This is a genomic window from Gimesia algae (assembly GCF_007746795.1).
GTDB lineage: Bacteria > Planctomycetota > Planctomycetia > Planctomycetales > Planctomycetaceae > Gimesia > Gimesia algae.
On record NZ_CP036343.1, the window covers coordinates 1,173,873 to 1,289,215 of the forward strand.

The window sequence follows — 115,343 nt, forward strand, 5'->3', positions numbered from 1 at the left end:
TAAGCAGGGCAGCCGGCATGATGGAGACAGGAGAGGTACGTTGAAATTCGATCGAACTCTTTAGAACCTTCTGCTCCTTCACCTGGGGTGGCCCCGTTACAATGGTCATTGATGTCTCATCTTCAGTGACAATATTACCGTTGAGACTCCGTCCGTCTTCCAGCAGAAGTAGTACCGTTCTGTACTTTTCCTCAATCTTGCGGGAGGGCTCAAGGATCTCCGACAGAATTGCTTTGGCATCGTTCTTATGCTTCTTCACAACTTCGTCCAGATTGGGACCAATCGAAAGATTCTTGCCAAGAGCGACGCTGTCCTTATTTATTTTGTGACACTGGGCACAGGCAAGTTTAGTGAAAACCTGCTGTCCCCGAGTAAAGTTTCGATGCTGTCCCACCCGTTTCAGGTCTGCTTCCAGATCGGACAGTTTCCATTCTGTAATCTTAGTAACCTGTTCCGGATTTTTCGCGAGAAACTCCTTCAAATCGTTGGTTATGTACATCGTTCCTCGCATCAGCAGGTGATGCCCGGGAAACGAGCAGATGTAAGGATACGCGCCTTCTTGCGTCGGAGCGACGAACTCGATCGTCTCTTCCTGACCATGGTCCACCAGCTTGCTGGCCCACAGAATCTCTTTACTCTCGGGAACAAAGCCGACGGAAAACCCGCTGGCTCCCAGATCAATTGCCGCCAGCCCCACTTCATCGGCTTTCCCGGGATTGACCAGCATAATGTTATGCGGCATATAATCCGGGTTCGCAAACGTCAGTTTCACTTTCTTACCAGGCTTGACGGTCAGTTTTGTCACATCATATCTCATCCGTTCGCGGATCGTCCCAATGCGAATCGTCGTGAGTTCAGGCGTATCACTGAGAATGCCTGACTTCTGTGTCGCCGCTTCTTCCGATTCCGCGATCACCCCACCACGCATCGTACTTTCAACATTGAACCACAAATGCTTCACCGTGTTGGCGGCAATGCGTGCGTGAGGCTCAGGAGACTTTAACAGCACTCCCAGTAATTCCAGATTCCGATCGTTGTGTTGCTGATGCAGCCAGAGTGCTTCCAGCAGATGATGCGCATCTTCTTTTTTATTCGGATCAAATTGCTTAACCCACTCCTTCGTGGCGGTGAGCACGGCGTCTGAATCGCGTTCACTCAGTTCGACTCGGGTACGGTGGCGGATGCCATCGATGGGCGATTTCAAATTGTCGAGCAAGGCGGCAATCGGCTGGCCGTCAATGGCGACCGGTTCCTGCAGAGGACGTCCCTTGGCAGTCATTCGATAAATACGACCATGTTTGTGGTCGCGGTTGGGATCGCGAACATTATGCTGCATGTGACCAATAATCACGTTATGCCAGTCGCAGAAATACAGCGAGCCATCGGGGGCAAAAATTGCATCGGCAGGGCGGAAATTCTTGTCTCCGCTCATCATCAGACCTTTTGATTTGTCCTCCGTTTTGGAGCCGTCTGCATTGACTCTCATCACCGTCAGATCAGCACCGGCAGGTTCACCCCACACGGTTCCATCTTCGCCGTTCCGCGCCAGGTCATAATGCTTGATGCCCAGAAAACCGATCACGTTACAGATCAGGAAGTCACCCTGCATTGACTCCGGGAAGTGAGCACTGCTGACCACTTCGCTGGCTGTCACAGGCCGCACTTCTTTCTTCAACAGCTCGTGCATTTTGAACCCGGCCTTATCCGGTCGAACCTGGTACGCCCGGCCACCAGTACCATCAGTCGCGTAATGATAACCCCAATAATCAAACGAAATGCCGTGCGGGTTGGGAGAATTCACCGCATGCATTGAAATGGTGAATCGTCGCGGGTCGAAACGATACATGGCCGATTCCGCGGCCTGAAGCGAAGGTCCCCAGGGATGCTCGTGGTTATGCACCATAAACACACCACTCTGCCAGTAAATTGCACCATCCGGACCATAGATCAGATTGTTCGCGGCATGATGGGTATCAGAAGAATCGAGGCCCTGCAGCATCACGGTGCGCACATCAGCCACGTCGTCGCCATCAGTATCCTTGAGGAACACAATTTCCGGCGCAGAAGCCACCAGCACGCCCCCATTCCAGAATTCAAAACCCAGTGGATTCTGGATCCGGGCGAACTCGGTCACGCGATCTGCTTTGCCATCGTGGTCATCATCATGCAGAATGATTAACGCATCGTCCATCTCTTTCAGCGGTTCCCACTTGGGATAGGTCGGCCAGACAGCCGCCCACAGGCGCCCCTGGGTATCGAATTGCATTTGTACCGGGTTGACCAGTTCAGGGAATTGTTTTTCATCGGCGAAGAGGCTGACCTCAAACCCGTCAGCCAGAGCCATATGCTCGATGCCTTCCTGCCCACTGATGTAGTTGAGGTTCCCCTCTTTCACGGCACTGGAACTCTTGCTGCCTCCACCCACATTCGAAATCACCTTCACCGGCTGCGGCACATTGCTGTCGTCGACTTTGAAATCCTGACCTTGAGCGACCGCCCAGATTCGGGCATCGCGATTATTCGTCATCACATCCAGCATCGAAAGCTCGTGCTGCAAAACAACGGCATTGGTCTGATCATTCGTAAATGCAAGAATGGAGCGGCCACCCCACACATCGTTGCCATCGCGGGCGCGATAGCGGTTATTCCACTTATAGGCCTTATCCAGTACAGCAGACCGCAGTGGCTCCATCGTTTGCGATGCGCTCACCTGGTGACCAGACAGAGCCGACGCGATAATTTCTCCAAGCTTTTTGTTACCTTCCTCGGTCAGATGTACCCCGTTGATGGTCAAAGGCGTGCTCGACTCTTTAAACATCTGCAGAGAAGGGTGGAACAAGTCAACATACGCGACGCCCGCTTCCCGTGCTGCGGCTGCCGTTGCCTTGGTATAGGCGGCAAGTTGAACGTTGTGCGCCTTGCCGTCAGGCACGTTTTTGTTCCCGGTATCTTCATGTGCAATGGGGCTGAACAAGACAATTCGGGGGAATGATTTTCCGTTCGCCTTGGAACCACGTGTCTTTTTAACAAAGTCCACAAGCTTTCGCTGATACGCGCCCGCCTGCTTTACTCCCTCAAATGATTCATTAAACCCGAAGAATGCGAATACCACGTCCGCCTTCACATGCCGCAGGTATTCAGTGATCGTAGCTGCCCCCTTGCTGCGCGGGAACGAATCCACGCGATCGCCGCTCGCGCTCATATTCCGAAAACGAACCTGTTTCCCTGGCAATTCACTCTGTAACAGCGTTTCCAGCCACCCGTCATGCTGCATCCGGTCGGGCAGTCCATTCCCCAGAATGGCAACGACATCCCCCTGTTGAAATGCAAACGGCAGGGGATCACGATAACCGGTCGGCACATCGGCCAACGTGGGATCCTCGACTTGAGTGGGTGAATCCGAACCGACTGACTTGGAGGTCGACTTATAAGGGACACCGGGCTTGCCGTTGAATGTCAGGTATTCCAGTTTGCCCCGGTTCTTGACATCAATCTCCATGGTAAAGGGAGCCGCCACCTTCGTAACCTGAAACACTTCTTTGCGATCCGCATCAAGTAATGTCAGCGTAAAATTTTCGAGGCGGCCCTCGAATCCCTGACGGTTCCAGATACCAATCTTTTCCACATCGACAGGCTGCCCCAAGTCGACTTCCCACCACGGATTCTTTGTACCCGCGTTGGCGGTATGTGTCTGCCCCCCTTTTCCCCAGTCTGAACTTTTATTGCCATCCAGCGCCTTGGCGGCGACTCCGGACCCCATCGTGCTCGACTGCGAAGCCTTGCCGTTCTTCGCAATATTTTTGCCTCCACTGAATATTTCGACTTCCGCCAGTGTGAGAATACGCTTATTGCCCGGGAGTTCGATCCGCACAAAACGCGCTGGTTTACCTGTCACAAGTGCAGCCGTTGACTTCTGTGATTTTTTGGCCTGTGCCCCGTTTTTCTTTGCCCCGTGCTCGTGACTGTGATTCTTCGCGGGAGCTTTCTTGGGACCCTTCTTTTTTGCTTCAGTTTTTTTCGTGTTGTGATTGGCAGGAATTGGACTTTCGAATCCGGCATATGCATCTGGCTTGATACCGTGAGCGTACGTTCCATTGCCAAACGTATTGGGTTTGAACGGCCCGACGAAGTCAACGTTCGCGTCCGCTTTGATCGCGTTTTCCATACCCAGAGCCCAGAAACACGCGTTGACCAGCATCCGGCGGTAGCCTGCATTCAACAGATCTTCAGGCGTCCCGTAGAGCGTTGTGAAAACGCGGCCCTTCTTTCCGGACGGGGAAGTATAGGTCCGCGTCCATTCCGAGGGCATAGGCGGCTTCGTTTCATCAGCAGGGGAATCCTGTTTCATGCCGTTCAAAGGCTGCGCCATTGTTAACACTTCACCATCAGTGGGTTTGCCGACATAGCCGCCGGCCTGCACCCAGATGTCTTTCACCCCCCGCAGAATCGGGTGATTCTTTTTGTCGTCAACAACTTTGATGCGCGTGCTCTGCTTATGGTTGGTTCCATAGTGCCCCACCCAGGTCTGCCCTAACACCTGATGACCAAAGCCTAACTCGTAGTCTTTATCTTTGCTGTTGTAAGAATATTCCGAAAAGGGAGCAGTCTCAGGCATGTTGAATGCGTGCGTCGCGGTCCGCATTCCCACCACCGGGCCACCCCGTTTGAGGTAATCGACGAAATACTGCATCTGTTCCTTGGGGAAATTCTGAAACCGCAAAAACACAACCGCGAGATCCGCAGTCTTGAGTGCTTTGAGTCCCGGCATGTTCGAGTTTCCCGCCACGATTTCGCCAGTTTCCGGATCGATATTAAACAGAACTGTGCACTTGAAACCATGGTGCTTAGCCAGAATGCGTGCCAGTTCCGGCAGCGATTCCTCAGACCGGTACTCATGATCGCCTGCCAGAAAAACGATGTGTTTTCCTTTTCCAGGCCCTTCAGTCCCTTCATAAACCAGCGGCGCCGCACTGGCAAAGCTGGTCACACAGAGCGTCAGACACAGAGCAACGGTCCAGCAGGCGGTTTTCAGGGAAGAGTCTGCAATGGTGAGCAAAAAATGTTTCATTGTTCGAGCGTAATCCGTATAAAAGTGCGACAGAGGATCGGGGTGCGAAATTTGATTGATATTCCCAGTTTAATTATAAACAGAACCAGAAGCCAGTGTTCTGCTGCTCAACGGGGGGTAAAAAGCAGACCATCCCGCAACGCATAAATGCTATTGAGCGCAGAAAAGGTCGTTGTCTTAGAGATCAGATGGCCCCGATGACCCCCTGTTTCAGGTCAATTCGGTAATCAACTCCCGGCGTTCAAGAATATACCGGGGCCTACCACTATGATCCAGAAACGTAGTGGCAGGGTCGATGCCCAGATGGCGATACAGCATCGCCAGCACATTTTCGGGACGATAGGGGGCGTCGACCGGTGTACCACCTTGATCATCAGAAGAACCAATCACCTGACCGGTTTTGATTCCGCCCCCCGCCAGAGCAACGCTCATTACGCGTCCCCAATGGTCGCGGCCGGCAGTCTTATTGAATTTTGGAGTGCGTCCAAATTCTCCCATGGCCACCACCATCACCTTTTTGTCGAGACCTCGTTCATGAAGGTCTTCAACCAGTGCAGCAAACGCACGGTCATAAGGGATGCCCTTTTCCCGCATACGTTTGACCAGATCCCGATGATCGTCCCAACTCGGGCCGGTCACGCGCACGGAAGCCACGGTCACACCATGTTCCACCAATCGACGGGCGAGCAAGATGTTTTGACCAAACGAGGTCCTGCCATAGCGATCACGCGTTTTCTCATCCTCCTGAGAGAGATCGAACGCTTTGCGTGCCGTGTCACCTGACACCATCTCAAAGGCTTCTTGAGTGTATTGATCGAGCGCATCACCGACACCGTTGTTGTCAATAATTCTGCGAGTGGCATCGAAGCTGGCCAGCAAAGCCTGACGGTCCTGCATCCGCGCTGCAGTCAGACCGCCTAATAGAGTAAGGTTGGGAACCGCAAAGTTTTTTTCATCCGCATCGCGTGCGGTGATGAAAGGATTATAGCCTTTACCCAACCAGGCCGCACGACCAAAACGCATATCGCGTGGCAATGAGACATACGCCGGAATTCCCTCTGTATTACTGCCGCGCACTTTGGATGTAATACATCCGATACTCGGCATTTCATTTTCTCTGTTCTGGCGATCGCGCAGGTAATAACCGGTTTGCGTCAGATGGCTGCTCGTGCCATGGCTGCCTGAATCGTGATGAATGGAACGGATAATTGCCATTTTATCCAGTACCCGTGCCTGTTCTTTCATGAACTCACTGAACTGCACTCCAGGAACGGCCGTGCTGATCGGATTGAGGGGCCCCCGATACTCAGAAGGGGCATTCGGTTTGGGATCATAAGTCTCATGCTGAGCCGGCCCCCCCGCCAGTTCCAGAAAGATGATCGCCGTATCCTGCTTTGAATGTCCCCGTTTTGCAGTGTCTGCCTTCAGGCGAAGAATGTCGGGAAGAGAAAGCCCTATCAAGCCGGTCAAACCAGCTTTCACAACAGATCGTCGTGAGATGCCATCGCAAAATTCTGCAATTTGTCGAGACATTCCTGCTCCTTTGCCTGGTGAGTGTGGCGGGATAAACTGTGTCCAGTTTTACTGTAGTGTCTCCAAGGCCATTTGGACCGAGTATCATAGACTGAGAGACGCGATGGTTAAATGTGATGCGATCTAGATACGGAGTTAGCAATCATTGCCGGTAGGGGAGGACAATTACACATCTATGAATGTCAATATATCAAAACCGGCACCACCCATCAACACTTGTCAATATATCTAGGCAGGATTCACAAAATTTACTATCCATATGCGCATGGAATCATGACAAGCCCCCAGAAATTTTGCATCACCCAGGTAGGAGTCGTCCCACGAGTTGATCCGCCTTGCGACGCTCCCAACGTTTCAGACCATAATGAAGCCAAAACAGATCCGCACGGCACAGTAGAAATACGCCAGGCTATCCGCCGATAGACCAGGACGAGATCTACAAAGAAATCTTCGAGCGGTGGAAATTTCAAGAAGCACCAGGGACATAGCGACAGCGGGAACTGAAACAACAGAAACCCGCAAAGAACTACAAGAAAGTAGTTAAAATTACGCCCGGGTGGATTCGAACCACCGACCTACGGATTAGAAGTCCGTTGCTCTATCCAGCTGAGCTACGGGCGCTTAGGTTTCCTGATAGACCCCGTTCCTGCGAATCATGTTCGCAGCGGCGGGCCTGTGGGAAGGTGCTGGATTTTAACGGGAAAGTGCTTTCATTCTCAATACTTACAACACCGAATGCTGTGCCGGAATTGAAAAAATATCCACATCGGCCCTCAGATCGATCAAAAACAGCCCGATCAGCTCAGGTGGTGAGCAAGCCGAACACAAGCAATTTCAGTAAACAGGGTGAAGTATGTTATTCCGCCTGCTTTTCCAGTTCATGAATCCGGCGGATCAGTATTTCTTCAGTGCCTTTGTCCCAGCGACCGGGCTGGTTGTAATAGATCATTGAGAAATCAACTTCATAGCCGCCTTCAGCCCGCATTCGTTCAGAAGCGACATAGCCGAAGACGTCATTGGCATACGCAGTCACCCAGACCGCTTCGCTGTTGAGTTCTTTCTTGAGCCGGAGTGCATAGTCCACAACGACTTCACCTCCCAGAAAAATCATTGTGAGTTGCCGACCGAATTTCCAGACCTGGACCGGAGCAGGGTACGATTGCGGCAATCCGCCCGGTTGTTGATAAAGGGCCAGCATTTGCTCAGCATGTCGGTGCACCTGAGGTCGTGTACTCTTCAAAGCCTGTTTGAATTCCATTTCGGATGGTGCATCAAACGGAAGCCTGGCAACGCCATATGCAGTTTTCATCGGAGCGGTGATCGGTTGCATTGGTTGCTTGAGCAGACGTGCGACTTCGACTGCAATCGCCCGACCGTGACCAATCGCCAGATCGCGGGCGACCTCTTTGTTTCCGCGCACCGGATTCTGGTCAGCCCCACAACCGATCGTGCAGATCGCGACGATGTCTCCCTGCTGTTCCTCAATGCTTTTCGCAGCATAACCGGCCCAGTCCCCGTTCAGTCGATTAAAATCACTACCAAAGGTCGTGCAGTGACAGGCATAGTTGAAGAGTAAGCCGCGCAGTTTTCCCGCTGAATCAGTTACCGTAAGCACTGGCAGACTGTGATCCACAGGACCCTCCGGATTCACGCCGAATCCCGTCCACTTGCCATTCTTCAACACGCGCCGGTTCTGAGCAAAACCGACTTTACCCGTCGCCAGAGACATGACTCCCGGCTGCAGATCTGCAATCGCCCGCCCAATCGTCTGGACAATCCGTTCTTCCACGCTGTTCCAGTATTTTTGTGCAGCATCACGTTGTGCCTCGGTCAATGGAGTGGAAAATATATTGGACAGTCCTTCGACGGGTTGCGGTGCGGTATGCGAATGCGTGCTGCAAATGACCAGTTGATCGCGGCTCAGTCCATACTTCTGATTGACCTGCTTCGCAATGCGGTCTGTAAAACTTCCGGCAAAACCGATCGAGTCCAGCGAAACCAGCGAACAGATTTTCTGCTCCGGTGTTTTGATGGCGATTGCACGAACGAACAATGGCTCGTCCACTCCTTCATACACGACGGCACGATTTCCATAACCGGAAAGTCTAAGCGGGGTCTCTGGAGTAATTTCCGTTCTGGCAAATCCGAAGGAGCAGGGGGGCTCAGCGGCAGAAACATCATTCACTCTAATCTGACCTGCTACTATCACAAGCAACAGGCACAGCAGCCAGTGCGGAAATCTTTCAGTCATTGGTATCTCCTCAAAACCCAGGCACAATTCTCAGACGGCAATATCTATTTGATTATGACCGGAAACCGCCAGAGTGTGAACCAGTGCCCCAGCAGAAATCTGAGATTGAGTTGACCCACATTAAAACACAAAGCCCATTGAATGAGTGTTGTCGCGCCAGAAACACACACATATCAACGGGCTTTGTTGTGATGTAGAACGCGGACCGGGTTGTGTTTGTCTGTTTATTTTCTGTTTTCCTCTATGAATTTCTGGTGAGGAATCTCAGTCAGATCTTGCATTCCAGACATCGAATTTCTATCTATCGTATTTGTCAGTCTTGTAGTGAATATCCAGCTAGACTGTGTCCAGTTTTACTGTAGCGTCCCCAGAGCCATTTGGACCGAGGATAATTGATTGAGAGACGCTATTGTTAAATGTGATGCGTTCTAGAAAACTTTATCTTTTGATCTCAGACTGAATCCTCATTTTTAACGACTCTACAGAGAACAGACTACATTCGCTAACAGGAGATGCAGCCGATGCCCGAAGTAACGGTAACCTGCCCGCATTGTCAGAATAAGTTGAAACTCAAGAGCCCTGATCTGCTCGGCAAAAAAGTCAAATGTAAATCGTGTGAGACCCCCTTTGTGTTAGAAGCCGACGGCAAGAAAAAATCGAAGCCTGCCCCCAATGAATATGAAGAAGACTTTAGTGACTTCGACAACTCTGCCATGGAACGCGCCCGACGTGCCCGAAAACGCAAAGGAAAGTCGGGCACTAAAAAAAACACTCAGTCAGCGAGCACCAAGCCTGCCAAGTCAGAAAAGAAATCGGAAGCCAGTTTACCACTCCCACTATTAATTGGTGGCTGTATACTGGGTCTGCTGATCACAGGGGGCTTGGGGTACTTTGTATTTACAACGGGCAGTTCGCTGAGTGCCGGGCAGTCGCCCGCCAATAAAGTTAAGGTGCCACAAAAATTCGCCAAATTCTCACCCGAAGTCGGCGATATTGGCGCTGAGTACCCTGAAGGCTGGAAAGTGGAAAACGGAGGCGGACAGGGGGGCGTGCAAAGCTGGGCTAAATTCATTTCTCCCGATGAAGAAGTCACGATCTCCATTCGTGGGAACATGGCCGGCTCTGCTCTGGGAAGTGCCGGGCTGGCAATGAACCAGGGTGGCGACGCCGATGACATCGAACCCCCTGTGGTTGGCATTCACCATTTAATGAAACGTAAGTTTGAAGACGACTATTCCAACTACGAAGAGTTGGGTAACTACACATTACTCAAAACTAAAATGGGAGATGCCTGTCAGTCGATCTTTACCACGAAAAGTCTGCTGGGGGGGAAACAGCAAGGCTACCGTGTGACGCTGTTGACTGGCCGGGTGCAATTCAATCTGATCTGCCTGTGTGATCCCGCGATCTTCGATAAAATGCGGCCTGCCTTCGATCATGTCGTGAATACGGTGCACGAAAAATAATTCGCTGTCCCCGGTGGTTACCCCCAATGCCAGGCGAAGCGTGTCTTGAAGTGATGATAATACAGGCCAATCATCCTCAGCGCGACGATTTCCAGGTAAAGTAAGACGGGGATCATGAATATGACAACAACGATACCGTGTTCGCCAGCGACATAAGCGGTAAAGAAATAGACGATCGCAGTGATAAACATCGCGCCAGCTGTAAAGAAATAAGCTGAGAATGATTTGATAATCGTGAGCAGCATCAGATCGATCCGGAATACAGTCTCAAAGCCTCCTATCGCTACACAAAGCGCCAGGATCGGCCAGAAAAACAGCCCCGCACTGTACAGAGAAATCAAAATAGCGATCTGTCCTCCTGTCAGCATCTCAGACAGTTCTTTATGATCGACTCCGACCATAAAGATTTTCATCAGTAGAAAACCTTCGAAGTTGACTGCATAAGCCAGAAAAATCATCGCCGGTAAATGTACGAGGAACCACGTGGCAATCCACTGCAGCATCGGAATGAAGAAGCCTTCTTCGGGACTTAATTCGGGAAGTTCCTTGCGTCCCGTGGCCGATTCGTAAATGACGCTGAAGCGATAATTGCTGTACCAGCCCAGAATGATCAGTCGGCCAATCAAGCCTAAAATTGCGGCAAAGGGCAAAATAACATCTTTGGCAAAGAGCAGCATGCAGATAAGGACAAAGGTAAACAGGTTGGCAGGGTCAAGCAGAAACAGAAAAGTCTGAACCAGATCCTGTGTGTAGTTATTTTCCTTTTTACGCGTGGCGGGACCACCTTCATCCCCCTTGTACTTCTCGGCCTTGACCATTGGCTTACGTACGGGGCTTCGAATCGTTTTTGCTTTCGCTTCCTCTTCGACGGCGTCATCAAGCAGCTTTGAGAAATCATCTCCGTCACCGAAATCTTCTACCGGATCGGGAATCCTGAGGGTTTCTCCACACTCTTTACAGCGGAGTTTTTTTCCGGCTGCTGCATCTTGAACTTTGTAGTTCTTCCCACAAATTCCACAACTGATTTTAATCGTCATCCTGGTCTCTCATCAGAAGAAGCGCAAGGAGTGTCAGTTCTTATTTCATAACGCTGTATAGAATCAGCTGGATCAAATCCTTTTATCATATTCTGTCCAAATGACTCAATCCGCATCCTACCTGTTCGGGTGACGACCAGCAGTGTCTTACTTTCGAATTCTGCAAACTTCATCCAAACTTTTCAGACTGTGATTGAGGAGACGGATTTGTTCGCAGCATGCTCTTCTCGAACTCTTCACACTTTGACCATCTAATTTTTAAACAAGCATGATAAATACTCTTTCAACAAATGCATTACTGCTTCACCTGCCTGATCATTTGGATCTTATGAAATAGATTTCCCCACCACCGCCTCACTGAGAGCAACAGAAGTCATATTCGCCCACTGAATCACAAATACAATTTCAACCCGACCGCTGTTTTTTTTCTCTAAGGAGATTCTAACGTGCTGCAACGTCAACGAAGAACTAAAGGATTTACCCTGATTGAATTGCTGGTGGTTATCGCCATCATCGCCATTTTGATCGCTTTACTGCTACCAGCAGTACAACAGGCACGGGAAGCCGCCCGCCGCAGTTCCTGTAAGAACAACCTGAAACAGATTGGCATCGCCATGCACAACTACAATGACGTGCATAACACACTGCCTCCCGGTTATCTGGACGACGATCCCCTGGCCAATTCCAGCAATCGTAATCTTCTGGGGTGGGGCACATTCATTTTGCCTTATGTAGAGCAGTCAGCACTCTACGATTCCATTGGCTCTGTGGGTGGTTTTAACAACAACTGGACAACCATCCCGGAAATCACCACTGGTACTGCCAGCGTTCCGGTTCCTTATTCCAAGGTGAAACTAAGTGCCTACATCTGTCCCTCTGATCCCATGGGCGGTATCAATACCGATGTGGGAGGCTATGGGAAATCTAACTACACGGGAGTCGCTGGCAACACATACCGCAGTACTGCCAGCGCAAAACCGACCGGTTCTTTTTATGATAACTCCAATGTTATGTTCCGTGATTATCGGGATGGATTGAGTAACACAATCATCATTGGAGAGCGGGGGACCGAAGGCACCAAGAACGGTACGATCTGGATTGGTAATTACTCAGATGGCGCTTATTACACACAGAACGCCATCACTTCTCCCACGAGTGCCTACTATGGCATTAACGGCGCAGCCGGTTCCTGGAACTTCACCAGTTCACACACCGGAGGCTGCCACTTCCTGCTCGGCGATGGAGCGGTTCGCTTTCTCAGCGAAAACATGGACCTCGCCACGTATGGGAATCTTGGATATATCGCAGACGGCAACGTAGTCGAACTGCCTTAGGTTTATCACTACGCCTTCACTATTGGTCAGAGTACGTCGTCCAGCAGAGACGGTGCACCATCTGCTTCAACCTTTTTATTAATACAGACTGCAGGCACAATGAAATATTTCGTAATCCTATTTTTGACTCTCAGCCTGGTTGGCTGTGAAAGCAGTTCCACTGCTGCTCCCGAAGTCAGCCCCGGCCTTTCACAGAGCCAGTTGGTTCCTACCCTCGAGAAAATCGCAGAGACCGGTGAATACTCGGCTGTGCTTCAAGACCTGACCGTCGGACTGGAAAACGCCGGCCACATGGAACAGGCTGTCACCGTACAGAGCTTTAATGATCTCTCCGATCCCGAAGACGTGAAGAAACTCGCTGCACAGGTAGCAGAGACGATGAAGAAGTAATCTGATCAAAAGCAGGCTGGATATCCCGGCCTGCTTTCATCTCTATTCGGTCCAGTCTGTACGAGTCACTCCTAAAACCCGCTCCGCCTCTTCCTGTGCTGCATCCAGTGATTCATGCCAGGTGTCAGCAGAAAAATAGCCCTCAGGGCTGAAGATCAGCAAGTATCGACTTTCATCATCTCCCTGGATCTCCAACTCCACTTTACATTCCTGGAATGCTTCACAATCCCGCGTCTGAGTCGAAAATCGCCAGGCATCGGCGGTCCCGAGAACACGAGCGCGTGTTGTGGCAAATAGCGATTTCATTGAAATCCGGCTTGTTAAAAATACTCACAATCGTTCGTGGTATAAAAACTATCGGGACGTTCGTAGAGCATGTTCTGAAATTCTTTGAAAGAATCTGCGACCTTGATTGTATATTTGGGCTCTGCCCAGGACATTTCAAAACTCCAGGTGACAACGGAAGGTTCTCCTTCATTTCCATAATTGAGACAAAGCAAATCCATTTCACCCATTTCCCGCGCATTAAAACCACCTGCGGTGTCGATCGCCGCTATGGGTACCAACGTACCTTCAGATTCCCCTAATCTGCCACAATAGGGGTCTGCATCCAGTAATAATCGTATACAATATTCAAATCTCGCATCAGAGCCGCCCCGCCAGCTAGGTTCTGCGGGAGGGAGTAGATCTTTTTTTCTGAGGATATTACAAAAGCGGCAGATCATTCGTTGTGTACCGTCAGGCTCATTGAAACACTGTTTTCCAGGAATGCCACCATGAAAGTTAAGTAATTGATCAATGAACTCATCGGGGAACTGGACCGGTTTTTCGAAATAGAATGTCAACCATTCTTCCAGTGAAGCTACTGCCTCCCTCGTAGTCGGTGGGACCAGGCTGTTCATATCGTAGTTCAAATCCGCTTTGCCTCGCATGACTGGACTCCTGAATTTGTCTTGAACGGGGCTCGTCTGTTTTTTCGATACTTCTAATCTACCTTGACGCAAAACGAATTTCATATCATTTCGAATCATTTCTCTTTATGATTGATGGAAATAATCAGCTCTCACCCAGCAACGCTTACCATAATTGCTTCACCCCCAGGAGCCTACTTCATGCCCCCCACCGATTTTAAACAAAAACTGTTAGCTGGTCTGGGCGGAGACTGGCCCGCGCCGCCAGACCTGAATGTCAAACATCGTGAAACGATTCAGAAGGATGGTTACCGGATTGAATCGCTGACCTACGAAGCCGAGGTCGGCGATCCGGTTCCCGCCATGCTGCTGATTCCCGATATGGTCTCGCCCGCGCATCCTGCGCCGGCTGTTGCTGTCTGGCATCAGCATGCCGGGCAGTACCATCTGGGGAAAAGCGAACCGGCAGGCCTGGCCGGAAACCCCATGCATCACACCGGAGCGGCGCTCGCCAAAGAGGGCTTTGTCGTACTCTGTCCCGATGCGCTCTGCTTTGAAGAACGACAGGATCCCACTGGCAAACTCAAAACAGGGAATTTTGAACGCTTCGAATTCCTGCGCTACGTCGTCGACGGTAAATGCATGGCCTGGAAAAACATTCTGGACATGAAACGAGCCATCGACTTTCTGCAGAGCCGTGCCGAAGTCATAGACGAGAAAATCGGCTGCTACGGACACTCGATGGGTTCCACACATACCTGGCTCATCGGCCCTTGGGAACCACGCCTCAAATGTCTGGTCGGCAACTGCTGTCTGCCCACTTACAAAGGCATTCATCGCGAACACATGCTGCACTGTTTTCCGAATTTCATTCCTGGAATTTATGAATTTGGTGATACCCCCGACATCGCTGCCCTGATCGCTCCCAGGCCGTTGCATCTGAATTTCGGCGAACTGGACGGAGGCAGCCCGATCGACGAAGTTCGCAGCGGTGTCAAAATAATTGCAAACAACTATGCTGTCATGAATGCAGAAACAAACTTTACTTATTATATTGAAGAGGGATCAGGTCACGTGCTCTCCCCCATCATGTGGGAGAAGACACTGTCTCAGTTCCAGCGTTACCTGAAGACATAACCACAATATATACGAGCATGGAATTCATTCATGGATGCATTGAACTATACCAGAGAGCTGGTGGCTTTTGAGTCGACCAGCTGTTTATCAAACCTGGCAGTCAGCGATTACGTCGAAGCGGTCTTAAAAAATCTGGGGTTCGCGATTGAGCGACTGGAATACAACGACGCCAAGGGAATTCGCAAGGCCAATATCATCGGCCGTCGCGGATCAGGGCAGGGGGGCATGGCCTATTTTGCTCACACCGACGTCGTTCCCGCTGATCCCTGGTTCACAGATGAGTTCAGTCCCTTCACTCCCACACAAATCGATGACAAACTCTACGGTCGTGGCAGCTGTGACATGAAAGGTTCCATTGCCTGTATGCTGGCGGCAGCCAAGCAGTATGTAGAGCGAGATTTGAAACATCCGCTTTACATCACCTGTACTGCGGATGAAGAAGTCGGCTACCACGGTGCCCGGAACGTCGCGGAAAAATCAGCCATGTATCAGGAAATGGTAGCCGGGGAAACACACGGGATTATCGGAGAACCGACCCGTCTGGAAGTGGTTTACGCTCACAAGGGGACTTATGGTTTTCAGGCGATCTCACACGGTCGAGCTGCTCATTCCAGCCTGAGCACCGGCGTGAATGCCAATCTTGCCATGATCCCGTTTCTCGTCGAAATGAAAAAACTGTATGACGAATGCATGACCGATCCCCGCTGGCAGAACGAGGAATTCGATCCTCCCACCAACGGCTGGAATATCGGCATCAACGATAAGACGGCGGCTGTTAATATCACACCGCCTCAAAGTATCTGTACGGTTTACTTCCGCCCCATGCCCGGGCAGGAGCCCGACGAACTGGTAGAGCGAGCCCGTAGTGCAGCAGAAAAGTGTGGCCTCGAATTTCAGTTCAAATGCGGTGGCACTCCCGTTTACACCGATCCGAATTCTCCCTTTGTTAACGAAGTGCTGCAGATCGCCGGTAAAGACAAAGCGAAAACGGTTTCTTATGGCACGGATGGCAGCCTGTTTCCCGAGATGAAGAATATGGTTGTATTCGGGCCAGGAGACATCGGCCAGGCGCATACCCATGATGAATTCATCGAACTGGAACAACTGGAACTGGGAACACAAAAATTTGCGAAGCTCATTGAACACTGGTGCTTCTGATTGCAGCCGGGTACGTTATTCTGGAACGGCGTCATTGTTAAACTGTGCCGGGTCAAACGGATCAGCGGGCTTCTCTTTGACCAGCTCATTGATTTCCTGATCGGAGAGCTTTTTCGGTTCGAATCCGGAAATCAGAGAGATGTCCCCTTTTAATCGCGCCGGTTTAACTTCCATGTCTGCCTGCTGGATGTTGTTAATCGGCGCTGTCCCGGCAGCCTGATTCAACAGATTTTCCCGGGCCGATCCGCTTCGACGTTGTGCCCGCTTCGTAAGACGGTCCGCGCGCATCTGATCCTGTTTGATACGATCAGCTACGATATCGGCGACCCATGTTTGAATGACCTGCTGCTGCTTTCGTCCTGCATAACCAGTGTAGACAACGATTCCCTGCTGTGGATGTTCCTGCTCTGACTTGACCAGTAACTGGCTTCGCAGCGGGTCATCCAGATTAATCCAACGCAGTACTTCTGCCAGGTTTTTCTCGGCGTAAAATCGATGGTTTCCATAACGACGGGTGACCTGGGTCAGCCGAAATTCTGATTTCGCAGCATTGCCATGACAATTGGCATTCCCACACTTATTCAGCATGATCGGCTGAATTTTTCGCACGAATAACGCTGACTGCTCGCGCGAGATTCCGGTCAGCGATGTCGCCTCATCAGAACTTTCCAGTTGTTTCTTAATCAGTGTTTCCTGGATCTTTTCCTGAACTGTAGGCTGGTTCGCTTGTGATACCCCCATCAATCGACGCAGCATCAATTGAGGTTCCGAACGTTTAGGTTCCAGCCGAATCGCATCCCGCAATTCACTTTTGGCCTCTTCATAAAGCTCATTGGTAATGCACCAGCGGGCCAGATCCAGATGCGAATTCGCCGTCGGGTACTTCATTGCCGCCCGCTGTTTCAGATAGATTTCATGTAGATCTTTTGCTTCGAACAGCACACTCTCAAACGGAACGACCATACTGCCAGTCGGGTTTTTGACCAGATAACCTCCCGCACTTTCACTGATTTCACCGGAAACCATGCGGCCAGTTTTCATCAACAGCAGTGAAGTCTCGGAACGAACTGCTGCCGGCAGGGCCTCTTGAGCGAATACCAGACCTGGATTTGACAAGCTGAGCCATACCAGGCACGCACAGCTTAGTTTCGCAGACAATGATTGAGTACGAGAATTCTTCATAATGAACCGTTTCACGAATGTGAGACAGAAAAGGTCATTGATCAACGACCTGGCTAAACGGAGCCTAAGCGGTTGATATATTATGACTTGGATTGATTTATTATGTGGGGATATTTATCAGATGATTGAGAGAGGATTCTGAGCGTACTTTCATATTGCATTTTGCCAATCTGGTCAAGCCGGGTTTTCCCGTGACAACTCCGTGAAACGTTCCACGCCCAAAATCTTAAAGACTGCCTGTGCTCCGCAGGTTGATTTCAACGGAAATCCAGTCAGAATAAAGACTCAGATGTAAGTACCTCCGCTGAGAGCAGCTCGGCATCCTGATAAGGATAGAACATAAAATGAGTGAGGATTCCCAGTACCTCGAACAATTGATTGGAAAGACGGTCGTCGTTGACCTATCCAGTCTGTATGTGATCGCCGGAACTCTGATCGGCCAGGATCAGCATTACCTGTTTCTGGAAAATGCAGACGTGCATGATCTGCGCGACACAACCACCACACGGGAAACGTACGTCCACAAAATTGGTTTGCACGGGATCGCCGCGAATCGAGAGCGCGCGCTGGTCTCGCGAAGAGAAGTCGTTTCACTTTCGGCGCTGGAAGATATTATTCGCTGATCCGTTCATTTCAATCGAAAATGCCCCGAGGAACCGGTGTCCCGCGGGGCGTATTTTTCTAACAGATCATTTCAATTTAGAGAGACCATCCATCACGGTAGTCACGGCTCAGGAATTTATTAGCTTCGGGAGCATTTGTGAATTCCATTTTCTTCGCATCCCAGTCCAGCTTTTTGCCGGCACGAATAGCAGCATTCCCGAGCAGAGTCGTCTCTGTCAAACGGCTGGCATAGTTGAAGTTGGACATCGCGGGATCGCCGCCTTTACAGGCCACGACAAATTCTTCAAAGTGACCAGGTGAACGAGGCAGGCTCTGTTCTGGCTTTTTGAAATCTTTGAACTTGTCTTTGGGAAGCAGAATGTATTCTGCACCGTAGTCATCGGGCGTATAAAAATTACCTTCATCGCCTACCAGAACCACTCCACTGGATTTCAATTTCTCACCCATCAGCAGTTCTTCCGGCGGTAAATTCCCACCATCATACCAGGTCAGCTTCAGCGGGCAGAGTTTCTTTCCTTCACCACGCTCACCAAACTGATACGTAATTTTCGTCGATTTAGGATAGGTTTCGTTTTCAATCATCCCTTCCTCTTCTGCAACAATCGACTGTGGGTCGTACAGATCCAGCGCCATAACATGCATATTCATGGTGTGACAGGCCATATCGCCCAAAGCCCCAGTGCCGAAATCCAGCCAGCCACGCCATTCAAACGGGTGGTATAATGTGCTGAATTCACGGTAGGGAGCTGGCCCCAGGAACAGATCCCAGTGAATGTGTTTGGGAGCCGGTTCGCCTGCAGGAGGACGATCAACACCTTTACCCCAGACAGGTCGGTTGGTCCAGACATGTGCTTCCCGTACGTTACCCAGTACGCCCGAACGAATGACTTCGACGGCTTCACGGAATCCGTCCTTGGCAGTCCCCTGGTTCCCCATCTGGGTCGCCACACCATGCTCTTGAGCAGTTTCACGCATCACGCGTGCTTCGTGAACCGACCAGGTCAATGGTTTCTGAGTGAAACAGTGCTTGCCCTTTTTCATCGCCATCACACTGGCTGGAGCATGCGAGTGATCGGGAGTACTGACGGTGACCGCATCAATCTGGCCTTCCATTTCGGTCAGCATTTCCCGGTAATCATTAAATTTTTTCGCTTTGGGATATCGGGCTGCCGCTTTGAGGAGACGTTTGTCATCGATATCACAAATAGCGATCAGATTCCCATTGTCGGCAGCAGATTTTGAATCGCTGGAACCTTTACCGCCGACACCAATGGAAGCAAAATTCAGTTTTTCCAGCGGCGATTTTTCCACTGCCAGCAGATTTTGTCCGCCAACCCAGAACGCGGCGCCTAACGCCGATGATTGTTTGATAAACTCGCGGCGAGTGGTACGTTGACTCATGAAGTGCTCCTGTTTGAATTTCTAATGTAATCGTATTACGCCATTTTACTTAAGTCGGTTAAAACGTTTCTGAACTTTTAGGAATCTCATATCGGAAAAGTTCTATTTATTGTAGTTATTGGCCGAACGAAAGAAAACAGAATTACGCCCAAATCAGGCAGGATCCTCAAACAGCAGCAACCCGGCTGAGACTTGAGAGCTCCTGATAATTTTGAAATATTTTCCAGCGGGACTTTTCTCTGAACAGGAATCATGTCAAAGTAAACTGAAGATTCAGCGTTCCCACCCAGATCACCCCACAAGATGAAATTGACGTAGTCTATGAACACCCATGATTCCTCAGGCGTGAACCCGGTTTTTGATATATTAATCTCAGGTGGTACTGTGATCGATGGTACCGGCTCTCCCCGCTATCAGGCAGATGTCGGCATCAAGGGGGATACCATCGCCGCGATTGGCGATCTGCCTGAAAGTTCTGGAATCACCGTCATCGACGCCTCTAACAAAGTCGTTGCCCCCGGTTTTGTCGATGTACATAACCACTCCGACAGCTGGCTGCTCAACACCCCCAACTTCATCTCCAAAACCTCTCAGGGCTTCACCACCGAAGTCATCATGGCGGATGGTATTTCGTATGCCCCCGTGGACCGCTGCACTGCTGCGGACTGGGTTTACTATTTGCAGTCGCTGGACGGGCTCTACCCCCATGAATATACCGGCTGGGAATCGCTGCAGGATTATATGAACCTGATCGATGGCAAGAATGTGCAAAACGTGATGACTCACATTCCCTATGCGAACCTGCGATCGATGGCATGTGGCTTCGGTCGTCAACGTGTAGATGACTTTCAGATGAAACAGATCTGCGCCGACGTCCGCAAAGGGATGGAAGCGGGAGCGGTTGGCCTGTCGACCGGGCTCGATTATGTCGCGCAATGTTTCTCAACCACCGATGAACTGGTCGAAGCCTGTCAGGCGATGGCCGAATACGACGGACTTTATGTCTCGCATATCCGCTACAAAAAATCGCTGATGCCGGCCATCGAAGAACTCGTGGAAATTGGCAAAAGAGCAGGGGTCAAGGTTCATATTTCCCATATGAAAGGACAACACCCGGGTCAGGCGGAAGAGGCACTCGAATACATCGACAAAGTCGCCCGCCACGAAGTCGATATCTCGTTCGACGTATATCCCTATCAGCCCGGTTCTACCATGCTGCATTTCCTGCTGCCTTACGAAGTGTTCGAAGACGGTCCCAAAAAAGCGATCGAAAAACTGAAACTCCCTGAAATGCAGCAGCGTTTCAAATACGGACTGGAAAATTACCTGCTGGATATCTCGGCGATTCAGATTGCCTGGGTGCTCACGGAAAAGAACAAACAATATCAAGGCAAATCACTGAGCCAGTATGTGGAAGAATCGGGTCTTCCCAAAGAAGAAGCATTGATCAATCTGTTGATTGAAGAAGAGATGGCTGTCCTGCTGGTCTTCAACATGGGAGATGACAGGCTCGTTGACCTCGTCTTAAAGCATGACCTGTTTATGATGGGAACAGACGGCATTTATATGGAAGGGGGCATGATTCACCCCCGACAGTTCGGTTCCGCCTCTCGTCTGCTCGGCCCCTGCGTGCGGGACCACAAGCTGTTTTCGCTGGAGGACGCTGTCTATAAATTATCCGGTTGTGCTGCCAGACGATTTGGCATGGCGAACCGTGGTTTTGTGAAAGAACAGCATTTCGCGGACCTGGTGATTTTTGATCCGGAGACCGTGCAGGATCATGCCACCTACGATAATCCGCAGCAGTTCTCCAGCGGCATCGACTATGTCTTCACCAATGGAATCCCCATCGTGCATAATAACCAGCCGCTGGAAATCACTTCACAAACACTACCCGGTCGTTATCTCCGTTATCAACCCAAATAAGGTTGCAGACGGTCTGTTGTCTGTGGATCTCGATATTGATCTTTACCGATGCCGTACACCGCTCCCACCTCAACAGCCTGCTCCTGGTACTCCGGGTAATTGGAGACCAGCATCAGTGGGCTGGATTTGACCTCTGAAGTGGCTTTGATTTTCTGGATGAGTTCGATGCCGTCACTGTAGTCGGCATCCAGCTTACGGTTGATCAGCACCAGGTCATATTCACTCGATTTTAATTTCTCCAGTGTATCACTCTCCACGTCCGCCTGATCAATCTCTACATCGAAGTTGCTGGTCAGAAAGCGTATTATTGAACTGGTATCAGGCACACATTGTCCGACACTTAAGACACGTTTTGTCATAGAAGTAAATCCTCTCAGATCTATATTAAATATTAGTATTTTAACAAGGTATCAGATCAACCGCACAGGCGTGACAGTTCCTGAATCGCTTCTAAAGCATCTTCTACATCAGGAACCTCGACTCCCGGTTCGCGACCGTTATGATCACAATCTTCCAATAGCAGCAGGTCTTCATAGCTTTCGTTCGCCATCAACCGCCTCCGTGCGCGTGCTCCCAAAGTTCCTGCCCGGATAGCATGCGCATCCATATGATGCTGAATCAGCCAGGCAGTCCGTTCAGTAATTAATCCTTCCAGAGCCTGTAAGCCTGCTTCCACATGATCGTGTGGATCAATGGCTTTTCCCACGTCATGCAGTAACGCCGCCAGTTGAAACTCTTCGTCATAAGGAAGTTCATCACACGCAAGATCATATACCTGCAGGCTGTGGTACAACGCATCTCCTTCCGGATGATATTTTTTGGATTGTTTGACTCCTGCCAGGGGCAGCAGCAACAGTCGGTACATCTGAAACCGGTCGATGCTTTCTTCGACTTCCGCCAGCCGCTGATCCAGATCGATGCCCGGATATTCTTTTTCCAGCAGTTGTTCAAACTCTGGCAGTGTGGCGCGTTCAATCCGTTTCCCTGTGATCGAACATTTAAATTCATAGCTCGACCGTTCAGTCGGATATAAAGTCAGTTCTACGGGAAATTCATCCTGAATATGAATGTGCGTAAAAATTCGTTCTTCACCATGCTTTTTCACTGTTTTGTGTTCGACACGATATGAAATCCCTTCCTCATCCAGTTGTGCTGTAACCGCTTCACAACTGTGTGAAAAGACATGGATATCGATATCCGACCCCTGCCGAATATGTCCGGTCAGGGTACTGCCAATCAGTTTTGGATGAAACGGCTTGAACATTCGCAGGAACCGTAAAGCCTGCAAGCGCATGCCCAGCAGATTTTCGGTTCGGGATTCGCCTTCAAACGTGCAGGCAAAACGCTGGATTTCGTCTCGAATTTCGCGATTACTAGGCAGATCGGCGGGTTTGACCCAGCCCTGACAGACTTTGCGAGCCGCTTTCATTTTGGCCCGATAATACTCCGTCTCTTGTCGCGAATACATCAGTCGTGCCGCTTCAAAAATTATCTGGCGGCGCTGTTTACTGGAATTCATTCATAAATCGGTGAACGTTCTCACCGTCGAATCGTTGACAGGGTGAAATGACATTGATGAACAGCCATGAATGTCAGTCAGCAGGGAATTCTAACGTTTCATGAAGAAAAAGCAAATCGCTACCGACTCGATTTCCGTTTACTTCGCATCTGCCACCTGTCTCTGCTTCCATTCATTGTACAGAATACTGCTGCGAAAGCGGCTGAATCCGGGTCCGGCACCGACGCTGGCTGGTTTGGCTCCAAACTCCAGTCCGCGCGCCAGCAGCGGAGAAGTGTCCGAGACTTCCCAGTCCTCCGGTTTGTAGCGATGATTGAATGAATTATTGGGTCGACGAAACGCAAAGGCCAGTATATCTCCCACAGAAGTCTCATCGGTCTTACCCCAGAATTGGCTCCAGCTTTTGACATCGGTCACGCCGGACTCCGTCTTACCGCTCAACCCCAGCCATTTATCCACGTCATAGACATTCGCATCTCCGGTAAAAGAACGATTCGCTTTTGAACCCTTAGCAGACAACATTGATAGGCCTAAGTCTTCGACTTTGAAAGCACAATGATCACTCTTCACATGGATATTTTTCACGAAACGTTCAAACACAAAACCCTCTGCGCCCTGAACCGTGCAATGAGACAGATTCAGATTGATATCACCTCCTGCTGTTGTACCGGAGCTTTTTAACACCGAGAATATTTTCCGGGAGAAGACAATCGAGTCATCCACAGAAATCGTCTGCTTTCCAGTTCCTTCAATTTCAAAAGTAGCGCGTCCTCCCACAAAAAAGCAGTTGGTAATAGTAGAATCCGTGGGCTTTAAAAACTGCACCGCAGCCATGCCTTTATCGTTCTGTTCTGAAATCGAACAGTTCAGCATTTTTAAATTCCCGCCATTCACAACAATCGCCGCCCAGGGCACATCCTTACCGACTTCAGGAGGATCAAATTCAAAACCGATGCCTTCCAGCGCCAGCGTCCCTTTTGAAACCCGCAGGATATGTCGAACATTCGGGTCACGCTCCGGTCTCGATCGCAACCCCAGACTGTTCTTTCCCCGTTCATACTGAAAGATCGGGGCATAGCCAAAGCCGGCTTCGATGCTCAGGGTTTTATCAATTTCGAGATGCGGTACACCAAAAGGTCCGTCCCCATTCACTCGAATTAAATCACCCGCTTTAGCAGCAGCGACCGCACCCTGCAGTGTTTCGAACACCGGTTTTTTTTCCTGAGAATAGATCTGAAACTTCTTCTCAGGTTCCCCGTTGAGCATACGTGAGATATCACTACCCAGGTTGGCTTTACGCAGGAACAGGATCGCAAAAGCAGTCTCTGCCAGTTTACCACGCGAGTCTTCCCAACTGCCATCCTCTTTCTGTGTCTTAATCAAAGCAGAGGCTCCTTTGGAAAACCAGTCCGTTTTACCCAGAGTTTCCAGCCCCAGCAAGACGCCTACGCGCTCAGTCGACCAGAGAAAATATCGGGCAGAGGAGGCACTGATTCCTGCAGCATAGGTTCCCGCCATCTCCAGCCCCTTGGCAAAAATCGGATCGGAAACCAGAGTATCTCCTTCCTTCTGTGTTTCAGCCCGGTCACCTGCTTCTTTGACTATGTCCTGATTCATTGACCTGATTTTCGTCGCGCGGGCAACCGTCAGACAGAAGAGGCCTGCCAGCGTCATCGAATTCCGTGACGGTTCCTTCATTTCTTCCGTGGGCAGCTTGTAACTCCAGCCCCCGTCTTCGTTCTGCGTTTCGACAAACCGTCGTGCCACGCCGCTCATCGATTCGTCAATGTTGATGTTCGAACGGGAGGCTGTCCATAGCCCAAGTACTGCAAACTGAGTGCAACTGTTATCGCCGGGAGAAGTTACCAGTTTAGGACGAGCCCGTGGATTATTTAAACTACTCGCAGACGCCAGCGGACAGGTATAACTCCAACCCCCGGTCGTGGTCTGACCGGCGATTAAACGTGCGGCAAACCGGCGAATATCAGCTTTGTCCTCACGATCACCAATTCGGGATAATAACAGAATTGCCAGAGAGAGATCATAAGTCGATTTCAGCTTCTCTGATTCTTTCAGAACAAACTGTCTGCCCTTCTGAATCAGAGGGTCGTTGACGGGGATTCCATTTTCCAGCAGCGCCATTGTACAGAGCGCAGTGATCCCCACCGGATGACCTTCAAACTCCCAGCTGCCATCTTCCTGCTGCTGGGACTTGAGAAACTCAACTCCCTTGAGACGGGAAGCGGTCACCTCCTGCTCGGTCTGTGCCTGCGAAGTCGAAGACACGACAGTTGAGAATAAAACGAAGCTAAATACAAAACACACATTCTTGAACAGCTGACGGCGCATCACTGTCTACTCCAGGCGGGAAAAAATAGAGCCTTAAAGACAATCATATCTTTAACAAAGTTTCATGTATTCTAATTCAGACGTATGGAAAAGCGAACCGGAAAATTGAAAATCCAGGTACTTCAGGCAAAAGTAAAACAAAACAGCGACCGGATTCATGACTACTTCTGTTGAGTCGATTTTCTGGCCTGATTTGTCAGTTCTTGAATTTTGGAAACCACCCGCTGTTCGACCGATTCGGCAAATGGACCAGGGTACGAGGTATATATCATGGCCCTGTTGCCTTCGTAGCCTCCTTCTTGCAGGACGCGCGAACTGGGGAGATAGCCGAATACATGGTTTGAGTAGCCGGCAACCCAGATGACAGGCTCCTGTTTGCTGGAATTCTCAGTACCTGATTTCAGTTCCTGCTGCAGCCTGAGAGAATAATCCACAACCGTTTCACCACAAATGGCTGCTAATGTCAGATCATTCCCAAACTGAATTACCTGCAGAGGAAATGCATAGCTGGTCTGAATACCCCCGCGTTCTTCGAGCTGATCCAGCAGACGGACCGCGTGGCTTTGTTCATATTTATTGCCTGTTTCCTTGCGTTTGAGCAGTTCTTCACGGGCAGGGGGAGTCGCAAATTCCAGTTCGACCTCTTCCATTGCGATTCCCAGGGGACCATGAATTTCACGAGGCTGTTTGACAGACAGAGCCACTTCGACGGCGTTGGAAAGGGCGCGACCGTGCTGTTTCGCCAGATCCAGAGATCGCCGCGGATAGGGATTCTGATCTCCTCCGCAGCCCATCATAAAAAGAGCCACCGTACCCGGATGTGCGGCTTCCAGATATTCCTGGGCATACCCGGCATAGTCACCACAAAACTGATAAAAACTGAGCGTTGTATTATGACAGGCATAACCAAAGAGCACCGCCAGCAGGGAACTGTCTGGGCGTTCTACAATTAATACCGGCACCCGTTGATCTACGGGACCTTCCGGATAGGGACTGTTTACCACTCCCCCAGAAGTCGGCAGGCGGCGATTCATTGAGAAGCCAGCCCGTGCGGAAGCATACTTCAGCTCAACCGGCGCCAGACGAGGCAGTGTTTCTTCGATTGCCTTGAGGAGTTTCTCGACCAGCAAATTCGTATACTGGCGGGCTTCTGCACCTCGATCTCCTCCCAGTCCCCGGCGGGTCGCTTTGTCTTCCCGTAATTCGGGTCCGCAATGCGTATGCGATGCGTTCATCAATAAGGCAGCTGAGGGTATTTTAAACTCCGATTCCAGACGCGCGGCAATCGGATCGCGCAATGCAGGCGTAATCCCGATCAGGTCAGTCGTAATGATCACGACTTTTTGCCCTCGCGTATCTTCCAGAATCAACAGCTTGGCGTACAGATCATGCACTTTTCCCTCAGAGGGTTTTGTGCGGGCTGCGTAGCCGGACATCCACATGGGTTTATCGGGCGTGATCACGACAGAGGCAGCGGCACCGCGCCATTCGGTTTTGCGAGCTGTTTCTGCTGCCGAGGCTCGTATTACTGCGGCAGACGTCATCCAGGTAATCAGTAAAGTCAGAATCAATATTTGACGGAAGTAAAAGTTCATAGAGGCACCTCAGCGGCTTAAATAAAATGAAATCATTGATCAGGCTCCACAGACTGCGCAATCTTTTCGACGCAGAATCCGGTTTCTTTGAAATGTCATATCCCGCAAATCAAACATCAGCAGTTGATTGGCCAGCGTATCACCCAGACCACTGAGCAACTTGATCGCTTCCATTGCCGCCATACAGCCAACCGTACCGGAGACAGCACCAAACACCGGGAACTCGCGTTTCCAGGCAGGAGGATCGTGGGGGTAGAGACAGGCCAGACAGCCTGTCTGGCCGGGGATAAACGTGGTCAGTTGTGCTTCGAGGTCATACATGGCACATTCCACGAGCGGCTTATTCTGCAAGACTGACTGCCGGTTCATCGCATAGCGTTCCGGGAAGAGCGGGGCACAGTCGACAATCAGGTCGACCTGATTCACAATCGATTCCGCATTCTCTTCACTGAGGTTGTTCGGGATTGCCACAATTTCCAGCCGGGGATTGAGTTCCTTTAATCGCCGCTCTGCTGATTCGACACGAGGTTTACCCAGCCAGTCATGGGTCATTAAAAGCTGACGATTCAGGTCACTCGGTTTGACATTCCCTGCGTGGGCAATCACCAGTTTTCCAACGCCTGCCGCTGCCAGTTCGTATGCCACCACACTTCCCAGACCACCACATCGCGAGATCAAAACAGACGCGTTTTTGAGCTTCTCCTGACCGGCTTCTCCAAATTCGGGCACCCAGATCTGCCACTCATAAACTGCTCGTTCTTCATCCGACAGGGGAGCGAAACCGGACATCATGACTCCTGTAGCTTGAGGCGGGATTTCTATTTTACAATGTTAAGGTGGGTTCCTCATCCCCCGGAAATCGGGGAGAGAATCGTCACGACCTGGTGAGGTTCCAGCGTCAGTGGTTCTTCCCATAATACCTGTTCGTTCGAAACAAACAACAGGATGGATGGGTGCAGTGCCTCTGAATCCGGAAACAGTAGAGGCTTCAGAGCCGTCGAGTGTGATTCCGCAACTTGCTTCACCAGATCCTGCAAAGTGCTTCCCGGTGAAACGTCATATTCTTCAGCACCTGTACCGGCCGCCTTTTTAACCTGGGCCGTATATTCTACCTTAATCTTCATTCTATTGCGCTTTCAATCTTGCTGAAGGACCGGCCTTCGATTCGGGTTCCTGACTACTGGTAGTAGTGTCTTCCGCGAACTCTGCTGTCTTTGATGGCAGGCTGCATACCACTCCATCAACAATCGCTAATTTAATATCCCCCAGCCGCTCTGATTCGGAAGCATTGTGCGTGATATGCAAGGTCGTCACGCCGGTCATGCGCTGCACTTCACTCAACAGAGTGCACATATCGCCGCGCGTGTTTTCGTCTAACGCACTCAAAGGTTCATCCAGGCAGAGAATGGAAGGTTTCGCAGCCAGAGCACGCCCCAGAGCAACCCGTTGCGTTTCCCCCCCACTCAAACCAAAGGGAGTTCGATTCAACAGATTACTGATTCCCAGCAGTTCTGCCAGTTCTTCGACACGAATATTGATTTCCCGCTGACTCCATTTTCGCAGTTCTAAAGCAAACGAGAGATTATCTCGCACCGTCATTGTATGAAACAGCACTCCATCCTGGGGTACATATCCAATTTCACGCTCAGCCGGGCTGGCATGCGTCATCTGGTTTCCGTTCAGAGAAACGGTACCCGACTGGACTTTCTTCAGGCCACAGATGGTTTCCAGAATGGTGGTTTTCCCGCTGCCGGTCTTACCCATCAAGACGGCATAGTGCCCCCCGGGTACTTCAAAGCTGACGTCTTTCAACCGGAATTCGCCAACCTGGACACAAAGGTTTTTTACGGAAATCATAATCAATCAAATCAGGTATTTGAGATCTTTGTAGTGGCAGATCTCAATCAAATCACGTTTAAATTGCTGCGCCGCGGGTCAGACCGAACATACGGGCAATGACCAGTACAATCAAGGCAGCCACAACCATAATCAGTGAGGCGGCAACTGCACCTTCGATATTACCGACCGTCAGTTCCAGGAACACTGTTGTCGGAAGCACTTCCGTTTTCATACGGGTTGCCCCGGAAAAGACCAGAATCGGACCGAACTCACCCAGCGAGCGTGCCCAGGCGAGTGTGCCCGCTGCCAGCAGTCCGCGATAAGCCTGAGGAAAGACCACAAGCCAGAAGGCCTGTCCCCGACTGCAGCCCAGCGTTAACGCCACCTGTTCATATCGCGGGCCAATCTGATCAAAGGTGACCCGCATCGTCCGCACCGCGAAGGCACAGGCCACCATGAACTGAGCCAGAATCACGCTGGGTATTTCGTAGGTCACTCCGATTGATTTTCCGAAAATTACTTTTGTCACTTTGCGAATCAAATCATCAACCGACTGCCTGTTGTCTATCGGCTGCTCCTCATAATCCGGCTTCTTCGCTACGAATGGTTGTTCATCTATAACAGGCTGCCGATCTTTTATCTGATTTGGCTCAGTGACAACAACTTCTTTAACTCTCGATTCTTCTGCAACCAGTTCATTGAGCCACTCGACCTGTGGCACTTTAACCTGAAACAGGATCAGCAGGCATAGTCCGATCACCAGAGGAGGCAGGACGATTGGAATGTCCAGGATTGCGTCAATCAGCGTTTTACCCGGAAATTCGTGACGCGACATCAGATAGCCAATCGGCACGGAAACCCAGAGCGACAGCACCGTCGTAATTGCGCAGGAGATCAGACTCAGCCAGATGGCATAGCGAATTTCCGGTTTGGCAAATGCATTCCAGATGTGGTCTGGCGTGGTATAAGTAGTCTCGGCGGTCAGCATCGCCACGATCAGGAACACATAAAATGCACTGATGGAAATAAATATGGTGTAGAATGCCACATCAGAGCGTGGCTTAAATTCCCGGATTTTCTGTTCGTTAGTAATCGGCTCTGTCATAGCGACCCCGAAGCAATGCGCCAGCGAAAGCCGCTGGATTCGAAGATTGCCCGCGAAGGAGCCGCTGTGAGTTTAGCAACCAGACGCTGCATCAGATGCGGGTACTTCGTCGATTTCAGGATCGCAATGGGCTGTTCCGCCAGAGGTCGTCCCTCTTTGATTTCAACCACGTCCAGCTTGTCCGTCACTTTCGAAATATTGGCACGATACACAATGGCTGCATCCAGTGAACCGGTCCTCAACTGATTGACGAGCAGATCCGCAGTGGGGGTGTTGGTTTTGACGTTCGGCTGCACAGCGTCATACAGACTTTGATCGTTTTGCACCAGCGGTCCCAATAATCTTTTGGTCAAAGCCCCCAGGGCGCTCTGTTCATGATGCGCCAGCCCAACCTTGATATCTTTTCCGGCGAGATCAAAGACTGTTTTGATCTGTTTGGGGTTTCCTTTTTCTACAATGATGACCATATCGGTCTCAGCGACTGTGAGAGGCAAGGTAAACTTGGGCTGGACCTGCACCATATAAGAAGTATCACAGGCAAAGTAGGCATCGGGTCGCTGACCACTGTTGATCTGTCCCACCAGAATCCCACACCCGTTATACACTGTATTGACCGTCACTCCCTCGCGTTGTTCGAACTCTTTTAATGTATCCTGAATCGCCAGTCGATTCACTCCGCCACTGAAGAGCAAGATCGTCGGATGGGGATCCCATGCGTCACCTTCCACTGTTTCATAGCCCATCTCGGCAAACTGTTTCTGCCCCTTTTCAGGTGCCTGTAGATAACGGGCAAACAGGAGCGATTTCTGAGGTTTCTCAGAGGAATTCAGAACGCTAACGGTTACATTTTTAATTGTTCCTGAAAATTCTGGTACATCAACCATAGTCGCTTTTTCAGGATGCTGGTTTACGGTGGCATCCCAGACAACCGCGGCATCGACGGCCCCCAGCAGGACATCAGTCGCAATTTCGGATACTGTTGGTTTAAAGACATGTGCCGACCTGGAAACCGCATCCCACTTACCGGCTTCAGTCAATTTCTTTTTTGTCAGCTTTCCAACCGAAGCCGCATCGGGATTGGCCAGTGCAAAGGTCACATCTGCTTTCAACAAATCATCGATCGATTGAATTTTTTTCGGATTCCCTTTTTTGACCATGATGACCGGATGCATACGGGCAACGGATACCGCCTCGTTAATCAGCCCTTTCTTACGGGCAATTTCGATATAGCTGGTGTCGGCTGCAAGATAGAGATCACCTTTCTTCGCCACCTGCAGGTTACTGAGCAGGGTTCCCGAACCACCATACTGCAGATGCACGGGCACACCAAATTCTTCTTCAGCAAATTGTGCAGCGGCGGCGGCCACCGGTGGTTTGATCCCCGCAGCACAGAACATTACCAGAGCATCATCTTCATTAGCCGTTGTTTGATTTTTCTCTTTATCTTTTGGGGGAGAGTAAACCAGCAATGCCACCATCAGGATCAGAAACAGAAGTGAACCTCCTCCGATTGCCAACCCACTATTTATGTTTCCTGTCCGGCAGGGAGTCGGTGTTGACTGCTTCCCATTCTGACTACGGAGATATCTCATTATTCCCACCTGACTTTGAGGTTTTTTAAATCAATTTAAGAGTTAATTAATGCTTCTTTTTCGCTCTGGGGCAGCAGGCGTCCCGCATTGATACCCAGTACACGCTGTGCCGATTGCACTGCCTGATCATCATGCGAGACCATTAAAACACAACCGCCGTTTTGCGCAAACTCATTCAGAACATTTAATACAATTTCCGAGTTTTCCGCATCCAGATTACCGGTGGGCTCATCTGCCAGCAGAACTTTTGGTTGATGAAATAAGGCACGTGCCAGCGCGACGCGTTGTTTTTCGCCGGTACTAAGCTCAGCTGGTGTGTGATGCAGACGCTCCTGCAGACCAAACTTCTGGATCAGTTCTTCGGCTCGCTGACGTGCCTCAGGCAAGCGGGTTGCTAAGGCAGGAGCGAGTACATTATCCAGCACATTCAGGTAAGGCACCAGGTGGAACTGCTGAAATACGAATCCCAGATGTGTGGAGCGGAAGCGGGCTCGCTGATCATTCGACAATGCATAAGGATCAGTATTTTCGATCAAAACCTGACCGGCATCCGGACTCAACAGTCCCCCGACCATTAACAGCAGTGTCGATTTCCCACAACCACTGGGCCCCTGGATCGCCACGAACTCGCCGGCCTCTATTGACAGACTGACCCCATCTACAGCCTGAACACGGCGGGAACCTGATTTAAATGATTTAGTAAGCGTTTTCAGTTCCAGTAACATATCCGGTCAATCATCCTTCCTGAAGTATCGTGGCAGGATCCTGTCGTGCTGCCATCAAAGCGGGAACCCAACTGGCTAAGCTGGCCAGAAGCGGAGCAAACACCAGGCTTAACAGTAACCAGCGACCTGAAAAAAGCACTTCCTGGGGATGAATCGATTCAGGTAACTTGCCCCAGGTCACACCGATTCCATATCCCAGAAAATAACCGAGCAGGGCACCGATCAATCCAATCAGCACTGCTTTGATGATAAAGATCCCAAAAACCTGGGAGGAGCGCAGTCCAATCGCCCGCAGAATCCCGATCTCCGTAGCACGGCGTCGTACATTCTCAAGCGACAAAAAACCAATCCAGGCACCACACCCCAGTACCACCAGGGGAACCAGCACGGCCGCAAAATCGGCGTGTCGCTCGATCAGTTGAATCCGATTGGCTTTCTCCTGCTCCAGTGAAGCGACAGCGGTCGCATGTGCTTTATTGCGGGCTTCTGCCCGTGCCAACGCAGGCGGACCACGTTCGATAATCTGCGTGCCGGGAAGAATTTTGCCAACATCATTGCGGATCTCAGCCACGCGGTCTTCGGTTGCACAATTACATTCGAGCGCCAGGATCGCATTCACCAGATTCTGCATACCCAACAGTTCCTGAGCCTGTTTCAAATTGATCCAGACCGTGCTGTCATCTGCAGTTCCACGCTCGGGATAGGTCAGGGTTACCTTGAATGGTTTTCCCATCAGTTCGACCTCATCTCCCGCTTTTAATCCCAGTTTTTTCTGAATCTGATATCCGAGCACCATCGCGCCCTCCGGTACCTGCTGCTGAAGTGGTTTTTTCAGGGCACGTTCCATTTGGGGAACTTCTCCCCGTGTCCCGGTCAGAATGACTTCGCATTCTTTTTCCGGCCAGGTGACTTTTTTAGCTACCATGGGTAGCAGGTGATTGACCGTCACGATATCTGAATTAGCCAGTTTTGTTACATTTTCTTCAGGCATGGTTTTCGTGACAATTCCCGTCAGGTGAAATTCGCTCAGATCTTCATCCGCCGGTAAAATCAAAATATTGAAGCCCAGGCCTTTGGTAATTTTGCGCATTGCGTCTTCTAGTTTTGCGCCCGCCAGTTTCACTTCCTCTGATTTTTTCTCCAGAATCAGTTCTGTCTGGATTTCATCAGCCTGCAATAAGGTCAACGCCGCCACCAGACAGGCCACTGCCACCACAACCGATAACAGTCCCAGCAGAAAGTTCATCTTGCGATGCTGCATTTCCTGAATGATCAAGTGAAATAACGACATTGATTTTACGTCCTTCTGAACAAGCCACTAACGGCACTCTGATATTAAATTCAAGTTATTAGTTATTGTTTTCGGGCCAACAGCATGTAGCTTCCTGCCAGAATGATGACAAGCACAACAGAGCCAGCAAGCAGGAATAATTCGATCTTATAATGTACGGGAACAGGTCCTGGCTCCTCTGTTTGTAATAAGGTTCCCTCACTCGGTTCTGTGGAAACAGTCTCTGCTACGGGATCACTCTGGCTCTCAACTTTCACAGTGGGTTTCTCTGTATTCGAACTCTCGGAGCCTGCCTGCTTGTTTAATAACTGTGCCATGGAACCAGGATCATTTTTTCCTGCATCGCTATTAGAAAAACTGGTCAGTCCCGTCAGCGGGGGTAATTCCTTTTCATCCTGTGCTGTAGGCGTCACCAGTTTTTCCCACGGAACAGACATTAACAGATCGGTTCCCGGATTCTGATCTTTCACTTGACAGGTGCACGGGCCGGTCAGATCGCGACAGGCCTGCTCAATCGTACCCGGATTGATCCCTTTTCCAATCAAAGCATACAGAACCCTTCCCCGTCCAAATACGGGTAACGCCATCGGTTCTGAATCAAAGTCTTTCAGATCACTCTCCGTCGCCAACAGCATCTGTGTCAGATACTGTTCTGCAGAATCATCGCGTGAGCAGGTCACAATACTGAATTTCAACTTTAAACTGTCAGGTGAAACACTGACCAGCCCCTGTTCAATATCAGCCTGTTCGATCTCGGGCAGTTTCAGGGTTTTCTCCATCCGCTTAAGTTCTTTGACCAGCAGTTCACGAGCAGCCTTGTCTTTTTCGGCCTCACCACTTTCCAGAAAGACCCAGACTGCAGTTTGACCATTCACCAGCTGTTTTGCGATATTTTGACGAAGGGGCGAATCAATCAGTCGTGTAATATTTTCCTCGGTTAGTTCCCCCGACCAGAAACCGGCGGGAACGGGGGCGGGCAGGGGAGTCCGCACCACCAGCAGAGGCAGTGTTTCTGATTTTTGCGCCTTCCAGAGTTCTAAGTCTGCCGGAGCCGGGTCGGCGTCCAAATCGACCAACTTCAGTTCAACATTGGCCGACTTATGAACGATCGCCCCTTCCTGATCAAAGTGGGAAATCAGCGTCTGCTGTTGCGGCGTTAAACCACCACGGTGGAATACGACCGCGGTGTACTTGTCGGCGGGCCAGCGTTCTAATGCATATCGAAATACTGGAACCGAACAGGCCCAAATCACCGTCGTTGTTAACAGGATTCCAAGAACAGCCAGTGATGATAAACACCTTCTCATGTATTCACCTTTCGCGGAGGGTCAGGTCGGGCGGGTCGCTGTGGTTATTGAAATCGGCAGTCTCTCTATAACTTTAGATCTCATAAACCGAATTCAATGCATACTATGATGACAAAGTATGAGGTAAATGTGAAGAAAAGATGATTTCAACACGAAACTTTTGTCAGAACTGAATTTGAGAAGCTGTTTTGCAGAGAAATCCGTGGGTTTGCCAGTGGATTCACACTTTTTCAGTATTTTTCAGTTTCCCACGATCCGGGCGCGCTCAGTGGCTCAATCAGAAAATCGCTACCTGTTCCTTGAGCAATGGCAGCCGGAATGGCATTCAAGTCCACCAGAAGGGAACTCATATGACTCTAAGCCTGAAGCTCAGAAGGACTGAATTATGAGGCTTGATGTCATTTTGAAGAAGTCAGGAGCATCCACTACTGAACAAAAAGCAAACCATCTGGAAATTTACTGAATCCAGACGAATATCAGCAACAGCATAAGGGATCCAGCTAACAGCAGCATGGAAGCACAACCCGATTTCATCTGAATGTCATACTTCTCGATCAGTGCCTCAATGGCCTCTTTTGATTCTTTCAAGCCCTCACCGGTTGATTCGCGGTAATCTTTGATGGCTTGAATTTTATTGCCTTGACGGAGCGATTCCAGAATGTGTTGGGCGACCTCAGACTGATCGTGTGCTGCATCATCCTGGCCTGATGCACTCGGCTGGCTCTCATCATTCACGGTGCTATTTCCTCTGAGAACGATTACAGTTAACAGGGAGACCAACAACAGATCTCCACCTGTTTTTTGCAAACCTGATTCAGACATCAGCAGGATGCAGCACTGTTCTACCACCACGATGTTTGGTGGTTCAAGTACAATTTCAATTCCGCTCCCTGAATTACTGAGAATAATTCAGGGAACGGGAAATGTTAAGATGCAACCACGCAATCAGTGATCCGTCGGCTGCGTTTCTGTGTATCCACACGCGCCTGGTGGCTATAAGCACGCGTCAGCAACGTTTTCATCTCTGACAGTGAGACTTCCTGTAGATCAACATTCAACTCAAGCAGACGATCAATCACTGCATTCGCCAGATCAGTACGATCTGCTGCAGGTGACAACCCATTCCACAACTCTTCCATGACCTGTTCTGACATGACCCTGTTCTCCTGATTTATCATTGCAACACTTTGTCTTAAAAACTCGAATTCACAGTCTCAAGCCCGACGGCTCAAGAAACTGGAGCTCTTCACCCCTGGAAAAGCCTGATGAGTAAGAGAATCGCAAGGACTGTACCAAACTGACCGAAAAAAACGTCTGGCCAGACAAACTCGCGTAAATGCCTGACATGATTGAATCTTACGAACCAGCTGGGATGGTAAATTCCACAATCACAATTCTGACGGGAAAATAACTGTCGTCAATTTGCGACAATCTTACATCAACATGATAATTCTTACGAAATCGCCTGCCGAGGCAGGAATTCCCTTAAGTTTCAACAGAACCTGCCGGTAGCGCTCTTTACATCAAAATGACAACACAAGTCAGCAGTGAGTTCGCCTGTTCCGGTATCTCAATTCGAATTTCCAGCAGGGTCTCAACAACTCCCGAGTGACGACTGAGTACCGGCAGCAGGAGAGGTACCTCGTTTCTGGTCCCACCAGCGAATCGCTGTGTCACGTTCGTCGACGGTTTCTTCCAGAATTGAGACCAGCAGCAGACGCTGGGCAGCAGTCAATGAAAGAGCTCGGCGACGCATGGACGTATCAGCCAGCTCAAACAGATCAGCAATGTCGAGCTGACCGTCAATTCGCCCCAGCCAGAAACGTGAAAATGAGGGGATATGTTTCGGTAATAATTCACCTACCGGGAGGACCATCGACATCACCCCCACAGACGAACCAGTATTAAACAGGCTGTTGAGGGCAGTCTTCGTATGGTCCCCGATAAAACACCCGATCTTTACGGAATGCGTATCAATAGGAATTCCCGCCAGAGGCACTTTGACATGAGAATAATCGTTTTTCAAATCGCTGTTGCTGGTCTGTGCCCCGAGATTGACCCAGGGACAGATATAGGAGTGCCCCAGAAACCCATCGTGATATTTGTTGGCATAGCCATGCAGGATCGATTCCTCAATTTCGCCACCCAGTCTGCAGTGAGGGCCAGCAGTCGTACCCGCTTTCACATTCGCGCGGAACAACTGCGTCCCCGGACCGATATAGGCGGGACCTTCGATGCGTGTGAAAGCCTGAATCCGGGCATCCCGTTCAATTACAATCGGTCCCTGTCGGGTGTCGAGTACCACAAAAGGATCAATCTCAGCGCTATCATCAACGCGGATCAACTCCGATGGCCCTACAATAGTCAGATTTCGGGCTTCGTCTGTTGAGGGACGTGTTGAAGTATCTAATGCGAAGTCGTCCAAAAGCTGTTGCCGGTTCTGATTGACCAGATCCCAGGGATAATGCAGTTCCGTTCCTTCGACTGCAACCGGCTTTCTGGTCGACGCAATTTTCTGAATCGCATCATCCCAGGCATCAGTTGTCAACAGCGTCGCTTCCTCCGGTTCCAGCAGCAGGTAAGCAACGGACTCACCGATCATCCCGACGGTCTCTGCGGTGACATCCGCCAGGCGAGAAATTTCATGAAGGGCAGGTAACCAGCGTCCATTGATTAACAGTGTGGGTGCTTCGCTGAGCCAGATGGCATCATTGATTCGCGCCTGAGGAAATTCCTCTGCATAGACTTCCGTCAGAGCAGGGCGAATCAGAACACCCCATTCCTCGACGGGCAGTGATTTCAACATCCGTTCTCGCGCGGTAAACTGCCCACACAGCAGTTCAAATACCGGCCGCATCAATGCAATGGGGGTAAACTGTAGCGCAGAACGGTCTTCAAATAATGCAAGTCGATTCACTTTGCACTTCCCTGTGCGAAATCGATGAAAAGAATCTGGTTGAAATTATTGGTGCAGAGCAACTGTCTACCGTGCGATAAGTCATAACAGATATTCAGAATTGAGGAAAGACAGTTTTTGACCTCTGGTTTAAGAAGCCAAAATCCCCATGCAATATTGATTTCTCTCATTTTTTTTCGCAATTTTGCGCTCTGAAAAGACAAAACCCGAAAAAGCAATCCAACCTGGAATTGATCTAACGGGTTCTGAAAATCGAATCTATTATTTCGGACACAGGCGGTCCCAACAGGTGAGCCTGCTACCGAGCGATCGGATTTGCCAGAGAATTACCGGCTAATTTGTAAATAGCAGATTGACACCCAGTCTGCTTGGTATATTTATCTGAGATCCCCAGTACTGTTTCAGCAGCCCCCAATAAGAGAGTGCCGCTGGAATTCAACTGGCTGCTCACGCGGTTTAGAATGTTTTTTTTCAATTCCGGTTTAAAATAAATCAGGACATTACGGCAGAACACGATATCAAATATTCCTAAATGCCTGAAATCTTCCAGGAGATTCAAATGCTTCCATTGAATTCCGGCCCCCAGTTCAGGTTTGATTTTCCAGCCCTGCTCGCATTGATCAAAATATTTCATCAGCAACTGTACGGGCAGACCACGCTGGACTTCAAATTGGGAGTAGACTCCTTCATGGGCTCGTTCAAGAGCTTTCTTACACAAATCCGTCGAAATGATTTGAATATTCCAGTCATTCAGTTCCGGATAATTCTCACGCAACAGCATCATGATGCTGTATGGTTCCTGACCATGAGAGCAGGCAGAACACCAGATTCGCAGCTTACGCGTCATTTTACGCTCAGCAATGAGTTCTGGTAATATGTTGGCCTTGAGTTCATCGAACGGGCGACGGTCACGGAAGAAAGACGATTCATTTGTCGTCATTGCTTCCATGATTTCCTTTTCCAGACTCGGATCTTTTTTTGATTTTAAACTCAAAACGAGATCTTGAATCCCATTCATACCATGAGTTTGTGCCAGAGGAATCAGGCGGGCTTCCAGCAGATACTCTTTATTCTCACCGAGAGAAAGACCTGTGGTTTCCAATAAAAATTTGGTTATGTAATTATAATCTTCTGGAGACACGAGATCACCACTTTCTATAAAGAACAGAGTCGGGCCAGTTCAGGAGCAATATTTCTGAGAGGTAAGACCTGGCTGGCCAGTCCTGCCTTGGCAATCGCGCCAGGCATTCCCCAGACAACGCTACTCTGCTCGTCTTGTGCGATAATATAACCTTTACGCTCACTGATTGATTCCGCTCCTTCGATACCATCATCCCCCATACCGGTCAGCATGACTGCCAGTACTGAGCTGCCATACCATTTGGCGGCAGAAGCGTATAATGGATTGACTGAAGGACGACAAAAATGTTCCTGGGCATCCTGATTTAGACGGATTACCATCCGGTCATCCTGTTTATCAATCACCATATGAAAATCACCAGGAGCAATATAAATATGGCCTCGTTCAATCAACGCCCCGTCTGTGGCTTCAGAAGTAGGACGTTTTGTTTCCCGTTCGATATGCTCAGCCAGGGTCCTCGTAAATACAGGTGGCATGTGCTGAGCAATCAGAATTGGTAACGAAAACTTCTCTGGTAATGCGGTCAACATGGTTTTGAGTGCATTCGGCCCACCAGTACTCGAACCAACCACCATCACCATCGGTGTTTTGGTCGGTCGTCGAACGGCTGACGTCTGAAAACGAGAGTGCTCCGACGGGGCTGTGCTATGTTTATTCACCAGCGCTTTAATGAGAGGCAACAGATCTCGGGCAACCTGCGCGATCGCTGCTGCCGCATTGGTGGCAACGGGCTTTGGTATGCACCCTGCTGCCCCCAGATCAAGTGCCTGGAGTGTGACCTCTGCCCCTGCACGGGTCAGAGAACTGGCCATGATTACCGGAAGATCCGGATAATTCTGTTTCAACTGTTTCAGACATGCGATCCCGTCCATGACAGGCATCTCAACATCCAGAACCACAACATCAGCCCGATTCGTCTTCAGCCAGGTGAGAGCAGACTGACCATGCATCGCAGAGCCCACTACTTTCACTTCCGCATCCAGATTAATCGCCTGTGTCATCAAGCCCCGTATCACAGCTGAGTCATCGACCAGCAGTACTTTGATAGTCGAATGGCTCACAGAACACCTGTCTCTTCCAGTTTGTCCCGAACAATGTCTTCGGTGAACGGCTTCATAATATACTCATTCGCACCGGCCTGCATGGCCTGCACGATTTGAGGCATATCGTTTTCTGTTGTGCACATCACCACAATGGGCTGCTTCTCACGTGCATCAGCTCGTAAAGCCTTCAGAAATTCCATCCCATCCATGATGGGCATGTTCCAGTCAAGCAGCACTGCATCCAGTTCTGGATTCGCACGCGCGACTTCCAGCGCCTGTTTTCCATCCTCTGCTTCCAGAACGTTCAATCCGAATGTCCCCATGATACGTCGCCCCACCAGTCTGACTGCGCGGGAATCGTCTACTAGTAATATTGTCTTCATTTCACCGGTCTCCCAGTATGTTAAAAAATAACTCTGTATTATTAAATTGACGCCAGACTCAGAGTGAACTGAACATGAGCACAGAACTCACTCTGCCCCTGACGTGAAATTAAACTGTCTGAAGGAAGTCTAGGACACGTTTAATGATGTGAAGCGAACAAAGCACAAAATCCTGAATTTTCCGTTACTTTGAGCGATATACCTCAATTGATTGTGTATCCATAAAAAAACCGCCAGGCTAAACCGATGTTTTAAAACACTTGTCTACCCTGGCGGTAATAACGATTTGATTATTTGAGCCCCTGAAAAGTCAGGCTCTGCGGATTAGACGGCTCGCATCCGTTTCAGGAACGCTGCAGCAGCCTCATCCAGTTTCACTGATTCCTGTGTCAATCCTTGAGCAGCAGCCAGCATGTCATTGGCAGCAGTACCACTGTCACTCGCTGCTTGAGAAACACCAGAGATGTTATTGGTCACCTCGGCTGTTCCACGAGCAGCTTCAGCCACATTACGGGAAATCTCATTGGTGGCAGCAGTCTGCTCTTCAACAGCACTGGCAATGGTCGTTGATATTTCATCAATCTTACGGATGCTCTCACCAATCGATCCGATTGCAGAAACAGCGATATTTGTTGATCCCTGGATGGCACCAATCTTTTCACTGATCTCTTCTGTAGCACGGGCAGTCTGGCGTGCCAGTTCTTTCACTTCATTAGCGACCACAGCAAATCCTTTACCGGCTTCACCGGCACGGGCTGCTTCGATGGTTGCATTCAAAGCCAGCAGGTTCGTCTGCTGAGCAATGGAGGTAATCACTTTCACGACCTGACCAATTTCAGTGCTGGCAACACCCAGCTGTTTAATTGTATCATTGGTACGATCTGCTTCTCCCACAGCCTGAGACGTCATGTGAGACTGCTCCTGAACGTGGCGTGAGATTTCGCTGATTGAGGCACTCAATTCTTCTGCAGCAGAAGAAACAGTCTCAACGTTTCGAGTTGCTTCTTCACTGGCAGCGGCGACCACTTGAGACTGTCGTGCCGTTTCATCCGACATATCTGACAGACTCTTGGAACTGGCCTGCATTTCGGTAGCGGATGAAGTCACAACACCGACAATGCCCTGAATTTCGGTCTCGAAATCATTTGCCATTTTAACCTGCTCTGTTACCACAGACCAGGAAACCATCGGACCAATATAATTGCCTTCTTTGTCCATAATTGCTGTTGCCAGCAGGTCCAGGGTTTCATCACCAACTTTAATCTTGGCACGGTGCGGCAGATTTGAAGGATCTGCCAGCATCCGTCGCTGCATTTCCGGATTCTTATGAAAAATGTCGATACTCTGACCAATCAACTGATCTACCGGTTTGGGAAGCAGGTGTTCGATCTCTTTCAACTGCTTGTAAGAAGCAGGATTCATGTAGACCATCTCGAAGTCTTTGTTCGCGAGCAGAACATTGATTGGAATATTGTCCATCATGTTCTGTACGCGAACCATATCATTTTCCGCTAGTTTTTTCGCTGTAATGTCTGATGCATATTTGACTACTTTAAACAGCTTGCCAGCTTTATTTCGAATGGGATTATAGGAAGCAGAAATCCAGACTTCCTTGCCTCCCTTGCCGATCCGCTTGTATTCAGCAACCTGGTTTATACCTGCATTCAGTTTTTCCCAGAATTCTTTGTATTCATTACTGAGCTGGTACTCAGGTTCGACAAACATTCTGTGATGCTGACCCTGAATTTCTTCCAGCGTATAGCCAACTGTTGCACAGAAATTGTGATTGGCAGTAATGATCGTACCATCCAAATTAAATTCGATGACTGCCTGGGCATCACTGATGGCTCCCAACTGTCCCGAATAATCACAATTAGCTTCTTCCAGCTTCACCTGCTCAGTTACATCTTCCCAGGTCAGGATGGTTCCAGCAGAAGCAAGCTGATTTATACTGATTTTAAGGGATCGATTTCCAAGAGGAGCCGTGATAGACGACTCTCCGGTTAATCCCGACAGAGCGGACTGCAGTTCCGGTAGTTTCAAAAACAACTGGCTGATCGAACCACCTACGAGCTTCTGTGGGCTGACGCCCAGATCAGTGCTCAGTTCCTGAAGGGTCTCCTGACCTTTACGATTCACATAGGTTACTGTTCCTTCCGTGTTCAGAAACAGAATGGCTTGAGGGCTGTGTTCCACAATACCATAAAACTGATCTGTATCCTGCGACTGTTCAGTAGCCGCGCTCTGTCCCGTATTCTGTACTGAATCAATCGACATATTACTCTTCTCCTTCGGATGGTTGATCTGTGACTCAGATCGTAAAGGTGGTTCTGAATTAGTTTGGTTGTCTTTCTCTGAAATCGATTGGTCTTCCACCAGGGAATCCACTTCTTCAAAGCTGGCTCCCACGGAGCCTGATACTGCCGTTGATTGAAGCTGCTTTGCGCGGCTTGAGTCTTTGGCACCTTCAATCATCGTTGTCGAAACTGCTTTGAGAGCCTGACGCCAGGCCTCTTCCAGCTCTTCACTCCATTGATCACCCGCATACTCTTCCAGCACACTGAGCAAAGTATCCGTTACCGGCGGGTAGTCATCCTCCTGGATGCCCATTTCGCCATGTTCTTTCCCCAGTTGATGTAATACTTTGGTCAGGGCAGGGGGGTTCTCGAGCGACTTGATAACCAGGACCAGTGCCTGAATCAGCTTCCCACGCTGTTCTGAAAAATCGGTATGCGTGAAATAGCGCAGCAGATCGGGATAATCTTCGAACAGCTTTTCATAAAACCGTTCGGCCAGCTGGTCTGCACGTGGTGCAACCAGTTCGAACGATTCTCGCAATGCAGTGACATTGAGATCCACAGGCAGGGCCCTTAATCAGTCAGCAGAAAAAAAATAAAACATCATTCAAAATTTAAAATCGTTTCTACATCCAAAATAACAAACAATCCTTCATCCAGCTGAAACACACCGATAGTCACCGATCGCCAGTGTGGATCCAGGGTTCGTGGTACCGGCTCCATGGATCGGCCTGACACATTGATGACATCGCCGACCTCATCAACCAGCAGACTGAAGGACTCTTCACCTACGCGGGTAACGACATTCATTGATCGATCATCTTCCAGATCGGGCAACCCCAGACGCCTGCGCAAGCTCACGGCTGTTACGATCTGACCTCGTAAATTCAACAGGCCTTTGATCTCTGCACGGGCTAAGGGAGTCGGTGAAATCATCTGTTCTGTCAACACTTCCTGAACCATATTGACAGGCATCCCCAGCAGTTGGCCATCGACGCGAAACGAGACATACTGACTCGAATAATCTAACTGTGACTCCATCCCGCTTCCTGAATCAGTAATTGCGGTGCTCATGCATTAACTCCCGTTTTATATTTCAACCGTGCAAAAGACTCATCCAGACAGGAAATCAGTTCATGCGAATTAAATTTCACCAGAAACTCATCAAAACCAGCTTCCCTGGCTTTCGCCTGATCTGCAGAACTGTTTGCTGACGTCAGTGCAATGACACTCAGCTCCTGAGTATTCTCGTTTGCTTTCAGCCATTCACAGAACTCAAAGCCATCCATCATAGGCAATTCCAGATCTGTAATGACGGTATGGAACCTGGAATCTTTCTCCAGGATTTCAACAGCGGCAACACAACTGTCACTGGTCACCACTGTGTACCCTTCCGTTTCCAGCGCCGTTGCCACCAGTTGCCTGAAGAACATCGAATCATCAACGACTAAAACTCGAAACGATGTTTTATCTTCAACTTTGCCAAACCAGTTCGGGGTTGAGCGGGTCACATAATATTGCGTATCAATCACATCGATCGCATTTTTACCTATGATGGCAGTCCCCAGTACACCAGGCCTGTCTGACTGCATCCGGATCACAAGCTGCTCATCAATAATGTCTTTGATCTCATTGACTATCAGACCCATCGAACGATTATTTTCGGAAAAGACGATGACGGGTTGCGGATCAACGGCTTCTCCACCGCTGTAACCCGCACCTTCAACCGAGAGCAGTGGCAACAGATTGTCGCGATATTGGACAACCTTGCGGTCACCGTTCAATTCAATACTTTCCAGAGGAAATTCTTCCAGTCGTGCGACCAGTGACAACGGAACAGCCATTGTCACTTCCTCTTTCACACCGAACAGCAACATACTGATGGTATCCCGGTCAGAACTGGTTGTTGTTTCTTCTGTAAGCGATTGAGAATGAGCTGAACTCCCACCACATTGGTTGAATATCCCCCCCACATCGAGAATCATTACAACACGGCCATCACCTAGAATTGTTGTTCCCTGGTAGAGTCCAATATTCTTCAACAGACGGCCCACCGGCTTGACCACGATTTCTTCGGTATCAAAGATTCGGGAAACAATCAGTCCGAACTGATCTTCACCCACCTGAACCACCACGATATTTGTGTCCTGCAGATCGTGATCTTCTGGAGCTTTCTCTTCCAGTTGCAGAACTTCATTCAGATGCACAAGAGGCAGCAGGCGATCTCGCAGGCGAAATACCTTTTTATTGTGAATCGTTTCAATTTTCTTGCAGTCTTCAGCAGAAAGTCGAACCAGTTCCACAACACCCAGCTGTGGGATGGCGAAAGGCTGTGAGCCGCTCTCCAGCACCAGTGCAGATATAATCGCCAGGGTCAATGGGATTTTTATCCTGACAGTCGTCCCTTTTCCCATTTGGGAAGCGAGATCTACTGTCCCCCCGATTTTTTCAATCTGAGTACGCACAACGTCCATGCCAACGCCACGTCCGGATATGGAACTGACCTGTTCTGCTGTTGAAAATCCTGCCTGAAAAATCATGGAAAACACATGACTGTCAGTCACATGAGGTACATCGACCTCTTTGATCAGTCCCTGGGAAACCGCCTTCTTCAAAACTCGCTCGCGGCTGATTCCGGCACCATCATCTTGAATCTCGATGATCACATGCCCGCCTTCATGGTATGCATTTAAATGAATCGTCCCCGATTCTGATTTACCGGCTGCTTTACGGACTTCAGGAGTCTCAATGCCGTGATCGGCAGAGTTTCTCACCATGTGAGTCAGGGGATCTTTAATTGCATCCAGTACGGTTCGGTCCAGCTCCGTCTCAGCACCTGTCATTACCAGTTCGATATGTTTACTGGTCACCTGAGTTAAATCACGTACCAGACGAGGAAGCTTGTTCCAGGCATTCCCGATCGGCTGCATACGTGTCTTCATTACGCCTTCCTGCAGATCAGTCGTCACGCGATTCAAATGAGTGATGGGGGCGGCGTATTTGGATTCCTCATCCCCCCGCGCCAGTTGCAATAGCTGATTGCGTGTCAGTACCAGCTCACCAACCAGATTCATCAGACTGTCAACTACATTTACATTCACGCGAATAGACAGGTCCGCCACACTCACTTTGGAAGTGCGGGCAGCTCCTTCTTCTGCTCCAGCTGCAGCGGGAGCCAATGGTTCCACAGATTCTGACAGTACCTCAGGGTGAGTTTCAACGATTTCAGTCAGATCTTGATCGCCGAGAGGTGCTTCATCTACCTGAGTTTCAACAGTGTTTACTTCGGTCTTCTCTGATTCAGGAGTAGCGGGGGGAGTCTGCTGAGGTGTTGGCGGTACTGGAGCAGTTGCCAGATTGGCCAGTTCGTCTAACATGAGCGTTAAAGACGAATGGTCTGTTTTGGGTTCCTCACCGGTTGCTTCCAGTCCCTGCAACAACTCTTTAATCCGGTCAATTGCTTCCAGAACCAGTGAGATGGCTCCCGGAGAGACTTCGAGCATTCGCTCGCGCATCTTTCCCAGAACATTTTCGGCGGAATGCGCGACTGCTCCGAGATTGGTGAGACCTAGAAAACCACAGGTTCCTTTTATAGTGTGGATCGTGCGAAAGATACTGGCAATCAGCTCAGCATTCTGGGGATCTTTCTCAAGCTCTACAATTTCCGAGTCTAATTGACCTAAATTCTCCCAGCTTTCTGCCAAAAACTCCTGCAGAATATCGTCCATCAGCCCGTCCTGGTGATTAGGGAACGTAATTGAAGTGTAAATAAGACTTAGGGGTGGAGAGCTAAATCAAATACCAGCAAGATCTTATCAACAAGCTTTTATGCAAGCTTCGTCCATATAATCCCCCTAATAGTACGTGATCTCCCCTTAAGCACTATCGTCATTTCTGCTTAAGCCCCTTGACCTCCTGTTATCCATAGAAGCAGAAGTGAGGGATATTCCCCATTAAATTTTGATTGCGATAATCACAGACGCACAGTGCGCACACCTTCTAATTGAGTGATCACTCCAATTGTATGGACAACAGATTAACGGTACGCGAAATACTTAAGTTTGTTGAATTATTAAGAAATCAAACCGGAGTCTGCGTTCGGTTGTGTGGCTGTCCAGAGACTATTACAATCCACCCCGACTGAAAGTTACCCGACAGCGGACAGAGGAGCTTATTGGAATCGTTCTCCAGGACCTCTGCCGTCAAATATACACATCTAATAATTCATTAAACGAAGGAGTAAGTCCTGTGGCTGCGGTAAAGGTTGGTATCAATGGTTTTGGGCGTATTGGGCGTATTACATTCAGAGCACTCGCTGCTCGTCCAGAAGAATTCGAAGTCGTTGCCATCAACGACCTCGGAGATCCCAAGAAACTGGCATGGTTGTTAAAATACGACAGTGTTCAGGGTCGATTCCCCGGAACTGTTGAGGTTGATGGAACTGATCTGATCGTCAATGGTAAAAAAGTGCGTGTCTGCGCGGAACGTGATCCCCGTGAGCTTCCCTGGAAAGAACTGGGAGTCGAAGTAGCCTTGGAATCTACCGGTTTCTTCACAAACCGTGAAGCAGACGGAAAACCAGGTTATGACAGCCACCTGACTGCAGGGGCTCGTAAAGTTGTCATTTCTGCACCTGCAAAAGATACACCAGACATGACTGTTGTTTTCGGTGTCAATGATGACCAGCTGACTTCTGAGCACATCTGTGTTTCAAACGCCAGCTGTACAACAAACTGCCTGGCTCCCATGGCCAAGGTCCTTCATGAAAACTTTGGCATTGAACACGGTTTAATGACCACCGTGCACGCTTACACTAACGACCAGCGTGTTTCAGACCAGCTGCACTCAGACCCACTGCGGGCACGAGCCGCTGCTTTGAATATCATTCCGACAACAACAGGTGCTGCAAAAGCAGTGGGCCTCGTCCTGCCAGACCTGAATGGCAAATTAACCGGTCTCAGCCTCCGCGTTCCAGTACCAGTAGGCAGTATTACTGACCTGGTTGTGAATCTGAGCAAAGATGTGACCGTAGAAGAAGTCAATGCAGTCATGAAAGCAGCTGCAGATGGACCGATGAAAGGCATTCTGGAGTACAACACTGATCCCATCGTTTCCAGTGATATCGTGGGCAATACCCACAGCTCCATCTTTGATGCCAGTTGGACGACTGTTATTGGTGGAAATATGCTCAAGGTCTTGAGCTGGTATGATAACGAATACGGTTATTCAAACCGGACTGCAGACATGATTGCCCGACTGGCACAACTATAAGCTATATCAGAGCTTGTCAAACACAAGCCTTGATTCAGTCCGACAAATTCAGCCGAGATGAGATCCATCTCGGCTGTTTTTCGAACCGACAAACAGATACACGCGAACACCTAATCCAACTTTCGACTAGACTCTGCCCAGTCAGATTGTCAAAATGTGACGTTTACAATTAAAGCCAGTCTCATTATTTAACTGATGATGAATTCAACGTACTGACTCCAGGCCGCATCCAGTTAAATCCTCACAACTTCAATCCGAGATCACATGGCTTGAGTACATGGGAAAATGCAGCAGTCAGACTGGATAATCACTCAGGTACTTGTTTTTGACTTTCGATCGTATATTATTTCTGGAATCTATGACTAACTCTGAACTTAAGCATAAATTGAATTCGAACTCTCCCGTGATCGCACCCTCGATGCTAAAGTGCGACTTCGGTAATCTGCATCGAGAAATCGAGCTGCTGCAAGCGGCTGGTGCTCATGTACTTCACTGGGATGTCATGGACGGACATTTTGTTCCCAATCTTTCCTATGGAGCACTGTTGATTGAACGAGTCCGCCCATTGACCAGTATGGTCTTTGATGCGCATTTGATGATCAGCCATCCGGAAAAATACATCGACGACTATATCAAAGCCGGCTGTGATTCCATCACCGTCCATATTGAAGCTGTCTCTGATCCGACTGAGATATTGAAACATCTGAATCAATCAGGCGTGCTTCCCGGATTGGCTATCAGCCCCAAAACTCCCTTGAAAGCTGTCGAGCCTTATCTGGATCAGTGCGGAACAGTCCTGCTGATGAGCGTGGAACCCGGGTTTGGCGGACAATCCTTTATCGAATCGAGCATACAGAAAATCAAACAACTGAAATCAATGATCTCCTCCGACACGATTCTCTCGATCGACGGCGGAATTGCCTTAGATACGATCGCTGAAACGGCCGGCGCAGGCGCCAATTATTTTGTTGTCGGAAGTGCGATCTTCGATCAGGCCGACTATTCTACAGCTGTCAGCGAACTGGCTGCCAAAGCCGGGAGTCAGACAGCTTCCTCAACTTAAAAGAGATACATAATAATGCCAACTGTGGTACTGATACGACCTGGTTGTACAGACTTTGATAAAGACGAACGAATACAAGGTACACTCGACCTTCCTCTGAACGCAAAAGGGGAAGAGCAGGTCAAAAATCTCGCTGCGCAGATCGAAAATTCCGGGATTGAAACAATTATCACATCCTCTTCAGAACCAGCCTTGTCAACCGCCGAACAGCTGGGGGAAAACCTGGGAATTCCCGTCAAGGAAAAAGAAGGGCTGAAAAACCTGAATCAGGGTCTCTGGCAGGGGCTGGAGTATGAGGAAGTTCGCCGGAAATACCCGAAACTGTTGAAACAATGGACGGAATCACCAGAAACGGTTTGTCCCCCTGAGGGAGAACTGGCCTCCGAAGCAGTGAAACGCGTCCAAAAAACACTACAGAAGTACCTGAAAAAGAAACAGAACTTTGCCATCGTGGCTTCTGAGCCTCTGGCAACCATTATTTCCTGCCTGTTACGAAATGAGAATAAAGGAAAAATTTCCTTTGAGCACAATGGGAAATTTTGCCAGAATGAAATGTTCGAAATTCTTGAATCGCCTCCCAAAAAAAGTGATTCAAAGCAGGTAAGTTCTGACGATCAAACTGAAAAGAAGGATTCCCCCCCAGGTCAAGGAAACCACACAGAGAAGTGGCGGTTCGAGGAGGCCAAATAAAATGAGTTCAGCTCCGAAATCTAATATTGATTCATGGTTAAGCCATTCTTCCCGCCCCAAACGGGGAGTGCCGGAAGGGCTCTGGCAACGCTGTCCCGCCTGTAATGCCACAGTTTTCTGTAAACAGGTCGAGCAGGGACTGGGGCTTTGCCCGGAATGTGACCACCATTTTTATATCTCCGCAGAGACCCGTATTCAACAACTGCTTGACCCGGACAGTTTTGAAGAATGGTTCCCGGACATCACCGCCGGTGACCCATTAGAATTTGCAGATAAAAATAAAACATACAAAGATCGGCTCGTGATTGAGCAGAAGAAAACGGGGATGAAAGACGCCTGTATCGTAGGGCGTGGCTACATGCGTGGTCGTCCCCTGGTGATTGGCATTACCGACTCTGCTTTCATTATGGGAAGCATGGGGTCCGTCGTAGGAGAAAAGCTGACACGGGCCATCGAACAGGCGACCGAACTGAAACTGCCTCTGATCATTATCAGTGGTTCCGGTGGTGGTGCGCGTATGCATGAGGGAATTTTCTCTCTGATGCAGATGGGTAAGGTTTCTGCCGCGCTGGGTCGCTATCATGAAAAGGGAGGGTTGTTTATCTCTGTATTAACCAATCCCACTATGGGAGGCGTGGCTGCCAGCTTTGCATCGCTGGGGGATATTGTGGTCGCAGAACCTGAAGCACTGATCGGATTCGCCGGACCGCGCGTCGTTGAGGCCACAATCAAAATGCCCCTGCCTGAAGGTTTCCAGACCAGTGAGTTTCTGCTCAAACATGGGTTCGTCGACCGAATTATTTCCAGACCCAAACTTCGCTCGGAACTGGCACGTCTGATCGACTATTGTGCCTGATCTCATAAAGCAGGAAATACGACGCCACCAACGGCATAGAAATACAGGGTTTTCTTCAACAGTAATATTTGAAGCTTTGCCTGGCAGCACTTTGCGTATTACCTCAAAGACACTTATACTAGTGGAGTGTCATTTTAAAAATTTGGGTTGATAGATATCACGAGAGTGCGACAACGGAGCACGTAAACAACACCCCCCGACCCTCAATTTGTAGCTTGACAAAGCACTAGAGCGCATCATATTTAACCATAGCATCTCTCAATCTATTATACTCGGTTCAAACGGCTCTGGAAACGCTATAGTAAAACTGGATACAGTCTAGAGCGCATCACATTTAACCCAGCGTCTCTCAATCTATTATATTCGGTCCAAATAGCTCTGGAGAGGCTACAGTAAAACTGCACATAGTCAAATGGTATTGGGCCGGTTACTATTCTTCTGAGCCCGGGATAAACCTGGTCCTGAATTCACTCTTTGCCTGCTGGTGAATACATGAACTTCTTAAAGCGTTTCTTTTCGAAAGAGTCCCGCCAGCCGCGGGTCAACATCAAGCAACGTTTTGAACTGATCGGTCGTGTCGGGCAGGGGAGCATGTCTAAAGTCTGGCGCGCCCGTGATCTCAATTCTGGTAGAACTGTCGCACTCAAGGTTCTTCATAAACAGAAAACCGAAGAACTTGAGGCAAGATTCGTCGGGTTAGACAAACCCAAAGAAGGCGACATTGCGGTACAGTTTCAGCATCCACATATCGTCAAAACATTTGAGCATGGGCTGACTACCGATGGTGAGCAGTTTCTCGTCATGGAGTTCATCGAAGGCTATAGCCTCAGCTTTCTTGTAGAAGCACAAAACGAGGACATGCGGACTAATTGCCTGAAATACATGATCCAGCTCGGCGAAGCCATCCAGTATTTCCATACCGAAAACTGGATCCATCGCGACATCTGCCCTCGCAATATCATGGTCGATAATGAGCAGCAGCTCAAATTAATCGATTTTGGCCTCGTGGTCCCCAATACACCACCTTTTTTACAACCTGGTAACCGGACTGGTACTGCAGCTTATATGGCGCCTGAGTTGATCAAGCGACAGAAGACCAGCCAGAAAATTGATATTTTTTCCTATGCGGTCACCTGCTACGAAATGCTCACCAAACGCCTCCCCTGGAAAGCAGCAGAAACAATGGAAGCGGTATTGCAGCATATCAATTCACCACCAAAACCAATTCAGGAACTTCTGCCAGGAATCAATCCCATTTTAGCAGATGCGATCATGAAAGGGCTTGAGCTTTATCCGCAGGATCGCTGGCAGACAATTGATGAGATGCTGGCGCCGTTCAAAGAAGTCTATCAGTCACAGAAAACGGCTGTCTCACAGCAGAAAACTGAAACCACGATAAGTTCAACTCCCAGCCCTACATCTACAGTGCCCGGTAAAAAAAGAGCGAAGCAGAAATCAGATCCGAGTTCGAAACGGCCGCGTTCTTCGCAAAAATCAGGCAAAACTCCAGAGCAGCATCTCCGTCGCAGAAAACAGAAACCGCCGATGGAAGGAACTTCTGAATCTCCTGAAAGCCAGCCACAGCCTGGTTGTTCTTCTGCAAAAGAACAACCTGCAGCCAGAAAGAATAAATCCTCACGGCCCAAACCAGGCAATCCCGATGAAAGTCACTAAATTCGCTCAACTGTAATGGAGCATCTTACGATGAGATAATTTTCGCTCCTGTATTTTCACGACTGTTGATTAAGTTACATGACCCTGACTACCAGCCCGAACCAATCGAATCACCTGGCCTCTCTCAATCCGGCGCAGCGTGAAGCTGCTTCCACTCTTTCCGGGCCGCTTCTGGTGTTAGCGGGTGCAGGTACCGGGAAAACCAGAGTCATCACCTATCGCATGGTGGAACTCATCCGTAATGGAATTGCACCTGATAAAATTCTCTCTGTGACATTTACTAACAAAGCAGCGAAAGAAATGCAGCAACGTATGGCAGCTCTGCTGGGCAAAAGACTGCCTGCCAAGCCATTCATTTCCACGTTCCACTCGCTCTGTGTCCGGATTCTGAGGGAAGAAATCTCTCTGTTGGGTTATCCTGAGAAATTCGTCATCTATGATCGAGGCGATCAGGAGTCAGCAGCCAGAACCGCGCTCCGGGAAATCCGGGTCAATGACAAAAGTCTGCGGCCCGGGGATCTGCTCAACAGAATCAGTAACTGGAAAATGGCAAATGTATCCCCTGAAGACGCTACCAATTATACCGAAAATGATTTCGACTTCCTGGCAGCCATGGCCTATCGAAAATATCAGACCAAGCTGCGTTCCAGTGGGGCAGTAGACTTTGATGATTTACTGATGCTCACAAATCAGCTCTTTTCAGAACATCCGGAAGTCCTCGTACGGGTTCAGACAAAATTTGATTATGTTCAGATCGACGAATATCAGGACACCAATCTTTCCCAGTTCAGCCTGATCCGTGCTCTGGTGAAACCACATCAGAATCTGTGTGTGGTCGGCGATGATGATCAGTCGATTTATGGATGGCGCGGTGCCGAAGTAAAGCATATTCTTGGATTCCAGCAACAGTTCCCGGGAGCCAAAGTAGTCCGACTCGAAAACAATTACCGCTGCACGGACAAAATCATTGAACTGGCAAACCGCCTGGTAGCCCATAATCGGGATCGGCATAAAAAACACCTGATTGCCCACAAAAAAATGGGTGCGCCTGTACGCTTTCTTGAGCTGGCAGACGAATTAACAGAAGCCGAAAAGATCATCGGTGAAATCAGATATCTGAACGAAGCTCAGGACATCCCTTTACGCGACTTTGCCATCCTGTTTCGAACCAATGAACAGCCCCGGGTCTTCGAGACAGAATTACGCCGTACCAGTGTTCGCTACCAGTTGATTGGCAGTCAGTCATTTTTTGATCGTCGAGAAATCCGCGATCTGCTAGCATACCTGAAAGCACTTGCCTTTCCGCACGATGAACTTTCCATGCTGCGAATCATCAATACGCCCACACGCGGTATCGGCAGCAGTACGGTTGAGAAATTAGTGAATCAGTCCGTCAAAGCCGGAAACCGCTTCTGGGAGATGGTCGAATCCGCTCAGCTGACGAATGATCTGAGTGCCCGCGCAAGCAGCGCACTGAATGGATTTCATGACCTGCTGAAACGATATCGGGCCCGGCTCGAACAGTCTCCACGCGATCTTTCTCGAATCATGCACGATCTGATCAAGGAAATCGACTACGAAGGAGAAATCAAAAAACAGTATAAGACCTCAGAACAACAGCAGGCACGCATTGTCGTTCTCGAACAGTTCATCGAATCAATCAATGAATACTGTCGGCGTTCGAGTGATCCATCCCCGACTGGTTTTCTGGAAGAAACCGCGTTGGGCGATCGTGATGACCTCAATGAAAAAGAAGACCAGCTCGCCCAGGACGCCGTCAAACTCATGACGCTCCACAGTGCCAAAGGGCTGGAATTTCCCCGTGTTTATCTCGTAGGAATGGAAGAGGGACTGCTGCCACACAAACGCTCAGTCGAAGGTACCGATGCGGAAATCGCAGAAGAAAGGCGAATCGCATATGTAGGAATTACCCGAGCTCAGGACTACCTCACTCTCAGCCGTGCAGCGACGCGAACCAAATGGGGTAAGAAGCAGCCCACCCTCCCGTCACGCTTTCTGTTTGAAATGCGTAACACCGATGGGGAAGAGTAACACTGCTTTACCCCTCACTCTCTTCCCCCGCACGTTTATGCTTCATCAACTGCTGATTGTAATAACCAATCGTCTCTTTACGATTCAGCATTCCCAGCAGGATGCCGGAGTCTTCCTGATCAACCACCGGCAAAGCTTCCACATTAATCGCAGTAAACCGCTGCATTACCGTATTCAAATCATCATCCGGTCTGACCTTCACAAAATTGGACTGCATGATATCTCGTGCTAATGCCAGCTTCCAGATGGTCTCATCATACAGATAAGCGCGGACATCATCCTCGGAAAAGATGCCGATAATGCGTCCCTCATCATCCACAACGGGGAAATAATGCTGCTGAGTTCCCGCCAGAGAGTGCACAATTTCATCGAGCGTTTTCGACTGATGAATTAATTGAATCTTTCTGCCTGGATCAAAAACATCTGACACGTGGCTCCCTTCCAGCACATCAATCAGGAAATCACCTCGATGTGCCGGTGAATCGAGTCGACTGGGGTACTGCTTCTGATAAAGATGGACCTTCTGACACAGCACAAAGCAGAGTGTAGAAGACAGCATCGTAGGTAACAGCAGAGAATAGTTGCCCGTGATTTCTGAGACCATGATGATCGTTGAAATGGGGGCATGAGCGGCCCCGGAAAAAAATCCTGCCATCCCGACCAGCCCGTAGGCTTCCGGCTGTGTGACCATTTCCGGCCACAAATCCTGCAGTATACGACCGGTTGCTGTTCCGACGCAGCCACCAATCACCATCGAAGGTCCAAACACCCCACCTGAACCTCCCGAGCCGATCGTCAGTGATGTCGTAAATACTTTGACAACGGCGACCGTCAATAACAGGGGGACACTGATCTTTGCGGCGGAAGTTAATGCATCCTGCAATATTCCATAACCTGTCGACATCACTGACAATGCCTGCAGATCTTTATTAAATAGATAATACATGCCGATCCCTACGATACCTGTCAAAAAGGCACCGATCGCAGGCTTGAACATCGGCTTGATTGGAATTGCTTTGAAGATCCGGTTCGTCCCATAAAATGTCTTTACATAAAACATGGCAGCCAGACTCAGGATGACTGACAGAATGGTATAGGGGATCAGCTCGAAGTGTGAGTCAACGGTATGATGCAGGCCATCACCAAACAAAGGAATAAACTGCAGTTCCTGTGGGAGTGACATACAATAGACCGAATAAGCAATGATCGAGGACATCGCAGCGGGAACAATGACATCCGATTCAAAATCAGCATTGCTGTACATGATCTCCGCAGCAAATAACGCGCCTGCCAGTGGAGCACGGAAGATAGCACCGATTCCCGCACCGACGCCCGCCGCCAGCATGATCCGACGATCTCGCGCGGACAGTTTTAAGACTGTCGCCACCCATGACCCAAAACCCGCACCGATCTGGGCAATTGGCCCCTCACGCCCGGCAGAACCGCCTGTTCCCAAAGTCAATGCAGAGGCAATCGTCTTCACAATCGGAACGCGGGGTAATATCAGCCCCCGCTTGTTATGAAATGCATCAATGGCCGCGTCGGTTCCGTGTCCTTCTGCCTCGGGAGCAATATTATAAACAATGATTCCTGACGCCAGACCACCTAAGGTAATCACTCCCAGCATCCACCAGGGAGAAAAGGCGACTTCATTTTTTTCTGACTCGTAGATTGAATGCTCGCCTACCGTCTGGGGGTGGTCAAACCCAGCGATCGCAACCAGAGTATTATGTTGGACGACCTGAATTAATACATCGAAGACAATTCCACCCAGACCCGCCACAATACCAATCAGGCAGGAAAGCACAAACCATTTGCCACTGGTCTTCAGATCAAAAGAAGTTAGTAGCGCACCCAGTTTCTTAAAATAATCCATTTCGATTTTTACAGTCTGATTGTGGAAGATTAATCTGTACGTCGGCAGCCAGAGGGAGAGTTCCAGCTACTAATAAAGCGGCGGGCTTACTGTTTCGACCTGCTTCTGCTGCAGTCGCGGATTAATTCTGACCGCTTGACTTGGAAGCATTTCAGGAGTTTGTCATAATCTGATACTCGGTTGTAACGGATCTGTCCCATTTTTTCGATGTATTTTGTTTGAGTCCGCGTGGAAAATTCTGAGTTTTATTTAGGCATTGAGTCTTCGGGGCTCTCCGGATCCGTAGCAATCTATCGCCCTGGTCAGCAAATCACCCAGATTGAGCTTCCGCAACAAGGTCGAAAACACGCACAAACCCTGGTCGCAGAAGTCAAAAATCTCCTTGAGCAACTTAATATCACTGCCCGACAAATTACAGGTGTAGGAGTTAGTCGCGGTCCTGGTAGCTTTACCGGTTTAAGAATCGGCATAACATTCGCCAAAACTTTTGGATATGTGACTGGCTGTCCCGTACTCGGCATTGATACGTTCGAAGCCATCGCGTTGAAAAGCCCCTCTGAGATCACGGAAACCTGGGTCATCTCCAATGCGCAGCGGGGAGACCTGTTTGTCGGCAAGTACCTGAAAATCGGGGAACGACACTGGCAGAACACTTCAGAAATCGAGCTGCGCGGTATCGAAGAATTTGGTATTTCACTGCAATCCAGCGATACCGTTTCCGGGCCGGGAATCACTCTGTTACCAGATGATTTACCGTCTGACCCCCGCCTGTTGCAAACGGAATTCCGCACACCGCATGCGGCTGAAGTCGCGGAAATCACAGCAAGAATGATGCAGGAACACGCAGCAAAGCATTCCCCTCGGAATGAAGTCTGGAATCTGGTTCCCTTTTATCTCAGAAAAAGTGCGGCAGAAGAAAAGTGGGACGCACAACAGAATAGTTGAGCTATACCTCATCTCATCAGAGCCTGTTGATCAATGCATTTGCCGCCAGCCCCGGTATTCCATCGAGTCCACCAGACTCTTCAATCTGGTTTCATGCCGCCTCTTTGTTCCGCTTTAAAGGTCGACTGGAATTCATGTTAAATGAAATTCCTTCATAATACGGGATTTTTGTTTTTCTTGAAACATTTCCCAGAAGACACTCTCCCCGGGAATCCTGCTTGGCTATAATAAAGCTCACGGAAATGTTCGATTTCAGACTCCTGAGTTTATGTATGAACTGTCACGACTATTTCGAAAGAGTCCTGTCGTTCGATGTCGTTCGTCAGATTATCACTTTTCCATTCTTCAGACTGGAGTTGAATTATGGCTCTTTATGAGATTGAAACAAACGCACATATCATGGTGGGTTGGGCAAATACTCAAGAGGAAGCGGAAAATGCTGCTCAGGAAAATTATCCTGAAGACGAGATCTTAAGAGTCACTCGACGTCCCCGCGACATGTGGGTGATTTCAAAACGCCTGCTCGGAATAGAAGGGCATACAGAACCTTGCGATATGGCACGCGAATGCCTGTTCCGCGCTTCCGGTGACAAAGTCCACGCCATTCGCCTCTATATGCGTGACACCGGTGCTGATCTCCACGAAGCACAACTGGCAATTGAGACTAATATGTCAGTCGGCTGGTAAGCCAGATCGTATCCCTGCCATTGAGACCACCCACCGCAGAAACGGAATGACTTCAGTCCGATGATTATACAAGGAACTCTCGTCAGTTCTTCAGGAACTTCTCACAGCCAGATCCGCCTCGAAGGAAACCAGATTGTCGAGACAGGCTCAAACCTGGGCAAAGCGGACTACTCTTTTTCCGATGACTGCCTGGTTTTTGCCGGCATGGGTGATATTCACATTCATGCCCGCGATGATGTCGGTGAGTCACAAATCTACAAAGAGGATTTCTGTACCGCCGCTGCAGCCGCTATCAATGGCGGTGTTGTGCACGCAGCTGACATGCCTAACAATCCGGTTCCCCCTATTACCGACGAAAGCTACCACGACAAACTCAAACATCTGGAACAGCGGAATCCTGCTATCCATTTTACTCTCTATGCAGGTATTGGCCCCGGAACCAGGCCACTTTCATTTGCAGTGCCGTACAAAGCCTATATGGGCCCGAGCGTAGGTGATCTGTTTTTCAGAACACTGGAACAACTGGATGAAACCCTGTCACACTACCGAGGTTGTAATGTCAGCTTCCACTGTGAAGATCCGATCCTGCTGGACGAGCACGCCAACGCTGCCACACACGAAGCGCGCAGACCTGCTGAATGCGAAATTTCTGCCACGCGATTCGCTTTGCAGATGATCGAGAAATATGAACTCCGCGGCAAGCTCTGCCACTATTCCGTCGGGGAGGGGCTGCCTCTGATTCGCGAGGCCCGCAGCCGTGGAGTGAAAGTCACCTGTGAAGTGACACCCCACCACCTCTATTTTGATCAGTCTGATCTGACCGATGAGAATCGAGGAAAGATGCAGATGAATCCGCCATTGCGAACTGTCTCAGATCGCAAAGCCATGCTGGCTGCATTACGTGATGGGACTCTGGATTACCTCGCCACTGATCATGCACCTCATACTCTGGATGAAAACGAGCAGGGGATTTCAGGGCAGCCGCATCTGGATACCTATGGGGCGTTTGTGACCTGGCTGATTCTGGACCAGAAATTCACTCCAGAACAGGCAGCACTATTCTGCTCGGAAAACCCGGGCGACTTTGTGAACCCTTATGTTTCACCGAAAAAATTTGGACGAATTGAAGCAGGCTATACTGCCAGCCTGACAGTGCTCAATCTGAGGCAGCCGGTTACTATCAAACGGGAAGACATGCAGACCAAATGTGGCTGGTCTCCCTTTGAAGGAATTACGTTCCCGGGCTCGATCGAAGCCGTCTTCATCGAAGGCAAACGGGTCCGCTAAGCATTACGTATATAACGATTGCTGCTGTTTCCAATAGCTGTATCGCACGCATTCAACCATAGCGTCTCTCAGTCTTATATACTCGGTCCAAATAGACCTGGAGACGCTATAGTAAACTTGGGCACACAGGCTAAGAACGACATGATCTGATCGAAACCCGCACCACGAAAAAAGGGGCTCACCCGAATCAGGTAAACCCCTTATTATGCATGTCAATTCTAACCGTCAGTTGCTCACACTGGCACGCTTCTGATTTTGTTCAGTTGCCCGAGCTGTTGCACTACCAGGTCGATTCATCAACCAGAGCAGAACCGGGCTGGCAATAAAGATTGAACTGTAAGTACCGACAATTACCCCCAGTACCAGACAATATGCAAACCCATGAATTCCCTCACCACCGATGGCATACAGAATCAGAACCACAATCAATGTGGTAAACGATGTCAACAGGGTACGGGACAGGGTCTGGTTCAAACTTTCATTCACCATGTTGGTCGTCAAGGCGGGGTTCTTTCCGCGTACTTCACGAATCCGGTCAAAGACCACAATCGTATCATTCAATGAATAACCAACGATTGTCAGAAACGCAGCGATCATCGGCAGATTGATTTTGAAATCATTCAAGCCCAGGATCGGCCCCAGGGCAGAGTTGCTGAGATAAGCTCCCAAGGCAACCATTCCCAGCACAACCAGCACATCATGCACCAGAGCGGCGACTGCAGCCAGACCGAAGGTAATCCGCTGGAAGCGGAACCAGATGTAAGCCACAATCGCAATCAGGCTGATCAGCATCGCCATGAGGGCAGATTCTTGCATCTCACTGGCCACAGAGCTGTCGAAACTGTTCACTTCATCCAGAATCGCAGTTGTCTCCATGACATCCTGCATGGCTGCCAATGCAGTCTTCAAATCTGCCTCCAGCAGATCCGGGCCGGCCTGCATGGACATTTTCTTGAACCGTTTATCTGCTTCCTCTGCTTTGTCGACCGCAATGCCCTGCAGTTGAAACTCAGGAATCCGGTCATATTTATCAGATCCGTCGGCATTTTTGATGTCTGCAATAGCTTCTTTCAGATAGTTATCAATGGTGGAAGTTTTCAGTTCGCCACTGAAAGTCAAAGCGACTTCGGTTCCACCGGGCGAGTCCTCACTTCCTGCCAGTTTTTTAACGTCACCATAATCCATGGTCACTTTTCGCAACTTATGAGCATCGTCGCTGAAGGAAGTATTTAATTTTTTACGAATTGTATTAGTTGCCGTAGTATCGTTATCTCCCTCATCTGCATCATTTAACGTCGTCCGCAGACGGAAGAATCGACCTTCAGAAGCAGGGTCGTTCGAAAGCTCCAGTTGTTCAAGCGTCAGACTGTTCCCAAATTCATCCTGCAGGAGTCCCCGAACATCATCAATTTCCTGTTTGTCTTCAAACTCAAAAGTGACCATGGTTCCACCAGTAAAATCAATATCCAGATTTTCCTGGCCACGGGTCACTACAACAATCAATCCGATTAGAATCAAAGCGCCTGAGAAAAAGGCAGCAACCTTTTTCTTTCCAATAAAATCGAGGCTGGTCGTACCGACAATGCTCATCATCTTCAAATCGCTGATCCAGCGTTTCCGTTCGAAGATATCGAAAATCAACCGTCCCACATACAGAGCGGTGAACATGCTCATCACAATCCCGATGAATAAAGTAACTGCGAAGCCGCGTACCTGATCGGTTCCGATGATATAGAGCACTACTGCAACGATCAGCGTTGTCAGGTTGGCGTCAACAATTGTGGTGAAAGCTCGGGAAAAACCGTTATTGATGGCCATTCTCAAGCTGGAACCACGGGCTTTTTCTTCCCTGATTCGCTCGAAGATCAACACATTCGCATCAACGGCCATACCGATCGTTAATACCAGACCAGCTAAACCAGGCAGGGTAAATGTCGCATCAATGAACGACATGCAGCCCATCACCAGCAGCAGGTTCAGCGTCAGACAGATGTTCGCCACGACCCCCGCAAACCGATAATAAATCAGCATGAAGACAATCACTGCGAAAGCAGCAATCAGAATTGCCTGTTTCCCTTTTTCCTGCACATCACTTCCCAGCAGCGGGCTGATGGAGAACTCAGAAACAGGTTCTGGCTTCAAAGGTACTTCCAGAGCCCCGGCATTCAAAACATTAAGAAGTTCGTTCACTTCTTTCTGATTAAAACTACCGGAGATAATCCCTTCAGTACTGATCGTATCCTTAATACTGGGAGCCGATTGAACTTTACCATCCAACAGAACAGCCAGATGCCGCTCAAATCCGTCCTTACTGGGACGATTTAAAGAAGTCAGCTGACCGAAGAGGCTTCCGCCTTTTGCGTTAAATACAAACCGAACAGCAGGACCACCGTTCTGGTCAGTCGTCTGACTGGCGCGTACCAGATATTTCCCGGTCACACGCCGATCTTCATTGGGTTCAATCAGAATCAGAACTTCTTCACCCTGAGTACCATCTTCGCGGGTAAACGGACGGGCTACGATCTGGTCTACGCCTTCGTAATTGTCATCGCCTTTGACTTCACGCCAGCTGGCAATCACCCGTCCTTCTTTGTCACGAATATCTTTTTTCTCAGGATTCTCCAAAGCTCGCGCAACAGCTTCCGCGTGGGCACGGTCTCTGCGGTTGGCAACAATCGCGAACTCCAGGCTTCCCAGCCGGGTAATCAGTGATTTGATTCTCTGAACATCTTCCGAATCCGCACCGGGAACGATGACTTCAATTCGATTCTGACCGACTTTGCGAACGGTAACTTCTTCCGTACCCGAGGGATTGATACGTCGGCCAATAGCACCAACCATCTGATCCATCACTTCGTTAGAGAGCTCTTTCTCACTCCTTGATTCATCAACCTCGAAGACCATGTTCGAACCACCGGCAAGGTCAATCCCCAAGCGAATAGCATCACGCCAGTTGTGCCCGTGAGTCACTTGCCAGATAAAAGGAGTCGCGGCAACCACAGCAGTGAACAGGACCAGTCCAATTTTTTTCCCGTAGTCCTTCATTTTGAGTGCGCGGGCAATCACTACCCCCAACACGAAAGGCAGAATGAAGACGGCAAAAATAACTAAAAAGATAGTCATGCCGGAAATACTTGATGGCGCCTTTTCAGTCACTTCCGCAGCCAGAAGACCTGCTGTGTGAAATTCAATCCCTGTCATTCATTTAGTCCTGAAACGATACTGTTTTATTCGGGCCGATTCATTCGGCGCTAGAGAATTAAGCTGGCTGCTTCGAGCCAGATACTGACGGTCTGTTCGATATACTGGAAACTAACTCGTAGTCTCTTTGTTTTCTACCTGATAGAGCCCCTGAATCGCACTGCGGCGGACCTTGAGTTTCGAATTATCATCGATTTTCAAAGTTACTTCCTGCTCTTTCTCTGCGATGTTGGCGATCGTGCCAATGATTCCGCCGATCGTCACCACCCGATCATTTTTCTTCAGTTGACCTAAGGTCGCCTCACGTTTTGCCCGTTCTTTCTGCTGAGGGCGAAACATGATGAAGTAGAAAAAAATCACGATGGCGATCAAAGGCAGAAACGTCACAAGGGGAGAAGCAGCTGGTCCTTCTTTCACCGGTGCGTCTTGTGCAAATAAATAAAGGGTCGCAAGTAAAATGTTCATTAAGTTCTCTTCCAGTGGATGCTGGATTCACTTCATAAATTAACTGATTGTCTGTACTTAGGAGAAACCTAATTCCTGCCGGGCTCTGCAGTCCGCTGTTGTTTCACAGTCAGAAAACTGCCGCCGCATAGAATAATTTGGCCCAAACCTAAACAATTTCAGGAGTTATCCTGAAATAAAGTAAGCTGTATCTTAGAAAGATGCGTTCCAGCGGGCAAGGTGAACCGCCCGAAACTCCTCAACTTGATCATTGAGAATTGCCTGACGCAGATCTCGCACCAGTTTCTGGTAAAATGCGATATTATGCAGAGAAATTAAAATGGGGCCCAGCATCTCCCGAGACATGAATAAATGCCTCAAATAAGCCCGGCTGTAATCCCGCGAACCAGGAGAATCAATCTCAGGGTCCAGCGGACTGGGGTCACGAGCATGTTTCTGATTTCGCAAGTTGACCCGTCCCTGGCTGGTAAACGCCATCCCGTTTCTGCCATTTCGGGTAGGCATCACACAATCAAACAGGTCAACCCCTCTGATAATAGACTCAATCAAGTCTGAAGGACGTCCCACCCCCATCAGATAACGGGGCTTTTCGACAGGCAGCATTGGAGTGGTAAAATCAAGCGTGGAGTACATATCCTCAGGTTTTTCTCCGACACTCAACCCGCCAATCGCGTAACCCGGAAACTCCAGAGGCAGTAAACCCTCTGCTGAACGTTCCCGCATTTTCTGATCCGTCCCCCCCTGAACAATTCCAAACAGTGCCTGGTCATCACGTTTCTGTGCATCACGACAGCGGGCAGCCCATTTTGTAGTACGGTCAACTGCGTCCTGCATTTTTTCCGGTGGTACATCATGCGGCGGACATTCATCCAGGCACATAATGCAGTCAGCTCCCAGTTGCTCCTGGATTTTCACCGCTTTTTCAGGCGAAAGTTCAAACAGACTTCCATCGATATGCGAACGAAAGACAACCTGCTGATCATTCATTTTCGTCAGCTGTGCCAGACTGAATACCTGAAAACCACCACTGTCCGTCAGAATGGGCCCGTCCCAGTTCATGAATTCATGCAGCCCCCCCATCTCAGCAACAATGTCTGCCCCTGGACGCAGAGCTAAATGATACGTATTCGCTAATACCTGCTGAGTTCCCACCTGTTTTAACTGTTCCGGCAGCAATCCTTTGACCGATGCCAGGGTACCCACGGGCATAAAAGCAGGGGTATCCACAATTCCGTGGGGAGTATGCCACCGCCCCGCACGGGCCGAGGTTTTAGAATCCGTATGGAGCAGTTCAAAATGAAAATGAGACACGGGAGTATTTCTGTTTACTGGAAGAATCGAAGCAATTCGTCGCCCGGGCAGTCGTCAAACCTGCTGGAGCGCATCGTTCAATATCCCCAGATACCAGAAAGCGATGCGGAAGACAACAAAGATGATGAATACGGCCACCAGAGCCCAGACCAACCAGCCGAAAACAGCCGCCAATGCCGTCAGGCTTCGCTGCGCATCCTGCTGAAACTGCGGACTTAATCTCTCCAGAGTTTCTGGCACTGTCCCTGATGTTTCCCCGACATCAACCATATGGATGTATTCTTCTGTAAACAATCGGGTTTCCGCCAGCGCATCTGCCAGATGCTCACCATCATTGATGGCCGTATTAACCTGGGGAATGGCTGCGATAAAGGCACCATTCCCTGTCGCTTTCAGGCTGGCCTCCAGCGAATCCAGAATATTCATCCCTGCCTGTTGAGTCAGTGCAAACGCCCAGGAGAACCGGGCGATGGCAAAAGAACGCATACAATTGCCCAGCACGGGGATTTTCAGAAAGAGACTGTGGAAATAGCGCTTCCCACCGAACATCCGATCCAGAATCTGATACAACACATACAGTACAAACAGCGAGCCGAAGGTACAGGTCAGCCAGATGATGGCACCAGAAGGCCCCGATAATCCCAGTCCCAGAACATCGATCGGGACACCTCCCTGTGCAATTAACCCCAGGATCAGAATCATCAACGCGATGACCAGCAGAGCCACAACAAACTGAAATACCGGCCAGGCGATCATCCGCAGGAAATTTTTCCGCATCTGCACCAGGTTATCATAATGATCGGCCAAGGCCTTCAAAACTTCAGGCAGCCCACCACTCTGTTCGGCGACACTGATCATATTCACCAGCAGTTCCGGATAATAATTTCCCTGCTTCTGCAGGGCGGAAGTCACATCATTTCCTGATTTGAGTTCAATTACAATATCACTCACGGACTGCTGTAAACGATGGTCACCCAGTTTTTTTCCAGCCAGTTGAAATGATTTGACGATCGAGACTCCCGATTCCAGCATCGTACCTAATGAACGACACAGCAGCGACAGGGATTTCAACGAAGCACGTGACTTGAACATGGAAGTGACCTTCAGCGGGCAGAAATGAATCTGACGGGGTTCTCAGAACTGATGAAAGTATTTTCATTATTGCGAATCAGGACTTATCTGAGAGTGACAATCCCTTCCACATTGCGAAAAAAAAGAAAATTTGTCAGAGTGAACCCTCGTTGAATCGGGTTTTGTTTAGATATATCGCTCTCTGGAAGAAGTAAATGGATTTTTTGCAACTGGCAGGCAAACGGATACTGGTTTTTGGAGTCGCCAACCGAAAAAGCGTAGCCTGGCAGACAGGCAAAGTCCTGGAACAGGCCGGGGCGGAAGTCATCTACGTTGTCCGTTCTGAGGCTCGGAAAGAATCCCTTGCGAAACTGACAGCACACGCACCGATTTATGTGTGCGATGTCGAACACCAGGAACAGATTGACCAGTTGGCGACAGAAATCAGTCAGAAATTTGATGTCATTCACGGACTGGTGCATTCGATTGCGTTTGCAGACTATTCAGCGGGCTGGCTCCCATTCCATGAAACTCCGCGTACCGCGTTTCTGCAGGCAGTCGACGTTTCCTGCTTTTCATTGACCGCACTCTCCAATGCGTTCAAGGATCTGCTCGACCCGGAGCAGGGGAGTGTGGTGACAATTTCAATCTCAACAACGCGGATGGCTGCAGAGAATTATGGCTACATGGCTCCGGTGAAAGCAGCCTTGGATTCTTCGATCTGCTTCCTGGCGAAGTCGTTTTCCAACTTCTCTAACGTGCGGTTTAATGCGGTCTGTCCTGGCTTACTCAAAACATCCGCTTCTGCCGGCATCCCCGGATATGTTGACAGCTATCTGTTCGCTGAAAAAGCCACACTTCGGAAATCGGCCGTCCAGACCAGCGAAGTTGCAGATACGGTTGCTTTTTTACTCAGCCCGCGTTCCTCAGGTATTAATTCGCAGGGCATCGTCATCGATGCGGGTATGGGTACGAATTATTTTGATAAAAAAATCGTTTCTGAGGATCCCTGATCGAACAAAATAAAAAAGCCGACTGAGTACAACACAGTCGGCTTTTCCGTTCACATCACTGTAAAGACAGTGGAACCACAGTCATGTTTGATGAACTGATTATTTTGAATTCTTCTTTTTTCCGCCAGCCCCTTTAGGGCCTTTCCCGGCGCCTTTGTTTCCACGGTTTTTTGACATCGCTGCTCTCGCTGCCTGACGTTCCGTTTCATCGAGTTTGCCGTCTCCGTTCTTATCGAACTTTTTTATCAGCGCTTCGCGATTCATGCCCGGTCGTCCCCCCATCGATTTGCGGGCTTCCTGACGTTCCGCTTCACTTAATTTTCCGTCACCGTCTTTATCAAACTTCTTAACCATTTCTTCACGACTCATACGTGGGCGATTTTGCCCCATTTTCCCGCGTGCTGCCTGGGCTGCTTTCCGCTCAGTCTCATCCAGCTTCCCATCTCCATTCTTGTCGAATTTTTTAATAAACTGTTCCCGGTTAAACCCCGGTTTTCCCTTGCCACCAGGGCCTTTTCCCCCTTTATCTGCACGGGCTTCTCGAGCCGCAGATCGTTCTGCTTCACTCAGCTTTCCATCACCGTCTTTGTCAAACTTTTTGAGAATTTCTTCACGATTCGGCCGCTCCCCTTTTTTTCCATCTGCTGCCTGTAAGCCGGATGTTCCGGAAAGGCTGACAACTCCCAGAATAAAAGCTGTAACCAATACTGGTTTGACATTCATCAATGTATCTCCTCAAGTTAGAAACAGGCAGAATCAGGTTTCTGCAGTAGATATCTTTTACATCAGATCAAACTCACATAACGCGCTTTGGTTTCGCAGATTCTCAAAAAACAGCTGTTTTTGTGTAATTTCAGATAAAACGGGGCCTGTACATTACTCATGATAAGTGAGAAGAATACGAAAGCTGATCTTGCCTCATTTCCACCTTTGACTGTATGATGCCGCGCCTGTTGGCTTTAGCTCTGTTTCTCTATTACCTGTAAAATCAATTGAACAATTTATATCGATGAGTTCACAGCACAAAACTTTATCTCAAATGAACCAGATTGAAGCCAGTCGCATCTGCCTCATCAAACCCAGCGCATTGGGAGATGTCGTTCAGACACTCCCCATTCTACCTGCTCTCAAATCAAGATTTCCTGATGCTCAGATCTCCTGGGTGATTCGTGACAGCTTCGCAAATCTACTGGAAGAGCATCCGCACATTGATGAGATCATTCCCTTCAGTAGACGAAGTTCCGTCCGTTACTGGTGGAGTTTTCTGAAAGACCTGAAACAGCGACAGTTTGATCTCGTTCTGGATTTGCAGGGATTGCTGCGAACCGGAGTCATGACCGCTGCCACACGAGCCCGCTGGCGCATCGGAATTGAAGCAGCCCGTGAAGGTTCTCATCTGGCTTACAATATGACTATTCCAGAAACGAGTCGCTCCATTCCCGCATATCAAAAGTACTGGAATGTGGCAGATGCTTTCGGTTCTGGAGAAAAGAGCCGGGAAACCAGTATCTCTATCAGCGATGAAGACAAAGCCTGGGCGCGAAAGACCCTCTCTGCCGGAGAAAAATCCTGCCCTACGCTGGCCATTCATGCCGGAGCACAATGGATTACCAAACGTTGGCCTCCGGAAAGCTTCGCTGCCGTCGGCGCTAAAGCGATCCGACACTTTCGCTGCAATATCGTCCTGGTAGGCACTGCTGACGAACGTCCATTGACCAGCCAGATCGAGAAGCTGTTGCATAAATTTGTTCCAACAGGCCGTGTCCTCAATCTGGCAGGACAGACGACCCTGAAGCAGTTAGCTGCAGTATTAATGGAAACAGATTACTTACTCACCAATGATTCCGGTCCGATGCATTTGGCTGCGGGTCTGGGAACTCCCGTCACCGGGATCTTTACCTGCACGAGTTCGCTACGCTCTGGACCTCCAGGTGACCAGCACGAACTTGTCTCCACTAACGTTGATTGCGCAGCCAGTTACCAGAAACGCTGCCCCAAACGTGGTCCACAAAATTTGTGCTGTATGGATGAACTGGAGGTTACCCGTGCCTGGCAGGCACTGTATCGCCTGATCACACGCCAGAATGTCCAGCGTGATTCCAGCGCCGCCTGAACAGAGCACAACCTCATCGTTCCGGGCGTCTCAGTTCATAATAGCGGCTGAGTACACTGACCCGGTAGATCTGGTATGCGGTGATCAGCCCCAGAATCGCCAGCACCATCCCATAAATAACCGGATACTGCCACAGCTCTGCCAGCTCAGGCCTGACCAGTACCAGCACCGCGACTGCCAGCAGTGAAAGAACCGTGGTAAACAGCACCAGTCGCACATAGAAAAACAGCCCCGCCGAAACAATTAACATGGGATAGCCAATCAATAATATCCCGATCGGTGCATCCGCAAGAACCAGCAATCCGGTTAAGAGTGACACATCAGCGGCTGACCAGCAGAAACGGACCTTGATCTTGTTTTTCAGGTGATCGAGCCCCCATTGAAAAAACAGAGCTAGAATAGCCCAGAGCGCAAACAGAGTCATGAACTTCACGTGGTAAATGAAATCGACCCCCTGAGTCGAATACACAGTCTGAATGATTCCGCTCGCCAACACGATCGCAGATAACCGCGACACCAGAGCCGGCTGCCTGCGGAACCAGCGCTGGAACTGCTGTCTGAAGTTCGCTGGCTGTGCCTGAACGGGTTCCCCCGCGATAAACCGCTCCAGGTCATCCGCCAGTTCCCTAGCAGTCTGGTAGCGTAAAGCCGGGTCTTTCTCCAGGCACTTCAGACAAATCAATTCCAGAGGTTCAGGGATAGTCGCGTTCTGTATATGAGGCAGGGGAGGTTCCCCTTCAATCACCGCCACCAGGGAGTCCAGCGGCCTCTGTTGCTTAAAAGGAGAAACTCCTGTCAGCAATTCATACAAAATGATCCCCAGGCTGAAGATATCACTGCGAGGTGAAATTTCACCCAGCTGCCCCGCAGCCTGTTCAGGAGACATGTAACCTGGAGTACCAATAATCATCCCGCTCTGAGTTCGTGCCTCACACACACTATCAATCTGCTGCACCTCAAAAACTTTGGCAAGTCCGAAATCGGTTACGTAGGCAACCCCCTGTTCATCAAGCAGGATATTCGAAGGTTTTAAGTCGCGATGGATGATCTCTTGGGAATGTAAATAATCAACGGCTTTGGCAACCTGTTGCATCAACGAGGCAGTCTGGTAATAGTCCGAGCCTGCAGCGTGCTTCAGAAAGTCCGGCCGGGAATTCGCTAACGAGCCTCCGGGAATGAAATCCATTGTGAAGTAATGCTGTCCCAGGTGCTGACCGACTTCATGAATTGAAATAATATTGGCATGCTGTAACCGTCCTGCCGCCCGCGCCTCCTGGTAAAACCGGCGAATCTCTTCTTCTGATGCAAACTGATGACTTAAGATCGTTTTTAAGGCAACAATCCGGTTCAGATCTTTCTGACGGGCCTTATAGACGATGCCCATGCCGCCACGCCCCAGTTCTTCCAGCAATTCATAGTTACCGAATTCCATCACCTGACCACTGGGAATCCGTCGTGAATTAACTGTCGCATGGAGCAGGGTGGTGTCAGCAGGCCCTGAAAACTCAGCAGAATGATCACTGTCTTCGCTGCAGGGGGCCAGTTGCTCCAGCGAATCCAAACATGCCATCAGAGGTCTTAGCTCCGGATTGACGGCTTGTAAACTATGGCAACTATCCTGATCACTGCTTTGCAGATAGTCCACATATTGATTCAGCACTTTAATCACGGACTCTGAAGATTGATCCTGTTCGTTACTCACAGTTTTGCACTCTCTCTCTAACCCGTCCGTAGCCCGAATATCATTTCCGTTTTAACGATGTTCCAGACGCTCCTGTAACTGGTTTAACGCTCTGAGCCAGAGCATTTGAACGGCTCCCGGACTGCGATTCATTCTTTCCGCGACCTGTTTAAACGAAAGCCGTTGCAGGTTCCGCAGCATGATCACTTCCTGGTAATCTTCCGGAAGCTCTGAGACCGCATCCGCCATCAGGATTTCCTGCTCGCGATTCAACAGGATTCGACTGGGAGTTTCCATCGAATCCTGCAACTCCCATTTCTGAGCAGCAGACTGCCCGGTATTCGCTCCGTTCTGATCCAGTGAAAATTCTCGTTTCACATCCCGTTTGGCTGCCCCCTGATATTGCCTGGCAAAATCCAGAGTATTGTGCCTCAGGATTCCCCGCAGCCAGCCCAGCCATTCGGCTTCGGTTTCTCCTTTGAACTGCTCCAGTCCCTGATGCGCTTCCAGTAACGTCTGTTGTACCAGATCTGATGCATCGACCTTCGTACGCATCCAACCTTCGATTTGTGCCCTGGCAATCAGCGAGATATAGGCGCGACATTTCGACAGCAATTCATTTTCAGCAACCCGATCACCGGCACGCGTGCGTTGAATCAGCTCTTGAAAATGGGATTGCGACATGTTTGATTCCCGGACTCCAACTTGAATGTGTTTGCCGACAGTTAATCCCGACAGAAAGCAAATCGACTCTTAACCGTCACCTCTTTTTATACTTATTGCTGGCCTCTTTGAGCAGAGCCCGCTCCTGATCGGTTAGATTTGCTTCTCCCTCGCGACTGATTTTTTCCAGAATCGCATCCACTCGCTCGTCAAGGCTTGCTTTGGAAAGGTGAGAGTCTTCTTCAGTATATACCCGGAGTTTCTTTTTTCTGGCGGAGCGGTTTACCTGCAATCGGCTCCATTTACTGTTGAACTGCTGAGTCAGATTCCAGCCATAATATTTATAAGCCACACCGAAAGCAGCCCCCCCCAGGTGAGCAAAGTGTGCGACAGCATCTCCACCGGGGTTAATGAAACCGAACAGATCAACGGCAGCATAGAGTATGGCCAGCCAGCGCAATTCGATGGGTATCACAAAAAACAACAGGACCGTCATGCGAGGGAAATACATGGCCGTCAGAAAGACAACGGCCATCACTCCACCCGAGGCACCAATGACCGGATTAGGACTGATTCCAATATGACACAGGCCACTGATCACGATTGATGCCAGATAAAAGCTCAGAAACTCACGGGAGCCCAGAATCGGTTCTACCGCACGGCCAAACATCCAGAGAACAAACATATTGAAAATAATATGCGTCAGCGGATTCAGCGCGTGACAGAAACCGTAGGTCAACAGCCGCCAGATCTGAAAGCTGGAAAAAATTGATTCACGATCCAGCGCCAGATAGTTCAGGAGAGTTGATGAGCCCCGCCCGTTAGCTGTAGCCATTTCAATCAGAAAGACAGCCACATTCGCTATCAGGATATACTTGATGGCCCAGCCACCAGAAGAGGCTCCAAATGAGCGGTAATTCCCCCCACCACTTTCATGCCGCAGGTAATCCCGGCTCTCAATCCCCATTGCCCAACTTATCCTTATTTGTCAGTTCGTAATTCAGGGCGTCTGAAGACGGGACGCCTGCCATCCATGCTGGTGTGGAGTGAAGTCATCCCCACTCATCTGTGAGATCATGATTTGGGTTTCGGTAGCTGATTGCTGAGTTTGCTCACTTCATCAATCAGTTCCAGTTGCTTCTGGTAGACCTTAATCAGTTCACGTCGTAACTGATCTGTTTCGACAAATTCCTGGTTCCGTTTCTGTTCTTCTTCTTCAAGGCCAGTGACCAGTCCTTTGCGGAGTTCGACAGGCAGAAGTTCATCTTGAGGAGCAGTATCAGAACCGATCAGTTCACTCACCCGGGCTTCCAGCCGCTCTTTTGCAGCCGCCAGCAGACGATTCAGATCCTGTAAGTGATCCTGCTTTAATTTGTTCTGTTCTTCACTTTGTACAAGCTGATCCCGCAGACTTCGCAGTGTGTTCGTATAATTCAGTGGGACCAGTTCCCTCAATCGCCATGGTCCATTTTTCCAGGTAGCCACTTCTCCGGGCTGGGGAGGATTGATGAGTACCAGCGCATCCCGACTATTGGGAGCAAAACGGAAGGCACCGACATAGGTGGAGCCCCCCGGTTTACCAGCATCAGACGGCTGAAACGCGTAGAAAACCTGTGAAGCCGCTGCTGTGGCTGACAAGCCTTCACCACCGAGCGGCTGAGCTCCATTCAGTTTCACCTGAATCTCACCGCTCTGCCGATCCTTAACACTCACTTCCACATCCCAATAACGATCCCAGCCCAGCATGACCTGGGTTAATTTGTTGAGAAGTTTTTTACGCTCTCTTTCTCTGGCATCGATTTCAGCCGTGTTCTTCTGAATCTGTGCTTTATTCTTTTCGACAACTTTGAGCCAGCTTCCACGGACATCTAGCATCTTGGATGTCAGCAGAACTGCCCCTACTGTTGCAATGGCAACGAACCAGACCAGGATTACTCCGGATTTATGCATCTGTATTAAACCTTGATGGAATCAGTCGAGATTCTCTCTCGTTATCTTGATTTGAATCTTAAAATACTTATGTTCTGTGTAATTCGATCACATTTCGCAGCTTCCACTGCTCCGCACGCTCTACTGGAGTTATCTGCAGTGATACCCTGTTTCTAACATCGACGCCCGGCAACTCAAGATCGAAAATAAATTATCTGGTATGAATTATTCGCACAGATCCCCAAGAGATCTATCCAGAGGGACTGGAAAGCGACAAAAAGTCAATCAGGACTTTTATTTAATGATAAGTCCCTCTGTAAATCAGGGTCAAGCAGAAACCGAGATTATACTACTTCTCCTGGCTGGATAATCAATAAAACCGATATAAATAGATCAAAAACTCTGACGCGAAGAATATTAACAGCAATACCTGCTGAACAGTTTCCTGAAAACGAGACTGGCAGACTGCTTGAATTCATCCACTTTCTATCCCCGGTTTCCGTGCAATTTGCGCTCGAATGGCTTATAAAACATTCAGAATATAAACTGGTTCATATTAACTGCTTCCATAATTTTTCTGTATTCCTTATTGTTGCGTTTTACCAGACACTGATTACTCTATCAAAAGCAGACAGCGTGAGAAGTTTCAGATTTATTGACAGTGTTTTTCAATATGCGCTTCTCACAGCAGGTGATTTTGCCCCGTTTGCAGCAATCAAACTCTTCTCCAGAGGTAACAAAATATGTCAACAATGACAGTCAAACGAGCTGAACTCAAACCGGGCGAAGTTTTGTGCAGCTATTGCACAGCCCGCTGCTGTCGTTATTTTGCACTGCCGATTGAGACTCCCGAAACCTGGGAAGACTACGATCATATGCGCTGGTACGTGATGCATGGGAGTTGTGCGATATTTGTCGATGAGGATGTCTGGTTTCTGATGGTTTATGGCGACTGTAAATATCTGCTGGAAGATTATCGCTGCGGAAATTATGAAGATCGACCTCAAATCTGTCGAACTTACACCACTGATGAATGTGAATACGACAATGATGGTACTTACGATCGCCTGTTCGAAACCCCCGAACAGATCTGGGAATATGCCCATGCCGTCCTGCCACCTAAAAAGAAGAAAAAAAAGAAAAAATCTGCCACTGAAGTGTCCCACCAGAAACTTCCCATTGTCCATATTTAACTAAAAGCTGAAATCATTCGCTTTTCATAATTTGATCCAGGCAGTAACCAGCTCAGCTGCCCTCCAATCCGGTAGAACGACAGTGAAAAAAGAATTAATTGAACCAAGGACTCTCAAAGGGTTCCGAGATTACCTCCCCTCGGCAATGATTCCCCGTGAGCAACTGATTGAAACAGCCAAGTCAGTCTACCGCAGTTATGGTTTCAGCCCCATCGACACACCAGCACTGGAATACACCGAAATCCTGACCGGGAAAGGTGGAACCGAATCAGACAAACAAATGTTTCGTTTCACTCAGGGAAAACGGGATGTCGCCATGCGGTTCGATCTGACCGTACCTTTTGCACGCTTTGCCGCACAAAATATTGGCGAACTGGGGACGCCATTCAAACGTTATCATGTCGGCACTGTCTGGCGTGGTGAACGTCCTCAAAAAGGTCGCTATCGCGAGTTTGTCCAATGTGATTTCGATACAATTGGAACTACCTCGAATTCAGCCGATATCGAAACCCTGTTCATCATTCATGATCTGATGGTAAAAATCGGCTTCTCTGATTTTACGATTCACATCAACAATCGCAAAATTCTGAACGGTCTATTGGAAAGCCTTGATCTCCAGTCACGTTCGGCTGAAGTGCTGCGCGCACTCGATAAGCTGCCTAAGATTGGTGCAGATGCTGTCATCAAAGAAATGCTGGAGCAGGGGAACCTCACTCAACAACAGGCAGAAAAAGTGATTTCCCTGACGACTCTCGAAGGGTCGACCGCAGACATTTTAAATTCACTGGAGAAACAGCTTGTCGGTAATGAGTGTGGAGAGCAGGGAGTCGCTTATCTGCGGGAAGTCTTTGACGCCGTGGATAAAGCAGGTATCGTCAGCGAGCGGATCATCCTTGACCCCTCGATTGCCCGCGGTCTTGATTACTACACGGGAACGATCTACGAAACATTTCTGAACCAGCTCCCTGGAATCGGAAGTGTCTGTTCGGGCGGTCGTTACGATAACCTCGCAGAACTGTTTACGACACAGAAGCTGCCAGGCGTGGGAGCCAGCCTGGGTCTGGACCGACTGCTGGCAGCTATGCAGGAGCTGAATCTACTGGACGAAGTTTCGACTCCCGCTCCGATTCTGGTCACACAGATGGATGCAAAATATACCTCCGACTATCTCAGACTTGCCCGGGATCTCAGGATGTATGGCTTTAATGTCGAAGTCTACCCGGACACGTCATCCATCAAGAAGCAGTTTAAATATGCCAATCGGCACGGTTTCAAAATCGTGATTGTCGCCGGAGACGAAGAATTCGAAAAACAGGATTGGCAGGTCAAGGATATGCAGACGGGGACTCAGACTGCCGTCCGCAAGGAAGAACTGCTGGAACTCATCAGACGGGTGCTGGCATAGTCGCCATTCACTTTTCTGTCAGATTTCATCCGAACTGCAGTTGATATTACCTCCCCAAGTATAGATACTTACAGTACCTCGTGCTCCTGCTCACAAATGAACAGATCACCTGTCTATAATTCATACACGGGAAAGACAGAACACATGGTACTTCGCAGAAACCATTATGAAGCTGCGTTCGAAGCATACCTCCGCGCCCAAAAAATCCCCTATGTGGCGGTAGACGAGAAACGAAGAGCGCTCGCGCAAGACGCTTCCATTAAGTCACTCGACTTTATCGTCTATGCCAGCCAGGGCCCGAATCTCCTGATTGATGTAAAAGGCCGCACCGAAATCTCTCCCAATCAAAAGCAGAGCCGTCGCTGGGAAAACTGGGCCACTCTGGAAGATATACAGGGACTCCAACAATGGCAGGAACTGTTTGGGAATGACTTTGTCTCAGGTTTTATATTCGCTTACCAGCTCCCGGAGAACTCCATCTCAAACAGTCTGGAAAAACTGTTTGAATTTCGGGGAAGCCTCTACGCGTTCTACCTGGTCAACATCGACGAATATCGACTGAAAATGAAACCCCGTTCACAAAGCTGGCAAACAGTCTTCCTGCATCAGCAGGATTTCTACGAACTGCGAAAACCCGTAGACGCCATTATACAAACCTGAAACTGACAAGTTCCTTTGAAAGCCAGTACAGTGTCTGGAGATTAACACTCGAATTCCTGCAGGATTCACTCCTGTTTTTGTCAGGAATTGTCTTTTCTGGATGCAGGAAGCCGGGGCTGTTGCTACAATCCCCTGTAGGAAACATGTTCAATCCCAACCTGAGTTTTAAATCAATGGTTATGAAGAGAAATCAAAACATGCCCGGACGCTTCTGCCGATTCTGTGTGACAACAGGCGTTTTACTGGCTTCTACCGGAACTGTGCTTGCCCAGGAAGAAACACGTCAGAGTGGTCTGGTACAGACATCTCAGACATCAATTGTCGAATATATCCTGGTGGCGGCCCTGGTCGGGCTGGCATTATTTGCCATCTGCCGTACCAGCCATCGAGTCTGATAAATCCTATGCTCTCCTGTCGGCTGAGTTCAGTTCCTGAGCGCATCTTCTGTAACAACAGCATCCTTCATTCCTTGTGGTCCCCATACCACTGGAAACGCTACAATTAACCTGGACACAGGCTAATGCCACCAAAGATTTCGGTCACAGAGGAAACTTCCCGCAGGGTTGTCATTACGGGCATTGGTCTGATTACCCCTTATGCTGTCGGGCGCGAACAGTCCTGGCAAAAACTGCTCTCCGGCCATTCCGCCACCAGACTGCTGCAGGATCTGTCGAATCAGTTGGGACGCCCCATCGCTGGAGGTATCATTCCCGACGCTGAACTCTCTTCCACATCCCACACCCGTACTCCCTTCCAGATGGATCCTTCCATCGATTTGACTCTGAAAGCGACCAGTGAAGCCATTGAGGATGCGGGCCTCGATCGAAGACAACTCTCAAGTGAATCAGCCGGGTGTGTCATAGGCTCCAGTAAGGGGGGTATCGCCGGTTATGCCGAACTGACTGCCGCTTCTCATAACAAGTCAACAGCAAACGACTCAATCCCACCGGAATTCTGGCTCCAATGCCTGCCCACTGCATGCAGCCAGGCGGTCACAGCCGAGTATGGCCTACAGGGAGCGGCGTTGACCCCTGTTTCAGCCTGCGCTACTGGTCTCTCCAGCGTGATGCGAGGTGCTGATTTAATTCGAGACGGTATTTGTGATACTGTGATCGCGGGAAGCGCTGATGCTTCTCTGGTACCAGCGGTTCTGGGCTCATTTCAACGGATGGGAGTACTGGCAACTGACTTCCCATCATCAGCACAAGCTTGTAAACCTTATGACAGTCGGAGAAATGGATTTGTCGTAGGCGAGGGGGCAGGAATAATGATCCTTGAATCCCTGGAGCACGCTTTGGAAAGAAATGCGACGCCCTATGCAGAATGGCTGGGGGGAGGCCTGGGCGCTGATTCCACTCATCTGATGCAGTTCGATCCCGCTGCAGAAAGTCTGGCACGATTGATCAAGGATACGCTGCAGCGTGCACACGTCTCAGCTGCAGAACTGGATTACATCAACCTGCATGGTACGGGGACGCAGATCAACGACCTCTATGAAACTCGGGCGCTGCAGAATGCATTAGGTGATCTGGCATCCTCGATCCCGTGTTCCAGCCTGAAGGGAGGCATGGGACACCTGCTGGGTGCAGCAGGCAGTGTCGAACTCGGGTTCACTATACTGGCCATGCGGGATCACATCATTCCCGCAACACTGAATCTGGAACATCCCGATCCACAATGTAATTTGAACTACACTCCGCGCGTCGCAGTTCCGAAAACCATCCGCACAGCGTTGAAACTCTCATTCGGATTTGGCGGACATCTGGTCGCAGGCTTACTGCGTAACTGGCAGGTCACGCGTTAAAGCATTCTGCCAACTAGACTGTGTCCAGTTTTACTGTAGCGTCTCCAGAGCCAATAGGACCGAATATAATAGATTGGGTGACGCTATGGTTAAATGTGATACGTTTTAAAGTATCAGCTGAGCTGCAGCAGAATTATCGTTTCTGTGTGTCGCTCAGGGCACAAAACGGGCCGATTTCACGAAGTCTTGAAATTCTGTTTCGATAGTTAAGATCTGTTCGCGAGGACCTGTCAGTTTCAGATAAAAATCTCGGGGACTGCGGGGGATAGCGACCCCGATCATACGCACTCCAGAATCCACCTGAGACTCAATCGCTGGACCAGCATCAAATGCTCCTCTCAGATCCAGCCAGACAGCATCGACACCATCCACACGTATTGTCTTTTCGACCGGGCTTTCCCCGGGCTTCAGCTGAAACTGCCCCTCCATCTCTGCAGATTCGCAACAATACCGCCTCCTACGGAAGAGAGGGTCAGCTTGACGTCTTTGCCCGCATGAGGAATCCGAAAACTGGCTGAAATCATTCCCTGTTGAGCAGGGGAGAGCGCAACTTGTTCCCAGCCAAATGGTACTTGAAACTGGATACCATCGATTTCCGTAACCCCACCGGTAGTTAAATCAGACTCTATCGTATCGAAAGAAGAGTCAGCCTGGGCAGGTGCCATGGGTACTGGTGGATCATCCTCTTCCGTCAACTGTTCTGATCCACATCCCTGAATCATACAGACAGAAAACGTCAGAAGATGAGAGAGAAAAATCCATTTTAGGGGGAGGTAAGATTTCATCTGGCAGCTCGCGGTCTACAGATCATATTTTAAATAACAAAATGGTCTGCAGAAGTTTATCAGTTCGTGCCAGTCCCAGCCAGGGATTCGGCCGCTTCATTATATTTCTGAGAGAGCCGGGTAATCTCATCCCGAATTTCAAAATACGCATCAATGACATCAGAATCCCACTGCAGTCCTTTTCCCTCTCTGAAGATATTCTCCAGACGTTCCAGTGGCATTCCATTTCGATAGGGACGATCACTGCCCATCGCATCGTATGCATCGGCAACCGCAATAATCCGAGCCATCAGTGGTATATCAGATCCCCGTAAACCATCCGGGTAACCCCGTCCGTCAATCTGCTCATGATGATTGCGAATCCCCGGAAGAAGATTCTTCAGTTTTTTAATACCAGTCAGAATTTTATAACCGATCATTGGATGCTTTTGAATCTGGGCAAATTCCTCGTCAGTCAGCTTTCCTTCCTTACGAAGAATTCCGTCATCAACGCCAATTTTCCCAATATCGTGCAACAGACCCGAAAGGTAAATTTCCTGAATAAACTCACCAGAATACCCCAGCTGTTTAGCCAGTTGCTGTGCAATCAAGGCTACCCGCTCGCTATGACCGCGTGTATATGGATCTTTGGCATCCAGAGTGGAAACGAATGACTTCACAAAGCTCAACATCAGTTCTTCCTGCTGAGCATACAGGTCAATATTCCTTAAATGTGTTCCCAGGAATGAAGCAACCGAATTCAACAGACTGGCTTGTATTGTTCCGTACTCTTCACTTTTGAGTAAATTACAACTGAGAATCCAGCCAAAAGAATTGATGCCATCTGAAACAGGAACCAGAACCAGATTATGCAAATCTGGAAACTCGAGCGACAGCAGAGAACTCTCCACCTGATTGATCACCAGAGGTTGATTCCAGTTATATCCATCAAACTGGGCTACAAGCCGTGCCAGCTTCAGTTCATCAAATTCAGCCTGGCTGTCAGACAGAAACCGTGATGTATTATTCTGATCTTCAAACCAGATAATATTTGTTTCTGCTTCAATCAGAGTACTGATGCGATCGAGGCAGAGTTGGCCCAGTTGTTCCGGACTTTCTGAGATCTTTAAATGCTGTGCGACTTCATGTAACAGGCTGATTTCTTCAAAGGTCTCATCCAGACACTCCGAAAGATTATCAACCTCTTCATTTAATTGTGAGAGCTGCTGTTCTTCATCAAGGTGCAGAACAGCCAGACTTAATAATGCATGCAGGGATTTCACATCCAGGACCCGCTGGCTTTCCAGCCAGAAATCCAGTTCCTCTGAACTCCACTCCTGTTTGACTGCGGATAAAACCATCTCCGTCAGCTTCCGCTTTTCTCGGGAAAACACAAAACCGGCTGCTATAAACCGCTGTTTCCCATCTTGCAACAGGGGAACCAGAAAGTGAGTAATCCCGTTGGTGTTTTCAATGAGTGTGAGCCCTTCTATAGCCCCAATTTCATTGAGAACTTCTGCTGGGAAATAGGCGAGTGACTGCGTATTCGATTTGTCATGCAGAATCTGTTGATTACTGTCGAAGCAATACATCGAGAGTCCCGTCAGCTCTGAAATCCGCTTCATACGACTGATGGCAAGATCATTCTTTGCATCCAAATGCAATTCCAGATCCCAATCACCGCCGCATTGACTGAAGTTGGACAGCTTCTTTAATGAGTCAATTGTGCCTAAAACCATAATCTGATCTCAACTTTCTAAAGGTAATTCCCCTTAAAAAGCTAGTTCGCAAACACAAGTCCGCAAATCAGAACTTATATCTGAACTATGATTGCAGGCCTTTTCACCAGTTCCAGGTGTTTTAGAACCACAAACGAATACAAAATGCTCAAAAAAGGCTTTAAAGCAGGAATGGTGAACAACATCTGCCCTATTCCCTGTAAAATATGATCATTTGAATCAATAACCGGAAAATAATAACTGCGGCCAGACACTTCTTAATTCATAAATCAAACAACGAGAGAGAATTAGCTCTTTTACGCCGTACTAATTGACAGGTAATGAGACAACATTGCAGGCTCATCCGTGTTCACCAGTAACGAACAGGACTAACAACGCGTTGGGAATCCACGGGAAGGGTTTTACGGCCCAATCGGATTGCATTGATTATTCAGGCAAAGTCTGCAAAAGAAGAAGGGCCAATAGAAAAAATGAGGCGCAAAATCAATATAGGACCAGAGAAGGCTCTAAAAGAACAGAAACCGTCGAGCTGAGACACCTTATTTTCAGGTCTCGGAGTCACTCTTGCGATAGCGGGCACTCACCTGATTTAATTGCTGGCGTTCTTTAGGAGTGAGCGACTCTAAACCGAATTCGTGAACTTTATGCAGGAGCAAATCAAGCTGTTTTTCGGCATCCCGATTCTTTTCACGCTCACGCATTTTTTTCTGCAATCTGCGTTTTTCACGCCACTTCTGGAAAAAGCCGGCCTGCTTTTCTACCAGCTGACTACTCGAACGCTCCAGACTGGTATATCCCTGCGAAAAATCATATCCAAAGATTGAATCATCGTATGAATCTTCTCTCTGCCCCGAAGTGAATTCGATTAAATTCAACATCAGTAACAGGGCGCTGAAAAAAACGACCCATACACTGTGGGTACTCAAACCAACGACCATGCCAATTCCACCAATCCAGAAACTGACACTCAACAAAATCCGATGCACAACAGTTTCATCAAATCGACGTGAGAGAAGTATCTGGAGGACTTTTCCACCATCCAGCGGAAGCACTGGAATCAGGTTGACCAGCAGTAACAGCCAGTTCAGATTGAAAACCATCAGTAGTACCGCCTGTCCCAGTTGATTACTCAAATCGACGGCAGGCAGTTTGATCGGGTTGAGTGAGTCCGAAAGATGCCCAGACCAGATGACTGCAGGCAGGGTGATCGCACAGAGCAGAAGATTGACTGCAGGGCCTCCCAGTACGGTCAACAGCCGCGCAGAAAAAGTTCTTTCCGGGCTGCAGGGAACCAGTCCCCCCAGTGGCCAGAGAACAATCTGATCTGCCTCCCCTCCTGTCAGTCGGCAGGCGACGACATGCCCCATTTCATGCAGGAATACACTGATAAACAGGATTCCAAACAGGGTTACTCCTAGTCCCAGAGAATAATGAGACCAGAAAACCAGCAGCAAAACAGGTAGAAAGATACTGACTCGAACCTGGGTCAGGAACCAGGTTCCGATTGAAAATGACCAGTGCAATGGGTTGGAACGACTCATCTTTACGAAAACCTGAAGAAGATCATCATTGAAATACCAAAGTCAGGTGGTAGGGCAGATCAATCCGGAAATCGGAGGTAACATTTCACGGAAGGTATAGCAGCAATTACTTAATGTTATACACCCGGAATCCCATTGGCAATTCCACTCTTTTATACCTTATTAAATCATAGTCAAATTCAGCGGCTAAAGCATCCCCAAAAGTTGTTTTGCACCTATTTCCCGGGCAACCTGTGTCTGCAACTCCCATTCCGGATCACCTGCCTGATGTACCTGGTTTGTGGAAACTGCCAGAACCCCAACCACCTGATCTCCCTCAAAAACAGGTATTGCGTAGGACTGTTTTGCTTCAAATCTCTGCAACCACTCTGAAGATCCCTGTAATCCAGACTCGTTTGCCTGCAGGGTTCCGATCGCTGGTTTTTGATCAATGACTGCCTTGACGATACCTAACCCTGTATTCTTCAACGAAACCTCCAGAGTCAAAGCAGTAAACTCTCGCTTTACCTGTTCTTTCATTTGTGAATCTGCACGAAAACCAAGCTGTACCAGACTACCTGATTGACAACGCCATAATCCTATCGCCCGCCCGCCCAGAACTTCCAGTAGCCGATCCAGAACATCAGAAATCGATCGCTGATGCTGTGAAACCGATTCAAATTGTTGCACAATTTCTGTTACCTGATGCTGCATATCTGATTTTTATCCTGAACTGATGGAGACTGTCTGAACATTATCAGATCCCAAGAGTGATACGTTATAAGCTCTTAACAGAACCCGGCAGACACCTTTGACCTGAATCAACAGGGACTATATACAGATAAACCTTGAAGGAGAGGATATCTACGGTATAGAATAGACTTAGCTCGCTGTAATTTAGACAGTATGTTATATTTTCACTTCTGCGTTACTATCATACAGCAACCGTATCATATATCCAATCTGTCTCATATCAACGACGTAAGACTCCCAAACCACTGACCATTCAATTATATCGGACGAAATAATATGGATCTGCCAACTTGCCCATCGTGCGGAGCATCAGTTTTAGATGAAGACGCAGCAGAATGCCCATTCTGTGGCGCATCTATGACGGCAAAGTCCACCGCAAAAAAACCGGCTGCCAGCAGTAAACAACCTGCAAAAACAGGTGCTGCCACATCGGGTCCCTCAGTTACTCGAAACAGGCGCGAAACGGTTTCTGATGATGATCCGTTTGAACTGGAACGCCAGAAACAGACTTCAAAGGTCATTCCACTACAACGCAAGCCGGTGAAAGGCAAGATGTTTCGTGTGGTATGCCCCATGTGTGATACCCCGGGATTCGCCTCTCAAAAGGTGGTTGGCAAAGAAGTCAAATGCCGAAACCCGGAATGCCTGGCGCCAGTCTTTCTGGTACCTGACACAGACGCTGCGGAACGGAAAATAACTGAAGAGAAAAAAACAGACACAAATCAGAAATCAAAACTGCCATTGATCGGGGTCATCGTTGCCTCAGTCGTTGTTATTGGGGGGGTTTACTTCTACTTCACCACATCAGTACCCGACGGTTCCGATCTGGCAAAACCGTTTAAGATCCCGGCGATTTCCGAACAGTCTCAAAAATCATTTATGCTTGACAAAGACAAACCCACAATCAATCCGCTGGCTAATAATGGACAACCGCCACAGAACAAGAACAACAATCAGAAAAAGCCCCTTTCGCCGGAAGAGGTTCAGAAATCGGCTCTGGAATCAATGGTAGAATTGTCACGCTATCGAGAAAACCGCAGCAAGCCATTCAGTCGTCGTCTGGCGGCAGAAGCATACGCAATTTCCGGCGATCTGGCAGGCTCCCGGGAGCAGATTGGTCGAATTGACGCTGTCGATCAAAATCTGCCGTTTTACAAAATTTTTCCCCTGATTGAGATTGGCTGGATCCAATTAAAGGAAAAAGACACAGCTGGTTTGAAGAAGACATTAGATGAAACGGTAGAACTGTCTAAGAAGATTCCCGATTTTGGAGGTCGTGATACCCTGGATCTCGTCTCGCGTCTGGCTGCATTCTGGGTCGCGGCTGGTAATGAAGATGCAGCAGAAGAACTGACCAGAAAATATCAGGCAGAAAACAGTCTGGCGCAACTGTCAGCCTATCTGCAGATTGCCCATGAAACCAATCAGTACGATTTTGAATCAATGATTGATTTACATCGGCGTTGGAACGCGCCTCAGGCCGTAGCAACCACATTAATCCTGATCTCTCATAATTATGATGAGGCTGCTTTGAACTGGGCGGCCCTGGCTCCAGAAGCTATGGACCGTACGGAAGCTGTGACACAATGGTCATTGGCTGTTCTGGAACAGGCGGTCAAACAGAACAAAAATCCAGGAATCGATTTGATTCAGCCAGCAGAAATGAAACTATCTGCAACCGGGAATGCCCTGATGTATGCCCGCTGTGCGCGTGAACTGGCTACCCTCAAAAAATCAGAGCAGGCGAAAGTATTTCTGACAAAGTCAAAATCATTTCTGGAAAATGTCCCGGTGCCTGCCCCCATGAAACTAGGCAGCCTCAAACAAATTTATACGATGAAATTGCCCGCTTCAGCTCCCCTGGAACTGACTTCACAGGCTTACGTTCAGATTGCCTGTGCCGAAGCCGAACTGGGTGAGCAGGCAGAAGCGAACCGTTTCCTGAAAAATGCGATTCAAGCAATTCAAGCTACGGCCCCCAGTCTTGCGGCAGTACAGTCAAAGCAGAATGAGTCATCGAATTTCAATTTCAAAGAGCAGATCAAAGATGATTTAAACCTTAATTCCACTGATCGCATTAATCGCGCGATCAAAGACTACCGTGACCAACTCAAGACTCTAAAGTCTGCGGCTGAAAACAGGTCGACCCTTCTGATCAGTTTATTATCTCAAGCGGCAAAAACAAAGTTGTCTGCCAGCGTATGGAATTTTGCTCAGGAAAGTCAGCAGGCAGCGGATATCAGCCTGAAAGATACACTTCTGGATTCCAGTCTTCCAGCCACGATTTTAGATTCAAATCAAAAAAATACTGATTTGACAGCTCAAATCAAAAAGGCACTAAATAATAAGATACCACCCATGAAAAAAGAGGACCTGCTGGTACAGCAGACTTTATTCCTGATCAAAAATGGTAAACCGGAACAAGCCGCGCACGAAATTAATCAATCTGATGATCTGCAGAAAGCCTGGAAGGGACAACTGTCACTCAAACTACTCTCGGGTTTAATCAATGAATCTAAATTTGAACAGGCAATTCAGTTTGTCACAGCGATCAAAGACCAGGTGCTGAGAGAAGATATGTTAAACTCGATCGGCAGTATCGCAGCAACTCAGAACAAAGTGGCTGAATTTTCTACAGTTCTGGAGAGCAATGGCTATACTCCTACAGAACGGATTTCCGGTTATCTCGGCCTGGTCAGTGGTCTGCAGATCGCGAAAGCCAGACCGGCAAGTCCTGAACCGACTCAGCAACCGGCTCAGCAACCGGCTGGCAAACTGTAATATGCGCTGCATATCGATTGTCCTGCAACAACAAATACAGTTCCTCTTTTTTTTCAAATGTTGTTGAACATCATTAAGTATTTCCCTGATTTACCGCCGAATCAGATTATGGACCTGTTCTGCTGAAGCCAGATATACATATACACAACAACACACATCCTGCTACGCTAAATTCACCTGCTCTACCTGACGTATAAATCAACGATTTCAGACTTTAGCTATTTCTTCATCCAGAGTTCCCTATTCATTACTTTTGGTATAAACTAACATTCGCGAATGGGTCGCTTGAAAAAAAGCTGACAGTTTCTGATGAGGCGTCGGACCCAGCCCAGACTATAATGATTGATCAACAATGATCCCCAGATATACATCATGGAGGAAATGTATGAGCCGCATTGCTCATTTCGCGTTTATCCTGTTAATTTGCCTAACCGTCTCCAAATCAGTCACCGCTGAAAACAAATCTGCCCCCAATATTTCGCTGGCACAGATCAACGCAGATGGCATGATTGCCGATCTTAAGTATCTGGTTCTGGACCTGGCAGGTGAAAAGAAGGGCTGGAGCAATCTCGAAGAACTGCTCCCCTCGTTTCTGGAAGGGATCGATAAAACACGCCCCCTTCGAATCGATATTTTACTGGGTGAAGATCAGAAGGAACGCTACCGCCTGATTCTTCCTGTCAGCGATCTGGGTGATTTTCGGGGTAACCTGGAAATCTTTGAAATCTCTTCAAAAAAACAGAGAAATGGTCCCTATATCTTAGGGAATCTGTTCGCAGGCTTCATGAAATATCTCCAGAAAGAGAAATATGTTGTTATTTCTGAGAAGCTTTCTGAAGTCGAAGAGATTACAGATCCTCTTGGTAGAGTTCAGGAGTTGCTGAATGAAAAATATGATTTCAGCGCTTTGATCACCAATGAGAAAGAGGGAGTCGCTGATCGCAAAAAATCGATGACCAGCACCCGTAAACAGTTACTCGCAGCTGTGAAGAAAAAACGGGATGAAACAGATAATGCTTTCGAATTGCGTAAGCTTGCCTTCACACATCAGATGGATGAACTGGAGCGTCTGTTTGTCGAATCAGAAAAAATGGTAATTGGCTGGACTACTGATGCTCCTGCGAATGAAGGGCGTCTTGTTTTTTCACTAAAAGCTCTTGAAGGGACTTCCCTTGCTGCGAGCATCCAACAGTTTGCAACGAAACCCAGTTACTTCGCCAATGTTCCCGTCAAAATGGATGGCATACTGAACGGCAGAATCAATCATCCCCTGGACGAAATGCGTAAAGAAAATTTCACTGCATTTTATAAGCTGCTTCTCCCAAGTCTGCAGGATCGCATCGACGCAAATAAAGATCTGACGGACGAACAGAAAACGTCAGGTAAAAAAGTTGCCGCGTTGATTATTGAAATGCTTGATGCTGGTAAAGAATCATCACTCGTTGATGGCTTCATCGACAGTAATTCGACTACAGATGGAAAGTACACGCTGCTGGGCGGAATTCGTTCCACCGACGGCGCCAAACTCAAGGAAATAGTGGAACTGCTCCCCAAGGTAATGAAGGACCAGACTGTTGAAACGGATGTTGTAAATGAAGAATCCCTGAAGATTCACAAGATCATCATCAAAGATCAGTACAAAGCCGGTTTTGAAGAACTCTTCGGAGCAGGGGAGGCCCTCTATGTAGGCAGCACTCCTGAAGCTCTCTGGGTTGCCGCCGGTGCAGATTCCATTAAACGAATCACTGATGCTTCCAAACTGGTGAAAGAACCGGCCCCAGAAAAGATCAGCCCGGAAGTCATCGAACTGAATGTAAAAACGCTACCCTGGCTAAAGATGATTAATAAGCTTCGTGGAGAGAAAGGAAATCAGGAAATTCGTGAGATGCTCATCAAATCACTCACCAATACGGATGATACTTTTTCTTTCGTCATGAAACGCGAAGGAGAGACCATTGATGGCAAGGCAAAGCTGGATAAAGGAATTCTAAAATTCATCGGGAATGTGATCGCCAAGTTCTCGAAAGAAACCCTTTAATCTCCGACTCTGTGCTTTAGAAATCAAAACAGCCGCTACGATGGAACTCTATCGTAGCGGCTGTTCTATTTATTTTCTGAGAGACCATGTTTTCAGTGAAACACCTGGAGCATTCTCAAGAATGCGGCACTTAAATTATCGCGATCTGCTCAATCCCAGTCGTCCATAATATCTTCCAGTTGCGCCTCTTCACTTTGATCGAGTGTCAGCCCCGTCAGTTGATCTTCCACTGATTCGGACACAACAAAAACCGGCTTGGGCTCCACTGGTTGAACTGGAGTACTCTGAACCACAGCCTTTGAGGTTGCTGTCGTCTCTGGTTGTTGACGTTTTCCGGAATTGGGTGTATTGGCAACACGTGTCGCTCCAGGTTGTGCAAAGCGTCTTACCTTTTCCAGAAATTCACTTTTCGAAAAACTGGTTTTGATAATATAATCATTCGCACCACCCTGAATCGCAGCAATCACGGTTTCCTTGCTGGCATCGGATGTCAACATAATGATCTTAGTTTGAGCTAGAGTCGGATGCGACCGAAATGCCTTTAAGGTCTGCAAGCCATCCCAAACAGCCATCTGCACATCTACAATCGCAATGTCTGGTGGATATTCCAGAGCTTTATGAAAACCTTCTGACCCATCACTGGCAACCGAAACGAAGTACTCGCGGCGTAAAAAAGAGACCATCAGATTTCGGAATAAAGGATCATCGTCAATCACGAGGACTCGAGCATTTGTTTTTTCTGACGAATGTAGCATGTGAGGAACCCACTACTTATGTTTCAAATCGATCACTAAGATTTACTGGCGGAGACGAAAGAATCAAAGACCTCATTTAATACAAGCAGCATCTCCTGGGAGCGGTTATCCACTTCAAGTTCATATTGAACTTCATACTTAGCTTCAATTTGAGATGTTTCAATACTCTCATCAGTTAACAGTTCTGCATTGCTCATAAGTACTTCTCTCAAAATTGATAATGATTCGGGTTCCTAAGGACCTGATCACAAACTCATCAATGTGATGTCCGTTGCTAAAAAATAGGTCAACTTTTTCCACTCTGCTGATTTTTATAAGAAAAAGAGAGGGGAAGCTGCCTGCTCCTTTGACGCAGTCCACCCAGCCGGCAAAATCAGAACTCAGTGAAACTTCGAGTGCTGACAGTTCATGTAAGCTTAATAAAACTACTTACTGTCAAACCGGATCGTTCCATCCCAGTCCAGCGGGGCGATTCGGTTTGTGCGCGTGATTTGCAACGCAAGGAAATCTTGAGCACGATCAGAAGGGGGAATCGCATGCAGGAGGCGGAACGCCTCTTCCCACTGGCCTTGTATAAAATGTTCTACGGCCATTTCATAGCACGTAACCTCCTGATCAGTCAATGTTTCAGCGATTGACTCTGGGGGCAATAACTCGCTGACGACCACCGGTTTTTCCATTCCGTAAGGCAGAATTCGGGCCAGCTTTCGTACGCGGCCTTCTTCCCGATGCAGTTTTGTTCTTACAATTTGCGCGGTTGCTTCATCCATTAAAACCGGTACACGCAGATGCTTGGTCAATCCCTCCAGTCGACTGGCAAGGTTAACGACAGGCCCGAATACAGTGACCTTCACCTGATCGCTCGTGCCGATTTTACCGGCAACAGCTCTGCCGTGGGCAATCCCGATTCCCATTCGAAAATCAGAAAGTGGATGATCGGGTTGTAATTTGATCTGCTCAAACGCATTTCGAATCGCCAATGCAGCGCGGCAGGCATCAAGGGGAGCCAACTCGGAAGAGAAGGGCCAGCCCCAGAAGCCCAACGCAGCATCGCCCTGAAAATCTCCTGTCACACCACCAAAATCAAGAATGTGGGATGTCATGATCCCTAACGCCTGACTCACTCGCCCCAGGAGACCGATTAAATCCTCAGAGGAGCTTTCAGCATGCTGGCTGAATCCCCGCAAGTCACAAAATAATACCGTCACATCGCATTCACGAGGTTCGAGAATCTCCGTATTCAGATTATCTCCAATCGCCGCGAGGATCGGAGGCGCAAAAAACTGCCTGAGACCAGCCTGTTGACGTTCCAACTGATTAAGACGTCTCACAGATTTGACGATCGAGGCCACCAACTCGGTAAACTTTACATCGGCCTGGAGATCAATTCCTCCTGCTCCCTGTGGTACCGAAACCTGGTAAGGCTGGTTTAGCTCACCCGCTACATAGAGTCCCCATCTCCCATTGATCCCCTCTTCAATCGGAGTGCAGAAAGCCCAGTCAAATTCCGCCACTGCGGTATAATCTTCCTGATCCTCTTTCTCCTCCTTGGCAGCCCACACATGCAAAACCGAGCGTTTACTTTTCTTGACCGCTTCCAGAACAAGCCGCCCACTGGGATGAAAACCTCCCTGGGTCTGACGCCTTCTTTCCCAGAAAGGAACTTCGACCCGATCCTCATCATTCAAACGCACGACAGCAACGGCATCAGCATGTTTCACACCTGAAAGCAGCATTGTTACCAGTCGATGAAACAGATCAGAGTCGTTTCTCGCATCCAGAATTAATTCCGGTAAATGCGCCAGTACATCAATCCTCTGATCCGCATCACGATACCTGACCTTCATTAACTCATTCGGCTTGAATGTCACCTCTTCCAGAGGGGACTCTCGAGGTGAGGAGAAACTGGAAGCCGAATCCAGGAGTTGAAATGTCGTCGATCCGATGACAAAGGTACTTCCCGGCTCCAACAGAAAGTCATCTAAAGCAATGCCCGCCAGAAAAATCTGATTTTCTGTACTGGATAACCGTGAAACGGATAACTGTTTCGGCTGTACTTTGAGCAGAGCATGATTGCGTGAAATACGATCATCCCAGGTAATTGAGATATCAGCTTCAGGGGAACGACCTAAAACCAGTTCCTGACCAGGTTCCAGTGTGAACCGGCTGGAATGTTGGGATCGGGTTCCATATGTGATTAACTCCAACAAGCAAAGTCTCCCTGTCTATTCATAAAAAATGATTCTTTAACTCTGCTGTTGACCAGGCCAGCTGGCCGTACTTGATCCCTGGTCAGCACGTTTTTCGGAGTGATGCCGGGACCAGTCCCAGACACGGCGTTCTGTGAGTACCCGCATCACAAAATACCAGACCGTAAAGATCAACAGGCAGCTTGTCACCAGCACAATAAATCCGTATTGAATTAACCAGTTGCGCATTTCAGCGACAGGCTTCAATGCCATACTGCGACGTTCCTGAACCACTGCAGTCCAACCTGTCGTACCAATGGGAGAAAATGCCGCCAGCCAGACGTTATCCTTGCCATTCTTTGATAATACTTCCTCAACCGGATCCTGATAATGATCGACCATAGCGGTCACAGGCCCCGGTTCAGACTTTTTCTGCTGCAGTTCGAATTGCAGTAATTGCTCAAAATTATTATCTGCCAGAACAAGCTGATCAACCTCTTCCCGGCTGAGACTTCGCAGTGTGTCAGAAGTCATCAAGGGATGCGCCAGCATTTTCCCGTCACGACTGTCGATCAAAGCAATCTTTCGATCACCTGGATTTTCCGAATCCCCGCTGAGACTCTCATCAAACCCAGAAAGTAACTGAGCCAGATGCGTGGTACGTGACAAAACTCCCAGAACTTTTTCGTGCTTGAGATCCCAGACAGGTACGGCAATCGCTACCATCCACTGATGTGTGGCATCGCTCTTAAACACCTGACAGATATAAGGCTCTTTAATAGGCTCAATTCCCTCTGGTATCTCATCTTTATCATATTCAGTGCCATGTCCATGAAAATAGTCTCGATAGGAAAAATCCTGTCCGATGGTCGGCCCGGAGGGGTCGCGCCAGATCTGAGTTCCCTTATCATCAGTGAGAAACCAGCTCGTATCCTGTTCACGATCCAAAGCAGCGCGTTTCTCATCTACCAGATTTTTTTCCTGCATCAAATAGGCAAATAACTCTGGATATCTGTTTTTAAGCTCTCCATCTTCTTCCACGTCTCCTTGCATCAGAGAACGTAGCAGAGTCCGTTCCGACAGATCAACCAGTTGATCCTTCCGATCCTGCAAATCCCGCTCCATATATTGGGACAGGAAATTTGCTGAGATGGAATCGCTTTTCAGAGCCCGTTGTGTCAGGTTTTTCCGAAACTGCGAAACCATCTGATTGACGGCAGCGCCTGCAACCGGAATCAAGCCGATAATCAATAACAGAGGGGCAATAATGCCCAGCGCAATCAAGGGACGGCGTGCCCGTTGCTTTTCCCTCTGGACCAGACTGGTCAAGACAGCCTGGGCGTTGGGAAATCGTTTTTTCGGATCTGTTTCCAGACACCGGTCCACAATATCGACGAGACGTCGATCCACTCCTGATACCTTACGGTGTTCTGCCGGCCGTGGAGAATTTTGAATCAGTTCCCGATAAGCCGCGAGTTTTTCATCAAGAGTATTCAGGCTGCGAATTTTCTGCTCATTTTCGGGAGTGCGATAAGGGGCATTCCCAGAAAGCATATGATACAGCAGCGCTCCCAATGCATACACGTCCCAGCGAGAATCAGGAACGGCCTGTAAATCAGCCTGCTCCGGAGCCATGTAATACAAAGTCCCCAGGGAAGGACTCTGTTCATCTGAAAGTCGCGATTGACCGAAATCACAAAGACGAGGCTCAAAATTTGCATCCAGTAGAATATTGGCCGGCTTGAGATCACAGTGCAGGATGCCTCTGCCATGGGCGTGCACCAGAGCCAGCAAAACCGTTTTAGCGATTCGAACTGCTTCCGAAACAGGTAAGGGCCCGGATTCCAGAAACGAGGAGAGTGACCCGTTTTCCAGGTATTCCATCATGTAATACGGCGGATCGCTATTCCAGCCCACTCCCTGCAGACTGATAATATGTCGGGACGTATATAACTCTGCCAGCTTTTCGACCTCGCGATTCAACAGCGACCAGTCCAGGCCTCGACGATATGTATAAAATTTAATCGCCACATATTTCCCCGTATTTTCTTCCTGAGCAAGCCAGACTGATCCATATGATCCTTCTCCCAGAGATCGCATCAGGAGGTAACCGGGAACCTTGGCGGGCAGCAGTTGCCGATCTTTACTCAGATTAGCAGCCTGGGCTCGTTCTTCAGGCGACTGAACCAGTGTTTTATCAGCCGTTTCTGCTTCTGATCTCTGATTTTTCAGTTCTTGTCCCCCTGAATCTTGAACGTCTCCGGTGATTTGAGCGTTCTCTTGAGGATCTGACTCATTCATGGGAACAATATCTTTGATAAATAACACCGGCGGAAAATTTGACGCGCAGAATAGCTCTGGGAACAGTCAAGAACCCTGGTCCTATTCTATGCAATTGAGGGCTGGCTCTCAATGACAAATCTCAGAACGTAACTTATTGAAAATCAAGGTATTTCTCCCTTGGAAGACCCCAAAATTCAGGGTCCTTATTAGTTGTGAAATCAGGCCCTTCCGGCTACAATTTGATCGTGTCTGACAGACTTGAATTCTGTGGAGTTTCAGGCAGTTTTCAACCCCTGTTTTGACCAAAAAACAGCTTGCAATTCGGCGAGTGGATTTGAACGTTACAGCATGGAAAGCAGTATCCTTTCTCAACCAATTGAAGAGTGTCAGGATGGAGTATCCAGTACCTTCGATTAGCACCTGTCGTTTCTGACCACTCCGCTTAATAAATTCGATCAAACAATCCAGATCAGACTTAAATCAGTAGTTCATTTCCTTAAGGAGAACAAGGATTGGCTAGCGACAACGGCGAAGAACCGATTATTAATAAGAATATCAAATACCTGGACATCCAGGATGAAATGCGCGACAGTTACCTCACTTATGCGATGAGTGTAATTATCAGCCGCGCACTTCCGGACGCACGGGATGGATTAAAACCATCACAGCGCCGGATTCTTGTCGCCATGAATGATTTGAACCTGGGAGCAAGTTCATCAAGGGTAAAATGCGCAAAAATTTCGGGTGATACCAGCGGTAACTATCACCCTCACGGGGATGGTTCCATTTACCCGACTCTGGTTCGACTGGGTCAGGACTGGGTGATGCGAAATGTCCTCATTGATAAACAGGGGAACTTTGGTTCTCTGGCTGGCTTGCCACCAGCGGCCATGCGATACACCGAAGCCAGACTGTCCGCGGTCGCAGCAGAAATGCTGGACGATATTAACCGGAACACGGTTGACTTCGTCCCGACTTACGACCAGCGGAATGATGAACCTGTTGTTCTGCCGTCCAAATTTCCCAACCTGCTGGTAAATGGCTCCAGTGGTATCGCAGTGGGTATGGCAACCAGCATCCCCCCTCAGAATCTGGGAGAAGTCTGCGAGGCCATCACATTATTAATCGATAACCCGGAAGCCACAATTGATGATATCCTGCAAGTGATGCCCGGTCCGGATTTCCCTACAGGGGGGATTATCTGCGGACGTTATGGCATTCGCAAAGGTTACGCGACAGGTCGATCAACGATCTCACTCCGGGCACGGACTCATTTCGAAACCGAAAAACAATCGGACGTGATTGTCGTGACCGAAATTCCTTATATGGAAACACGGGACCGCATCCGCGAGAAACTTGAGACCCTGGTTCGCGATGACCGGGTCAAAGGAATTTCGCGCATCGTCGACCTGACCGATAGAAATGTCCCTCCCTGGAAAGTGCACCTGCAGATCATCCTGAAACGGGATGCAGACAAAGAAGTGGTACTGGCACAACTCTTTAAGTTCTCTCCCCTGCAGAATACCTTCAGTCTTATTCTGTTGGCGCTGGTCGGGAACCGTCCGGAAACCCTTTCGATTAAAGAACTGATTCAGCAGTTTATTCTGCATCGAATCGATGTAATCCGCCGTCGTACTGAATTCCTGCTTGCCGAAGCCCGCAAACGAAAACATACCGTTGAAGGGCTGATGATTGCGCAGATTGACATTGATGAAGTCATCAAAACCATACGAAACTCCCCCAGCCGGGCAGAGGCTAAAATCAACCTGCAGGGCTTGCAGGTCGATGGCAAGCTCATCGAACGTGCACTGGGTGAAGACGGTTTCAAAGAATATCAGAATGAGCAGGGGGTTCAGGAGTTTTACTCGCTGTCCACCAATCAGGCCGAAGCCATTGTCTCCATGCAGCTTGGTTCACTGGCCAATCTGGAACGCGAAAAGCTGAGTGGCGAACATCAGGAACTCCTGAAAGCCATCTCTGAATATCTTCACCTGTTGTCAGATGAAGATCATATCCGCTCCGTCATTCGTGAAGACATGCTGCTGCTACAACAGAAATATTCGGACAAACGCCGTACCGACATTTCCGAAGATGAACTGACCGACGTCAATCGCGATGACCTGATTACAGAAGAACCGATGGTAGTGACTCTCTCTCAAAGAGGTTACATCAAACGAACTCAACTGAATACATACCAGGCACAAAACCGAGGTGGGAAAGGAATCAAAGGTGCTAAAACGGATGAGGAAGATCCCATTCAGCATCTGTTTGTTGCCAGCACTCACTCCTACCTGCTGTTCATCACCAATCGAGGGCGCGTTTACTGGCAGAAAGTCTATGACCTTCCACTCCAGGGACGCACAGCCAAGGGGCGTGCACTCGTCAACCTGCTCTCACTTCAGGAAGATGAAGCCGTCTCGAATTGTGTGGCTGTCCGAGAATTTGACGAAGAACGCTTCCTCGTCATGGCCACGCGAAACGGGATCATTAAAAAATCTCCGCTCTCTGCTTACTCGCGTCCGCAGAAGGGGGGCATCATCGCGATCAAACTGGATGAAGTCGATGAGTTGGTAGAAGCTCTGATTGTTTCACCTGATGAAGATCTGCTGCTGGCGACCTCTGATGGAATGGCAATTCGATTTGCCCAGTCAGATGCCCGCAGTATGGGTAGAAATACGCGTGGTGTGAAAGGCATTAAACTCTCCAAATCGGGGTACGTCATCGGTATGGTCATCGCCAATCCTGAGACATGCCTGCTGACGGTCTGTGAAAATGGTTACGGAAAACGAACCCCGTTTGGCTTTATCCCTGCTGCTGAAGAAAATGCTGATGAGGCTCCGGAAAACCCCGAAAATGAAGAAGAATCCACAGCGGAAGCAGAAGCTGAAGTTAACTCGGAGGATCATGCCGATGAAGAGCAGGAAACCCGCAGTGGAATGCATTATCGACGTCAGAGACGGGGCGGAAAAGGGATTCGTGATATCCGGACTTCAGCACGCAATGGCAAAGCGGTCGATATTATTCCCGTAGCCGAAAATGATGAAGTCCTGATGGTGACAACAAGTGGGAAAATCCAACGGGTCAGAGGCTGTGAGATCAGCCAGGTCGGGCGGAATACTCAGGGAGTCCGGGTCATCACACTCGATGCCAATGATAAACTGGTCTCACTGGCAAGAATCCCTGCGGAAATTGTTGACGAATCAGAGAACGAGGAAGCCCTCAGCCCTCCCGACGATAATACTCAATCAACAACAGATACTAACATCTCAACTGATGAGGTCGAATGATTTCAGCCTGTACTGCTGGCTTTGAATTTTATTTCTTTCAGAAGAATGGATACTCGAATGAAACAGATTTTAGTAACTGGTGGCTGTGGATTTATCGGCTCAAATTTTATCCGATACCAACTCTCACAGTATCCGGATATTTCGGTAACCAATCTCGACAAGTTAACTTACGCCGGCAATCTGGAAAATCTGAAAGAATTTGAATCCCACTCTGGATATACCTTTGTGAAAGGGGATATCACAGACGCCGATTTCGTGAACTCGCTGTTCAATTCCGTCGATTTCGACGCCGTGATTAACTTCGCTGCCGAGTCGCATGTGGATCGCAGTATTCTTGATTCCGGCCCCTTTATTCATACTAATATCGTGGGAACCCAGGTCCTTCTGGATGCAGCACGCAATCGAAACATTGATCGATATGTCCAAGTTTCAACAGATGAGGTTTATGGCAGCCTGGGTGCAGAGGGATTATTTACTGAAACAACTCCGATTGCCCCCAACAGCCCGTATTCCGCTTCGAAAGCCTCTGCGGATCTGTTAGTACGAAGTTATATTAAAACGTTCGACTTCCCTGCCATTATTACCCGCTGTTCCAACAACTATGGTCCCTACCAGTTTCCTGAAAAACTGATTCCGTTATTCATCTCCAATGCCTTGGAAGATAAATCACTGCCCATTTACGGTGAAGGAACAAATGTGAGAGACTGGATTCATGTCATTGACCACTGTCGCGGGATTGATGCAGCTTTGCGAAAAGGAAAGCCTGGTCAAATCTACAACTTTGGTGGCAATGCAGAGATGCAGAATATTGAGATCACCAGACTTTTATTGACTATACTTGAGAAACCAGAATCATTAATCAAATATGTCACAGACAGACCAGGCCATGATTTGCGCTATGCGATTGACTGCAGCAAAGCAGAAGCAGAATTAGGCTGGAAGCCTGAAACCGAATTTGATGCCGGTTTAAAAGATACGGTTCAGTGGTACCTTGATAACCCGGAGTGGGTCAGTCGAATTCGCTCGGGACAGTATATGAAATATTACGATCAGCAGTACGGCAACCGCTTAAACACCTAATCACAAAATATTCACTAACGATTAAGCATTTAGAGTTGCTTGCCTGACATTCAGCTCTCTGCATTTCATTCAATCAAAAGAGAAAAACATGAAAATTGCAGTAATTGGCACTGGCTATGTGGGACTGGTGACAGGCACTTGTTTTGCCGAAAGCGGGAATCAAGTTACCTGCATCGACATTGATGAACACAAAGTTCAGAAACTGAAAGCTGGTGAGATTCCCATTTTTGAGCCTGGGCTCGAAGAAATGGTGAAACGAAATACGAAAGCCCGGCGTCTTCTATTCACGACCAGTTATGATGAGACCATCCCTGACGCCAAGTGTATCTTCATCGCAGTGGGGACTCCCCAGAAAGAAGATGGCTCAGCCAATCTCGATAGTATCTGGAAGGTCGCCGAGTCGCTCGCACCTCTCCTGGCAGAAGATTCGATCGTCATTATCAAAAGTACGGTCCCGGTCGGAACGAACCGCAAACTCGCTGAACTGCTTCAGAAACTGACAGGTAGGATCGTTGATGTCGCCTCCAACCCGGAATTTCTGAAGGAGGGAGCAGCCATCGATGACTTCTCCAAGCCCGACCGAGTTGTTGTGGGAGTGTCCCGACCCGAAATAGCTGATACCCTGCACGAACTCTATAAACCGTTTCTGCGTACCGAACATCCATTCCTTTCCATGGAACTGGAGAGTGCGGAAATGACAAAATATGTCGCAAACTGCATGTTGGCGACAAAAATCAGTTTCATCAATGAAATGGCAAACCTGTGTGAACGGGTGGGTGCCGATATCAACCAGGTGCGACGAGGCATCGGCCATGATCAACGGATTGGCTTTTCCTTCCTGTTTCCCGGCGTGGGTTATGGGGGTTCCTGTTTTCCCAAAGATGTTTCCGCACTGATTTCCGTCGCAAAAAGTCATCAGATGGAGCCATCCATCCTGAATGCCGTCGACCAGGTAAACACTGCTCAGAAAAGAGTGTTGTTTGAAAAAGTTAACCACTACTTCAAAGGCGATCTGCAGGGAAAGACTTTTGCGATCTGGGGACTGGCCTTCAAACCGAAAACAGATGATATTCGTGAGGCACCTGCCCTGGTTTTGATTGACCAACTTCTGCAGGCCGGCGCGCAACTGAAGGTCCACGACCCGGTTGCCATGAATAATGTCAAAGACATTTATGGCGATCAGCTTGCTTATTTCGATCACCACTATGATACTCTGCAGGGAGCCGATGCCCTGGTCATTGTCACAGAATGGAATGAATTTCGACATGCGGACTTTGATTATATTCTACATAAACTGTCGAATCCCATCATCTTTGACGGACGGAACCTGTATGAGCCTGACAAAATGAAGCAAAAGGGATTTGATTATATCGGCATTGGACTTAGCTCTTTAAAATCGTAGTTGATACTCCGCCACACGCTGTAAAACCTGCATCAATAAGAATATCAGTTCTTAGAGATCAGTTATCGATAACATTAAGAAAGAACGAAACATGGATCACGAACTCAAAGATAAATGCACTGGAATTATGGATCGCATCGTCAAACTACGAGACTCTCTTTGACTACGCTGACAAAAAAAAACGCACTGTAGAAATCAACGAGCTCATGGGAGCAGCCGGTTTCTGGGACAACCAGGAGAAAGCCCAGGGACTCGTCAACGAAATGCAGCAGATACAACTGGTTATCAAGCCGCTAACCGAACTTGTCGAAGGTGCCGAAGACCTTGAAGTCTTGATGGAATTCATTGAGGAAGAAGGGAGCGAAGACAGTATCCCAGAGCTCTCAGCCACTGCCGCGAGACTCGAATCCACACTGGAGCATCTGGAGCTTCAAGCCATGATGTCCGCTCCGGAAGATGGTTCTGCGGCCTACCTGAGTATTCAGGCAGGAGAAGGCGGCACCGACTCTTCGGATTGGGCAGAGATGCTGCTGCGCATGTATTTACGCTGGTGTGAACGCCGAGGGTTCAATGTAGAACTGCTGGATCGTTCCGATGCGGAGGAAGCAGGCATCCGCAGTGCGACCATTCGGATTGAAGGGGACTACGCCTATGGTTATCTCAAAGGAGAAACCGGAAATCATCGTTTAATTCGGATCAGCCCGTTTGATTCTGCAGGGCGCCGACATACCTCCTTTGCCGCGATTGATGTCTCACCGGATATGGGTGAAATTGCAGAAATTGAAATCAGCTGGGACCAGGATGTCCGCGAAGACACATATCGTGCCAGTGGAGCAGGGGGGCAGCACATTAATAAAACAGATTCTGCCATCCGCCTGACCCATCTTGAATCAGGGGTGGTTGTGCAATGCCAGAACAATCGCAGTCAGCACAAAAACCGTGCTGAAGCCCGCAAGATGCTGAAAGCGAAACTGTTCCAGATCGCTCAGGAAAAACGTGATGCAGAACTGGCTGCGAAACGAGGCGGTAAGTCCAAGATTGGTTTTGGAGGTCAGACGGTTCGCAATTATGTTCTGCATCCCGAGCAGTACGTTAAAGATGCACGGACGGGATATAAAGCAGGCAACCCGGGGCCCATTCTGGATGGTGATCTTGATGGTTTCCTGGAAGCTTTTCTGCGCTGGGGTATGACGGAAAACTAAGAGTGAAAACCGAGTAGCGGCTGTTATATTGTTTCATTGGGAGGGAAAGAAATTATGTTTCGAAGTACATGTGTCAGTCTGGTTTTCCTAACACTCATTCCGTTTGTGCTGGCAGGCTGCCTCAAAGTGGAACATCCTTCCCCGGCTGCGAAATCCTATGCGGAGCCTGTAGCCGGCGAAGCAGTCAAGGCTCCTTCTGAAATAAAGGAACCGGCAGGTGATGTGATTCCCGATACAGGCCTGACTGATGAAGAGATCGCTGCCGGCTGGATCGCACTTTTTGATGGTCACAGCCTGTTTGGCTGGAAACCCAATAATGATGTCAACTGGCATGTCGAAGAAGGGGTCATCAAAGCGGACAAAGGGGAACCAGGTTTACTGCTCACCACTTCTCCCTTTGCAGACTACGAGCTGAAATTCGAGTTCAAGCTGAGTCCCGAAACAAACAGCGGCATGTTCCTGAGAACCACCTTTGATCCTAAGGATCCGAGCAAGGACTGCTATGAACTCAATCTGTGTGATCAGAAGACCGATTTCCCCACCGGAAGCCTGGTTGCCCGCAGCAAGATCGAAAAACCGCTCCCCGTCAATTCCGACTGGCAAACCTGTGATGTACGTCTGGAAGGACCGGAGATTATAGCCACCATCAACGGTAAACAAGTCCTGAATTTCAAAGACACTTCAAAGAACCTGCGGAATATTGGTTTCATCGGTCTGCAGAAAAACGAAGGGGCGATTGAATTTCGCAAGATCTACCTGAAACCCCTGCGTATGTCGACAATTTTTAACGGGGTCGACCTGACAGGCTGGAATGTTGTTCCTGGTTCACAAAGTACGTTTGAAGTCGTTGATGACACCATTCATGTCACAGCTGAAAAACAGGGCTACCTGGAAACAGAAGAAACCTGGGGCGATTTCCTGTTCCAGGCGACAGCGAAGTCAAATGGAGACGCGCTAAATAGTGGTTATTTTTTCCGTGCGATCAAAGGCTCGGAAAAGGGGATGGCAAATGGATACGAAGTTCAGATACACAATGGAATCAAAGGAGACGACCGCACCAAACCTGAAAATGCAGGGACGGGTGCCATTTTCCGAAGAACCGAAGCCAGACGTGTGGTGGCCGATGATCATGAATGGTTCACGACCACACTCTCCGCTTATGGACCGCATATTGCAGTCTGGATTGACGGCTATCAGGTGACCGACTGGACGGACACCAGAAAACCAGATGATAATCCTCGCAAAGGCCTGAGATTGAAAGCAGGGCATATCAGCCTGCAGGGGCATGATCCGACCACAGACCTCAACTTCAAGGACCTGAAAGTCAGCGATCTCCCGTCAGATTCTCCTTGAATCTTCTAATACAGCAGATCGCCTCAAACAGCTCTGCCTCGGGAGCAAGCTTTGTCACCACTTTGTGCACCCCCCAGAGTTTTGCTGCAGCCACGATTTCCGGGTGTGCCAGCCCCATTATGCCAATGATGGGGACAGGTTCTGTCCTGTTAATTAATTGATCCAGAACCGATTCCCAAGGATCCAGATCATACAAAACGACATCTGCTGTATTCTGGAGAGAGGAAGTCACGACTTCTCCTCCCCAGCCTCGAATCTGCTCTTCCAGCATGCAGCGATACTGCCTGTCACCAGAAAACACGCAGATGCGTAATGCCACTCCCTGTTCATTCAGCCGAAATGGTAAAGGCGACGATTCCCACAGGAAAATTTCATCACGCCCGGCGGTCAGTGGAAAGACCTGAGCATCTGATTTTATGATTTCCCATTCCCTTTGAATTCGAGTAGCAGCGCTGCGTGCGGGTACGCGAATACTGAACGGCCACGTCGCCCGTGTCCTGCCATCAGATTCACACCAGACTCCAAAGCAGCAGACAAAGCGACTCAATGGAAAACGGCTGACGAGATCATCTAAAATATGAGTTTCATATTCATCAGGCCAGTTCTGGCAAACAATGATCAGATCCGGATTGACATTAACAGACGGGATCAGTTCCATTCTGGAAATCTCAAGGATTTGAGCCTCACTGCAGATTTCTCTGACGGATTGAAAAATCGAATCCATTTCCGGAGTCTGATTGCCAATGATCAACACGTGCATCTGAATAAGGGCCTCGTTTCAATTACACTTTTGTTCAGAGGTTAATATAAGACTGACGCATTTATACCCGATCATTTCAGTTTTTGAAATGCCTCTGTGAGACTTTCAATCAGCCTTAAAGCAGCAGATCACTATTGCCAAATATTGTAAATTTTGCCATAACTCATTTTCTATCAGGCTGATCGGACTCAAAACTGACAAACAAATATTGCTCGAGGTTATCTGCCTCGTCGTAACGTTGTGGAAAAGGATTTCGTCACGTTGCTCGAACCACCGTCTCCCGAATTACTGCATCGATTAACAAAGCTTAAGCTTTGTACCACAGCAGATGTAAGACGCTGTCGACGTCGCGTGCGTAAACTGACGCGTGGCATTCCCGCTTTCGACTCTGTCTGGATTGACGCGCTGGTTCAGGCACAGAAAATCACTCCCTTCCAGGCGAGGGTGCTGGAATCGGGTCACCCGGAACATCTGGCTGTCGGACCATATCTTCTGATCTCCGAACTGGGACATTCGCCTCATTCCCAGACCTATATCGCCAGAGTACCTGAAAGCGCGGAACAATGTGCTCTGAAAGTCACGACTCCAAAACCTGAACAGCCCCAGCAGTTACAGAAGCATTTTCAAACTCTCTTGCAGCGGTTACAAGGCCTGCATCATCCCTCTCTGGTATTACCCCGGGTCATTAAGCACCTTCCCCAACAGGTTGTGATTATCAGTCATTACCTGCCATCAGTTCCTGTTTCAGAACTGCTGATTCGCCGAGGACGGTTTCCTGTTCCCGTTGTGCTGGCCATTGGTGCTCAACTGCTGGAGGCACTGGGAATGCTTGAGCAGCGCAAAGTGATACACGGTGACATTCATCCCTGGAATGTCCGCCTGACTGCGAAAGGAAATGCTGCCCTCGTCGATCCGGGCCTCGCATCCATACTCTCTCCCGAACTGACCATTCACGCCGCATTACCCCCACGTTGTTATGATGGCATCGCCCCGGAACTGATCGGAACCGGACGTCATCCCGATACACAAAGTGATCTGTATGCCTTGGGATGTTTACTCTGGGAATTACTGGCCGGAAGACCTCCTTTTACGACTGGTGACCCCCTGGCTAAACTGGCCTGTCATCAGACGAAATCCGTGCCCGATATCCGCAGCTGGGCGCCCGAAACACCTGCAGGACTGGCCGAAGCATTAATTCGTTTTACAGCGGCTGATCACCGGCAGCGTCCGGCGGATATGCAGGCTGCAAAAAAACTCTGGCCCGGAACAACATCACGGAATGTTCTCACCAGATTTCACGATTCCTTTCAGCACCAGACATCCCGGGCAGAGCCAGACCTGAAATCAGAAAAACCAGGGCGATTACCACTGATCGCCGCACTGATTTTTGTACTTTCTGGATTATCGTTCACTCTGCTGGATGAAGGAGCCCGAAACCAACTGCTGGAAATCACTTCCAAAGTCTCTTTCAAGCAGACAGACAATAGTCCCTCAACGATTCCTGACACTCAGCCTGCTCCCTCCGAACCAGAGAGAGCAGTTCACGCTTTGATCCCCCCTCCCGACGAACATGGAGTAATCCGGCTGGAAGCGGATACTGTTTACGAATCGACCAGTATCACCACCGTCGGTCCTCTCACTCTCAAGGGTGACCCAGCTCAGCCTGCTATAATTGAAATAGAAGAAGATTCATTTCGCGTTGTCGCTGAACAACTGACGGTGGAAAATGTGACTTTTATCAATCGAGCCAGTTCACCACAGAAATTAGCACAAACCACTCACGCTCTGTTAAACGTGACAGCCCAAAACGTTAAAATCAACTCCAGTTACTTCGCGCAACTGGACACAAAGACAGAAACCGGTTCGAATCAGATCCGTAGTGCCCTGTATTGGAAACCATTGGATCCACAACAGAGAAATGGGACAAATCTGACATTTCAGAATACGATTTTTGCAGTTCCCAGACATGCGGTATATTTATCTCAAACACCTCAGAATATTTCGCTCGCCAATTGCCTGAACCTCACTTCATCTTCCATGCTCTTTCTGGAACACCCACCGGAAATTGACCAGCAGCTAAACCTCAACCTGCAGCATCTGACCATGCGTGAGACCGGTCCACTTCTGCTATTGAAATGGAGTGACCAGATTCAAATTCCCGGTACCATTCAGATAGAAGCCCGGGACTGTGTGTTTGGTCTGGTCCAGTCTGCTTTAATTCAGTTTCAAGGCTCAAAACCACCCAAAAACTGGCTGTCATCTGTCGGGCTGATTGGGGAAGGTTCTGTTGCTTCTTCCGATATTCTGATCGCCGGCTGGCAGAAGTCACCCGGAGAATCGCTGGAAGAACTGAGTACAGACAATATGATGATCGAAGGCCTCTCCACAGGAAAATTTCGATTCGCGGCTGAATTGAGTCTCCACCCCGCAGATTCACTGGTCACTGAAGCGCAAGTACCGCGCAAATCTGCACAACCACCGGGGATTCAGCCAGAATTGTTTCCCGACTTTCTCGCAAGCCTCAAATCCCTCGAAAAGTAAGTTGCTGTGTGAGAGTTCTCCGCGCGCTCTCCTTGAAGGGAGCAGGGGGGATTGGTAATATCTCTACCAGTCCTGTGATAACATCCTTCGATCGGGGTCTGTACGCATCTGACGTCACCTTGGTTGGAATACGCACCTAATCTAATCTGATGCGACTATGAATATCGACCATGAGTATCGAACTGACATCTCCAGCGGATGGAACCGGAAGCATATCTTAGGACTGCAGGACCTCTCCCGGGATGAACTCAATATCATTCTCAATCAGGCATCAGAATTTAAGCGACTGGCCGCTATTGGAGAAACCAAATTAACACCACTGGCCGGTACTGTCGTTGCTAATCTTTTCTTTGAACCATCTACCCGCACCCGTATCAGCTTTGGTCTGGCAGCCAAACGCCTCAGTGCCGACACGGTCGATTTTTCCGCGTCAGGCAGTAGCCTCTCCAAAGGCGAAAGTTTTGTTGATACCGCCAAAACGATCGAAGCGATGGGGGTTTCTTATGTCGTTGTCAGGCACAAAACACCCGGCGCTCCGCAACTGCTGGCACAACACCTGGATGCCAATATCCTCAATGCCGGCGACGGGACGCACGAACACCCCACCCAGGCACTCCTCGACATTTTTACGATCCGGGAACACTTCGGGAAAATTGAAGGGCTGACAGTCACGCTGGTCGGAGACATCCTGCACAGCCGTGTCGCTCGGTCAAATATATGGGGGCTGAAAAAACTGGGCGCCCACGTGATTGTCTGTGGTCCGACCACATTGATCCCCAGTGAAATCTCAAAACTGGGAGTGGAAGTTTCCAGTAACCTGGACGACGTCCTTCCCCGTACGGACTGTCTGAATCTGTTGCGCATTCAGTTTGAACGTCAACGGGGACACTATTTCCCTTCCATCCGGGAATACGCACACCTCTTTGGAATGAATAAACAACGTATTAACAAAGCCAAAGAGAATGTACTGATCCTCGCTCCGGGTCCCATCAACCGGGGTGTGGAAATTACTCCCGATGTGGCCGATGGTCCGCACTCTATCATTCTAGGCCAGGTCAGTAATGGACTGATTATTCGAATGGCCTGCCTCTACCTGCTTCATCTACAGCGAACTGCCTCCTTGGGAACACCAGGATGAAATCGATTCTCATCAAAAATGGTCGCATTATCGACCCTTCACAAGATCTGGACCAGCCGGGCAACCTGTTAATTGAAAACGGGAAGATTACCGGTCTGTGTGAAGCCACCGTCACTGCTGACGAAATCATCGACGCCACAGGCCTGATCGTCAGTCCGGGATTCATTGACCTTCATGTCTCGCTCTGCGAACCCGGCTTCGAAGAAGACGAAACAATAGAATCGGGAACCGCTGCCGCATTAGCCGGCGGTGTGACTTCTCTGGGATGTCTGCCTAATACCTCACCCGTGGTTGACGATCGCTCTTCCGCTGAGTTTATCCTGCTCCAGGCGGAACGCGCAGCGAACTGTCATGTCTACCCGCTGGGTGCCATCACCAAAAATCAAGAAGGGAAAGAACTGGCGGAAATCGGCCAGCTGGTTGCAGGGAAAGCCGTCGGTTTTACCGATGCTGACCGCCCGATTGATAATGCACAAATCATGCGATGTGCCTTGGAATACACCCGCATGTTTGACCGCCCGATTCTGAATCGCCCTCAAGTCGCAGAACTGACTGACAAGGGACAGATGCATGAAGGCTTCCATTCGACGGTACTCGGACTCAAAGGCATCCCGGCAGCCGCAGAAGAGATTATGGTCAACCGTGACATCGCTCTGGCTGAACTGACTCAGGGGCGAATTCACCTGATGTGCATCTCCACTCAGAACAGTGTCTCCCAGATTCGTCGCGCCAAAGCAACCGGGATCCATGTCACTGCTGATGTCACACCGCTTCATCTGACACTCACCGACCAGATGCTGGAGAACTATGATCCTAACTTCAAGGTCCTGCCTCCACTGCGTACTCAGGAACACATCGACGCATTGATCGTAGGCTTAAAGGATGGCACGATTGATGCGATCTGTTCCGATCATACCCCCCATGCCGCGGAAAAGAAAACCGATGAAATCCTGGGAGCCGACTTCGGAATTATCGGCCTGGAGACGTTGCTGCCAGTCTGTCTGCAGAGCCTGATCACTCCCGGTCACCTTTCCTGGTTGGAATTGATCAGTAAACTTACTGTGGGCCCTGCTCAAATCCTGGGCCTTGAGAAGGGAACCCTGGCAGAGGGAGCAGACGCCGATATCACCCTGATTAATCCGGATATCCGTTATATTCTCGAACCGACGATGCTCAAATCATCCAGTCACAATACCCCGTTTCTCGGGAAAGAACTGCAAGGCAGGGCAGAAGTCGTCATTGTTTCCGGCGAAATCCGATTTCGGGCCGAAAATTAAAAACTTCAGTACACAAAATGATCGAAGTTGACGTTCCCTCCAGTATCATCAACAATATCAGTACATGATTGGTAAGATGTGACAATCGACTTTAGATTGCGCCATATTCTGGACCCCCTCTGTCTGCATCAAGGTTGAATAGCTGGTTCAGGCCTGGCATTCCAGAAAACGGCAATCTATTAGTAGAACAGGAAGAGTCACGGTACCATTCAGACTTCAGAGACCGTTTTCTATAGATATCAGCCATTATTTTAAGATGGGACATGAAATTGATCATGCAGGACACTTTATTCAAGTTTGATCTGGTGCCTTTCAGGGGTAGTGTCCAACTTCTGCTTCTGTCGACAGGATTGACTTTGTTTCATGGTTGTGGCTCAGAAACCTATGAAAAACGCCTGAATGAAACATCGCAATATTTTGCCTACGTAGATACTCGAAATCAGGCGCTCTCGGGGCTATGGTCCTCCCCGACAATCAAAATGAGGGCTCCCCTGGAGTTTCAGCAGATGGAAGCCCCGAATACTCCTGTCGCTGTGGAATCAACCGATGAATCTGAGACTCCGGCACCGGAACCCATGCCAACGATAGACCCCAGACAACCGGACTATGCGGATCTGGTTCTGCCAGGGTTGGAAGGCGCCTGGCGAGTGGAAGTTCCCGTCGATCTCGAAAACGAAAGCGTCGAGCGTCCCGCGTACCTGTATGTACTCAGTAATCATACACTGCTGCAGGAAAAACGGACTGAAGAGGCGCTTAACTTTTTCAACAACGTCAATAATCAGATTGCTAACACGTTTGATCAGTTTTTGAATACGGAAGATTTTAAATCAGAGCAATTCCCTAAAGGGAAAGGGTATACAAATCCCAAATCATTTACTGTGGGTACCTTTATACCAGAGATGCCGATCGACGGTGTTCCGTATCAGTTTCAGATCTATCTGACCGAATCAGGAAATCGACAGGTTGTGATTTTGCTGGTGATCCCGAAAAATATTGCACGTGAATCACAACTCAAAGAACAGATGGACTACAGCCTGGAAACAGTCGATTTCATAAATTCTGCATCAACAGCCCCGACAGAAAGTACAAGCTTCTAATCAGATGTCAGATCGCATCCTATTTTTTAACAGAGTCTCTCATTCTATTAAACACAGTCCAGATGGTATTGGAGACGACACAGTAAATCTGAATAAAGGCTAGTGCTTTGTCAAGCTACAAATTGAGGGGTGGGGGGTGTTGTTTACGTGCTCCGTTGTCGCACTCTCGTGATATCTATCAACCCAAATTTTAAAAATGACACTCCACTAGACTGTGTCCAGTTTTACTGTCGCGTCTCCAGGGCCATTTGGACCGAGTATCATAGATTGTGAGACGCTATGGTTAAATGTGATGCGCTCTAGTGAGCAGGTTCCCAACAGGGCCGTTTGATTCGCCACTCAATCTCTCCAATAGATTTTTAATATATGTCACTTATTCACCCCGGTTTATTACTTGGAATCGTTCTGGCAATAATCCCGGTGATTTTACATTTTCTGCTCCGTTCAAAACCAAAGAAACTGATCTTTCCCGCGCTGGCACTCCTGCAACGCAAAAAAATCCAGAACTCTCGTCGACTCAAACTGCGTCACTTCTGGCTGCTGTTACTCCGGATACTGGTAATTATTGTCATTGTCCTCGCATTGACCAGGCCATCTCTTCCCCCGGCCAATTATGGTTTTTCGGCGTATGAGCTGACCATGCTCATTATCATCGGGCTGATCGCGGTTCTCGTCTACATGGGGCTGATGCGTCACTATCAGAAACAACGCGTTTCTCAGCAGACGCTGAATACACGTCGCACATTTTTAAGAGGCGGAATCGGGGCAGCTGCTTTTCTCCTGGTGACGATCCTGGTTTTGTGGCCTTATCAGAGACGCATCTTTGCAGAGATTTCCGAACCGCTGCCCGCTGTGTCAGAGAACATCCCGGTCACCGCGATCTTCCTGTTTGATACCAGCCTCAGCATGGATTACCGTCAGGACAGTCTCTCTCGCCTGGATCAGGCCAGAACGATTGCTGATGAGCATTTAAGCAACCTGCCTGCTCAGAGCAGGGTCTCTGTCATGCATAGCAGTAGTGAAGATCATTTCCCTTTTCAGTCAGATCTGACAGCAGTCCAGTCTAGAATCAAATCACTTAAAACATCCGCTTTCTCCCTGTTTCTGGATGACCGCCTGCGTGCAGCCATCAATCGACAGGAAGATGATTTCAAACGCAACCAGACTACGCAACAACCCGCTGCCCCCCAGTCAGCAGGCGCAGATCAATTTGTCCGGGAAATTTATATTTACACCGATCTGGCTCGTTCGGCCTGGAGAAGTCAGCCATCTCAATCAATCAGACAACAACTGGAAAGGCTGAAATGGCTGGGAATTTATGTGATCGACGTCGGTGTCACAAATCCGAAAAACATGGGAATTTCCCACATTAACCTTTCGCGAGAAACAATCACGCTGGGCAATTCTGTGACGATTAAAACAGAAATCGTGACCTCTGGAATTACCACAGATAACACCACCCTGGAACTCTATACTCAAAATGAAAAAGGTCAGTTAATCAAACGAGATCAGCGGCAGCTGTCGATCACAGGTTCCTCTGAAACCAATCCAGCTTCCGAGCCTGTAGCAAGATCAAATCAGGAAACACAACTCGAAATGAGTCTGGCCAATGTAAGTCAGAGGATCACGCAAGGCGAACTCCGCCTGACATCTTCAGATCCTTATCTTCCAGATGATGTCCGCTATTTCACGATTCTGGCAGAGCCACCTCCGGAAATATTAATTGTCAGTCCGGCCCCCGCTTCAGCCCAACTCTGGAATGCCGCATTGGCGCCGGAGAAACTCGTCACATTAAAGAAAAACCGCTACCAATGCAAAGTGGTTTCGCTCAATGAACTGGAATCGACACCACTGGAACAATATGCAGCCGTCTATCTGATTAATGTCACCACTCTCCCTCAAACAGCCTGGCGACTGTGCACTGAGTACGCGGAAAATGGTGGCGGAGTCTGTTTCATTTTAGGCAGTGATGGAGACGCTCCGGAATCGATGATCGTCTCCTTCAATTCATTGGCAGCACAAAATTTGCTCCCCCTGGAATTACTGGGATCACTCAAATTTATCCCTCCTGAATACCTGGATCTGGAAAACAATCCCCATTCTCTGTTCGAATATTTTCAGGAACTGGGTGGGACGGGAGAACTTTCTACAATGGAAGTCTCCCGTTACTGGCGCGTCGAACCGACCGAGAAAGGGCAGGTAATCGCGACTTATACCGACTCCAGAAACTCTCCCGCTATCATTGAACGTAATCTGGGACAGGGGAAAGTCGTCGTACTCACGACCGGCGTCGATGCATCTGGCTGGAGCCAGCTCCTGTACGCACGCTGGTCATATCTGGCATTCGCAGATCAGTTAACCCGCTACCTGATCCACACGCGATCGAATCGTGCGAATTATCTTGCTGGTGAAATCGCCCATTATCAATGGCCTGCTTCTGCCCCGACACCCGAAATATTTCTGTTAAGAACACCCGATTTAAAACAACTGTTGATCCAGGTTAAAGCGGGAGCCCAGCAGGTCACGATACCGGAAACCACCGCCGTCGGCCATTATCAGTTGATCAACAATTCCAGTAACAGTACCCGTTCCTCCAGCGGGTTCAGTGTGAATGTCAGCCCTTTTGAAAGTAACTTCACTCCCATTTCTGTAAACGAACTTGATCAGTTTCTGGGTGCCGACCGGTACAGTATCACCCACGACATGGAAGGACTGAAACGCACGATTCGAACCGGAAGGCTCGGCGTGGAAATATTCCCCTTACTGGCAACCCTGCTGCTGCTGCTATTTTGCCTCGAACACTTTACCGCAAACTTTTTCTATGAAATCGATCAGGTAGCCGAAACGACTTCCTGAATCTGCGCCTGAATCCATTCTATTTTATTGATTTTACAGACATATCATGCAACCGATATTTGAACCAATCTGGTCCTGGCCTACGCTGATCCTGCTGATCATCGGGTTGATCACGCTGGTTCTAACGACATATCCGAAACGTGTCCGGCATTTCTCACCGAGAATCCGCCGGCTGCTGATTGGTTTAAGGTTAACGTCTGTATTGCTACTGGTTTTCATGCTGCTGCGTCCCTCCATTGAATTCAGTGATCAAACAAAGCAGCAGTCGTGGCTGTACATCGTCGCAGATGCCAGCCGCAGCATGCAGACAGAAGATGGGCCTGGCAGCACGACACGCCGCAATGAATTATTGAAAACGCTTCAAACCGTCAAATCAGTTCTCGATAATGTTGACGAAAATATCGGTATCCGGCGTTTTGACTTCTCCAGTGAACTGGTTCCCGTTGAGACTTTTTCAGAGGAAGCTGCTGGAGAGCAGACGGCGATCGGCTATGCATTGGAAATGATTTCCAGTCAATTACAGCAGGATCGACTGGTGGGAATCCTATTGCTTTCCGATGGAGCCGAACGGACGCTGCCTCCCTATGATGTCGATGCCAAATCACAGGCAAGCTACTTCGGTGACACGGGCATTCCTATCCATACAATCGGATTTGGCTCATCCAGTCTTGAGGATACAACACTGGACCTGGTCATGGAGAGTCTGGTCATTGATCCGCTGGTATTCGAGAAAAAAAACACCCCTATCAGTGTCAAAGTTCGCAGCCTGGGAGCAGCCAATCGCGATATCACCATACGTCTGCTGGTCGAAGACCGTACTGGAATTAAAAAAGGCGAAGCGGGGAAAATGATTCCAGCACCAGCTTACAGTAATTCCCGGGTTGCGACCCAGATCCACCCGACCCAGAATAATGAACTGAGCACGGTGGAACTCTTCTGGACTCCGACAATTCCCGGCGAATATAAAATCGCTGTAGAAGCTGTTCCCCTGGAAGGCGAAATCAAACAGACCAACAACCGACTGGAAACGATTGTCACTGTCCAGAAAGGGGGGCTGCAGGTCGTTTATTTTGACTCCCTGCGCCCCGAGCAGAAATTCATCCGCTCTATGAACGACCCTAAAATTCAGCTGGATTATATTCCGGTTGGCAATGGTTTTTCCAGTAGCAGGAAACCCGTCAATGCGGATCTCAAAGATCTCTCCCGCTACGATGTATTTATCATAGGAGATGTTCCTGCCGACATTCTCGGATCGACAGTCCTCCGAAAAATTGCAGACCGCGTTGAACAGGGGGCCGGTCTACTGATGACGGGGGGGTACCATAGCTTTGGCCCCGGTGGTTATGCAGACACTCCTCTGGAGAATTTGATCCCTGTCGTCATGCGCGCCAGCGAAAAACAGAACGGAAATGCCATCGCGAAAGATCTACACTATTTGGAAGATCTGAAAATGGTACCGACCTCACTGGGACTGCAACAATATGTGATGCAGTTGGACAGTTCCCGCGAGGGAAATCAGCAAAAATGGAACTCGCTGGCCCCGCTCAAGGGAGCAAATCGTCTCAAGAAAAAATTTGAAACCGTCCAGGTCCTGGCAGAATCTGCTGGAAATGAAGCCATCCCTTTGCTGTTTGCCTCTGATGTGGGAAATGCGCGTGTCATGGCATTCGCCGGCGATACGACTTTCCAATGGTTTCTAACCGGAAATCGCAATGAACACGAGCGGTTCTGGAGACAGATCATTCTCTGGCTGGCCCATAAAGAAAATGATTCCGACCAGAGTGTCTGGGCACGTGTTGAACCCCGCAATGTCCCCCCGGGCAGTCAGGTTCCCATTCAGTTTGGAGCCCGGGATGACAAAGGAAAACCCATTTCAGATGTTCAATTCACGGTGCAGGTCACAGGCCCTTCCGGAAAAACCAGCAAGACGGAACTGCAGGGGGCCGCTGCAACCTCCACTACCACATATTCACAAACTCAGGAACCGGGTGATTACTGGGTCACGGTCCGTGCAGAGAAAAACGGTAACTCACTCGGCTTCGACGCCACAACTCGATTCATCGTAGATCCGCGTGATCTGGAACTGGATAACCCTGCCGCTGACTACTCCCTATTGGAGGCCATCGCGTCACTCTCCGGAGGCAGTTCCTTGCCACCTGAAGAACTGGAAAGCTTTCTGTCGCGCATGAACAGAGAAAATTTATGGAATAACGACCTGACACGGTACCACCGGGTGTCTCTGTGGGATAACTGGTATTTCCTGTTGTGCTTTATCCTGCTGTTGACCGCTGAATGGTTCTTCAGGAAGCATAAAGGCCTGGTTTGACTGCCTTTACAGGCATTGTTCAATCATCGAACAGAAAATCAGGGAAAATCGTTTCTCACTAAATTTTCAGGAACATTCATACCATCACCGACGTCGATCACTCTATAATAGGTATGAGTGAATTCTTTTCTATTTCAAATCTGATTCAGGCACAGGCTTTCCATGTCAACGGCATCTAATCCGAAGCAGACGACCGAACAGCGATCAGGCCAGTATGCCAAGTTTGATGAATATGTGGATTATCAGGTCTCGAAAACCGGATCCAATATCAAAGCAAACGATCTACTGACAACGGCAGTGGGGATTACCGCCATCTTTCTTGGCTACCTGCTGGTATTTGTCCTGTTTGATCACTGGATCATTAAAGGAGGGTTTGGTCATACCGCACGTCTGCTGATGCTGGCGGGAGTATTTCTCGCCTGCCTGGGCTGGGCAGTCTGGAAGCTGATTTTACCCTATTTCAAAAAAGTTACGCACCTCTATTCGGCGCAAGCCCTGGAGCAGACGTCTGCTGAGATGGAAGGTTCTCTGCTCAACCTGATTGATCTCAAAAACTCCAATCGCACTGTGAATCCGGAAATCATCAACTCCCTGGAAAAACGCGCTGCACTGACTCTTTCTCAAACCGATACCGAGCAGGCCGTCGATCGTCGTCCGCTCATGCGGCTCTCTTATATATTATTGTTTGTTGTGGCGTTGTTGTGCTTCTATGCACTCTTCTCACCAAAGGAAATCTGGCCATCAATTTCAGCGGCCATTTCATTTTCCCCGCAACGAGAATTTGCGACTCAGACCCAGATCAACTCCGTGACACCAGGTAATACAGAAGTCCTGTCAGGAAGTCAGCTGGAAGTGATTGTTGACCTGCGCGGAGAAGTACCGGAAACGGTAACTCTCTTTTACTCATCCAGCGACGAAGGTCGTGTGGACGAACCAGTCAAACTTCGAGCCATGGATGAGACTCTGAAACGGTACCAGGGCATGATTGTCGGGATTAACGGACGGGGTATTCGCCAGGAATTAACCTACCATGTTCAAGCAGGAGACGCGATTTCAGAAGAGTTTCGAGTCAAAGTCATCCAGCCACCTTCTGCGACCGTACACTCGATCCGTTATGAGTACCCAAAATATATGGAACTGGCAGCGGTCGAGCAGCCGGGCGGAGCCATTGATGCCTGGGAAGGGACAAAAATCACCGTCGATGCCACGACGAATATGCCGATTGCTTCTTTTGAAGTTCTCTTTTCTGACGACGAAGACTCCAATTCCTTACTGGAAGAATTCAGAACCGAAAAAAAGATCAGTAAAAATTCAATTACAGCCTCCTGGAAACTGAAACTGCGTGCCGATGGAACATTCCCCAAGTTCTATCAGATCAAATGCCGCAATGAAGCAGGGCAGACCACGCTGTCGCCCACCGTCTATCCGTTGATGATCCGGCCGGACCAGCCCCCTGAAATCAGCTTGCTGACACCAAAACAGGATCTGACGATGCCTGCCAACGGTATCGTCCCCATTTCGGTAATCGCAGAAGACCCGGACTTCAAGATCCGTTATGTGAATCTGAGAGTCGATAAACAACAGGTCCGCATTCTGGATAAAACTCTCTTCGAAGGTTCCGAACAGAGCGTCGGACTGAATCACGATTTCGAACTGGGACCACTGCGACTGACTCCTGGTGAGACGATTTATTTCTGGGTCGAAGCCCGTGATAACAAGCACCCTTCGGGAAATCGCCAGAATACACCAAAGATCAAGATTGAAATCACAGAGCCTGTCTCTGAGGAAGAAGCTCAGAAACAGTTGGAGGAACAAAAACAGAAAACCGCTCCTCAAAATCCAAACCCCGACTCCGATCAGAAAAACAAATCAGAGCCGATGGAGAACAAGTCTGACAAAACCGACCAGAAATCGTCTGATCAGCCAGATCCAGACAAAAAAGAAGAGGGACAGCCCGGGAAGGAAACCAAACCCGGTGACGAAAATCAGCAGGAAAAAAACGATCAAAAGACAGGCAATAAGAAATCCCAACAATCCGAATCGACCGATCCTCAGCAATCAGAAGAACCAGGCGCTGGCCAGAAGCCAAAGAAATCGGGCGAGAAACAGGAACTGGATAGCAATGGCGCTGACGATCAGGAAGCGATGAAACGCATTCTGGAACAACTGAAAAAAGAAGGCCAGAAACCAGAACCCGGTTCAGAACCGAAACAAAAACCTGACTCTGAAAAACAAGAACCTGGAAAATCGGAAAACGATCCTCAGATGCAGGACCAGAAATCATCCGGCTCCTCAAGTGAAAAGAACAATCCCTCATCTGATACAGGTAAAGGATCTGAAGGTACTCCTCAGGATTCACCTGAAAAGAACTCCAACCCGCAGTCTTCGGATCAGGCAGACAAACCAGACAATGATCCCAGTGGTAAACAGAAACCGTCGCAGACTGGTCCCGTCCCCGAAGGCAAAAAAGAACCAGCTGCCCCCTCAGATGATGCGATGAAAAGCAAATCAAATGGAGATCCAAAGGGCAAAGCGACCCCGAACAACGATCCCGATGCCGATCCCCGGAAAACCGATAAAAATGTAGAACGCGACCCGAACCAGAAACCTGCTACTCGTCCTGGCCAAAATGATTCTTCGCAAAAGCCCAAATCGAATCATCCTGATTCGAAGTCAGAAAATACGGACAATGCTTCGAAAACAGATCCAAAACAGGGAATGAGGAAACCGGAAAAATCAGACCAGAATCAGTCCCCTTCCGGCAAACAGCA

Annotated in this window: 86 protein-coding genes and 1 tRNA gene (2 of these 87 cut by a window edge); 37 read left to right on the plus strand and 50 right to left on the minus strand. The window is 49.0% G+C overall.

The window, feature by feature from the left end; all coding sequences use genetic code 11:
• From Pan161_RS04390 to Pan161_RS04405, 4 genes are all read right to left on the minus strand, one after another.
• Positions 1-5,068: the 5' portion of a PVC-type heme-binding CxxCH protein gene (locus Pan161_RS04390; protein WP_145224386.1), read on the minus strand. The gene continues 92 nt to the left of window position 1, outside the view; 5,068 of the gene's 5,160 nt are visible here — the first part of the coding sequence; its start codon is at positions 5,066-5,068; its stop codon lies off the left edge, out of view.
• Positions 5,069-5,278: 210 nt separating this feature from the next.
• Entirely contained in the window at positions 5,279-6,601 is a 1,323-nt protein-coding gene (locus Pan161_RS04395; protein WP_145224388.1) for a DUF1501 domain-containing protein, read from the minus strand.
• Positions 6,602-7,148: 547 nt separating this feature from the next.
• A tRNA-Arg gene (locus Pan161_RS04400) sits at positions 7,149-7,222 on the minus strand.
• A gap of 235 nt (positions 7,223-7,457) precedes the next feature.
• Positions 7,458-8,852 carry a neutral/alkaline non-lysosomal ceramidase N-terminal domain-containing protein gene (locus Pan161_RS04405; RefSeq protein WP_145224390.1) on the minus strand — a complete coding sequence of 465 codons (1,395 nt, stop codon included), beginning with the start codon at positions 8,850-8,852 and terminating at the stop codon, positions 7,458-7,460.
• A 521-nt stretch (positions 8,853-9,373) separates the two neighbouring features.
• Here Pan161_RS04405 and Pan161_RS04410 point away from each other — a divergent pair.
• Positions 9,374-10,318 (plus strand): zinc ribbon domain-containing protein, encoded by a 945-nt coding sequence (locus tag Pan161_RS04410; protein ID WP_145224392.1) that lies wholly within the window; start codon positions 9,374-9,376, stop codon positions 10,316-10,318.
• 17 nt (positions 10,319-10,335) lie between these two features.
• Here Pan161_RS04410 and Pan161_RS04415 read toward each other — a convergent pair whose 3' ends face one another.
• A complete protein-coding gene (locus tag Pan161_RS04415; protein ID WP_145224394.1) occupies positions 10,336-11,355 on the minus strand; it encodes a hypothetical protein in 1,020 nt (339 codons plus the stop codon).
• 446 nt (positions 11,356-11,801) lie between these two features.
• On the opposite strand from Pan161_RS04415, the gene Pan161_RS04420 reads away from it, so the two are divergent.
• Together Pan161_RS04420 and Pan161_RS04425 are read left to right on the plus strand one after the other, a co-directional pair.
• On the plus strand, positions 11,802-12,689 hold the full coding sequence (locus tag Pan161_RS04420; protein ID WP_232103620.1) for a DUF1559 domain-containing protein: 888 nt from the start codon (positions 11,802-11,804) through the stop codon (positions 12,687-12,689).
• Positions 12,690-12,788: 99 nt separating this feature from the next.
• Positions 12,789-13,079 carry a hypothetical protein gene (locus Pan161_RS04425; protein WP_145224396.1) on the plus strand — a complete coding sequence of 97 codons (291 nt, stop codon included), beginning with the start codon at positions 12,789-12,791 and terminating at the stop codon, positions 13,077-13,079.
• 42 nt (positions 13,080-13,121) lie between these two features.
• On the opposite strand, the gene Pan161_RS04430 is transcribed toward Pan161_RS04425, so the two are convergent.
• Together Pan161_RS04430 and Pan161_RS04435 are read right to left on the minus strand one after the other, a co-directional pair.
• Positions 13,122-13,385, minus strand: a complete 264-nt coding sequence (locus Pan161_RS04430; protein WP_145224398.1) for a hypothetical protein — start codon at positions 13,383-13,385, stop codon at positions 13,122-13,124.
• Positions 13,386-13,399: 14 nt separating this feature from the next.
• Positions 13,400-14,011, minus strand: a complete 612-nt coding sequence (locus Pan161_RS04435) for an SMI1/KNR4 family protein (RefSeq protein ID WP_197995689.1) — start codon at positions 14,009-14,011, stop codon at positions 13,400-13,402.
• A 180-nt stretch (positions 14,012-14,191) separates the two neighbouring features.
• On the opposite strand from Pan161_RS04435, the gene Pan161_RS04440 reads away from it, so the two are divergent.
• Together Pan161_RS04440 and Pan161_RS04445 are read left to right on the plus strand one after the other, a co-directional pair.
• Positions 14,192-15,127 (plus strand): dienelactone hydrolase family protein, encoded by a 936-nt coding sequence (locus Pan161_RS04440; protein WP_145224402.1) that lies wholly within the window; start codon positions 14,192-14,194, stop codon positions 15,125-15,127.
• Positions 15,128-15,157: 30 nt separating this feature from the next.
• A complete protein-coding gene (locus Pan161_RS04445) occupies positions 15,158-16,285 on the plus strand; it encodes a M20 family metallopeptidase (protein WP_145224404.1) in 1,128 nt (375 codons plus the stop codon).
• Between the two features lie 15 nt (positions 16,286-16,300).
• On the opposite strand, the gene Pan161_RS04450 is transcribed toward Pan161_RS04445, so the two are convergent.
• Positions 16,301-17,401, minus strand: coding sequence for a hypothetical protein (locus Pan161_RS04450; protein ID WP_145224407.1), 1,101 nt, complete (start codon positions 17,399-17,401; stop codon positions 16,301-16,303).
• Between the two features lie 410 nt (positions 17,402-17,811).
• Here Pan161_RS04450 and Pan161_RS04455 point away from each other — a divergent pair, with 410 nt between their 5' ends.
• Positions 17,812-18,090, plus strand: a complete 279-nt coding sequence (locus Pan161_RS04455; protein ID WP_145224408.1) for a hypothetical protein — start codon at positions 17,812-17,814, stop codon at positions 18,088-18,090.
• A 76-nt stretch (positions 18,091-18,166) separates the two neighbouring features.
• Here Pan161_RS04455 and Pan161_RS04460 read toward each other — a convergent pair whose 3' ends face one another.
• Positions 18,167-19,492 (minus strand): Gfo/Idh/MocA family protein, encoded by a 1,326-nt coding sequence (locus tag Pan161_RS04460; RefSeq protein WP_145224410.1) that lies wholly within the window; start codon positions 19,490-19,492, stop codon positions 18,167-18,169.
• 321 nt (positions 19,493-19,813) lie between these two features.
• On the opposite strand from Pan161_RS04460, the gene Pan161_RS04465 reads away from it, so the two are divergent.
• Positions 19,814-21,418 carry an N-acyl-D-amino-acid deacylase family protein gene (locus Pan161_RS04465; protein WP_145224412.1) on the plus strand — a complete coding sequence of 535 codons (1,605 nt, stop codon included), beginning with the start codon at positions 19,814-19,816 and terminating at the stop codon, positions 21,416-21,418.
• On the opposite strand, the gene Pan161_RS04470 is transcribed toward Pan161_RS04465, so the two are convergent.
• The 21 genes from Pan161_RS04470 to Pan161_RS04570 form a co-directional block, all read right to left on the minus strand.
• A complete protein-coding gene (locus Pan161_RS04470; RefSeq protein ID WP_145224414.1) occupies positions 21,406-21,777 on the minus strand; it encodes a response regulator in 372 nt (123 codons plus the stop codon). The genes Pan161_RS04465 and Pan161_RS04470 overlap by 13 nt on opposite strands.
• Before the next feature lie 56 nt (positions 21,778-21,833).
• A complete protein-coding gene (locus Pan161_RS04475; protein ID WP_145224416.1) occupies positions 21,834-22,937 on the minus strand; it encodes an HD domain-containing protein in 1,104 nt (367 codons plus the stop codon).
• 138 nt (positions 22,938-23,075) lie between these two features.
• Positions 23,076-25,286, minus strand: coding sequence for a prenyltransferase/squalene oxidase repeat-containing protein (locus tag Pan161_RS04480; protein ID WP_145224418.1), 2,211 nt, complete (start codon positions 25,284-25,286; stop codon positions 23,076-23,078).
• 161 nt (positions 25,287-25,447) lie between these two features.
• Positions 25,448-26,881 carry a neutral/alkaline non-lysosomal ceramidase N-terminal domain-containing protein gene (locus Pan161_RS04485; RefSeq protein WP_145224420.1) on the minus strand — a complete coding sequence of 478 codons (1,434 nt, stop codon included), beginning with the start codon at positions 26,879-26,881 and terminating at the stop codon, positions 25,448-25,450.
• A 39-nt stretch (positions 26,882-26,920) separates the two neighbouring features.
• Positions 26,921-27,673, minus strand: coding sequence for a HesA/MoeB/ThiF family protein (locus Pan161_RS04490; protein ID WP_232103621.1), 753 nt, complete (start codon positions 27,671-27,673; stop codon positions 26,921-26,923).
• A gap of 53 nt (positions 27,674-27,726) precedes the next feature.
• Positions 27,727-28,005, minus strand: a complete 279-nt coding sequence (locus Pan161_RS04495; protein ID WP_145224422.1) for a MoaD/ThiS family protein — start codon at positions 28,003-28,005, stop codon at positions 27,727-27,729.
• 1 nt (position 28,006) lies between these two features.
• The gene (locus Pan161_RS04500; protein WP_145224424.1) at positions 28,007-28,738 is read right to left on the minus strand and encodes an ATP-binding cassette domain-containing protein; all 732 of its coding nucleotides are present in this window, start codon (positions 28,736-28,738) and stop codon (positions 28,007-28,009) included.
• Between the two features lie 58 nt (positions 28,739-28,796).
• Positions 28,797-29,825 (minus strand): ABC transporter permease, encoded by a 1,029-nt coding sequence (locus tag Pan161_RS04505; protein WP_145224426.1) that lies wholly within the window; start codon positions 29,823-29,825, stop codon positions 28,797-28,799.
• A complete protein-coding gene (modA, locus tag Pan161_RS04510) occupies positions 29,822-31,417 on the minus strand; it encodes a molybdate ABC transporter substrate-binding protein (RefSeq protein ID WP_145224427.1) in 1,596 nt (531 codons plus the stop codon). The genes Pan161_RS04505 and modA overlap by 4 nt, the downstream gene beginning before the upstream one ends.
• A gap of 35 nt (positions 31,418-31,452) precedes the next feature.
• Positions 31,453-32,142, minus strand: coding sequence for an ABC transporter ATP-binding protein (locus Pan161_RS04515; RefSeq protein ID WP_145224429.1), 690 nt, complete (start codon positions 32,140-32,142; stop codon positions 31,453-31,455).
• A gap of 10 nt (positions 32,143-32,152) precedes the next feature.
• Entirely contained in the window at positions 32,153-33,433 is a 1,281-nt protein-coding gene (locus tag Pan161_RS04520; protein ID WP_145224432.1) for an ABC transporter permease, read from the minus strand.
• Positions 33,434-33,495: 62 nt separating this feature from the next.
• The gene (locus Pan161_RS04525; protein ID WP_145224434.1) at positions 33,496-34,740 is read right to left on the minus strand and encodes a hypothetical protein; all 1,245 of its coding nucleotides are present in this window, start codon (positions 34,738-34,740) and stop codon (positions 33,496-33,498) included.
• A 456-nt stretch (positions 34,741-35,196) separates the two neighbouring features.
• Positions 35,197-35,475 (minus strand): ribosomal protein L7/L12, encoded by a 279-nt coding sequence (locus Pan161_RS04530; RefSeq protein ID WP_197995690.1) that lies wholly within the window; start codon positions 35,473-35,475, stop codon positions 35,197-35,199.
• A 191-nt stretch (positions 35,476-35,666) separates the two neighbouring features.
• A complete protein-coding gene (locus Pan161_RS04535; RefSeq protein ID WP_145224437.1) occupies positions 35,667-35,894 on the minus strand; it encodes a hypothetical protein in 228 nt (75 codons plus the stop codon).
• Positions 35,895-36,334: 440 nt separating this feature from the next.
• On the minus strand, positions 36,335-37,657 hold the full coding sequence (locus Pan161_RS04540) for a putative sugar nucleotidyl transferase (protein ID WP_145224439.1): 1,323 nt from the start codon (positions 37,655-37,657) through the stop codon (positions 36,335-36,337).
• A 298-nt stretch (positions 37,658-37,955) separates the two neighbouring features.
• Positions 37,956-38,798 (minus strand): CheR family methyltransferase, encoded by an 843-nt coding sequence (locus Pan161_RS04545; protein WP_232103622.1) that lies wholly within the window; start codon positions 38,796-38,798, stop codon positions 37,956-37,958.
• Positions 38,799-38,812: 14 nt separating this feature from the next.
• Positions 38,813-39,859 (minus strand): protein-glutamate methylesterase/protein-glutamine glutaminase, encoded by a 1,047-nt coding sequence (locus Pan161_RS04550; RefSeq protein WP_145224443.1) that lies wholly within the window; start codon positions 39,857-39,859, stop codon positions 38,813-38,815.
• The gene (locus Pan161_RS04555; protein WP_145224445.1) at positions 39,856-40,224 is read right to left on the minus strand and encodes a response regulator; all 369 of its coding nucleotides are present in this window, start codon (positions 40,222-40,224) and stop codon (positions 39,856-39,858) included. Before Pan161_RS04555 ends, Pan161_RS04550 begins: the two co-directional genes overlap by 4 nt.
• A 324-nt stretch (positions 40,225-40,548) precedes the next feature.
• Positions 40,549-43,083, minus strand: coding sequence for a methyl-accepting chemotaxis protein (locus tag Pan161_RS04560; protein WP_145224447.1), 2,535 nt, complete (start codon positions 43,081-43,083; stop codon positions 40,549-40,551).
• Positions 43,084-43,124: 41 nt separating this feature from the next.
• Complete coding sequence (locus tag Pan161_RS04565) at positions 43,125-43,595, minus strand: chemotaxis protein CheW (RefSeq protein ID WP_145224449.1); 471 nt, start codon at positions 43,593-43,595, stop codon at positions 43,125-43,127.
• Complete coding sequence (locus Pan161_RS04570; protein WP_145224451.1) at positions 43,592-46,249, minus strand: hybrid sensor histidine kinase/response regulator; 2,658 nt, start codon at positions 46,247-46,249, stop codon at positions 43,592-43,594. The genes Pan161_RS04565 and Pan161_RS04570 overlap by 4 nt, the downstream gene beginning before the upstream one ends.
• A 520-nt stretch (positions 46,250-46,769) precedes the next feature.
• On the opposite strand from Pan161_RS04570, the gene gap reads away from it, so the two are divergent.
• The 6 genes from gap to Pan161_RS04600 all read left to right on the plus strand — a co-directional run bounded on the left by gap (position 46,770) and on the right by Pan161_RS04600 (position 54,127).
• Positions 46,770-47,792, plus strand: a complete 1,023-nt coding sequence (gene gap / locus Pan161_RS04575) for a type I glyceraldehyde-3-phosphate dehydrogenase (protein WP_145224453.1) — start codon at positions 46,770-46,772, stop codon at positions 47,790-47,792.
• Positions 47,793-48,150: 358 nt separating this feature from the next.
• Positions 48,151-48,855 carry a ribulose-phosphate 3-epimerase gene (rpe, locus tag Pan161_RS04580; protein WP_145224455.1) on the plus strand — a complete coding sequence of 235 codons (705 nt, stop codon included), beginning with the start codon at positions 48,151-48,153 and terminating at the stop codon, positions 48,853-48,855.
• Positions 48,856-48,870: 15 nt separating this feature from the next.
• The gene (locus tag Pan161_RS04585) at positions 48,871-49,545 is read left to right on the plus strand and encodes a histidine phosphatase family protein (RefSeq protein ID WP_145224457.1); all 675 of its coding nucleotides are present in this window, start codon (positions 48,871-48,873) and stop codon (positions 49,543-49,545) included.
• 1 nt (position 49,546) lies between these two features.
• On the plus strand, positions 49,547-50,401 hold the full coding sequence (accD, locus tag Pan161_RS04590) for an acetyl-CoA carboxylase, carboxyltransferase subunit beta (RefSeq protein WP_145224459.1): 855 nt from the start codon (positions 49,547-49,549) through the stop codon (positions 50,399-50,401).
• 492 nt (positions 50,402-50,893) lie between these two features.
• Positions 50,894-52,075 (plus strand): serine/threonine protein kinase, encoded by a 1,182-nt coding sequence (locus tag Pan161_RS04595; protein WP_197995691.1) that lies wholly within the window; start codon positions 50,894-50,896, stop codon positions 52,073-52,075.
• A gap of 78 nt (positions 52,076-52,153) precedes the next feature.
• On the plus strand, positions 52,154-54,127 hold the full coding sequence (locus Pan161_RS04600; RefSeq protein ID WP_145224461.1) for an ATP-dependent helicase: 1,974 nt from the start codon (positions 52,154-52,156) through the stop codon (positions 54,125-54,127).
• A 7-nt stretch (positions 54,128-54,134) separates the two neighbouring features.
• On the opposite strand, the gene Pan161_RS04605 is transcribed toward Pan161_RS04600, so the two are convergent.
• The gene (locus tag Pan161_RS04605) at positions 54,135-56,003 is read right to left on the minus strand and encodes a chloride channel protein (RefSeq protein ID WP_145224462.1); all 1,869 of its coding nucleotides are present in this window, start codon (positions 56,001-56,003) and stop codon (positions 54,135-54,137) included.
• 228 nt (positions 56,004-56,231) lie between these two features.
• Between Pan161_RS04605 and tsaB the strand changes: the two genes are divergently transcribed.
• From tsaB to Pan161_RS04620, 3 genes are all read left to right on the plus strand, one after another.
• A complete protein-coding gene (gene tsaB, locus Pan161_RS04610; RefSeq protein WP_145224463.1) occupies positions 56,232-56,948 on the plus strand; it encodes a tRNA (adenosine(37)-N6)-threonylcarbamoyltransferase complex dimerization subunit type 1 TsaB in 717 nt (238 codons plus the stop codon).
• A 363-nt stretch (positions 56,949-57,311) separates the two neighbouring features.
• Complete coding sequence (locus Pan161_RS04615; RefSeq protein ID WP_002648145.1) at positions 57,312-57,635, plus strand: DUF6793 family protein; 324 nt, start codon at positions 57,312-57,314, stop codon at positions 57,633-57,635.
• Between the two features lie 60 nt (positions 57,636-57,695).
• Positions 57,696-58,922, plus strand: a complete 1,227-nt coding sequence (locus tag Pan161_RS04620; RefSeq protein ID WP_145224464.1) for an amidohydrolase family protein — start codon at positions 57,696-57,698, stop codon at positions 58,920-58,922.
• Between the two features lie 225 nt (positions 58,923-59,147).
• Here Pan161_RS04620 and secD read toward each other — a convergent pair whose 3' ends face one another.
• From secD to Pan161_RS04640, 4 genes are all read right to left on the minus strand, one after another.
• Positions 59,148-62,123, minus strand: a complete 2,976-nt coding sequence (gene secD, locus Pan161_RS04625) for a protein translocase subunit SecD (RefSeq protein WP_145224465.1) — start codon at positions 62,121-62,123, stop codon at positions 59,148-59,150.
• Between the two features lie 111 nt (positions 62,124-62,234).
• Positions 62,235-62,588 carry a preprotein translocase subunit YajC gene (gene yajC / locus Pan161_RS04630; RefSeq protein WP_145224467.1) on the minus strand — a complete coding sequence of 118 codons (354 nt, stop codon included), beginning with the start codon at positions 62,586-62,588 and terminating at the stop codon, positions 62,235-62,237.
• Positions 62,589-62,780: 192 nt separating this feature from the next.
• Complete coding sequence (gene tgt / locus Pan161_RS04635) at positions 62,781-63,899, minus strand: tRNA guanosine(34) transglycosylase Tgt (RefSeq protein ID WP_145224470.1); 1,119 nt, start codon at positions 63,897-63,899, stop codon at positions 62,781-62,783.
• A gap of 54 nt (positions 63,900-63,953) precedes the next feature.
• Complete coding sequence (locus tag Pan161_RS04640; protein ID WP_145224472.1) at positions 63,954-64,991, minus strand: type II secretion system F family protein; 1,038 nt, start codon at positions 64,989-64,991, stop codon at positions 63,954-63,956.
• A gap of 194 nt (positions 64,992-65,185) precedes the next feature.
• Between Pan161_RS04640 and Pan161_RS04645 the strand changes: the two genes are divergently transcribed.
• A complete protein-coding gene (locus Pan161_RS04645) occupies positions 65,186-65,983 on the plus strand; it encodes an enoyl-ACP reductase FabI (protein ID WP_145224474.1) in 798 nt (265 codons plus the stop codon).
• A gap of 99 nt (positions 65,984-66,082) precedes the next feature.
• Here the strand turns inward: Pan161_RS04645 and Pan161_RS04650 are convergent, their stop codons facing one another.
• A complete protein-coding gene (locus Pan161_RS04650) occupies positions 66,083-66,706 on the minus strand; it encodes an EF-hand domain-containing protein (protein ID WP_197995692.1) in 624 nt (207 codons plus the stop codon).
• Between the two features lie 316 nt (positions 66,707-67,022).
• Here Pan161_RS04650 and Pan161_RS04655 point away from each other — a divergent pair, with 316 nt between their 5' ends.
• Positions 67,023-68,096 carry a glycosyltransferase family 9 protein gene (locus Pan161_RS04655; RefSeq protein WP_232103623.1) on the plus strand — a complete coding sequence of 358 codons (1,074 nt, stop codon included), beginning with the start codon at positions 67,023-67,025 and terminating at the stop codon, positions 68,094-68,096.
• A 13-nt stretch (positions 68,097-68,109) separates the two neighbouring features.
• Here the strand turns inward: Pan161_RS04655 and Pan161_RS04660 are convergent, their stop codons facing one another.
• The 4 genes from Pan161_RS04660 to Pan161_RS04675 all read right to left on the minus strand — a co-directional run bounded on the left by Pan161_RS04660 (position 68,110) and on the right by Pan161_RS04675 (position 72,390).
• Positions 68,110-69,798, minus strand: a complete 1,689-nt coding sequence (locus tag Pan161_RS04660; RefSeq protein ID WP_145224478.1) for a serine/threonine-protein kinase — start codon at positions 69,796-69,798, stop codon at positions 68,110-68,112.
• A 51-nt stretch (positions 69,799-69,849) separates the two neighbouring features.
• Entirely contained in the window at positions 69,850-70,461 is a 612-nt protein-coding gene (locus Pan161_RS04665) for a sigma-70 family RNA polymerase sigma factor (RefSeq protein ID WP_145224479.1), read from the minus strand.
• Positions 70,462-70,537: 76 nt separating this feature from the next.
• Entirely contained in the window at positions 70,538-71,407 is an 870-nt protein-coding gene (locus Pan161_RS04670; protein ID WP_145224481.1) for a rhomboid family intramembrane serine protease, read from the minus strand.
• 107 nt (positions 71,408-71,514) lie between these two features.
• Positions 71,515-72,390, minus strand: a complete 876-nt coding sequence (locus tag Pan161_RS04675) for a hypothetical protein (RefSeq protein WP_145224483.1) — start codon at positions 72,388-72,390, stop codon at positions 71,515-71,517.
• A gap of 722 nt (positions 72,391-73,112) precedes the next feature.
• Here Pan161_RS04675 and Pan161_RS04680 point away from each other — a divergent pair.
• From Pan161_RS04680 to Pan161_RS04700, 5 genes are all read left to right on the plus strand, one after another.
• A complete protein-coding gene (locus Pan161_RS04680) occupies positions 73,113-73,562 on the plus strand; it encodes a YkgJ family cysteine cluster protein (protein ID WP_145224485.1) in 450 nt (149 codons plus the stop codon).
• Positions 73,563-73,644: 82 nt separating this feature from the next.
• On the plus strand, positions 73,645-74,967 hold the full coding sequence (gene hisS, locus Pan161_RS04685; protein ID WP_232103624.1) for a histidine--tRNA ligase: 1,323 nt from the start codon (positions 73,645-73,647) through the stop codon (positions 74,965-74,967).
• A 144-nt stretch (positions 74,968-75,111) separates the two neighbouring features.
• Positions 75,112-75,627 carry an HYExAFE family protein gene (locus Pan161_RS04690; protein ID WP_145224489.1) on the plus strand — a complete coding sequence of 172 codons (516 nt, stop codon included), beginning with the start codon at positions 75,112-75,114 and terminating at the stop codon, positions 75,625-75,627.
• 197 nt (positions 75,628-75,824) lie between these two features.
• Positions 75,825-76,022: a hypothetical protein gene (locus Pan161_RS04695; RefSeq protein ID WP_145224491.1), complete on the plus strand. Its 198-nt coding sequence runs from the start codon at positions 75,825-75,827 to the stop codon at positions 76,020-76,022.
• A 125-nt stretch (positions 76,023-76,147) separates the two neighbouring features.
• Complete coding sequence (locus tag Pan161_RS04700) at positions 76,148-77,431, plus strand: beta-ketoacyl-[acyl-carrier-protein] synthase family protein (protein WP_145224493.1); 1,284 nt, start codon at positions 76,148-76,150, stop codon at positions 77,429-77,431.
• A gap of 153 nt (positions 77,432-77,584) precedes the next feature.
• On the opposite strand, the gene Pan161_RS04705 is transcribed toward Pan161_RS04700, so the two are convergent.
• The 5 genes from Pan161_RS04705 to Pan161_RS04725 form a co-directional block, all read right to left on the minus strand.
• Complete coding sequence (locus Pan161_RS04705; protein WP_145224495.1) at positions 77,585-77,860, minus strand: hypothetical protein; 276 nt, start codon at positions 77,858-77,860, stop codon at positions 77,585-77,587.
• Positions 77,839-78,216: a hypothetical protein gene (locus Pan161_RS04710; RefSeq protein ID WP_145224497.1), complete on the minus strand. Its 378-nt coding sequence runs from the start codon at positions 78,214-78,216 to the stop codon at positions 77,839-77,841. The genes Pan161_RS04705 and Pan161_RS04710 overlap by 22 nt, the downstream gene beginning before the upstream one ends.
• A 59-nt stretch (positions 78,217-78,275) precedes the next feature.
• Positions 78,276-79,934 (minus strand): HD-GYP domain-containing protein, encoded by a 1,659-nt coding sequence (locus tag Pan161_RS04715; protein WP_145224499.1) that lies wholly within the window; start codon positions 79,932-79,934, stop codon positions 78,276-78,278.
• Between the two features lie 545 nt (positions 79,935-80,479).
• Positions 80,480-81,475 carry a M50 family metallopeptidase gene (locus Pan161_RS04720; protein ID WP_145224501.1) on the minus strand — a complete coding sequence of 332 codons (996 nt, stop codon included), beginning with the start codon at positions 81,473-81,475 and terminating at the stop codon, positions 80,480-80,482.
• Between the two features lie 186 nt (positions 81,476-81,661).
• Entirely contained in the window at positions 81,662-82,168 is a 507-nt protein-coding gene (locus Pan161_RS04725) for a GAF domain-containing protein (protein ID WP_145224502.1), read from the minus strand.
• 396 nt (positions 82,169-82,564) lie between these two features.
• On the opposite strand from Pan161_RS04725, the gene Pan161_RS04730 reads away from it, so the two are divergent.
• Both Pan161_RS04730 and Pan161_RS04735 read left to right on the plus strand, forming a co-directional pair.
• Positions 82,565-84,988, plus strand: coding sequence for a hypothetical protein (locus Pan161_RS04730; protein WP_145224504.1), 2,424 nt, complete (start codon positions 82,565-82,567; stop codon positions 84,986-84,988).
• A gap of 385 nt (positions 84,989-85,373) precedes the next feature.
• Positions 85,374-87,026 (plus strand): hypothetical protein, encoded by a 1,653-nt coding sequence (locus Pan161_RS04735; RefSeq protein WP_145224506.1) that lies wholly within the window; start codon positions 85,374-85,376, stop codon positions 87,024-87,026.
• A gap of 149 nt (positions 87,027-87,175) precedes the next feature.
• On the opposite strand, the gene Pan161_RS04740 is transcribed toward Pan161_RS04735, so the two are convergent.
• From Pan161_RS04740 to Pan161_RS04750, 4 genes are all read right to left on the minus strand, one after another.
• On the minus strand, positions 87,176-87,781 hold the full coding sequence (locus tag Pan161_RS04740) for a response regulator (RefSeq protein WP_145224508.1): 606 nt from the start codon (positions 87,779-87,781) through the stop codon (positions 87,176-87,178).
• Positions 87,782-87,816: 35 nt separating this feature from the next.
• Entirely contained in the window at positions 87,817-87,978 is a 162-nt protein-coding gene (locus Pan161_RS30405) for a hypothetical protein (RefSeq protein ID WP_197995693.1), read from the minus strand.
• A gap of 228 nt (positions 87,979-88,206) precedes the next feature.
• The gene (locus Pan161_RS04745) at positions 88,207-89,991 is read right to left on the minus strand and encodes an adenylate/guanylate cyclase domain-containing protein (RefSeq protein WP_232103625.1); all 1,785 of its coding nucleotides are present in this window, start codon (positions 89,989-89,991) and stop codon (positions 88,207-88,209) included.
• A 36-nt stretch (positions 89,992-90,027) separates the two neighbouring features.
• Complete coding sequence (locus Pan161_RS04750) at positions 90,028-92,271, minus strand: serine/threonine protein kinase (RefSeq protein WP_145224510.1); 2,244 nt, start codon at positions 92,269-92,271, stop codon at positions 90,028-90,030.
• 494 nt (positions 92,272-92,765) lie between these two features.
• On the opposite strand from Pan161_RS04750, the gene gyrA reads away from it, so the two are divergent.
• The 5 genes from gyrA to Pan161_RS04775 all read left to right on the plus strand — a co-directional run bounded on the left by gyrA (position 92,766) and on the right by Pan161_RS04775 (position 100,577).
• Entirely contained in the window at positions 92,766-95,540 is a 2,775-nt protein-coding gene (gene gyrA, locus Pan161_RS04755; protein ID WP_145224512.1) for a DNA gyrase subunit A, read from the plus strand.
• Between the two features lie 57 nt (positions 95,541-95,597).
• Positions 95,598-96,620, plus strand: coding sequence for a dTDP-glucose 4,6-dehydratase (rfbB, locus tag Pan161_RS04760; RefSeq protein ID WP_145224514.1), 1,023 nt, complete (start codon positions 95,598-95,600; stop codon positions 96,618-96,620).
• Between the two features lie 88 nt (positions 96,621-96,708).
• Complete coding sequence (locus Pan161_RS04765; RefSeq protein WP_145224516.1) at positions 96,709-98,022, plus strand: UDP-glucose dehydrogenase family protein; 1,314 nt, start codon at positions 96,709-96,711, stop codon at positions 98,020-98,022.
• A gap of 91 nt (positions 98,023-98,113) precedes the next feature.
• Positions 98,114-99,224 (plus strand): peptide chain release factor 2 gene (gene prfB, locus Pan161_RS04770; RefSeq protein ID WP_197995694.1). Its coding sequence is split into 2 segments (ribosomal slippage): positions 98,114-98,182 and positions 98,184-99,224, totalling 1,110 coding nucleotides; the frame shifts between segments, so codons are not numbered across the junction.
• Positions 99,225-99,278: 54 nt separating this feature from the next.
• The gene (locus Pan161_RS04775; protein ID WP_145224520.1) at positions 99,279-100,577 is read left to right on the plus strand and encodes a 3-keto-disaccharide hydrolase; all 1,299 of its coding nucleotides are present in this window, start codon (positions 99,279-99,281) and stop codon (positions 100,575-100,577) included.
• Here the strand turns inward: Pan161_RS04775 and Pan161_RS04780 are convergent.
• A complete protein-coding gene (locus Pan161_RS04780) occupies positions 100,549-101,337 on the minus strand; it encodes an ANTAR domain-containing protein (protein WP_145224522.1) in 789 nt (262 codons plus the stop codon). The two genes, Pan161_RS04775 and Pan161_RS04780, sit on opposite strands and share 29 nt — an antisense overlap.
• Positions 101,338-101,598: 261 nt before the next feature.
• On the opposite strand from Pan161_RS04780, the gene Pan161_RS04785 reads away from it, so the two are divergent.
• From Pan161_RS04785 to Pan161_RS04815, 7 genes are all read left to right on the plus strand, one after another.
• The gene (locus Pan161_RS04785; protein WP_197995695.1) at positions 101,599-103,878 is read left to right on the plus strand and encodes a serine/threonine protein kinase; all 2,280 of its coding nucleotides are present in this window, start codon (positions 101,599-101,601) and stop codon (positions 103,876-103,878) included.
• A 157-nt stretch (positions 103,879-104,035) separates the two neighbouring features.
• Positions 104,036-105,016, plus strand: a complete 981-nt coding sequence (locus tag Pan161_RS04790) for an aspartate carbamoyltransferase catalytic subunit (RefSeq protein ID WP_145224526.1) — start codon at positions 104,036-104,038, stop codon at positions 105,014-105,016.
• Positions 105,013-106,293, plus strand: a complete 1,281-nt coding sequence (locus tag Pan161_RS04795) for a dihydroorotase (protein WP_145224528.1) — start codon at positions 105,013-105,015, stop codon at positions 106,291-106,293. The genes Pan161_RS04790 and Pan161_RS04795 overlap by 4 nt, the downstream gene beginning before the upstream one ends.
• Positions 106,294-106,568: 275 nt before the next feature.
• Positions 106,569-107,390, plus strand: coding sequence for a hypothetical protein (locus Pan161_RS04800; protein WP_145224530.1), 822 nt, complete (start codon positions 106,569-106,571; stop codon positions 107,388-107,390).
• A gap of 366 nt (positions 107,391-107,756) precedes the next feature.
• A complete protein-coding gene (locus tag Pan161_RS04805) occupies positions 107,757-110,246 on the plus strand; it encodes a vWA domain-containing protein (protein ID WP_145224532.1) in 2,490 nt (829 codons plus the stop codon).
• A 46-nt stretch (positions 110,247-110,292) separates the two neighbouring features.
• Positions 110,293-112,572, plus strand: coding sequence for a glutamine amidotransferase (locus Pan161_RS04810; protein ID WP_145224534.1), 2,280 nt, complete (start codon positions 110,293-110,295; stop codon positions 112,570-112,572).
• 162 nt (positions 112,573-112,734) lie between these two features.
• Positions 112,735-115,343 carry the 5' portion of a hypothetical protein gene (locus Pan161_RS04815; RefSeq protein ID WP_145224536.1) on the plus strand. Its footprint extends 946 nt past the window's final position, so 2,609 of the gene's 3,555 nt are visible here — the first part of the coding sequence; it begins with the start codon at positions 112,735-112,737; its stop codon lies off the right edge, out of view.

What these genes read in the sequence shown, in the direction of transcription:
- Pan161_RS04600 (WP_145224461.1), top strand. Translation starts at nt 52,154, where the DNA reads ATGACCCTGACTACCAGCCCGAACCAATCGAATCACCTGGCCTCTCTC.
- Pan161_RS04695 (WP_145224491.1), top strand. Translation starts at nt 75,825, where the DNA reads ATGCCCGGACGCTTCTGCCGATTCTGTGTGACAACAGGCGTTTTACTG.
- Pan161_RS04680 (WP_145224485.1), top strand. Translation starts at nt 73,113, where the DNA reads ATGTCAACAATGACAGTCAAACGAGCTGAACTCAAACCGGGCGAAGTT.
- Pan161_RS04705 (WP_145224495.1), bottom strand. Translation starts at nt 77,860, where the DNA reads ATGGAGGGGCAGTTTCAGCTGAAGCCCGGGGAAAGCCCGGTCGAAAAG.
- Pan161_RS04470 (WP_145224414.1), bottom strand. Translation starts at nt 21,777, where the DNA reads ATGACAAAACGTGTCTTAAGTGTCGGACAATGTGTGCCTGATACCAGT.
- Pan161_RS04395 (WP_145224388.1), bottom strand. Translation starts at nt 6,601, where the DNA reads ATGTCTCGACAAATTGCAGAATTTTGCGATGGCATCTCACGACGATCT.
- Pan161_RS04690 (WP_145224489.1), top strand. Translation starts at nt 75,112, where the DNA reads ATGGTACTTCGCAGAAACCATTATGAAGCTGCGTTCGAAGCATACCTC.
- Pan161_RS04730 (WP_145224504.1), top strand. Translation starts at nt 82,565, where the DNA reads ATGACGGCAAAGTCCACCGCAAAAAAACCGGCTGCCAGCAGTAAACAA.
- Pan161_RS04460 (WP_145224410.1), bottom strand. Translation starts at nt 19,492, where the DNA reads ATGAGTCAACGTACCACTCGCCGCGAGTTTATCAAACAATCATCGGCG.
- Pan161_RS04520 (WP_145224432.1), bottom strand. Translation starts at nt 33,433, where the DNA reads ATGTCGTTATTTCACTTGATCATTCAGGAAATGCAGCATCGCAAGATG.
- Pan161_RS04435 (WP_197995689.1), bottom strand. Translation starts at nt 14,011, where the DNA reads ATGCGAGGCAAAGCGGATTTGAACTACGATATGAACAGCCTGGTCCCA.
- Pan161_RS04700 (WP_145224493.1), top strand. Translation starts at nt 76,148, where the DNA reads ATGCCACCAAAGATTTCGGTCACAGAGGAAACTTCCCGCAGGGTTGTC.
- Pan161_RS04605 (WP_145224462.1), bottom strand. Translation starts at nt 56,003, where the DNA reads ATGGATTATTTTAAGAAACTGGGTGCGCTACTAACTTCTTTTGATCTG.
- Pan161_RS04775 (WP_145224520.1), top strand. Translation starts at nt 99,279, where the DNA reads ATGTTTCGAAGTACATGTGTCAGTCTGGTTTTCCTAACACTCATTCCG.
- Pan161_RS04720 (WP_145224501.1), bottom strand. Translation starts at nt 81,475, where the DNA reads ATGAGTCGTTCCAACCCATTGCACTGGTCATTTTCAATCGGAACCTGG.
- Pan161_RS04725 (WP_145224502.1), bottom strand. Translation starts at nt 82,168, where the DNA reads ATGCAGCATCAGGTAACAGAAATTGTGCAACAATTTGAATCGGTTTCA.
- Pan161_RS04645 (WP_145224474.1), top strand. Translation starts at nt 65,186, where the DNA reads ATGGATTTTTTGCAACTGGCAGGCAAACGGATACTGGTTTTTGGAGTC.
- Pan161_RS04585 (WP_145224457.1), top strand. Translation starts at nt 48,871, where the DNA reads ATGCCAACTGTGGTACTGATACGACCTGGTTGTACAGACTTTGATAAA.
- secD (WP_145224465.1), bottom strand. Translation starts at nt 62,123, where the DNA reads ATGACAGGGATTGAATTTCACACAGCAGGTCTTCTGGCTGCGGAAGTG.
- Pan161_RS04430 (WP_145224398.1), bottom strand. Translation starts at nt 13,385, where the DNA reads ATGAAATCGCTATTTGCCACAACACGCGCTCGTGTTCTCGGGACCGCC.
- Pan161_RS04735 (WP_145224506.1), top strand. Translation starts at nt 85,374, where the DNA reads ATGAGCCGCATTGCTCATTTCGCGTTTATCCTGTTAATTTGCCTAACC.
- Pan161_RS04455 (WP_145224408.1), top strand. Translation starts at nt 17,812, where the DNA reads ATGAGTGAGGATTCCCAGTACCTCGAACAATTGATTGGAAAGACGGTC.
- Pan161_RS04490 (WP_232103621.1), bottom strand. Translation starts at nt 27,673, where the DNA reads ATGATGTCCGGTTTCGCTCCCCTGTCGGATGAAGAACGAGCAGTTTAT.
- Pan161_RS04495 (WP_145224422.1), bottom strand. Translation starts at nt 28,005, where the DNA reads ATGAAGATTAAGGTAGAATATACGGCCCAGGTTAAAAAGGCGGCCGGT.
- Pan161_RS04650 (WP_197995692.1), bottom strand. Translation starts at nt 66,706, where the DNA reads ATGAATGTCAAACCAGTATTGGTTACAGCTTTTATTCTGGGAGTTGTC.
- Pan161_RS04445 (WP_145224404.1), top strand. Translation starts at nt 15,158, where the DNA reads ATGGATGCATTGAACTATACCAGAGAGCTGGTGGCTTTTGAGTCGACC.
- Pan161_RS04710 (WP_145224497.1), bottom strand. Translation starts at nt 78,216, where the DNA reads ATGAAATCTTACCTCCCCCTAAAATGGATTTTTCTCTCTCATCTTCTG.
- Pan161_RS04405 (WP_145224390.1), bottom strand. Translation starts at nt 8,852, where the DNA reads ATGACTGAAAGATTTCCGCACTGGCTGCTGTGCCTGTTGCTTGTGATA.
- Pan161_RS04555 (WP_145224445.1), bottom strand. Translation starts at nt 40,224, where the DNA reads ATGAAGACAATATTACTAGTAGACGATTCCCGCGCAGTCAGACTGGTG.
- Pan161_RS04485 (WP_145224420.1), bottom strand. Translation starts at nt 26,881, where the DNA reads ATGAACTTTTACTTCCGTCAAATATTGATTCTGACTTTACTGATTACC.
- Pan161_RS04595 (WP_197995691.1), top strand. Translation starts at nt 50,894, where the DNA reads ATGAACTTCTTAAAGCGTTTCTTTTCGAAAGAGTCCCGCCAGCCGCGG.
- Pan161_RS04515 (WP_145224429.1), bottom strand. Translation starts at nt 32,142, where the DNA reads ATGTTACTGGAACTGAAAACGCTTACTAAATCATTTAAATCAGGTTCC.
- Pan161_RS04615 (WP_002648145.1), top strand. Translation starts at nt 57,312, where the DNA reads ATGGCTCTTTATGAGATTGAAACAAACGCACATATCATGGTGGGTTGG.
- Pan161_RS04805 (WP_145224532.1), top strand. Translation starts at nt 107,757, where the DNA reads ATGTCACTTATTCACCCCGGTTTATTACTTGGAATCGTTCTGGCAATA.
- Pan161_RS04750 (WP_145224510.1), bottom strand. Translation starts at nt 92,271, where the DNA reads ATGAATGAGTCAGATCCTCAAGAGAACGCTCAAATCACCGGAGACGTT.
- Pan161_RS04500 (WP_145224424.1), bottom strand. Translation starts at nt 28,738, where the DNA reads ATGATTTCCGTAAAAAACCTTTGTGTCCAGGTTGGCGAATTCCGGTTG.
- Pan161_RS04620 (WP_145224464.1), top strand. Translation starts at nt 57,696, where the DNA reads ATGATTATACAAGGAACTCTCGTCAGTTCTTCAGGAACTTCTCACAGC.
- Pan161_RS04440 (WP_145224402.1), top strand. Translation starts at nt 14,192, where the DNA reads ATGCCCCCCACCGATTTTAAACAAAAACTGTTAGCTGGTCTGGGCGGA.
- modA (WP_145224427.1), bottom strand. Translation starts at nt 31,417, where the DNA reads ATGAGATATCTCCGTAGTCAGAATGGGAAGCAGTCAACACCGACTCCC.
- Pan161_RS04565 (WP_145224449.1), bottom strand. Translation starts at nt 43,595, where the DNA reads ATGAGCACCGCAATTACTGATTCAGGAAGCGGGATGGAGTCACAGTTA.
- Pan161_RS30405 (WP_197995693.1), bottom strand. Translation starts at nt 87,978, where the DNA reads ATGAGCAATGCAGAACTGTTAACTGATGAGAGTATTGAAACATCTCAA.
- Pan161_RS04670 (WP_145224481.1), bottom strand. Translation starts at nt 71,407, where the DNA reads ATGGGGATTGAGAGCCGGGATTACCTGCGGCATGAAAGTGGTGGGGGG.
- Pan161_RS04800 (WP_145224530.1), top strand. Translation starts at nt 106,569, where the DNA reads ATGCAGGACACTTTATTCAAGTTTGATCTGGTGCCTTTCAGGGGTAGT.
- Pan161_RS04740 (WP_145224508.1), bottom strand. Translation starts at nt 87,781, where the DNA reads ATGCTACATTCGTCAGAAAAAACAAATGCTCGAGTCCTCGTGATTGAC.
- Pan161_RS04640 (WP_145224472.1), bottom strand. Translation starts at nt 64,991, where the DNA reads ATGTTCAAGTCACGTGCTTCGTTGAAATCCCTGTCGCTGCTGTGTCGT.
- Pan161_RS04570 (WP_145224451.1), bottom strand. Translation starts at nt 46,249, where the DNA reads ATGGACGATATTCTGCAGGAGTTTTTGGCAGAAAGCTGGGAGAATTTA.
- rfbB (WP_145224514.1), top strand. Translation starts at nt 95,598, where the DNA reads ATGAAACAGATTTTAGTAACTGGTGGCTGTGGATTTATCGGCTCAAAT.
- Pan161_RS04765 (WP_145224516.1), top strand. Translation starts at nt 96,709, where the DNA reads ATGAAAATTGCAGTAATTGGCACTGGCTATGTGGGACTGGTGACAGGC.
- Pan161_RS04810 (WP_145224534.1), top strand. Translation starts at nt 110,293, where the DNA reads ATGCAACCGATATTTGAACCAATCTGGTCCTGGCCTACGCTGATCCTG.
- Pan161_RS04480 (WP_145224418.1), bottom strand. Translation starts at nt 25,286, where the DNA reads ATGCGCCGTCAGCTGTTCAAGAATGTGTGTTTTGTATTTAGCTTCGTT.
- rpe (WP_145224455.1), top strand. Translation starts at nt 48,151, where the DNA reads ATGACTAACTCTGAACTTAAGCATAAATTGAATTCGAACTCTCCCGTG.
- Pan161_RS04425 (WP_145224396.1), top strand. Translation starts at nt 12,789, where the DNA reads ATGAAATATTTCGTAATCCTATTTTTGACTCTCAGCCTGGTTGGCTGT.
- Pan161_RS04675 (WP_145224483.1), bottom strand. Translation starts at nt 72,390, where the DNA reads ATGCATAAATCCGGAGTAATCCTGGTCTGGTTCGTTGCCATTGCAACA.
- yajC (WP_145224467.1), bottom strand. Translation starts at nt 62,588, where the DNA reads ATGAACATTTTACTTGCGACCCTTTATTTATTTGCACAAGACGCACCG.
- Pan161_RS04505 (WP_145224426.1), bottom strand. Translation starts at nt 29,825, where the DNA reads ATGACAGAGCCGATTACTAACGAACAGAAAATCCGGGAATTTAAGCCA.
- accD (WP_145224459.1), top strand. Translation starts at nt 49,547, where the DNA reads ATGAGTTCAGCTCCGAAATCTAATATTGATTCATGGTTAAGCCATTCT.
- Pan161_RS04475 (WP_145224416.1), bottom strand. Translation starts at nt 22,937, where the DNA reads ATGAATTCCAGTAAACAGCGCCGCCAGATAATTTTTGAAGCGGCACGA.
- Pan161_RS04655 (WP_232103623.1), top strand. Translation starts at nt 67,023, where the DNA reads ATGAACCAGATTGAAGCCAGTCGCATCTGCCTCATCAAACCCAGCGCA.
- Pan161_RS04790 (WP_145224526.1), top strand. Translation starts at nt 104,036, where the DNA reads ATGAATATCGACCATGAGTATCGAACTGACATCTCCAGCGGATGGAAC.
- Pan161_RS04780 (WP_145224522.1), bottom strand. Translation starts at nt 101,337, where the DNA reads ATGCACGTGTTGATCATTGGCAATCAGACTCCGGAAATGGATTCGATT.
- Pan161_RS04525 (WP_145224434.1), bottom strand. Translation starts at nt 34,740, where the DNA reads ATGAGAAGGTGTTTATCATCACTGGCTGTTCTTGGAATCCTGTTAACA.
- Pan161_RS04715 (WP_145224499.1), bottom strand. Translation starts at nt 79,934, where the DNA reads ATGGTTTTAGGCACAATTGACTCATTAAAGAAGCTGTCCAACTTCAGT.
- Pan161_RS04415 (WP_145224394.1), bottom strand. Translation starts at nt 11,355, where the DNA reads ATGACGATTAAAATCAGTTGTGGAATTTGTGGGAAGAACTACAAAGTT.
- Pan161_RS04795 (WP_145224528.1), top strand. Translation starts at nt 105,013, where the DNA reads ATGAAATCGATTCTCATCAAAAATGGTCGCATTATCGACCCTTCACAA.
- Pan161_RS04410 (WP_145224392.1), top strand. Translation starts at nt 9,374, where the DNA reads ATGCCCGAAGTAACGGTAACCTGCCCGCATTGTCAGAATAAGTTGAAA.
- Pan161_RS04665 (WP_145224479.1), bottom strand. Translation starts at nt 70,461, where the DNA reads ATGTCGCAATCCCATTTTCAAGAGCTGATTCAACGCACGCGTGCCGGT.
- Pan161_RS04535 (WP_145224437.1), bottom strand. Translation starts at nt 35,894, where the DNA reads ATGTCAGAACAGGTCATGGAAGAGTTGTGGAATGGGTTGTCACCTGCA.
- Pan161_RS04465 (WP_145224412.1), top strand. Translation starts at nt 19,814, where the DNA reads ATGAACACCCATGATTCCTCAGGCGTGAACCCGGTTTTTGATATATTA.